Consider the following 103,337-nt stretch of genomic DNA (forward strand, 5'->3'; position numbering starts at 1 on the left):
TGCCCCGCGGGCGCTGGGCCCGATGCCGCCGTCCCGCTCCGCGTCGCCGACGCCGTGGTCGTCGTGTCGCCGCTGTGCGCCCCGGCGCTCCGCGACGCCGCCAAGACGGCCGCGATGGCGCGGGCGCTCGGTACTCCGGTCGTCGGATGTATCATCTCACGTTCACGAATGGCCCCCGAGGCGGTGTCCGACCTCGTGGGCGCGCCGGTGCTCGGGACCGTTCCGGAGGAGTCGTCGCCAGTCCTCACTCGTCCGACAGTTCGGGCCGCGTACCGTCGAATCGCCGACAAGATACCGGGGAAGAAGTAATATGAGCGACCCCCTAACACACGAGCATGTCTCGACTGGCGACGGGAATCGACGTGCTCGACCGCCAACTCGGCGGGGGCATTCCCGCGGGGAGCATCGTCCTCCTCGCCGCCGACCCGGCCAGCCAGTCGGAGCTGTTCTTACACGAGCTCACGACCACCCGAGGGACGCTGTGGCTGACGACGATTCGCTCGGAACAGGCCGTCACCGACGCGCTGGAACGGAATCCCGGCCCGACCGGGAGCCCCACCGTCCGCGACGTGGGCGGCGACGCGCCGCTCGACACGGCGAGCAGTCTGGTCCGCGACCTCCCAGAGGGCGCGAACCTCGTCATCGACGTGGTTGACGTACTCGAACGGAGCGAGGGCGCTCGCTATCGGAAGTTCCTCAACGACCTCCAGACGCACATGGTCAACACCCGCGGACTGACCGTGCTCCACGGGCTGAAAGGCGAGACCGTTCCGGACAACCGCGACCTGACCGAGCACATGGCCGACGTGGTGTTTGACCTCGACACGAAGATAGACGGCTCGGAAATCGTCAATCGGCTCGCGGTCCCCAAGTTCCGCGGCGGACGGGCGCTCGACGAGACCATCAAGCTCCGGCTCGCGGAGCGTGTCACCGTCGACACCAGCCGCGACATCGCCTGAGCGCGGCGGCGACGGGCGGGCGACGGGCGACGCTCAGAACGCGAAGAAGCCGAACGTGCCGAGCGTGACGGCCGCGATGAGCGCCATCCACGTCCGGGCGGACAGCGCCGCGCCGCGGGAAAAGACGTAGGCGAAGTACGGTGCGAGCGGGGAGAGTCGGTAGACGAACGGCACCTCGATACCGGCGCCGTACTTGAGCGAGAGCGTCAATGCGACGGTGCAGAGCCCGGCGACGAGCGCGACTTTCACGTCTGTGAGGTCGCGGAACTCGGCCGTCGCGGCGTCGTCTGACGAAGCCATAGCTACGAGGCGGTCGGAAGGCGAGTATCAAGAAGCCGCCGATTCGCCGGGACGGCGAGGGCGGCGGACTCGCTTACTCTTCGTCGGCGTCGAGTTCCGCGGCGAGTTCGTCGGCGTCGATGTCGACGTCCTCGATGGCCTCTTCGATGTCAGCGCCGCCCGCGCCGCCCATCATGCCGCCGAGGCCGCCCATGCCGCCCATGCCGCCCTCGATGGTCTCCTGCGCGATGACGCGGTCGATGTCCAGCCGCTGCATGATGTCCTGCGCAATCTGCTGCTTGGAGAACATCCACTGCTGGTTCATCGTCATCTGGGGCGTCGCCTCGATGTAGAGCGTGTCCTTCTCGACGGTGACGGTCTCCGTCTCGGGCTCGGCGTCTTCATCCTCGTCGTCGTCGGACTCGACGACCTGCTCCTCTTCGACCTCGTCCGTCTGAATCCAGACTTCGGGGGCCTGCTGGAGGTACATGCCGAGGAGGCCGGAGGCCTGCTCCTCGCGGTCGTCGACGAGTTCGAGCACTTCGTACTCGTATTCGAGGTCCTCGCCGGCGAGGGGGTGGTTGAAGTTGACGCGGGCGCGACCGCCGATGATGGTCTCCAGACGACCCTGGTCGCCGTCGATGGTGACCTGTGCGCCGGGGTAGCGGTCGTCCTCGTCGATCTTGTTGGCGCTGACCGTGCGCACCTCGTCCTCGTCGTACTCGCCGAAGGCGTCGACCGCCGGAATCTCGACGGTACCCTCGTCGCCAGCCTCGGCACCGATGAGGGCCTCGTCGACCTCGGGGAAGACGTGACCGGCACCGACGATGACGACGCGGGGCTCGAACTCGTAGCCCTCGACGTCGATCTCGGCCTCTTCGGCCACTTCTTTGTCCGTCGTGTCGACGACGTCGCCGTCCTCGATCGTTCGCACCGTGTACGCGAGGCGGACGAAGTCGCCGTCCTGAATACCGGACTCGACCTCTTCATCGACCTGCTCGGCCTCCGCCTGCTGTTCGTCGCTCATACACGCTACGTGACTCGTGCGACCCTTAAGAATCACGTTTCGCTGCCGCGACGTGTTCGAGGCGGCCGACACCCGGGAACTCGACCCCGAGGGCCGCTGTGGGGTCGAATCGCTTATATCATTGTCAATAGTTATAGAAAACGAGGCGTGTTCACATGGCACAGACTGGCTTGTTCCTCGGGTTCGTCCTCGGCGTCGTACTGCTGGCGCTCACCGTGTTTCTGACCGGTCGCGGCTGGCGACACTACACCGTCACGAGCGTTCCGACGCCGACCGGCGGCGGGTCGGCGGGCGGCGCGAGCGACAGCGCCGCCCGTCGGTGGGCCGACGACCCGACGGTCCTGTCGCTCGTGTTCCTGCTCGCGGCGCTCGGCTTCGGCGCGGTGGCGGTGCTGTTCGTCGGCGGCAGCACCATCCCCGAGGGCGTGACGAGCGCCGCGGGGCCGGTGCTCGTCGCCGGGACGCTCACCGTCGTCGTGGCGTACCTCTTCTACGGGACGTACCACGCCGCGCGGGGGCGCGGGCTGGAACGGTCGCAGGCGGCGCTCCTCGGGTCGTGGGTGCTCGGCCTGCTGTTCGTCGTCGGCGTCGCGCTCAGGTTGGTGGGCCTCCTCTGAGATGGCGACCTCGTACGCGGGGCGACTCGACCCCCGGCACGCGCCGCGACTGTGGTGGCTCGCGGCGCTCTGCTGGGTCGAGGCGCTCGCCGTCGGGGCGTACCTCTCCGCCGCGCCGGAGCGCGTCGAGAGCGTCCGGTACCTGTTCTACCCGTTCGTCTGGATAACCGTCGGCGCGGCGGCCGTCCTCTGGACCGACCCGCCGCAGGCGAGCGGTCGGGCGCGACTCGTCGCCGGCGCGGTCGCCGGCGCGTACTTCTTCGTCCTCGCGTCGCTGGCCGGATTGGTGGCCGTTGACCTCGCCGGGCTTCTCGGCGGGAGCAACGGGCACGCCGTCGCGTACCACTCGACCGGCTGGCAGTTCTCGCTCGCCGCGCCGGGGTGGGGGCCGCGGGTCGGCTACGCCGGCGAAGTCGTTTCGGCGACGTTCGTCCCGTACCGCGTCGCCGGCTACCTCGCGCTCGCGTACCTCGTCTACGCCGCCGTCCTCGACGCCGCGAAGCGCGCGCTCTCGGGGGCGCTCGGACTCGTCTCGTGCGTCGGCTGTACCTTCCCGCTCGTCGGCGGCCTCGCCGCGGGCGCGGCCGGCGGCACCGGCGTCGTGAGCGCGCTCCGGGCGCTCTCGGTCGATATCTCGACGCTCGTGTTCGTCGCCGCCGTGGCCCTGCTCGCGTTCGGACCGTCGCTGGCGGAGCGGGCGCGGCGATGAGCCGGCGCGCCGAGGGGAACGTTCGCGCCGCCGTTCGTCGCGGTGCAGTCCGGTTCGCCGCGTTCGCGGTCGCCTCGGTCGCTTTTTCCACTCCGGCGCTCGCGCACGCCGGCTCGCTGGCCGGGTCGCTCCGCTCGGTCCCGGCCCCGTTCTGGCTCGTCGTCGTCTCCGGCGGCGGCGTCGTCTGCGTCTCGTTCCTGCTGTCGGCGTTCGTCACGGACGACGAGACGCTCGACGCCTTCGGGCGCGCGGGCGTCCGAATCGGAGGACTCGCCGGGGGCGTCGCGACCGCCGAAGCCGCGCTCAAGCTACTCGGCGTCGCCGCGCTCGTCCTCGTCGTCGCCTTCGGGCTGTTCGGGCCGCCCGTCGGCATCGTCAACCTCGGCGTCCTGCTCGTCTGGGTCGGCTGGTGGGCCGGATTCACGATGGTCACCTACCTCGTCGGGAACGCGTGGCCGCTTGTGAACCCGTGGCGGACGCTCGGCGCGGCGCTTCGGGGGCGGTTCGCGGGGGCAGAGAGGCTGTCGCGGCCCTACCCCGACCGGCTCGGGTCGTGGCCGAGCGTCGCCGGTCTGCTCGGACTCGTCTGGCTGGAGGTCGTCAGCCCGCTCGCGGCGGACCCGCGGGCGCTCGCGGCCGTGGTCGTCGCGTACAGCCTCGCCACTGTCGGCGGCGCGGTCGTCTACGGTGACGCGTGGTTCCGCCGGGCCGACCCCGTCGCTCGGGTGTTCCGGCTGTACGGCCTCCTCGCCCCAGTCCAGCGGGGCGACGACGGCGGCCTCTCGATTTCGGTTCCCGGCGCGGGGCTGGCGCGTACCCGCGAACGACTGGGAGCCGACGACGTGGCGTTCGTCGTCGCGCTCCTCTGGGTGACGACGTTCGACGGCCTCGTGGTCACCGTCGCGTGGGGTCGCGTCCTCGACGCCGCGGGCCCGGCCCCCGCGTGGCTCGTGAACCTCGCCGGCATCGTCGCGGGCTTCCTCGTCTTCCTCGGTGGCTACCGGCTGGCGGCGCGAGTCGCCCGCCGAACCGCGGACACGTACGTGACCGTCGGCTTCGTCGCCGGCTGGTTCGCGCCCGCGTTGGTCCCCATCGCCGCCGGCTACCACCTCGCGCACTTCCTCGGCTACGTCGTCGGACTCGCGCCCGCGCTGGTCGCGGTCGCGGCCTCGCCGCTGTCGCCGCCCGCGAACCCCTCGGTGCTGGTCGTTCCGGCGTGGTTCGGCGGCCTCCAGTTGGCGTTCGTCGTCCTCGGCCACCTGCTTTCGGTGTGGGTGGCCCACGCCCGCGCGTTCGACCTCTTTCCGGGTCGCCTGCAACCGCTCCGGACCGAGTACCCCTTCGTCGCCGTCACGGTCTGCTACACGATGGCGAGCCTGTGGGTCGTCGCCCAACCGACGGTCGGAGGTGTCGCGGGGTGAGTCGCAAAGCGAGTCGCGGGGTGAGCCGGGAAGAATCGGTCGTCGTCCCCGAAACCGCCGTCCCCGACGGCGAGACCGCGGCGGCGACGTGTCCCTACTGCGGCCGCCCGTTCCGACGGGAACGACTCCGAGACCTCCACGTCGGCGACGCCCACGGGGGGTTGAGTGACGCCGAAATCGCGGCGTACGAGGCGGCGGTCGAGGCCGAGGCCGAAGACCTGTTCGTCTATCACCTGAAGGTCGCGGGCGCGCTCGGCGTGGTGTTCACGGCGCTGTTCCTGCTCGCGGTGGTCGGTTTCAGCCTGTGAGAGGAGCGCGGGCGGCGCGGTCAGGCGTGGTCGCCGCCGTGTTCGCCTTCGCCGGGGTCCGGCAGGCGCATCACGACGCCGGTGAGGACGCCGACGCCGGCCAGCGCGACGACGCCGCCCACCACGACGAACGATTCGCTCGCGCCGACGGCCTCCGAGGCGAGGAGGACCGCGAGACCGAGAACGACGGCCCCGAAGGCGGCCACGAGTGCGACAGTAGTCCGATTCATGTGTACCATTAACACACCGAAGTCAAAGAAGGTACGTGCAAGGCGGCGGAGGTAAAGAGACGCTGTTGGAGTCCTCAGTTACTGATAGTTTTCTGCGGCCGTGCTGAATACAGAGCGCGAGTCGGTCACAGCCAATTAGAGTTACGACGGCAATCGTCCATTGCTACGCTACCGCATCGGCATTCTCGTACAGGTCCCACAAGGCATCTGGTGTATCCTCGGGGAGTTCGACTGACCCCCATTCGAGATCGTAGAGTTCCGCTGGCACGTACTCGTTGTCGACGTGAACGTTCATCCCCCGATGGTGGGCGAGCACGAGATAGGAACACGTACGATGGTCGACAATATCTTTGAACCCATCTCCTGTGTGGTATCGCCGATGGTAAGCAGCCATCGAGTCCACGCCGTTTTGGACTAATTGTTTATCGTCATCGATGAGTCCGTTGAGTGCATCTGCGTACGCTTTTGCTAGTTCAGTCGCAAGATATTGGTCACTCCGATCAACAGCCTTTTCGAGATTGAATACTGCAGCCTCTGCCTGATTTTGGTTTCCCCGAAGGAGGTACGCGAGACCACTAACGTGATAGAACCGAGTCATTTCACCGTAATATCGAGTAACGTATGTCTCGTCGAGAGTGAGAATCTCGTCGGTTACTCTACCAACGACGCGCGGGTCTGCTGAAAGAAACGCGCTGCGAAGGGCACGCTCTGCGTAGATGGGTAGATCTAAATAAGCCCCTTTTCCGATCTCCTCGTGATGCTGTTGAATGAGTGAAAACGACATTACCATGGCGAGGGCACTCTCAGCGAACCATTTTCTAGCTACTAACACATTTCCGAGTAGCAACTCAACACTACCAACAGCTAAATCAGGATTGAAGAATCCGGCATAGACAGATGCCGGAACGCGACCTTCATCGGTCATTCGTTGAAGCACCCTGAATGCCGTCTTTCTGGATGGCGACATCCTGTCACGAATCTCGTGAAGTTCTTTCTCTGAGGGGACCATCGGTACGTACAGTACGGCAGTTAGACAGATATAGTAGCCTGTATTGTCGGCGGTTTAACTTGTCTCGTTCGCGGCCGCAATTCCCGGGGAATCTCCCGAAAATCGGAAGGGTACGGTTTCGAGACCACACCGAAATCGTATGCTGGCCACACCCGCTAATTTCAGCACGCACCGTCTGTCTGATTTGGATCGGGCACTCCGGGTGAGACATCCTTAGTATCCCGGTTCGATGCGGTCAACGAGTCCATCGAAATCCGTGTCGAAGCTCAACACGGCGTCGATACCACGTGACTCACACAGAGAGACTATCGTCGCATCAGTAAAGCTGAGTTCGTGGTCCTGGTATCGACGAAACGTCTCTAGCGACGCCCGAACATCGTCTGGTTCGACGTGAATCATCTCGAAAACTTGCGGAAACGGTTCTTCGCCAAGAATGCGACTGGCGACAGTATCTGCAGCCTCGAACGAACCTGTTCGAGCACGTGTGAGCGTTACAGTCTCGTCGAAAACGTAGTTATTCGTGTACGGTTGTCCGTACTCCCCATCGAACAGTTCGTCGAATGCACTGACAGCTTGGTCGTGCCGGTCAGCATCCGTATCGTGATGCGCAAAAAACACGCCAGTATCGACGAAGACACTCATCCGTACAGCACGTCGTCGATGTCTTCTTCGGTCGTCGTGGCTCCGGACGAAATCATCCCTTCGTGGAACTTCTCGCGCTCGGACTCTGCAAGAGGGACACGTTTCTCACGGAACGAGTCGATGAGATCTGCTTTGGACTCGATGGCATGCTCGACGAGCCGTGCCAAGATTTCCTGTTGCGTCACTCGCCTCCCCGTCTTGAGCCGAATCTCGGCCTGTAACCGTTCGAGACGGGATTTTGTGTCGTCGTCCATCTTTACCGACGTGGCCATGCTAGCTAGTAGAACATACTACTGGGTAAAGTTTGCTACCGCCCCTACTAGTGTAACGGGAGTTTGCTGAGCTCACCCTCTGTCTGTGTCACACGGTTTCTGTCAGTTTCTAAGAAGTTCGATAGAGCCACAAGAAGGGAAGCAACGTCCAGTTAGGCCGCGTTCTCGCCGGTCGTCGCAGCGGCGACGACGAGCGCGAAGACGGCCACCGCGAGGACGAGACCGGGGCCGACGACGAGCGGGTCGGTGAGCCTGCCGGGGGCGACGCGGGTCATCATGACAGTCACGCCGACGCCGACGGGGACCGAAAACAGGAGCGCGTAGCCGACCGCGACGAGGGTTTCGCGGGAGCGCCAGCGGGGATGAGAGTCGGCTCGCACGGTCAGAGGAGCGAGTACGACGCCGCGAGCGTGAGCGCCAGCGCGGCCACGAGGCCGATGCCGACCAGATACGTCAGCGACCGCGGCTCGAACCGGAGGTGCTGGAAGTACGCCGCGACCAGCACCGCCTTCGCGGCCGACAGGACCATGATGACGCCGAAGGCCAGCCAGTAACTCAGTCCGGCGAACTCGACCAGCACTTGGACGGTCGCCGAGACGAACAACACCACGTAAATCGCCGTATAGAGTTTCGTTGATACCATTTCTGTCACCTCACAGGATGTAGAACAGCGGGAACAGGAACAGCCAGACGATGTCGACGAAGTGCCAGTAGAGGCCGAAGTACTCCACCGAGCGGCTGTCTTCGAGATACGCGCCCCGCCAGGCGCGCGCGGTCAGGTACAGCGCGATGACGAGCCCCGCGATGACGTGGGCGGCGTGCAGGCCGGTCGTGAGGAAGAACGTCGAGGCGCGGACGTTCGTCGAGAGCCACAGCCCCTCGTGGAACAGGTGCTGCCACTCTAACCCCTTGTTGACGAGGAAGCCGATGCCGAGGACGAACGTCGCGCCGAGGCTCGTCACGAGGCCCCACTTGTGTTTCTTCTCGGCCGCGACGAGCGCGAGTACGACCGTGAAACTGCTCGTCAGCAGGATGTAGGTGTTCACGAGCCCCGGAATCGGGTCGGACGGAATCGGCTCCCAGCCGGTCCAACCGAAGGCGACCCGGGTGAACACGTAGGCCCCGAGGAAGCCGCCGAACAGCACCACGTCGGACGCGAGGAATATCCACATCCCGACCTTGCCGTTGTCGATGCCGGCGAAGGGCCACGCCTCGCCCTCCTCGAAGACCGGCCCGTGGAACGGTTCGAGCCCCATGGCGACGAGCGACCCGAGGGTGACGACGCCGCCCGCGACGGTCGTGGTCGCGTAGGCGGCCCCGACCATCCCCTCGGGGAACGCGGCGTCCTGAAGCGGCGAGAGGCCGAGGAGGACGAGGAACGCGCCAGCGGAGAGGACGAACGGCCAGATGCTCGCGTGGCTCGGCCCCTCGACTTCGGTCACTTCGGCGGTCGGCAGTTCCGCGTCCGCCGTGACCGCCGTCGTCGCCGATGCGGTGACGCCGCCGTCTGAGACTGCCGCGCCGGTCGGCCCGTCAGACCGGCCCTCGGTCGGCGCGACTTCGCCGGTATCGAGGAATTCGAGGTGTCCGTTTCGGTAGGTCGGCGTCCCGTCGAAGTTCTCCAGCGGCGGCGGCGACGAGACGGCCCACTCGGCCGTCGTCGCGTACTCCCACGGGTTGTCGGGCGCGGGGTCGCCGACGAAGGCGCTCTTGAACAGGTTGTAGAACATGATGAGGAACGACAGCCCGAGGACGAACCCGCCGACGGTGGCGAGTTGGTGCCACGGGGCGAGTTCGGGCGCGTAGTCGAACACGCGTCGGGGCGTCTCCCACGCGACGAAAAGCGGGAAGTACAGCAGGTTGAAGCCGACGAAGTAGACGGCGAAGTGGAGTTTGCCGAGGAACTCGTCGTACATCCGGCCGGTCATCTTCGGGAACCAGTAGTAGAGGCCGCCGACGAGCGCCGTCACCCCGCCGACCATCACGTAGTGGAAGTGGGCGACGACCCAGTAGGTGCCGCGGAACTCGTAGTCGAGGACGACCGCGCCGAGGAAGACGCCGGTGATGCCGCCGATGATGAACAACAGGAGCGCCCCGAAGACGAACAGGAAGGGCGTCGTGAAGCGTATCTTCCCCTTCAGCATCGTGTAGATGAGCGCGAACACCATCAGGTCGAACGGCAGCGAGATGCCGATAGTGGTAATCATAAACAGGGTCTTCACCTGCAGGTTGATGCTCGTCAGGAACATGTGGTGCATCCAGACGGCGAAGCTCTGGATGGCGACGAGCACCATCGCGAGAATGAACCACTTGCGGCCGACGATACGGCGGCCGGTGAACGTCTGGAACACCTCCGCCATGACGCCGAGCGCCGGGAAGAAGACGATGTACACCTCGGGATGGCCGAAGAACCAAAACAGGTGCGTCCACAGGAGCGCCCCCGCCGGCGACTCCATGGCGAAGTAGGTCGTCCCGAGCAGGCGGTCCGACGAGAGCACCAGAAGCGCCGCCAGAAGCGCCGCGAAGGCGAACAGCATCATCCACGCGGTCAGGAGAATCGTCCAACTGAACAGCGGGAGATTCCGGAGCGTCAGCCCCTCGGCGCGCATCCGATGCATCGTCGTCAGGAAGTTGACCGACGAGACGGTGACCGAGGCGACGAACAACACGAGCGCCAAGACGGCCGTCGACGCCCCCACGTCCGGCGTGAACGTCGGGACGTTCAGCGGGGCGTACATCGTCCACCCGCCGGAGAACGTCCCCCCTTGGAAGAACGAGACGCCGAACAGGATGCCGGAGAATAGATAGAGCCAGTACGACAGCGCGTTGAGCCGCGGGAACGCGAGGTCCTTCGCGCCGAGTTGGAGCGGGACGACGTAGTTGGCGAAGCCGAACGCGAACGGCGAGAGGAACCAAAACACCATCAACAGCCCGTGGGCCGAGACGGCCTGGTTGTACGCGACGGGCGCGAGAATCCCCTCGCCGAGGCCGCGCGGTGCGAACAGTTGGATGCGCATCAGCCACGCGAGGACGCCGCCGAGCACGAGGAAGAAAAGCGACGTGACGATGTAGAGGATGCCGACGTCCTTGTGGTTCGTCGTGACGAACCAGCGCTTGATGCTCCCCGTGCCGGGGAAGTCGTGGCCGTGGTCGTCGTGTGCGACCTCGTGGCCGCCGTCGGCCGCGGCGTCCCGCTCGGGAGACGCGTCGGTCATGGTACCACCGCCGGCCGGAGGCTCGACTCGTTCGCGGTCGCGCTGTCCGCGGTTTCGCTATCCGCGGTCGTGTTCGCGTACCACGCCTCGTACTCGTCGGGCGGCATCACGATGACCTCGGCGGACATGTAGGAGTGGCCCGCCCCGCAGAGTTCGTAACACTGCGCGGTGTACGTCCCCGGTTCGTCGGCGGTGAACCACGTCTCCGTCTCCTGGCCGGGGATGGCGTCGGACTTGACGCGTAACTCGGTGACCCCGAAGTTATGGAACACGTCCGCGGTGGTAATCGTCAGTTGGACGGGCCGGTCAGCGGGGACTCGAAGCACGCCGTCTGTGGTGTGGCCGTTCGGGTAGGTAAAGCGCCAGCCGAACTGGTAGCCTTCGACGTCCACGTCGAGCGACTCGTCGTCCGCGGGCCCCTCCTCGACGTACAGGAGCGTCAGATACGTCCACGAGACCAGCGAGACGACGATGACCATGCTCATGAAAAACGAGGTGAACAACTTCCGGCCCCCGCCGCTTCCCGACGGGAGTTCGCCGAGGACGAGGCGGTCCCCGTCGTCGATGTGACCGTTTCCGGAGCCGGAGCGATACTTGTACGCGTTGTAGAGCATGTACCCCACGACGACGACACCCACGAGCGTCCCCAAGAGCAGGAACACCTCGAAGATGCTTTCGAAGACGAACGCGCGCGTCCCTCGCGGGACCAACCCCGACTGGAGCGGGAACGCGGCCGTCAGTACGAGTTCCGTGACCATTGATAACACCACCCAAATAAGATAATTAACGTTCGTGATGATTATTGTTTCGGAGAAATCGAGGGCGGGCGGCGTCAGACGCGCGGTTTCGGTCGCTCACGGCGAACGTCGGGGAGAACGAAACGGGCGGCGGTCGGGGTCGCGGACGGCGACAGACGGCGGCGGTGGACGACGACAGACGGCGACCCGACCGGCGGCGACGCCCGGTCAGACCTCGTGTTGCGGGATGTCCGCGAACAGGTCGAGCAGGTAGCCGAGCGACAGGCCGTACACCCAGTGGGCCAGAAGCGAGAACACGAGGAACGAGAGGATGACGAACGCGTCGGCCTGCGGCCAAAACGCCGGGACGAACCCCACCCAGTAGAGCGTCGCGAACGACACGCCCCGGAGGTACTTCGGCGACTCCGGCGGGAGGAACGCCCCGACGACGACGAACGTCACCGGGAGGACGACGACCCCGCCGATACCGAAGAGGAACGCCCCGAGGGCGAGCGTCGGTTCGTAGCCGAAGAACGCCGCCATCCCGGCGAACCGGGTAATCGGCTCGGTCGTGAAGAGACCGAGGAGTTCGGGAATACCGACGAGAACGGGCAGCATCAACACCGTCCCGACGAACCCGCTCGCCATCGCGGTGAGGATGACGTTACCCGTGATTTCGTAGTCGGCGGCCTCGCCGACTTGCTGTTCTACCGCGGTGGCCGGGTTCGGCGTCTCTTGGCTCATACTCTCGTCGTACTACGCAGTCTTGCATGATAAAAGGTAACAAATACCCCGATACTGAGGGGTCGCCGGCGCGAGACACCGACGTTTTTGCCCTCCGAACGCGCCCGTCGAAGCATGTACGAAGTCGAGGTCAAGGTCCGCGCGGACCACGACGCGGTTCGCGAGCGACTCGACGCGGCCGAAGCCGAACAGGTCAACCGCGTCGCCCAGACGGACACCTACTACGACGCCCCGCACAGGGACTTCGCCGAGACCGACGAGGCGCTCAGACTCCGGCGCGAGTCGCGCTACGAGGGCGGCGAACTCGCCGACGAGGAGACCGTCGTCACCTACAAGGGACCGCTCGTGGACGAGTCGTCGAAGACCCGCCGGGAGTACGAGACGGGCGTCGAAGACGGCGAGACGATGGACGATATCTGCGAAGCGGTCGGGTTCGAACCCGCCGCGACCGTCGAGAAAGACCGCGAGCGGTTCGCCCTCGACGGCTACACCGTCTCGCTCGACTCGGTGTCGGGCCTCGGCGAGTTCGTGGAGGTCGAAGTCGAGGTCGAGTCCGGCGTCGACGACGCCCGCGAGGGGGCGTTCGCCGTCCTCCGGGACCTCGGTCTCGACCCCGACGACCAGATTCGGACCTCCTACCTCGGGATGCTCCTCGGGTCGCCCGAGGAATAGCCGGCCTATCGCCCCTCGCAGGCGTCCGTTCTCTCGGCAGATACTGCCCGAGCATACTCTCAGGTAATACGAGGGTGGCCAAAGGTTTCCGCAAGTTATAGAACCGCCCGCCGGGTACGTCCCGCCAATGAGCGACCGAAATATCCGCCTCGAATCCGCCGACAAGCGCGCGGTCGAGGACCAGGAGGTCGAAATCGTCGAGCGAAAGGGAATCGGTCACCCTGACTCCATCTCCGACGGCATCGCCGAGAGCGTCTCCCGCGCCCTCTCGAACCTCTATCTGGACCGCGTCGGCAAGGTGCTTCACTACAACACCGACGAGACGCAACTCGTCGCCGGTACGGCCGCGCCCGCCTTCGGCGGCGGCGAGGTCATCGAACCCATCTATCTCCTCATCGTCGGCCGCGCCACGAAGGAGTACGACGGCGAGAAGATTCCCGTCGATTCGACGGCGCTCCGGGCCGCCCGCGAGTACCTCAACGAGAACATCCCCGGACTCGACGTGGGAACGGACATCATCGTCGACGTGAAACTCGGCGAGGGCTCCGGCGACCTCCAAGACGTGTTCGGCGAGGAGACCCAGCAGGTCCCGATGGCCAACGACACGAGTTTCGGTGTCGGCCACGCCCCCCTGACCGAGACGGAGCGCATCGTCCTCGAAGCCGAGCGCGCCCTCAACGGCGCGGCCTACGGCGACGACCACCCCGAGCTCGGACAGGACATCAAGCTCATGGGCAAGCGCGAGGGCGACGTCATCGACGTGACCGTCGCCGCCGCGATGGTCGACCAGTACATCGAGGACATCGACGACTACGTCGCCGCCGTCGACGACGTCCGCGAGTTCGTCACCGACCTCGCCACCGACTACACCGACCGCGAGGTCAACGTCGAGGTCAACACCGCCGACGACTACGAGGAGGGCTCCATCTACCTCACGACGACCGGCACGTCCGCCGAGCAGGGCGACGACGGCTCCGTCGGCCGCGGTAACCGCGCCAACGGTCTCATCACGCCGAACCGCCCGATGAGCATGGAAGCGACCTCCGGCAAGAACCCCGTCAACCACATCGGGAAGATTTACAACCTGCTTTCGACCCACATCGCCGAGACAGTCGTCGCCGAGGTCGACGGCATCCGCGACCTGCAGGTCCGCCTGCTCTCGCAGATCGGTCGCCCCATCGACGAACCGCACGTCGCCGACGCGAAGGTCATCACGGACGAGGGCGTCACCGTCGCCGACATCGAAGACGAAGTCGTCGCCATCATCGACCGCGAACTCGCCAACGTGACCGACATCACCCGTCGGACCATCGAAGGCGAACTCAGCACGTTCTGAGGCGTCGCCTCGGAGCGTCTCGAAAACAGGACACCGAACGCCGCGTCGCCCGCGAGGGCGATTGCGATTACTCCGACTGCTCGACGTAGTACTTTTCGACCAGTCGCGCGGCCGCCTCGGCCGTCTTCCGGTAGTCGCGGTCGCCGTCCGGCGTCCGAACCGCGTACTCGTAGTGCCGACTGCTCGGCACGTACCACTTCTCGGGGAAGTCGTCGAGGACGTGCTGCGGGTCGCCGTTCTTCGGTGCGCCCGCGGCCGCATCGACGGTGGGTTCGGTGGCGGGGTCGGTGCCGTCCTCCTCCTCGGCTTCACCCGCATCTATAGCCCCGTCGTCCTCGACATCGTCCGCAGTCGCCGCGCCGTCTCGGGGAGCCATCACGGACGGGTGGGACTCCACGAGGAGCGTCTCGGGCACGTCGGGGTGGGACGCCGAGATGCCGCGGTGGACGCCGGGCGTGTTCGACGCCGCGAGCGTCTGCTCCATCAGAATCTTCTGCATGCTAATCTCGTGGCCGTCGCCCGGGTCGCGCTGGTCGTAGGTGCCGTCGGCGTGCATCTCCCACGCCTTCCGGTTGTCCGCGAAGCCGAGTTCGAGGATGAACCGCAACTGCTCGCGGATGTCGGGGTCCTCGACGGGCGCGATGGCCTCCACGCGCTTGTCGAGGTTGCGGGTCATCCAGTCGGCGGAGCCGATGTAGTAGTCCGGGTCGCCCGCGTTCTCGAAGTAGAAGATGCGGGAGTGTTCGAGGAAGCGGTCAACGACGCTCCGGACCGTGACGGTCTCCGAGATGCCCTCCAGTCCGGGGCGGAGCCGACAGATGTCGCGGACGAGCAGGTCGATGTCGACCCCGGCCATCGAGGCCTCGTACAGTTCCTCGACGATGCCCGGGTCTTCGAGGGCGTTCATCTTGGCGACGATGCGGGCGTCGCGGCCGGCGCGGGCGTGTTCGGCCTCCCGGCGGATGCACTTCGTGAACTCGTTTCGCATCGTCACGGGCGCGATGAGGAGCTTCCGGAACTCCTCGTCCAAGGAGGGGCCGGTGAAGAAGTTGAACACCTTCACGAGGTCCTGGCCGATGTCGCGATCGGCGGTGAGGACGCCGAGGTCGACGTAGCCCTTCGCTGTCCCGGAGTGGTAGTTCCCGGTGGCGACGTGGGAGTAGAGGCGGACGCCGTCTTCCTCCTCGCGGACGACGAGCGCGGTCTTCGTGTGCGTCTTGAGACCGATGGTGCCGTAGGCGACGTGGATGCCCTCTTCTTCGAGGCGACGGACCCATTCGAGGTTGTTCTGCTCGTCGAACCGCGCTTTGAGTTCGACCATCGCCGCGACCTGCTTGCCGTTGTCGGCGGCGTCGATGAGCGCCTCGATGATTTTCGAGTCCGAGGCCGTCCGGTAGATTGCGGCCTTGATGGCCAACACGTTGGGGTCGTTGGCGGCCTCGTCGAGGAACTCCTGGACGGTGTCGCCGAACGAGTGGTACGGGTGGTGCAACAGCACGTCCTTGCGGCGAATCTCGTCGAAGATGGTGTCGCCGTCTTCGGCGGCCGCCTCGCTGGCCGACGCGCCCGGACCGATTCCCGCGTCCGTCGCGTCGAGGTCCGAAAACCGCGGGTGCGGCTGGGGCGTCCACGACTCCAGCGAGAGGTCCGGGCGGTCGAGTTCCGTGAGGTCCATCAGTTCGCGGTAGTCGAGCGGCCCGCGGAGTTCGAACACCTCGCGGTCGTCGAGGTCCAACTGCTCGACGAGGAGGTCCCGCGCGGCCTCGGGCGCGTCGGCCTCGATTTCGAGGCGGACGACGGTGGCGAAGCGGCGCTGTTCGAGCACCTCCTCTATCATGTCGATGAGGTCCTCCGCGACCTCCTCGTTGCGGCGGACCTCGGCGTTCCGCGTCAGTTTGAACACCGCGGTGTCGACGACCTCGACGTTCGGGAACAGCAGGTCGAGGTTGGCGCGGATGACCTCCTCCAAGAGGACGTATCGGACCTCGTCGCCGTCGGTCTCGACCTCCACGAGTCGCGGGCGGTTCTGCGGAATCTTCACGCGGGTGAACGTCTGGTCGCCGTCGTCGTCGCGGGTGACGACCGCGAGCGACAGCGAGAGGTTCGAGATGAACGGGAACGGGTGCGCCGGGTCGAACGACAGGGGTGTGAGCGTCGGCAGCACCGAGAGTTCGAAGTAGTCGCGCATCTCCGCCCGCTGGTCGGGCGTCAGGTCGTCGTAGTCGCAGATGCGGATTCCCGCCTCGGCGAGCGCCGGGCGAATCTCCTCGCGGTAGCACGCGGCCTGTCGCTCGAACATGGGTCGGGCCTTGTCGATGGCCTCCTCCCACTGCTCGCGGGGCGTCCGGCCGTCGGTCGTCCGCTCCGTCACGCCGGCGTCTATCTGCTGTTTCAGCCCGCCGACGCGCTTCATGAAGAACTCGTCTAAGTTCTTCGTGAAGATGGAGAGAAAGCGGACCCGTTCGAGAAGCGGGTTCCGGTCGTCGAGGGCTTCGTTGAGCACGCGAGACTGGAACTCCAGTTCGCTCAGCTCGCGATTGAGATAGTACTGGGGGTCTGTGAGGTCGATGTCGGTTGGCAACTCGTCGGTCATTGGCATCGAGTGGGCGTCAGGTGGGCGTCAGGTGAGCGGCAAATGGTCGGGCGAACGTCGGGCGGGCGTCGAGCGCGACGGCGAATCGTTCGGTGGTTGTACGAATCAGAAACGGCGTGAAATCTATTAAGTGGTTTATATTGTTTCGCCGTCTGTCTACGGTTCAGTAAATTGTACTATTTACAGATATATAACACTAATAGTGAGAGAGAGAGCGGCGTGCCGAGCCGGATGCGAACGTCCCGCGAAACGAGACGCTGAAGGGTGCCGGCGGAGAACGTCGACCGTGAATCAGACGGCGCACGTCGTCCTCGTCGGCTACGGCGAGGTGGGCACGAAGAGTTCGAGCGTCCGGGCGAAGATGGAGGCCAGACTGCGGACGAACCTCCAGGCGGTTCTCGACGACCGCTCGCTCTCGGGCCGCGTCGAGCGGGAGTGGTCCCGCCTGCTCGTCCGCGACGTGGCCGACGCCGACGCCGTCGCGGCCGCCTACGCCGAGGTTCCGGGCGTCGTCTGGGCGCGCCCCTGCGTCACCTGCGACCCCGTCCTCGACGACATCGTCACGGTCTGTCGCGGCCTCGCGTCCGACCACTCCGATGGGGCGGCGTTCGCCATCGACGCCGACCGCATCGGCGACGCCGACCAACACGAGTTCACGAGTTCCGACCTCGAACGCGAGGCCGGGAGCGCCGTCGTCGAGGCGACCGGCGCGCCCGTGGACCTCGACGACCCCGACCGGACCTACCGAATCGAGTGCCGCGAGGAGACGGCGTATCTCTCCGTGCGGCGGTTCGACGGCCCTGGCGGCCTCCCGCTCGGAACGCAGGGACGGGCCGTCTCGCTCGTCTCCGGCGGCATCGACTCGCCGGTGGCGACGTGGGAGCTGATGCGCCGCGGCTGTGAAATCGTCCCCGTCTACGTCGACTTGGGCGACTACGGCGGCGCGGACCACCGCGCGCGGGCCATCGAGACGGTTCGGACCATCGCCCGCCGCGCCCCGAACGCGGACATGCGAGTACACGTCGTCCCGGCCGGTGACGTGGTCGAGCGACTGATGGAGTCCGTCGAGGACACCCGAATGCTCTCGCTTCGGCGCGCCATGCTCGCCATCGCCGCCGAGGTGGCCACCGACGAGCACGCCCACTCAATCGTGACCGGGGAGTCGCTCGGCCAGAAGTCGAGTCAGACCGGCGAGAACCTCGCCGTCACCGAGGCCGCGGTCGACTACCCCGTCCACCGCCCGCTTTTGACCCGCGACAAGACCGATATCGTCGCGGCCGCCCGCGACCTCGGCACCTACGACGACTCGACGCTCCCCGTCGGGTGCGAGCGCGTCGCGCCGAGTTTCCCCGAGACGAACGCCTCGCTGTCGGCCGTCGAGGCCGCGGAACCCGACGACCTGTTCGACCTCGCGGTTGAGGCCGCCCGCGAGCGGGTGGTCGTCTCGCCCGACGGCGAGTGAGTGAGTGAGTGAGTGAGTGAGTGAGTGAGTGAGCGCGGGAACGGGGGCACGAGACGACGGCCGACTGCGAGAAAGAACGCCGGAGCGACCCCTCCGAGGTGCGGTACCGACGCACACACGAACCGTGCAAACCACCACCATAGTCACGATTCTTCAAACGTTTAGATTCGTTTCGAATGAACAATTGCACAAAAATGGCTTTATTTACCGTGGGCGCTAGAGTTCTCCCATGTCGAAAACATCGCATCCCGGTCACGGACACCCCGGCCCCGAGTGGCGCGTCAGCCACCGGGCGTCGCGGACCGACTGGAGCGACACCGTCGAGCGGTGCGCGGCGTGCCGCGCCCGCGTCGACATGAGCGAAGCGCACTATCAGGTCCTCCTCGAGCGGGACATCGACAAGCCCGGTAAGATAACCCTCGAGCGCGAGCGCGTCGTCTTCTGCGACGAGTCCTGCGCCGCCGAGTGGGAATCGACCGCCTGAGTACCGGAACCGCTTTACCGAGTCCGGACCCTCCCTCTCGACGTGACGCAGGTCTGTATCGTCGGCGCGGAGGAGGTCCACCTCCAGTACGAACTGCTGTCGCGCGACACCGCGCGCGCGGCGCTTTCGACCTACGACATCTCGGAACCGTTCGACAACTCGCTTTCGGTCGACACGGTGAGTCTCGGCGCGGCCGTCTCGCTTCTCAACGACCTCAACTGGTATCTCGTCCGGTTCGCCGACTTCTCGTTGGTCCGCGAGCCCTCCGTCTCGACCGACGAGTGGCTCTCCCGCGACCTCGCCCGGCAGATTCGAGACGGGAAGGTCCAGCCCGAAGACACCGGCGACCACCTCGCAATCTACGGCGTCGAAGACGGCCGCCTCGTCGAGCCGATGTACGTGACGCGCGTCGACGGCTCGGTCCCCGACTACGACCTCAGAGACGTGGAGCGAACGCTCGTCGTCAGAGTCGCGGAAGACGAGTTCGGTCGGTGAAAACAGGGCGTCGAGCGACCGCTATTCGTCGGCGTCGAACATCCCGGTGGACATGTAGCGCTCGCCGGAGTCCCAGAAGACCGTCACCACGAGCGGCTGGTCTCCGTCGTCCGCGTCGGGGTCGGCGAGTCGCTCGGCGACGCGCTTGGCAGCGAGGAGCGACGCGCCGGACGACTGGCCGACGAGGATGCCCTCCTCGCGGGCGAGGCGGCGACACTCGGCCTCGGCGTCGGCGAGTTCGACGATTTCCACGTCGTCGATGAGGTCGGTGTCGAGGTTGGGGCTGACGAAGCCCGGCCCCATCCCCTGGAAGTCGTTGTTTCCGACCTCGTGGCCCGAGAGGACGGCGCTCTCGGCGGGTTCGACGCCGACGACGCGCATCGAGGGGAACTCCTCGACGAGGCGGCGGCCGTTGCCCGAAATCGTGCCGCCGGTACCGATGCCGGCGACGAAGGCGTCGATGCGGCGGTCGCCCACCTGTTCGAGAATCTCCTCGGCGGTCGTCCGGTAGTGCGCCTCCGGGTTCGCCGGGTTCTCGAACTGCCGGAGCTGGTACATGCCCTCGGCTTCGAGTTCGTCCGCGCGGTCTTTCGCGGCGGAGATATCGCCCTCGACGAGTTCGATGGTCGCCCCGTAGGCGCGCATGATTTCGCGGCGCTCGGGCGACATCGAGTCCGGCATGACGATAGTCAGGTCGTAGCCCTTCGCCGCCGCGACGACGGCGAGTCCGATACCGGTGTTCCCGGACGTGGGTTCGACGAGGTGGTCGCCCGGCGAGATGTCACCGGCCTCCTCGGCCGCCTCGACCATCGCCAACGCGGGGCGGTCCTTCGCCGACCCGCCCGGGTTCTTCGACTCTATCTTCGCCGCGACCGTCGACCCCTCGGGGGAGTCGGCGCGGACCAGCGGCGACCCGATAGCGTCGAGGATACTGTCGTCCATCGACCCTCCGTAGACGGCGCGACACTAAACGACTGGCGGAGGCGGACGATACGGCCACCGTCTCGGGGGCGAACGGCGACGAGCGCGGGCGGCGAGCCCCGCCGCGAGCGCACCCGTTAAATCCGCTCGGCCGGTACACCGGCGCATGGCCGAAGCCGAGACGCTCGAAACGATGCAACCGAACCCCGCGTGGGACGCGGCGTCCTACCCCGACGTGGTCGACACCCTCGCGGCCGCAGACTACACGTTCAAGGTCTGGGGCGGCGACTGGTGCGGCGACTGCCGCGGACAGCTCCCCGACTTCGCGGCGGCGCTCGACGCCGCCGGCGTCCCCGCCGAGCGAATCGACCACTACCCCGTCGAGAAGGCCGACGACGGCTCGAAGGTCGGCCCGCTCGTCGAGGAGTACGACATCGAACTCATCCCGACGGTCGTCGTCGAACTCGACGGCGAGGAGGTCGCTCGATTCGTGGAAGAAGAGGACGTTCCGATTGCGGTCTATCTCGCAGAGCGGCTCTCGAACTGAGCGCCGACGCCGCTTTTCTCGCAGTCGCTCCCGCCGTTACGCACCTTCGCCCGCCGTGAACCACGCCAGCGCCTCGTCGAGGTCGTGGGTCGGCGCGGAGCAGGTGAAGTTCTCGCAGGCGTAGACGGTCGGCTCCCCGTCGGCCGCCTCGCGGCCGGCCCAGATTGGCGGGGCCTCGTCGAGTCCGAGTTCGTCCAGCCACGCGTCGAGTTCCTCGTCGGTGCCGGGGCGACGGGAGACGACGAGACCGGGGAAGTACCGCGAGGCGAGCGTCGCGCGCCACTCGTCGGGAACCTCGTCGGCGGCGACGGTGAGTTCGGGGACGCCGCTGGCGGCCTTCTCGGCGGCGAGCGCGAGCGAGACGTGTTCGAGCGGACTGCCGCGGACGCGGTTGGCGAACGAGCCGAGGACCGCGTCCGCGACCTCGCCGAAGTCGGCGTTCGGCGCGAACTGTTCGAGGTCCAAGAACAGCGACGTGGCGACGCCGAGGCTCGACGGCGTGGACTGGTCGGTCGGCTCCTGCGGTCGGGTGACGAGCGACTCGCCGCTCTCGGGGGTGAAGTAGAGCGTGCCCGCGTCGGCGTCGTAGAACTCGCGGCGGGTCGCCCGCGCGAGGTCGAGCGCGAACGAGAGCGGCGCGAGGTCGCCGGTCGCCTGATAGAGGTCGAACGCGCCGCGCGCGAGGAAGGCGTAGTCTTCGAGGTAGCCGTCGCCTTTCACCTCGCCGTTCATCACGCGCCGCGAGAGCGTCTCGGTCTCGTCGTCCCAGAGGCGCTCGCGCACGAAGTCGAGGGCGCGACGGGCGTCGTCAGCGAGCGAGTCGTCTTCGAGGACGACCGACCCCTGCGCGAACCCCGAAATCATCAGGCCGTTCCAGCCGGCGAGCACCTTCTCGTCGCGGGCGGGCCGTTCGCGTCCCTCGCGGGCGGCGAACAGCGCTTTCCGGGCCTTTTCGAGTCGGTCTTCCACCTCGGACTCGTCGAGGTCGTACTCGTCGGCGAGTTCGGCGGTCGTCGCCGAGACGTTCAGGACGGTCGTCTTGCGCTCGAAGTTGCCGCCGGGCGTGACGCCGTAGCGGTCGCAAAAGAGGTCGGCGTCGAGTTCGGGGAGGAGGTCGCGCACGTCGTCGGGCGTCCAGACGTAGAAGGTGCCCTCCTCGCCGCCGGATTGGGCGTCGAGGGTGGCGAAGAAGCCGCCGTCGTCGTGGCTGAGTTCGCGGCGGACGAACTCGAACGTCTCGGCGGCGACGGTCGCGTAGGAGTCGTTGCCGGTGAGTCGGGCGGCGTCGAGATACCGCGAGGCGAGGCCGGCCTGGTCGTACAGCATCTTCTCGAAGTGCGGGACGGTCCACTCGCGGTCGACGCAGTAGCGGTGGAAGCCGCCGCCGAGGTGGTCGCGGAGGCCGCCGTTGGCCATCGCGTCGAGGCTCTGTCGCGCCACGTCGAGCGCCTCGCGGCGGCCGGAGACGGCGTAGCCGCGGAGCAGGGCGTCGATGCGGCCGGGTTGGGGGAATTTCGGCCCGTCGCCGCCGAAGCCGCCGTGGTCGCGGTCAGCCCCGCGGAGCGCGGCCTGCACGGTGGTGTCGAGGACCTCCGAACCGGGGGCTTCGCCGGGAACGTCGGGCGTTTCCTCCAGTCGGTCGGTGATGGCGCTCGTCCACTGCTCGGCGCGGTTTTCTATCTCCTCGCGGTCGGTCCGCCACGACTCGGCGAAGCTCTCGACGATGTCGCGGAAGCCGGGCGCGCCGCGGCGCGGTTCGGGTGGGAAGTACGTGCCGACGAAGAAGGGCTTGCCCTCGGGGGTGAGCCAGACCGAAAGCGGCCAGCCGCCGCCGCCGGTGACCTGCTGGCAGATGGTCTGGTAGATGCGGTCGAGGTCGGGACGCTCCTCGCGGTCGACCTTCACCGGGACGAAGTGCTCGTTGAGCACCTCGGCGATGTCGGGGTCCGAGAAGCTCTCGTCGGCCATGACGTGACACCAGTGGCACGCCGAGTAGCCGACCGAGAGGAAGATGGGCTTGTCCGCCTCGCGGGCGGCGTCGAGCGCCGTCTCGTCCCAGGGTTGCCAGTTGACCGGGTTGTCGGCGTGCTGGCGGAGGTACGGGCTCTGCTCGTCGTCGAGTCGGTTGCGTCCCACCGGGTCGGACATGCGTCGGAGTCGGCGCTCCGGGAACTAAAGCGGCGTGGAGACGGCCGTCGTGGCCGGCGCGGGGTGTGGGTCGGACAGCGGGTCCCCCTCGCTGGTGACCGAGAATAACCACAATCGTGCCTATTTCGTCGCCGATAAAGAGCAATCTTTACACTCCCGTGCGCAGGGTATGCGACCATGAGCGAGACCGTCCTTCTCGTCGGCGGCGGCGGCCGCGAGCACGCGATTGCCCGCGCGCTGGCCCCCGACTGCGACCTGTACGCCTGCGCCAGCAACCGAAACCCCGGCATCGCCGCCCTCGCCGAGGGCTTCGAGACGATTTCGGAGACCGCCGCCGAGGACATCGTCGCCTACGCCGAGTCAGTCGGCGCGACGCTCGCAATCGTCGGCCCGGAGTCCGGCCTCGCGGCCGGCGTCTCCGACGCCCTCGACGACGCCGGCGTCTACACGTTCGGCCCGCAGGCGGCCGAGGCGCGCATCGAGACGGACAAGGCGTTCCAGCGGCAGTTCATGCGCGACGAGGCGATTCCGGGCAACCCCGACTTCGCCACCTTCGACGACATGGAGGCCGCCTGCGACTACATCGACGACTACGACGGCGACCTCGCGGTCAAGCCCGCGGGCCTCACCGGCGGCAAGGGCGTGAAGGTCATCGGCGACCAGGTGACGCCCGAGGAGGCGAAGGCGTACCTCCGCGACTCGGACTACGAGCGCGTCGTCCTCGAAGAGCGCCTCATCGGCGAGGAGTTCACGATTCAGGCGTTCGTCGCCAACGGCGAGTTCCGCGTCAGCCCCGCCGTGCAGGACCACAAGCGCGCCTACGAGGGCGACGAGGGACCGAACACCGGCGGCATGGGGAGCTACACCGACGTGTCCCCCTCCCTGCCGTTCATGGCCGACGGCGACTACGAGGCCGCCGTCGAGGTCATCGAGGCCGTCGTCGAGGCGCTGCCGGACTACAAGGGCATCCTCTACGGCCAGTTCATGCTCACGACCGAGGGTCCGAAGGTTATCGAGTTCAACGCCCGCTTCGGCGACCCCGAGGCGATGAACACGCTTCCGGTCCTCGAAACGCCCTTCATCGACGTGCTCACGGCCGCCCGCGAGGGCGAGTCCCTGCCCGAACTCGACTTCGCCGAGGCCGCCACGGTCTGTAAGTACGCCGTCCCCGAGGGCTACCCGACGGACCCCGAGGCCGGCGCGGAAATCACGGTCGAAGTGGACGAGGACGCCGGCGCGCTGCTGTTCTACGCGAACGTCGACGACCGCGAGGACGGTCTGTACACGACGACCTCCCGGTCGTTCGCCGTGGTCGGCGTCGCCGACAGCATCGCCGAGGCGGAGGAACTCGCGGAGGACGCGCTCGCCGACGCCGGCGAGGGCTTCCACATCCGCCACGACATCGGCACGGCGGCGCTCGTCCAGCGCCGCATCGACCACATGGACGAACTCCGCGGCGAATAAGCAGTACCCGACCCCGCGGCCCCGCGTTTCTATTTCTCTCGTCGCCCCCGCGCCGAGGGCGCTTTTACCCCCGCGGCCCAATCGACGGACGTGACCGACGACGATGCCGCACCGGCGGACGGCGACGCCCGCCGACACGACCGAATCCAGCACCACCCGACGCCCGGCCCGCGGAACTCGCTGCAGTACTGGACCGACGCCAAGCCCGTCTGGCGCGTGATGCTCAACTACGTGTTCGTCCTCGTGGCGCGCATCGCGCCGTCGCTCAAACTTCGAAACTGGGCGCTCAGACGCATCGGCGTCACCGTCGGGGCGGGCGTCTCGTGGGGGCTCGAAGCGACGCCCGACGTGTTCTGGCCGGAACTCGTCACCATCGAGGACGACGCCATCATCGGCTACGACTCGGTCATTCTCTGTCACGAGTTCCTGCAAGACGAGTACCGGACCGGTGAGGTCGTCGTCGGCGAGCGCGCCATGATTGGCGCGAAGGCCACCATCCTCCCGGGCGTCCGCATCGGCGAGGGGGCGCAGGTCGCGGCGAACTCGCTCGTCACGCGCGACGTGCCCGCGGGAGAGACGGTGGCCGGCGTGCCCGCGAGACCCATGTCCGGCGACGAGACTGACGGAGCGTAATCGGTCGTCGTCGCGGGCCGCGGGCCGCGTCAGTCGTCAGTCGTCGACCGTGGACTGTTCCTGCAGGCGGACGCAGAAGACCGCGCCGTCGCCGTCCTCTCGGTCTTCGACCCAGATGGTGCCGTTGTACGACGAGACGACGTTGTCGGCGAAAAAGAGGCTGATACCCGTGCCGTGGTGCAGTTGGTCGTACTCCTCGCGGCCGAAGATGAGGTCGCGGTGCTCCTCGGGGACGCCCGGTCCGTTGTCGGCGACGCGGACGATGACGAAGCCGCCGTCGCGGTCGGCCGAGACCTCGACGCGCGGCGTCTCCTTGTCGTTGTGCATGACCGCGTTTTCGAGCAGACACTCGATGGCCTCGCCGAGGAGGTCGTCGCCGATGACCTCGACCTCGGGGAACGACCCGAACTGGAACTCGGCGTCCGGGAACTCAATCATGGCGTCGACGATTTTGTTGTTCAACACCACGTCGAGGCGGACCGGGTGGTTGGAGACGTCGTGGGAGCGTTCGAGGTGCTCGCGGAGGTCGCGGGCGCGCTCGGACTTGTGGACGATTTCGAGGACCTTCTCCTGGACGAGGTCGAGTTCCTCCAGCGCCTGCTCGTCGTCGATTCGGCTGGCGACCTGCTGGGTGTAGCCGTAGACGACGTTGAGCTCGTTCCGGAGGTCGTGGCGGAGGAGGCGGTTGAGCACCTCCGAGGCGTTCTCGTAGCGGCGCTGTTTGGTCGTGTCGACGAAGAAGGCGAGAAAGCCCTCCACGTCGCCGTCGACGACCATCGGGCTGGCGAACCCCTGTCCGTAGACGACCTGCTGGTCTTTCCGCCGCGCCATGAACTCCCCGGACCACGTCTCGCCGGCGATCATCTGCTCGACGATTTCGTAGTATATCTCCTCGTCGGCGGCGATGAGTCCGACCGACTCGCCGACGATGTCGTCGTAGTCGTAGCCGAGGAACTCCAACCCGGCGTCGTTAATGTCACGAAAAGCGAAATTCGTATCCGCAATCAACATGGGGATATCCGCACTTCGGAAAGCCTCACGATACAGTTCCGGGTCGGGATCCTCCATGTTCGCTCTGAAGATACAATTCTACCACCAATACTTATTTTCGGCGGTCGTTTACCCATCGAAAAAGCATCAGATGAATTTCATTAACGACCTTCATTTATGTCCGCTTTATGGCCCCTTTATTACTCGTCTCTGAGGTCGAACAGCCGCTGGTAATAGTGTGCGACAATATCGATGGCGGAAGAAACATCCCGTTCGGGGCTCTCTCGGACCCACTCGTCGTGGCGGGTTACGCCGACGACGAAATACTGCGCGAGGTTGTCGACGGTCTCGTCGTCGGCTGAGGGGGCCATCCGCGAGACTTTGATGCGGTGAGCGCGGCGGGCGACGGTTTCCCACCCGTCGACTTCCTGTCCGTGGAGTCGCCAAAACCGGGTGTGGAGCGTCGCGTACTCCGGGTTTATGTCGAGTTCGGCACAGACGGTACCGAGGAGTTCTCGGACGTCCTGCCACCGCGGGTCGTCGTTGACGCCGGCCGACTCGGAGCGGTCGGGGACAGCGGAGACGAACGCCTCGGGAGGCACGTCGTGTTCGAAACAGGCGTCGAAGGCGTCTCGGTTCTCGATTTCGTCTTGGAGGAACAGCGCGCGCATGAACAGTTCGCCGGCGCGTTCGGCGCACTCGTTCGGAACGTCGGGAAACTCGGCGACGAACGCCTCAGACATATGATGTTCTGCCCGCTCCGCGGCGGTCAACGCGGCGTCGAAATCGCAGTTGAGGAGGTACGTCTCCCGCATGTCCTGAAAGTAAAACCCCCGAAGCAGCGTCTCTGCAACCTCGAACGCTCGGGTGGTGGGGGCAGAAATATCGAGGGTGGGGAGGTTCTCCGTCATCGTCTTCAGGGCGAGTCGATATGAGACAATCTTCGGACCACTTCTAAACTGTTATGGTAACAGTATGACAAAATTTCCGTAAACACCAGTCACCGAGAGGGTTTACTTATCGGACGCGACCGACGCCCTTGTCGAGGACGCGCGCGTTCGGGATGACGAACTCCGTATCGTCGGCTTCGACGTGTGTGACGAACATGTCGAACTCCTGAACGACGCCGCGGACCTCGCCGACGACGATTTCGTCGCCGATGCTGTACGGCTGGGTGAAAAGGAGGTACGTCCCCGCCGCCCCCGAGCGAAGGAGGTCGCGGAACGCGACGACGCCGAACACGATGAGTCCCAGCAGGTACGACGCGAGGAGGACGATGAGCGCGAGCGTGGCGACGCGGACCTGCGAGAGCGCGACGAGCGCGGCGAGAAAGAAGACCGTGTACTTGGCGAGCGCCGGCAGGACGCTCACCTGCGGGAGTTTGACCGCGCGGAGTCGCTCGGCGACGAGGAGTTCGACCTTGTCGCCGACGACGACCCCGATGATGAGGACCAGAATGGCGATGAACAGTTGCGGCAGGATGGCGATGACGAGCCCCCAGAACCGGTCGGCGTAGTTGACGCCGGCGAACGAGAGGGTGGCGAAGATGCTGATGCCGAGGACGAAATACCGCGTCAACCACGACAGGATTTCGACCGTCGAAGTGTCGAAATCGCGGGCGGTCCGCTCGAACGCGGTCCCCTCGATTGCCTCCGGGACGCCGACGCTGACGAGGAGACGATGGACGAGCGTCCCCGCGACGTACGCGAGCACCAACCCGAGAAGGAGGATGGCGAGTACGCCGAGAAACCGGATGCCGGCGAATCGGACGATGTCGCCGACGACGCCGCCGACCGTCTGGAGCGGGGCGAGGGACGTGGACGTGAATACGGATGCAGACGTGGCTGTGGACGCTGACGCGGGACCGAGTGACGAGTGGATGAGGGACGCCGAAGCGAACCCCGGCATCTCAGTACGCCTCCGGGTCGATTTCGAGAATCATCTTGCCGCCTTTGAACGCCCGGACGAGGCCGTCGGACTCCGAGAGGACGATGGCCGTGGCGTTGGTGTCGCGGGTGATGGCTCCGCCGGCCATGTGGCGCGCCCCCAGCCCCTTCGGGATGTCGACGCCCTCCGCCGAGGGTTCGAGGTAGCGGTACGCCGAGACGATTTTCCCCGAGTCGGAGATGACGAACGCGCCGTCGAGCCGCGAGAACTCCTTGAGCATCACGTTGACGATGGGGTCGCCGACGTAGACGTGGGACTTCTCGAAGGGGTTGTACGAGAGCGGCCGCGACTTGTTCATCACCTTCCCCGCGTCGCCGACGATGAACAGCGCGCCGACGGGTTCGCCCTTCTGTCCTTTCTTGCCCAGTTCGATGGCCACCTCGAACACGTCGCGGATGACGCCGGGGTCCGCCCGGGAGTTCGCAAAGAGGTCGTAGATGCCCGAGCGCATGTTCTCCTCGACGCGGACGCGGACGAGCGAGTCGGGGTCGCCGCCGAAGATTCCGACGTTGCAGGCGATGGTATCGCCGGCTTCGACGATGCTCTGTTCCATCGCGCCCTCGACGCCGAAGCGGATGCGGTCCTTGACGTTCTGGAACTGCAGCGGCAGTTCCACGAACGTCTCGGCTTCGACCGTGTTCTCCGGCGCGATGACCACCGTCGGAACGTCCGTCTCGGCGAACTGCTCGTAGTGGGAGTGGCTCGGCGTGAACAGAAAGAGCCCATCGACGTCCGCCACGAGGTCGCCCAATAATTCGGATAACGCCGCCATTGGTGGAGAGAGACACCGGGTGAGAAAAAGGGTTGTGTCGCGTCTGACGCGTGGCGTACGCGATTCGGCCGGTCGGAACCGGCGGTCGAGCGGGCCGAAAGCGACCGAGAGGCCGTTACTCGCCCAGAATCGGCGCTCTGAGCGCGGCGACCTCGTCGAGCACCGCGTCGGCGTCCTCCGGGGCGACGCCGTTTTCGTCGAGCGCGGCCGCGAGGTGCTCAGCGATGGCGTCGAAGTCCTCGCCCGAGAGGTCGAGGTGCTCGTGCGCCTCCCGCATGTCGGCCCCGTCGTACTCGACGGGCCCGCCCGCGACGGCGCTGATGAACTTGACCTGATGAGCGCGCTGTTCGACCATGTCGACGTCGTCGAAGTAGTGCGCGACCGAGTCGTCGGCGAGGACGCGGTCGTAGAAGTCCGAGACGACTGCTTCGACGGCGTCGCGGCCGCCGAGGCGAGCGTAGAGTGACTGCGCAGGCATTCGTCGGGAAGTTGAACGGCGCGGGCGTAAGGTTTCCTCCGAACGTATTCGGGGTGTTTAAGCGTGGGTCGGGGTCGAGATGGGAGTCAGAGTTGAGGCTCTATTTTGACTCCGTGCGGTTCGGAACTACCTGTTCGGCCGCTTACTGACTCAGCGGCTTTCCGTCCGCAAACGCAGCGAGGCCGAATTTATCCATATCTCCCTCTTCCATCTCGACTTCGACCCCTGCACCACGGATTGTTGCATCTTCCTCGAACCGCACATATACCCCGTCATCAAGCACGTCCATGACTTTGACACGGGCCATCTGTTGCTCTTCGGTATCTATCGGAATGAGCCAGCTTTCTCCAGTCTCTGGAGCATCTTTGGCGTCGTCAGCACCGGGGATGAATGAGTCAACCATTATACAACTTTGTGAAGTAGCTGGTGAATGTTAGATATTAGGGTGAAAGTCAGCACTACGCAGTTAGCCGCTACAGGCAAACGCGAAACACGGGGACAGGGTTCGAACCGCGGTCGCAACGCTCCGCGTTGCTCCCTGATTCGAACCCGTTCTGCTTGCATACACGTCTCTCACGGTGTTCGAGACGGTATGCGCGGGACAGGGTTCGAACCGGGCCGAGACTCGCGGTGCTCGTCTCGTAGGGTTCGAACCTGTCTGCTCCCTCGCTCACTTCGTTCGCTTAGTGCGCGGGACAGGGTTCGAACCTGCGAAGGTCTACACCACAGCGTCCTAAGCGCTGCGCCTTTGGCCACTTGGCTACCCGCGCGCAATCGGGCGACACGCGCCCTTCGACCGCACATTTCCCGCAACGACATATAAACGTCACGAGGCCCCGCCGCGGGGATTATGCTCCCCCGGCCGTAACGACGACCATGTACAGCGCCCGAGACCAGCGAGACAATCAGGAGTGGCTGGCCCGCATCGACGCCGCCGCCGACGGCCTCGAACTCGGTAGCGAGGCCCGCTCGTACGCCTCGGACATGTTTCTCACGCAGTTGCCCGACGAGGAGCGTTCGAAGCGGGCCGTCGCCGCCGCCAGCCTCTACGCCGGCGCGCTCATCGCCGGCGAGGAACGCTCGCAGACCGCCGTCGCCGAGTCGATGGACGTGTCGCGGCTCAGCATCCAACAGCGCTGGAAGGACCTCCTCCGGGAGGCAGGCTTTCGACCCCCGAGTTGGTAGGCGCTCACTCCGAGGAGCGCGCGGGAGCCATCCGACGAGTCAGGACCGCGTAGGTCACCGCGATGGCGAGGATGCCGGCGACGATACCGGCCGGAATACCGACGAACAGCGAGAAGAAAACCCACCGAGCGGCCATCTCGGTGACGGCGATGCCGACGAGCACCGCGGCGACGACGCCGACGGCGAAACTGGCGAACAACGGGTGTCGCATGGGCGGCGATACGACCGTGACCGTGAAAACTATTCGTCGCTCGGGGGCGTCCGGCCGCGGCCCTCGCGGTCGGGCGTGAGGTTGCCGTGGCGGTCTATCTCCCCGGAGACGATGCGCGTCGAGGAGATGCGCTTGCCGTCCTCGGCGGGGACGTGCTCGACGACCTCGATACGGAGGGGCTTGAGGCCTTTCTCTTCGCGAATCTCGTTGACGCGCTCGCCGCCGCCCCGCGTCTCGGGCGAGACGATGAGCACGTCGAAGCCCTCCTCGGTCGCGATACCGGTCGGTTTGTCGAGTTCCCGGACCTCGAACTCGCGGCCGTACTCCTCGGCGAGCGGCCGGAGTTCGGCTTCGAGGTCGGCCTTGCGGTCGTCGAAGGGCCGGACGTAGCGGTCGACGTGTCGCGTCTTCGGCGCGAGTTCGTCACTCGTGAGTCCGACCGTGACATCACCCAACTCGAACGCCCGCTCGAACAGCGCGAGGTGTCCATCGTGGACAGGGTCGAACGTCCCGCCCAGCGCGACGTGCATACTCTCGCGGTGGGTGCGGCGCGACTTAAGCGGGTCGGGTTAGCCTAACGGACCACGGCCCGAGGTGAGCGAGGAGCTACGAAGTCGGGTGAATCGCCGCAGAAGCCGGCAGACCGCGGGCTACTCCTCGCGGACCGTAATCGTGACCGGTTCGGTCTCGTCGCTGCGGTCGGTGCCGAGGTGCCGGTCGAGGTTGAACACGGCGTTCAACTGCGCCTGCACCTGGCCGGAGACGCCCTTCACGAGGTCGCTCGGCGCGATGGCGACGTACTCGTAGGGGTTGTTGCCCGCCCCGGAACTCTTCCGCTTGCGACGCTCGACCGTCTCGTCGTCGGCGAGTTCGGCCAGCGCCTCCCGCACCGTGCTGGGGTAGAGGCCGGTCCCCTCGGCGACTTCCTCGCTCGTCGAGTGAGGGTGCTGTCGGAGGTGGACGTAGATTCGCGCGCGCGTCTCGGTGTCGAGAATCCACGCGAGCAGGTCAACCAACCCGTCGTCGAACTCGGAGACGGCGCAGTCGGCCGCGCCGCCCGAGTGGTCTTCGTCCGTCGACTCCGCGCTCCCCTCTGTGCTCTGGTCCGCAGACATTTGTGCTACGGCAAAGGTCAAAACTGGGGCGCTAAAAAATGTTTCCTGTCGGTCGTCGGCGTGCGACTCAGTCCAGCGTCAAGTGTTCGCACAGGGCGTCGAGCCCGGATTCCTCGTGAATCCGTCGCTGGATGACGGTGCCGGATTCGGCGTCGAAAAGCGACCGGAGGCCGTCGACGCCGAGGCGCTCGGACTCGCTTTCGACGAACGATTCGAGGGTCACGACGCCCTCTGAGTCTGGGGCGATGAAGTCCGTGTCTCGCCCGTAGCGGGTGGCGCGCCACTTGTTCTCGTCGAGGAGTTCCCGGCGGACCGGCGTTCCCGACTCGCCGGACTCGTAGCGGTCGGCGAGGTCCAACACGAGCGCGTGGACGTACTCGACGAAGTCGGCGACGCGTTCGGGGTCGGTCTGAGCGTCGGGGGTGCGGATTTCGACCGTCCCGTGGCCGGTGTGGGGCCGTACGTCGTACCAGAGTTCGCCCCGGTCGTCTATCGAGCCGTACTCGACCATCCGGCGCTCGAAGCGCTGGAAGTCCTCGAAGTCGTCGAAGGCGGTCGGCATGCCGGTGTTCGGGAGGTTCTCGAACACCTTGGCGCGGGCGGAGGCGAGACCGGTGTCGAAGCCGTTCCAGAAGGGAGAGTTCGCGGAGAGCGCGAGCAGGGGCGCGAGATACCAGCGGAGTTCGTTGGCGACCCAGACGGCCTTGTCCGCGTCGTCGACGCCGACGTGGACGTGGAGGCCGGCGGTCGTGTTCCGGTGTTGCGGGTACTGAATCCGGTCGAGCTGCGCCTGATACCGGGGTTTGGTCGCGTGGTCGAGTTCGCGCCACTTGGCGGCGGGGTGGAGCCCGGCCGCGGCGATGCGGTAGCCGTGGTCCGCGGCGTGGTCGACGAGCGCCTCGCGGACCGTCTCGACGGCCGCGCCGGCCTCGTCGGGGTCCTCGATGAGCGGCGTCTGCGTCTCGATAGTGAATTTGAACAGCTCGTGGTCGAGCCGTCCGGCGAGCGGTTCGGGAGGTTCCGGTCCGTAGACTAAGTCGTCGATACCCGAGGTGGGGCGGCCGTCGGCATCGACGATGTAGAATTCCTCTTCGACGCCGAGCGTCCCCATTCGGTCGAAGGCATCCGCCGACCCTAGTTCCATCGCAACGGCGTAAGTTGCGCCGAATTAAAAACACCGTGGGAGCCGGCGAACGCGTCGCACGACCGCGGGCAAGCGAATCGGGCGATAGTGACGACCGAAAATCAGGTCTGTCCGAACAGTCGTCGGACGGAGCGATGACGGAACCGCCGGCGGCGGCCTACTTCGGCCGGGCGACGATACCGAGGTGGTCCGCGTGGAAGCGGTCGAGACGGGCGGTTTCGAGGAGTTCGTAGGCCGAGTCGAGTTCGGCGAGCACGTCGTCGAACACGTCGTCGGGCTCTGCGGTCACGTCCTCGCTCCGCGCCTTGACCGCCATCAGGAGTCGGCCGTCGTCGGCGAGGAACTGTCGGTTGCGGACGGCGACGGTCGCCTGCCCGCGGGTCGCCACGTCCATGACGAGGCAATCGATGCCGGATTCGACCACGTGCGCGTAGGATTCGGGGTCGCGCGCGTCCTTCAGGAGCGGAAAGAGATTGTCGCGGTCCTCGGCGACGCCGAGGAGGTCACGGACGGGGCGCGGCGCGAACTCCACGGCGTAGGTCGGCCCGGCGAAGTCGGCGACGTGCGAGACGGTCGTCCCCGAGGCGGCCCCGAGGTAGAGGACCGACTCGCCGCCGACGAGGCCGGTGTCCATGCCGAGTTCGAGCATCGCGCCGAGCTTCGAGCGCCCGGCGTCCCACGCGCGCCAGCCGTCGGAATCGACGGGTTCGCCGTAGACCTGCGCGCCCCGCGTCGAGAGGCGCTCGCGGCCGCCGAACGGCCGGCGTTCGACGCCTTCGGGAAGGTCAGCATCGGCGTCGGCGGCTGAACTGTCGTCGCTCATTCGTCGGCCTCCTCGTCGGCGCGGGCGCGAATCGTCTCCATCCGGTCGGCGAGTTCGGCGTGCAGGTCCGGCCGGTAGTCCCCCGAGTAGTGGTCCACGCGAGCGGCGATAGAGAGCTTCCCGGCGAGCGCGCGGGCGGCTGACCCGCGGTCTCCCGGACGCGTTCCGCGGACGTACTCGTGGGTGAAGATGACGCCGTGTTTGGGCGACGTGGCGCGGCCCTTCAGGTGCGCGAACAGGGCGTCTTCCGCCCCGAGCACTTGGACCGTTCCGCTCGGCTTCTTGGCGAGGCTTTCGAGGCCACCGGCCAGCGCGATGAGTCGCGCCGCGAGGACGGGCCCGGCCATCTCGGCGAGGTTCGGCGCGGTCGTGGGCGCGCGCTCCTCGATGAACGCCCGGAGGTCGTCGCGCTCGTCGAGCAGGTCCACCGCGCGGGTGGCGTAGGAGACGACGCGTTCTTCGGCGGCGGTCTTTGGGTCTCGTTCGGCGATGTCGCGGACGCCGTCGAGGCCGCGCGGGACCTCCTCGTAGAGCGTGCCGGCCCACTCGACGACCCGCTCGGCGAGTTCGTTCGCGGTCCGTTCGGCGTCGTCCATCGCGCGCACGGCGTGGGCGAGTTGCACGTCGTCGGCGCGCTCGCGCTCCGCGACGGCCTCGCTGGCGGCGGCGAGCGTCGCCGAGCGGAGTTTGGCGTAGTAGTCGGTCTCGTCGGCGGCGAACCCGGCGTCGACGGCCTCGGCCGGCCAGTCGGCGGGGGCGGGGGCGCGGCCCGTTCGGACTCGCGTCGCCCCGGATTCGGGGTCGTCGGGGTCCGCGCCGGCGAACCATGCGTCTGTCATACTGGCGGATTGCGCCCCGTTCGGGTAAAAGGACACGGACCCGCGGGCGCGATTCCGCGTTCTGTGGTAAGTTTTAACACACCATGTCTCGTACGAATGTTCGATGGAACGCGCTTCGTACGTCTGTCGTGAGTGTCAAACGACCGTGAGCGCCGCATCGTACCGTTCGACCTGCCCCGAGTGCAGCGGCGAACTGCGGCCCACGTCGGTAACGAGTCGCCGACGCGCCGGAGATTGAACGACGCGCGCGGGTCGTCCGACCCGAGCGCCGTCCGCTCGCTCGCAGTCACGACCGACGACCTCGTGACCGCCCTCGAGGCGAACCGCCGGGGTGACGACCCCGTCGTCCTCCGCGTCACCCCGCCCTTCTACGGGCGGATGCGAGCGCGAATTCACCGCACCGGCGGCGAGGCCTCGGACTATGCCGACCCCGAGCCGATACACCTCGACCCGCGGGTTTTCGTCGCCGACGACGCCCCCGCGTACCCCGAACCCGACGAGACGCGGCCGGAGCCCTACGAGGTCGAAGCGCACCACGAGCGCCACACGAAGGCAGTTCGGGCATGGCGCTCGGCGGTCCGCGACCACCTCCGCGACGCGGTGGCGCTCCCGACGGACGACGGCCCGCACGAGGTCGAAGTCAAGTACCTCGGTTGAGCGAACCACTTTTTCCCCGCGGGGCACACCGTAGCGACATGAGCACCGACGAGTACCGCCGCGGGACGGCGGTCGAGCGCGAGCGGCAGCAGAAACAGCGCCCGGCGCGCGGCCGCTACCGCGGGGTACTACCGGTCATCTACGCCATCGGCTTCGTCATGTTCACCGCCGTCTCGCTGTACATCGGGCCGGAGCCGGCGTTCGCGGTCTACCTCGTCACGCACGTCTTCTACGCGGGACTGATTCGCGCCGACATCAAGTCGCTCCGCGGGCAGGGCATCGACTGGGGCGCGTCGCGGCACCTCTGGTTCGGCGCGGCGTTCACGCTCCCGTTCGTCGCACCCGCCTACTACCTCTACAGCGGCCGCGTGATTCGCCGCGAAAACGAGTCGCGGAACCTCGACGACTGAGGGTAAAACGGTGGACTCCTCCGCGGGGCCGCGCCGGCGACGCGGAGTCGCCCGGCCACCGAACTTATGCCCGGCGAGGGGAAATTGCGGGGCAATGACCACCAGACGCGTAGTCGCGGTGCTCGCGCTCGCCGCGCTCGTGCTCACGAGCGGCTGTATCGGCTTTCTGACGGGCGAGGAGACGCTGACGTTCGAATCGGAGCCGGCCACGACGGACGCGACCGTCGCCGAGAACGCCGGCTACGAGACGAACGGGACCGAGACGTTCGCGGTGAACCGCACGCTCTCGTTCGGCGGACAGGAGCGCCAAATCGCCGCCAGCAACCACATCACGACGTACGAGAAGTCGCTGGACCTCGGCTTCTTCGGCGAGGCCAAACTCGGCTCGTTCAGCGTCATCTCGACGCCCGCGGTCGAGGTCGCGGGCCAGCCGCGGAACCCCATCGGTGACTACTCGAACGACGACCTCATCCGCCTCGTCGACAACCAGTACCAAGGTCTCAGCGACGTCCAGCGGGTCAGTTCCCGCAACGTCCAGATGCTCGGCGAGACGACCAACGTCACGAAGTACAGCGCCACCGCGCGGTTCGGTGGGGACGAAATCGACGTGTACGTCCACGTGACGAAGGTCCAGCACAACGAGGACTTCGTCATCGCAATCGGGCTGTACCCCCAACAGCTCGACGGCGAGGAGGAGAACGTCCTCGAACTGATTCGGTCGGTCGAACATCCGTCTGAAGCGTAAGCCGCTTCGGGGGAGCCTTTTTCTCGTCGCCGCGGGTCGGTGATTCCATGACTCGCGTGCGGACCGCAGGTATCGCGGTGACGGCGCTCGGCGTCGTCGGCTACGGCGTCGGGGTGCTCGTCGCCTATCCGGGGCGGGCGTTCTCCGTGACGGCCGTCATGGTCGGCATCACGCTCTGGGCCATCGGGGGTGACGTGCGGTGATTTCGGCGCTCGTCTACGGCGACGACGGCGTGTCGGCCTACGAGGAGACCGCGCTGGACGCGGCGCGCGACGCCGACGGGACCACGTGGGTTCGCGCGACCGCCGCGGAGGAGTTCGACCGCGTCGCCGAGGCGTTCGGCATCCACTCGCTTTCGGTCGAGGACGTGCGGAACGACGCCCGCCCGAAAGCCGAGGAGTACGACGAGTACACGTTCGTCGTCGTCCGGGTGGCGACGCTCCGCGCCGGCGAACAGGTGTTCGAGGAGGAGGTCCAGACCAGACCCGTGGGGCTCTGCTTCGGCGACGACTGGCTCGTGACGCTGACGCGTCGGGAGTTAGAGCCGATAAACTACGTCTGGAACGCCATCGAGCGGGAGGAGCCCCGGATGCTCCGGTTCGGACCGGACTTCGTGGCCTACCGCGTCATCGACCGCATCGTCGACGAGTACTTCGGGCTGTTGGACGAGGTCGGCGAGGAGATAGAACTCATCGAGGACAGCATCTTCGAGGGCCCCGAACCCGAGGTGCTCGAAGGGCTGAACGCGGTCCGGCGCGACCTGCTGTCGTTCCGAAAGACCGTGTGGCCGACGCGGGAGGCCGTCGGCGTGCTCGCCCGCGGCGACCCCGACTACGTCCGCGAGGCGACGGAGAAGTACTACCGCGACGTGTACGACCACCTCGTCGAGTTAGTCGACCTGACCGAGACGTACCGCGACCTCGCGCGCGGCGCGCGGGACATCTACCTCAACACCCTCTCGCAGTCGACGAACGAGGTGATGAAGACGCTCACCGTCGTGGCGACCATCATCCTCCCGCTCACGCTCGTCGTCGGCATCTACGGCATGAACTTCGACCCCGGCGCGTCGGCGTTCAACATGCCCGAACTCGGGTGGGCCTACGGCTACCCGGCGACGATGCTCGGGATGGCGCTCGTCTCCGTGGTCCTCCTCGTCTACTTCCGCCGAGAGAGCTGGCTCTGAGCGACGAAAGAGATATACTCCCCGATTGTTCACGCCGAGCGCTCGGTTCTCGTCGGCTCGATGACGACAAAGCGGCCACATCATGCGATTGACCCGCACGACTTCGGCGAAACGTTTATATACTTTTCGGACTTACTGATGGTAAGGCCAGTCCAAGCCGGATTATTCTTTCGTCTTCTGTGGTCTTTCCCGGCCGAGACGTATCCGCGCCTTCCACCCCACCATGAGCGACACCACAACCACCCGAACCTACAGTACCGACGCAAAGGCCCGGGACGTACGTCCCCGCGAGTCGGAGCGAGACGAAAAACAGCAGGACGAAGCGCAGGTCTGCCCCGAGTGTAGCGGCCACCTCGTCACCGACGAGGAACACGGCGAGACGATTTGCGAGGAGTGCGGCCTCGTCGTCGAGGAAACCGTGGTCGACCGGGGCCCCGAATGGCGCGCGTTCGACTCCGCCGAGCGCGACAGCAAGTCCCGCGTCGGCGCGCCGACGACGAAGATGATGCACGACAAGGGGCTGTCGACCAACATCGGCTGGCAGAACAAGGACGCCTACGGCAAGTCCCTCTCGCCGCGTCAGCGCGAGCAGATGCAGCGCCTCCGCACGTGGAACGAGCGGTTCCGCACCCGTGACTCCAAAGAGCGCAACCTCAAGCAGGCGCTCGGCGAAATCGACCGCATGGCCTCGGCCCTCGGTCTCCCGGAGAACGTCCGCGAGACCGCCTCGGTCATCTACCGCCGCGCGCTCAACGACGACCTCCTCCCCGGCCGCTCCATCGAGGGCGTCGCCACCTCGGCGCTGTACGCGTCGGCTCGGATGGCGGGCACTCCCCGCTCGCTCGACGAACTGGAGAAGGTCTCCCGCGTCGATAAGATGGAGCTCACCCGGACGTACCGCTACATCGTCCGCGAACTGAAGCTCGAAATCAAGCCCGCCGACCCCGAGCAGTACGTCCCGCGGTTCGCCAGCGAACTCGGCCTCTCCGACGAGGCCGAGCGGCAGGCCCGCCAGCTCCTCCGCGACGCGAAGGAGACGGGCATCCACTCCGGCAAGTCGCCGGTCGGCCTCGCCGCCGCCGCCGTCTACGCCGCCGCCCTCCTCACCAACGAGAAGGTGACCCAAAGCGAGGTCTCGACGGTCGCGGACATCTCCGAGGTCACCATCCGCAACCGCTACAAGGAACTGCTCGAAGTCCAAGACGGCACGCTGTTCGCGTAAGCGCTCGGTGGGCGCGGTGCGCCCGGTGACCCGTACTTTTTCTCGTCCGTGCCAGACCGTAACAACATTTATCCGCATTCCCGGAGCATATACGGGGTATGGTTGAAGCGTTCGTCCGGCTCTTGTGCCCCGAATGTGGAAAGGACTGGGAGACGAATCCGACCGACCTCCCCGCTCACCGCGACAACTACTCGTGTCAGGGATGCGGTGCGACGAGGCGCACGGCCGAGTTCATGCGGACGGAGCGCGACCTCCAGACGCTCAAGCAGTTCGAATAGCGAGAAGAGAGGGGCCGCTTCCGGTACGGGGCCGCCTCGCAGGACGTTCGTTTTTTAGATGTCGGGAATCGCCGAGAGCGCGCCGCACGCGTCGCACTTCAGCACGTCGGCACCCTGTTGGGTGACGAACTTCGTGTCCGGCGACCCGCACTCGCTGCACAGCACGAACGACTCGACGTACTCGTCGAGCGCGTCGGCGATGCGGCGCTGGCGGAACTCGCCGGTGAAGCGCGCGCGACCCCTGTCGTCGATTTGGGCGCTCGTGCCCAGTTCCGTCTGGAAGAACTTCAGGACGTGCGTCGCCTCGCGCGCGAGCCGGTCGTGGGTCGCCGCGAAGTTCTCGTAGACCGTGACGTTCCCCTCCTGGCGGACCGTCGGCTCCGGGACGCTGAAGCGGTCGCCGCCTTCCGCGACGTCCGGCGACTCCGAGAGCGCGCGGTCCAGTTGGTCGTCGTAGTCCATGCGCGACAGTACGCGCACGCCGGGGTAAAATTCTCACGACCCCCGGCGCGCGCGACCGGCGTTCGGCGCGCGGGCTACATAGCTATATAAACTACTCGTGATATTCGGCCGGCGCTCGCTATCGTCGGGGCGAAACAACAAACGAATTGAAAACGGTCGAACACGAAATTTCCCCTGAGACCCCCATAATCGGCGGTTTAAGGGAGTCGGATGCTAACGTGACTCAAGATAATACTATATCCCTCCGGTCTCAAGCCGTGGTTGCTCATGAAGAAGCAGGAACTCATCCACCTGCACGGTCTGCTCGCAGAAGTCCACACCCAGATTGAGGCCTGGGAGGACGAGGAAATCAGTCTCGTCGAGTACAACGAACTCGGCGTACGACCGACATCCATCCACAAGTCCAAGACGGACCACAAAGCAGCCGTGTTTAAACTGGCGAAGGGTATCACCGGAGCGATGCACGAGGCCGAACCAGAGCCGCTTGCACCGCAAGCCGACTGAACCGAGAAAAGAAACGCGTTCTCCTCTACACGACCCTACACCCGAGAGCGACCGCGCCGTTCTCTCTCGCGTAACGACGCTTCCGAGCGACTGCCGTGCCGAGTGAGTGGATGAGTTCCGTACGGGAGCAACAACAGCAGTAGGCTGCCCAGAAGCGGTGGCGCGAGACCGACACGCGGCGACGGGGCGATGCGGCGACGACGGTCTCAGCGGTCGTCGACGAGGTCGTCGAAGTCGACGAGCGTTTCGTCGGGGTCCGACGCGCCGGTTTCGGTTCGGGTGTCTCCCTCGCCGTCCGTCTCGACCGAGTCGTCGTCGACCCGTTCGACCGACAGCACTTTCAGCGGGATGTTTTCGAGACGTTGGCCGATCTCCTTGCGGGCGATGCGCGAGGCGTGTTCTTCCTGTTCGACGTTGAAGACGGTCATCTCCAGTTCGAGGGCGACGAGCGCCTCGTCCGCGGCGATGAACGCGGGGGGGAGTTCCTCGCCCTCGGGCGAGGTTCGAGCGCCCATGCTAATCTCGACGTACTTCAGGTCGGGATTGAGCATCTCTCCGGTCTTCGAGATGGCGATGCGAATCGCCTCGTCTACGGTTTCCACGTCGTACACCGGGACCGCGGCCTCGACGACGACTCTGCAGTCCATGGTTACGATGAGGTTGTGTGCCGAAGGCTATCAACCTTCTTGCCACCGCGTCTCGTGGCGCTCACTCCCCGCCTGAGCGGAGGTAGTGAAACACGTACGTCTGGGTGTAGCCGGCGTAGCGACCGCCGAGGCGCTCGCGGATGGCCCGCGAGGTGTCGGCGTAGTTCCCCCGGTCGCAGTCGGGGTAGTGTTCCTCGATGGCTGACCGAATCCACGTATCGAGCGGGACGGCTTCGAGGTAGTCGAGCGAGAACAGGAGGACGCAGTCCGCGACCTTGTCGCCGACGCCGACGAACGTCGTCAGGAAGTCGCGGGCGTCCTCGTAGTCGCGGCCGCGGGCCTCGGCGGGCGTCGCCTCGCTCGTGGCGACCATCTCGGCCGTCCGCCGGACGTAGGGCGCGCGGTAGCCGAGGCTGAGGTCGCGCAGTTCGTCCTCCGTGGCCTCGGCCAGTCGCTCGGGCGTCGGATACGCGAAGTACGTCTCGCCGTCGAACTCGACGCGCTCGCCGTAGGTCTCTCTGAGCCGCGACTGCATCCCGAAGATACGGGAGACGCGCATCTGCGCCGAGCAGATAAACGAGACGAGACAGCCGAACGGCGGGTCGCGGACGAGTCGCATGCCCGGATACGCCTCGTAGGCCCGCCGGACCAGCGGTTCGTCGGGCATCTCCGAGACGATGGCATCGAGGTCGTCGTCGAGGCGGAGCAGGTGGGTGAGAAGCGGGACGGCGTCGAGGTTCGACTCCCACTCCAGCGCGCCGTCGGTCTGGCGGACCCTGACGACGGCGGACTCGTCGGAGACGCCGTCGAGCGGCGGGACGACCGTCTGGTACCACGCGTCGCCGCCGTGGGCCGCGTCGCGCTCGTACATCCGGCCGTCGGGGCGGTCCCAGAGGTACGACTGGCCGCTCTCCAGCGTCGATTGGAGGTCGAACGCTCCGTCGAGGCTCGCGAGGTCGATGACACCCGTCTCCATCGCTTCGACGTTGGGCGCGGGGGATTTGCGGGTTTCGATGCCGGCGGACGAGGCGGGGCGGCGACGAATCGGGGCGGCGACGAATCGGGGTGGCGACGAATCGGGGCGACGACGAGCGAGGCGCGCCGCGTCGGGCCGCGTCGGGTCGCGTCGCGCTCAGCGGTTGCGGCTAACCGGGAAGCTAACGCGGTCCGGGTGGTCGCCCAGTCGGTCGAGGATGCGCTCGTACAGCCGGTTTTTGACGCGCTGGGCGCGGGTCGGCGGGACGAGCACGCGGAGTCGGAAGACGACCCACGACTCCTCCTGTGCGACGTTGACGGTCGGGCCGTCGGCCACGTCGAGGTCCAGCGGCGACTCGCGGAGCCTGTCTCGGTAGCGCTTCATCGCGGCGTCCATATCGTCGCCGAGTTCCTCGTCGGCCACGTCCAAGAGGAGTTGGCGGACGAACGGGAGGTCCGTCTCGTAGGACACCTGCACCGGCACCTCGGTCCAGACGCGGTCGAACAGCGCGCCGTAGTTGACGACCTCGGAGGAGAGAACCAGCGAGTTCGGGACGGTGACGGTCCGGCCGGACGGCTGGTTCGACGCGAGGGTGCCGCCGGTCTCCCAGAGCGTCGTAACGAGGAAGTCGACCTCGGCCACGTCTCCCGAGACCGAGCCGATGTTGACGCGGTCGCCGACCGAGTACGGCCGCTTGACGAGGATGTAGAACCAGCCGATGAAGGAGAGAATCGGCTGTTGGAGCGCGAAGGTGACGGCGAAGCCGATGACGCCGAACGAGACCAACACGCCGAGCCACTGGTCCGTGAACGCCCCGAGGACGCCGACCAGCGCGACGCCGCCGAGGGTGAGTCGGAGGACGTTCCGAACGTCGTGGGCCCGGCGGCGGTCGGCGATGCGCCCGACGAAGAACGCGGCGAGAAACCGGTAGACGCCGTAGGCGACGAGCGCGACCGCGGCGGCCGACAGCCCCTTCGAGAGGAGCAGGTCGGCGTTGGGGACGGCGAGCTCCGAGAGTGGGGTCGTCGCGCGGACGAGCGCCGAGAGGACCGCGGCGAGAAGCCCGGCGGCGAACGCGCCGAGGCCGAGGCGGCGAGACATACCGTTGCCGTCGGGTGGGCGATTGAAAAAGGTGTAGTCGAACCGAGGCGAGGGTCGGCGGCGGCCTCAGTTGCGGATGTGGAGGTCCGTGAGGTTCGCGAGACGGTCGGCGACGCCGTCGTCGAGGCCCTCGCGGGTGACGCGCCACTCCCAGTTACCGGTCTGCGTGCCGGGGGTGTTGAAGCGGGCGTCGGAGCCGAGGCCGAGGAGGTCTTGGGTCGTCGTGAACGCGAGGACGGACGCGGAGTTCCAGACGGCGTCGACGATAGACCAGTGAATCTCCGAGCCGTCCGCGCCGATGTTGTAGTGGAGGCAGTCGCGGGTGCGGTCGTCGAGGTCGCGGTAGTAGCCGACGAACGTGTCGGTGTCGTGGGTCGAGGTGTAGGCGACGGAGTTCTCCGGGTAGTGCATCGGCTGGTACATGTCGCCCTCGCTGCACCAGTCGGCGTACTGCGGGACGCGCATGCCGGGGAAGGCGAACCGGTCGCGGAGGTCGACGAGCGAGGCGTCGAGGAAGCCGAGGTCCTCGACGATGAAGGGGAGGTCGCCCAGTTCGCGCTCGACCGTCTCGAAGAAGTCGTGGCCGGGCGCGTCGCGCCACTCGCCGTCGCCGGGGTCGTCGGAGTCGGCGTCGATGGCCCAGAACTCGTCGAAGCCTTTGAAGTGGTCGATGCGGGTCACGTCCACGAGGTCGAACAGGCGACGGAGGCGGTCGAGCCACCAGCCGTAGTCGTCCTCGCGGAGCGTCTCCCAGTCGTACAGCGGGTTGCCCCAGCGCTGGCCGGAGTCGTTCGGGTTCGGCGGGACGCCGGCGACGACGGCGGGTTCGTTCGACTCGGTGAGGTCGAACGCCTCGGGGGCGGCCCACACGTCGGCGCTGTCGAGCGCGACGTAGATGGGGAGGTCGCCGACGAGGGTGACACCCTTCTCGTCGGCGTAGTCGGCGAGGGCGCGCCACTGTTCGTCGAAGCAGAACTGGACGAACTCGCGGTAGCGAATCTCGTCGGCGCGCGCCTCGCGGGCGTCGGCGAGCGCGTCGGGGTCGCGGGTCTTCAACTCGGTCGGCCAGTCTATCCACGCCCGCTGGAACTCGTCTTTCAGGGCGGCGAACAGCGCGTAGTCCTCGAGCCACCCGGCCTCGCGCTCGCGGAAGGCGTCGAAGGCGGCGCGGTCGTCCTCGGTGGCCTCGGCCTCGAAGCGGTCGAAGGCGGTGCGAAGCCGCGAGCGCTTGTACTCGCCGACGCGCTCGTAGTCGACCGCGTGGGGGTCGAAGTCGGGGACGGGTTCGAGGTCGTCGTCGGTGAGCCACCCGCGCTGTACGAGGTCAGTAAGGTCGATGAGAAGCGGATTGCCGGCGAACGAGGAGGTCGATTGGTACGGCGAGTTCGCCATGGCCGGCTCGGTCGGTCCGAGGGGACAGAACTGCCACATCGACTGTTCGGCGTCGGCGAGGAAGTCCACGAAGGCGCGCGCGCCGTCGCCGAGGTCGCCGATGCCGTGTGGCCCCGGGACCGAGGTGACGTGCATGAACACCCCGCTCTGTCGAGAAAGTCGCATACTCACAGGGTCCGCGTGCGACCCAATTGGTACTTTGGGTCGAAACAGCGGGCCGACGAGGAGACCGCGAGCGTGGGCGCGAGGTTCGACTCACCCCGCCGACGCCGCCATAGTTATGCTAGCAAATAGCACGAAACCGGCCGCGAGCGGGCGTCGCTCGCGCTCGTCTCAACAACACTTATTCTCCCCCGTCCGTTCCGTGCGCGTATGAGTGATATCGCTGTCATCCTCCCCGACGGGACGGAACTCTCCGTCGAGGAGGGTGCGACGGTGCGAGACGCCGCGTTCGCAATCGGCCCCGGCCTCGGCAAGGACACCGTCGCCGGCGTCGTCGATGGCGAACTCGTGGACAAGGAGACGCCGCTCCACGACGGCGCGGACCTCGTCATCGTCACCGACCAGTCCGACGAGTATCTGGACGTGCTCCGCCACTCGGCGGCCCACGTCTTCGCGCAGGCCCTCCAGCGGCTCCACCCCGAGGCCAAGCTGACCATCGGCCCGTGGACGGACGACGGCTTCTACTACGACGTGACGAGCGTCGACCTCGAACAGGAGGACCTCGAAGCCATCGAAGACGAGATGCGCGACATCATCGAGGAGGACCTCGACATCGAGCGCGTCCTCGTCGACCGCGAGGAGGCCCTCGAAAAGTACGCCGACAACCCCTACAAGCGCGACATCCTCGAAGAGGAGGCCGCCGGCGACGACGAGCTTTCGTTCTACCAGCAGGGCGAGTTCGAGGACCTCTGTAAGGGGCCGCACGTCGAATCGACGGGCGAAATCGGCGCGGTCAAGCTCCTGAACATCTCCGCGGCCTACTGGCGCGGCGACGAGGAGAACGACACGCTGACGCGGGTGTACGGGACGGCGTTCGAGTCCGAGTCCGACCTCGAAGAGTTCCTCGACATGCGCGAGGAGGCCAAAGAGCGCGACCACCGGAAGCTCGGACAGGAGCTGAACCTGTTCGCCATCGACGAGACGACGGGACCGGGCCTGCCGCTGTACCAGCCCAACGGCAAGCGCATCCTCGACGAACTCGCGGACTACGCGAAACAGCTCAACCTCGACGCCGGCTACGACCCCGTCGAGACGCCCCACCTGTTCCGGACGGAGCTGTGGAAGAAGTCGGGCCACTACGAGAACTACGTCGACGACATGTTCCTCCTCGACGTGAACGACGAGGAGTACGGCCTGAAGCCGATGAACTGCCCCGGTCACGCGACCATCTTCGACCAGCAGTCGTGGTCGTACCGCGACCTGCCGGTGCGCTACTTCGAGGACGGGAAGGTCTACCGGAAGGAACAGCGCGGCGAGCTGTCGGGCCTCTCGCGCGTCTGGTCCTTTACCATCGACGACGGCCACCTGTTCGTCCGCCCCGACCAAATCGAAGACGAGATCAATCTCATCATCGACAACATCCTGACCGTGTTCGACACGTTCGGGCTTGACGCCGAAGTCGCGCTCGCCACGCGCCCCGAGAAGTCCGTCGGCAGCGACGAAATCTGGGAGCAGGCGGAGACGCAACTCCGCGCGGTCCTCGACGACAGCGGCATCGACTACGGCATCGAGGCCGGCGACGGCGCGTTCTACGGCCCGAAAATCGACTTCGCGTTCAAGGACGCCCTCGGTCGCAAGTGGGACGGCCCGACGGTCCAACTCGACTTCAACATGCCCGACCGCTTCGACCTCACCTACACGGGCGAGGACAACGAGGACCACCAGCCGGTGATGATTCACCGCGCGCTCTACGGCAGTTACGAGCGCTTCTTCATGGTCCTCATCGAGCACTTCAACGGCAAGTTCCCGTTCTGGCTCGCGCCCGAGCAGGTCCGCATCCTGCCCATCTCGGACGACCAGATGGGCTACGCGAAGAAGCTCCAGTACGAACTCGGCGACTTCCGCGTCGACATCGAGGACCGCTCGTGGACGCTCGGCCGGAAGATTCGCGAGGCCCAGACCGACCGCGTCCCGTACATGGTCATCGTCGGCGGCGACGAGGAGGAAGCCGGAACCATCTCCGTCCGCGACCGCAAGGAGCGGGAGGCCAAGGACGTGAGCGTCGAGGCGTTCCGCGACCACCTCCACAGCGAATACGACAAAAAGCGCCCGGAACCCGACTTCCTCGCCGACGAGGAGTGAAGAGCCCGGCAGTCAGGCGGTAACTGATTCTCTGTTTCGGCGGTTCCGCGCCGCCGCGTCCAACTCTCGCCGGACCGTCGTTCGGAACGATTCGTCCCTGATGAGGTGTGCGAGCACGCCGAAGTGTCCGCAGTCCCACTCGCGGCGGTTCGGCCGCGGAACGCCCCACTCGTCGAGGAGCGCGCGGGCCGTGGACGCGGGAGCCATCTCGTCGCGGGTCCCGACGAACGGGAAGACGCGTTCGGGCGCGAGACACGGGTCTTTCGGCGGGTTCAACAGCGGTGCGAACTCGTGGAGCGCCTCGCCGGTCCAGCCGGCCGCGTCGAGCGCGTCGTCGATGTCGAGCAGTCTCGTGAGTCCCCCCGAGAGGAGCGTCTGGTCGATTGCGCCGGGCATCCCCACGGGAAACAGCAGGTCGGGGCGCATGGACTCCGGCCAGTCGCCGCACCGACCGCCGACGTGGAGCGCGACGGTGCCGCCGAGGCTGACGCCGCCGACGCCGACGACCGGTGCGCCCTCGGTCCGCGCCCAGTCGATGAGGACGGCGGTCTCCAGCGCGGCCGCCGAGTAGAGCGTGAACAGGCCGACGGGCGCGCGGGCGATGTAGGGCTCGCCGCTGTATCGGCCGAGTAGCTCGCGGCGGCCGTGCCACGGCGCGTCGGGGAGGATGACCCGGTAGCCCTCGGGGGCGAGCGCGCGGGCGACGTACTCCTCTTCGGGCCAGTAGGTGAGTTGGTCGTCGAACATCCCCCACCCGGAGTGGAAGACGAGCGTCGGCAGGTCGTCGGCGGCGTCGACGGGTTCGTACACCCGCGCAGTCGCCCGGTCGCTGAGGTGCGGCGAGGGCGACCGGAAGCGGAGCAGGTACTCGACGGTTCCCGGCCCGCGGACGGTCGCCGAACGTTCGACGCGGGGGAACTCCTCGGCCGCGCTCGACTCGGCGAAGCCGTAGAGACGCTCCGGTTCGGCGAGTTCGTGGTGCCAGCGGGTCCGCGCGTCCTCGGGCGAGGGTATCTCGAACTTCACCGGCGGCACGAGGTGTTCCTTCGAGAGGAACCCGAAGATATCGGTCGGTTTAGCCCGCCGTTCCGACACTTCTCGGCGCTCGCGCTCGACGGCGACGCGCTCGTCGGGGGTGGACTCGTCGTCCCCCCAGAAGACGCTGTCCCAGCGCTCCATCGTCTCGTCGTACGCGCCGCGGAGGCGCGCGTACCGCGCGAGGGCGCGTTCGATTCGGTCGTGGAGGTGCGGCGCGGGCGGCGCACCGACCTCTCGGAGGTACGCTTCCGGGCCCTCCGAGAGCGCCACGTCGGCCGCGGCGCGAGCGCGAACGACGGCGAACTCGCGGGGGAGCGAGCGGGTCTTGAACGCCTCGAACGGGCGCGAGGTCACAAGTCGGCCGGCGGGCGAGGTGAGCAGCCGGTGTACCGCCGGGGTTTCGAGGTGGTCCATGCCGTGTGATACGAGTGACACGATAATGACCCTAGGCCCGCGTGTCGGAGCGTGAGAACGGTCGGGGTCGGCCGATGGACGAACCGTAACAGCCAAATTCTTTAGGCCAGCCTAAAACACATGGGCAGAGAAACCGAGCGAGAACGCGAGTGCGACGTGGCCGTCGTCGGCGGCGGCCCCGCGGGGTGTGCGGCCGCGCTCTGTACCGCCAGAGACGGCCTCGACACGGTCGTCTTCGACGGCGGCGACGCCTCGCTCGACCGCTGTGCGTTTCTGGAGAACTACCCCGGCTTCCCCGGCGGCATCGACGTGGCAACGTTCCGCGGACTGCTCCACGACCAGGTTCGGGAGGCGGGCGCGACGCTCGTCACCGAGACGGTCGAATCGGTCACAGAAGTGGCGGCGGAATCCGAGACCGAGACGAAGGACAGAACGGCGGGCGCGGGCGGGTTCCGCGTCGAGACGTCGGCGGGAACGACGGTCGTCGCGTCTCGGGTCGTCGCGGCCACGACGCTCGACGGGAACTACCTCCGACCGGTCGGCGACGAAGACGCGATGTTCGAGCGACACGTGCGGAAGAAGGGCACCCACGAGCGGTTCGACGGGTCGTACGCCGACGCGGACGGGCGGACGCCGGTCGAAGGCCTCTACGTCGCCGGCGGGCTCGCGGACCGGGGAGACCTCGTCCTCTTGGCCGCGGCCGACGGGATGCGCGTCGGTCGGCTCGTCGTCGACGACGCCCGCCGCGAGTTCGGCTACTGGGAGGAGGCGACACCGCACATGGACTGGCTCCGTCGGATTCCCGACGACTCCGACGACTGGGACGAAGAGCGCTCGTGGGACGAGTGGTTCGACTACCACCGCCTGCCCGACGACCGCGACCTCGACCCCGACCGCGTCGCTCGCGTGAAAGCGCGGGAACTCGCGTTCGTCGAGCGGAGTCGGCTCGAACGCGACGAAATCGACCGGCGGGCCGAGCGCGGTCACCGCCGCCTCGCCGACCACCTCGACGACGAGGTACTGCTCGACGCCGTGGACGACGAGCGGATTCGGTCGTACCTCAGCGACCGCGATTCGGAACCGTAGCCGAGGCTATCGTGGAAATCCCGGTGGCTAATTCGACAGCCATAGAAAAGTTTATCACTTTTAGGTTGGCCTAAAACTGTATGGCAAACACGGCCGACGAACACGAGAGTCCGACCAGACGAGACGCGATTAAGGGCGGCGGCGCGCTCATCGCCGGCGGGTTGCTGGCGGGCTGTGCGGGCGGTTCCGACGCGCCCACCGAGACCGCGACGGCGACCGAGACGACGGCGACCAGTTCCCCCACCGAGACGACCGAATCGATGGAGCCGTACACCGTCTCTATCGAACCGTCCGGGAGCGGGACGTTCGAGGAGGTGCCCGAGACCTACGCGACCATCCCCGGCGTCTGGATGGACATCGCGATGGCCCTCGGCATCCCGCCGAAGGCGGTGGCGTCGTTCAACCGCATCTCGCTGGACTACTACGACGCGCTCCCCGGCGTGGAGTTCGACGCCGACGACGTGCTGACGTTCGGTACCGACGGCGAGAGCGGGAACTACGACAAGGAGGTGCTCTACGAGGTGGACGCGGACGTACATCTCATGGACCCCCGCCTCCTGCTTCGGTACTCCGGGTGGAGCGACGCCGACCTCGAAGAGGTCGAATCGAACATCGCGCCGATTCTCGGCTCGTTCATTCGCTTCCCGTACGGCGGCGAGAACCCGTACTACACCCTCTACGAGGCGTTCGAGAAGGGCGCGGAGATATTCCAGCGCCGAGCGCAGTACGAGGCGTGGGTCGAGTTCAAAGACGAGGTGTACGCGGACATCCGGTCGCGCACGCCGGCCGAGTCGCCGACGGTCGCGGCGTTCAACTTCCGCTTTACGCCCGAGTCCGGCCAGTTCTACGGCGCGAACATCTACGCGCCGCGGAACGACACGCGGAGTTTCCAGTTACTGGGCGTCGAGGACGCATTCCCCGAGGGCGAGTACGTGCCGAACAACCCCATCGGCTACGAGGAGCTCCTGGAAGTCGACCCCGACTACATCGGGTGTATCGGCGACCTCTCGTATCTATCCCACGAGGAGTTCCAGGGCGTCATCGAAGCCGCGCAGAACCACGAGACGCTCGGGACGCTGACGGCGGTCCAAGAGGGGAACTTCGTGCGCACGGGCGGCAAGCGCATGGGCCCGATTATCGACCTCTTCTCGGCGGAGGCGACCGCGAAACAGCTCTACCCCGAGGAGTTCGGCGAGTGGCCGGGCCGGGTCGGCGACGTTCCCGAAGACGAGCGACTCTTCGACCGACAGCGGATGGCTGACATCGTCAACGGCGAGTTCTGATGGCGACCGACGACGCGGACCGGTTCGATGTGGACAGGTACGACGTAGTGGTGGTCGGCGGCGGGCCGGCGGGGGCGACCGCCGGCGTGTTCGCCGCGCGGTACGGCCTCGACACGGTCGTCTTCGACCGGGGGAACTCGTCGCTCCGGCGCTGCGCGTATTTGGAGAACTACCCCGGCTTCCCCGACGGCGTCGATATCGCGCGGTTCTACCGCCTGCTCCACGACCAACTCGGCGCGGCGGGGGCCGACGTCGTCGGCGATATGGTCGTCTCCGTGACGCAAAAGGGGGAACGAGACGGTGACGGCGATGGCGACGGTGATGGTGATGGATTTCGCGTCGAGACGCAGGACGGGCGAGCGCTGTCGGCGCGCCGGGTGGTGTGCGCGACGACCTACGACGGCGACTACCTCCGCCCCCTCGGCGACGACGCGATGTTCGCGACCCGCGAGCACCACGGCGAGACCGAGGAAGTCGTCGATTGGTCGTACGCCGACGCGGACGGGCGGACACCCGTCTCGGGACTCTACTTCGCGGGGGCGATGGCGGGCCGCGGCCAGCAGGCGGTTATCGCGGCGGGCCACGGGGCCGAGGTTGCGCGGACGCTCTTGGCCGACGTTCGCGAGGGGAACGGCTACTGGGAGGAGGCGAAGTCCCACTACGACTGGCTCCGAAAGCGGGAGGCGCTCGACCACGCGTGGGACGACGAGGCGACGTGGCGCGAGCGGTTCGACGACCACAACCGACCCGCCGGGGCCGACCTCGACCCCGAGCGCGTCGAGCGCGTCCGCGAGCGGGAACTCGCCGGCGTCAAGGAGAGTCACCTGACGCGGGCGGAGGCCGAACGGCGCGCCGAAGCGGGACAGCGGCGACTCCTGCAACACCTCGACACCGCGGTCGTCCTCGACGAACTCGACGACGACCTGCTCCGGGAGTACCTCCGCGAACGCGAGGAGTGAGGGAACGCGAGTCGCGCCGCAAGAGGAGCAGGACTTGAAGGAACCCGAGGCGATAGCGCTCAGTCCGAATCGAACCGCCACCGCGTCGCGTCGGCCGGAAAGCCGGACCACGCCAGCACGCGCTCGGGTCGAATCCGAAACACCGGCGTCCCGTGTCGAATCCCGTACTTCGCCTCGTAGGCGTCGTCGATGCGAGCGAGGGTGGCCTCGTCGGCGGTTCCCTCGTCCAGTCGCTCGGCGACGCCTTCGAGGATGACCACGTCGGTCCCGCTTTCGGTGTGGACCGCGAGGCGCGGGTCGCGCGCGAGATTTCTGACCCATCTGGTTCGCTCGCCGCCGCCGCAGTAGAACGCGCCGTCGACCCAGACGCCCCAGACCGGGCGGGCGTGCGGTCGGCCGTCGGGGTGAGTCGTCGTGACCCAGAACACCTCGTCGTCGGCGAACGCGGTTTCGACGACGCGCCACTCCAGAAGTCCGTCGTCCGACTCGGGGATGCCGTAGCTCGTTTCGGTCTCCGGTCGGTCGCGGGTCGTCGCGGGCGGCGCGTCGTCGGACATGAGAGAAAGAGGGGCCGCGAGAGATTAAGCGCGAAGTCCTACCACGTCGTGAGCGCGTCGGTCCCGTGGGACCACGTCAGGGCCGCGAGGAAGGCGAGGACGCCGGTGATGGCCGACGCGCCGCCGACGAAGAACACCCACTCCATGCCGACTTCGGCCATGAGGTAGCCGCCGAGGAGGGGCGCGACGACGCTGCCGGGCCGCCAGAGGAGTTCGCGGATGCCGAAGCTACTGGCGACGCCCGCGCCGCCGGAGCCCTCGTCGGCGAACAGGGCCATGCTGGCCGGTTCGCGGAGGCTGTCGGCGACGCCGAGCAGACCCGCGAGGCCGACGAGCGGGAGGAAGGCGGGCGAAAGCGGGCCGAGGAAGGGGAACACCGCGGGGAGCGCGAGCGCCTCGCCGACCGCGGGCGAGAAGGGGACGGCGAGCGCGATGAGGCCGTAGAGGCCGCCGCCGACGAAGACGAACCGCGCCCGGCCGTAGGAATCGGAGATACGCCCGGTGTAGGGCTGACAGAGCATGTTGGTGAACTTCTCGGCGACGACGGTCGCGGCGACGGCGATGCCGCCGTATTCGAGGCCACCGGAGGCCGCCGACACGCCGGCGTAGATGGGCACCCACGTCCGAACGAGGGTGACGGCGACGGCGTACTGGACGCGGAACGTCGCCATCGTCAGGATGCGCTCGTTGAGCGCGAGGTCCGTGAACGGAAAGCCGTGGACGCGGGTCTCGTCCGGCGGGAGGAACACCCAGATGGCGACGACGGCGATGGTGAGGAGAATCGTGATGACGATGAAGATGGGCGTGAAGCCGAACAGGTCGTAGAGGACGCCGGCGCTGATGCTCCCGAGGATTGAGGCCGCAAAGCGGGCGGCGTTCGCCTTCCCGATGTGGTTCGCGCGCGTCCCCTCGCGGGCGAGTTCGCCGACGAGCGCGAGCGACATCAGCCCCGCGCCGGTGACGGCGACGCCCTGCGCGGCCCGCACGAGGATAAACGAGAGACTGGAGTCGACGAGCGGGAACGCGGCGTAGACGACCGCACCGAGGCCGACCGTCCCCGCGAGTACGAGACGTTTGTCGTAGCGGTCGCCGGCCCACGACAGCGGCACGACGGCGACGGTCTGAGCGAGCGTGAAGCCGGTGGTGAACATCCCGATGACGAACCCGCGAGAGAGGGAGAAGCCACCGAGCGCGAGCCCGCCGAGCGCGAGTTCGGGGACGGCGACCGCACCCGGGTCGAGTTCGTTGATGTACTTCGGGAGGAGGGTGACGAGCGTGATGAAGCCGAAACCGCCGGCGAACCGAGTGAGATACAGCGTCCAGAATCTGAGACGGGTGCGGTCCATGGGCTGTGTGCGGCCAACCGGCGAAAAGAAGTTCCGGAACCGGCCGTCGCCGCGAGCGACCTAAAGCCCCGTCCGATAACGGCGGTGAGCTTTATCATTCACGCCCAGAGACATGTTAGCATGGAACTGGTGGGTGGAGAAGCGGCGGCGAGAGGTGCGGAGACGCGCCTCGTCAGAATCGAGCGGGAGATGAACGACCACGGGGCGATGACCGTCCGCGTGGTCGAGACCGGAGAGTTGCGCACCGTGGTGGCGTGTGCGACTTCGGACCTGCGGGGGCGACTCGCCTCGGCGACGGAAGGCGCGGAGTTCCCCCTTCGACTCGCGCCGTCGCCCGGCCGCGGGAACTCGTGGGTCGCGCTCGGTCGGTGAACTCAGGAGTCGAACAGGAGTTTCGCGCCGACCGCGAGGCCGCCGAAGAGCGCCACGAGCACCGCGCCCGCGACGACGTCGGCCCCGAACAGCACTCCGAAATCCGGGGTGAGCGCGGCGACGAACCGGTCGGGGGCGAAGTGCTCCCCGACGCCCATGGCCAGCCCGAAGACGACGGCGACGAGAAGCGTGATGAAGACGAGGACCAGTTCGGTCCTGTCGCTCTGGTTCATACTCGGTAGCGTTCGGAGCGGGGCATAAAACACCCGAAGGTGCGAGCGAGTCGACTATCCGACACGAACGGTCGAGACGGAGTTCCGACTACCGGAGTGAGTCTGAGATGAAGGAATGGGCCGGACGCGATTTGAACACGCGACCGTCTGATTAAGAGTCAGACGCTCTGCCTAACTGAGCTACCGGCCCTTGCAATCTCTCGTAACTGCCGGTAGGTAAAATGACTTTCCTTTCTGTACGACGACGGCAGGGACGCACACGCACGAAACAACGAACAAACGGTGGGTGTTAAGTGGCGGCCGACCGGAGTAGCGGGCAACGATGAGTGCAGGGGTCAGCATTTCCTCGATGTCTACGTACGCGATACTCGGTTGTGGGAGCGTCGGGCACGCTGTCGCCGAGGAACTGACAGACGAGGGAAAAGATGTCCTCATCCTCGACAAGGACGAAAGCCGCGTCGAAGCCCTGCGCGACCAGGATTTGAACGCGCAGACCACGGACATCGCCGACCCGGAACTCGCCGACGCCGTCACCGGCCGCGACGTGATTCTCATTCTCTCGTCGGACGTCGAAGCCAACAAGGCCGCCGTCTCGACCATCCGTGACCGCGGCGAGGACCAGTTCATCGTCGTCCGCGCCTCGGACCCCGTCTCCGAGGACGAACTGACGAAACTGGGAGCCGACGTGGTCATCAACCCCTCCGAGGTCATCGCCGACTCCGCGCTCCGAAGCGTCGAGTCCGGCGAACTCGAGTACAAGGCCCGCCAACTGGCCGACCTCCTGCGCGACACCGACCACGGGATGGCCATCCTCACCCACGACAACCCCGACCCCGACTCGCTCGCCTCGGCGGTCGCCCTCCAAGCCATCGCCCGCGAGTACGACGTCGAGGCCGACATCCTCTACTCGGGCGACATGGGCCACCAGGAGAACCGGGCGTTCGTGAACATCCTCGGCATCGAACTCACCCCGCGGAGCGACTCGAAACCGCTCGAAGAGTACGGCGCGGTCGCGCTCGTCGACCACATGAAGTCGGGGATGCCCGACCTCGGCGACGCCGACATCACGGTGTTCATCGACCACTTCGAACCCGACGACGGCGTCGATGCCCGCTTTACCGACGTGCGGCCGAACGTCTCTTCGACCTCGACGATTCTCACGAAGTACATTCAGGAGTTCGACCTCAGCCCATCGCAGGCGGTGGCAACGGCGCTTCTCTACGGCATCCGCGCCGAGACGCTCGACTTCAAGCGCGATACGACGCCCGCGGACCTGACCGCCGCGGCGTATCTCTACCCCTTCGCCGACCACGACACGCTCGAAAAGGTCGAGTCGCCGTCGATGTCGCCGGAGACGCTCGACGTGCTCGCCGAGGCCATCCAGAACCGCGACGTACAGGGGTCGCACCTCGTCTCGAACGCGGGGTTCATCCGCGACCGCGACGCGCTGACGCAGGCGGCCCAGCACCTCCTCAACCTGGAGGGAATCACCACGACGGCCGTCTTCGGCATCGCCGACGACACCATCTACCTCGCGGCGCGGTCGAAGGACATCCGCATGAACATCGGGAAGATTCTGAGCGACGCCTTCACCGGAATCGGTGAGGCCGGCGGCCACTCCACGCAGGGGTCCGTCGAGATTCCGCTCGGCATCTTCACGGGCATCGAGTCCAACGACGACAACCGCGACACGCTCCTCCAACTCACCGAAGAAGCGGTAAAGCGCAAGCTCTTCCGTGCGATGGGCGTGGAGGGCGGCGAGAGCGGAAACGGAAGCTAGAACGTCAGACGACGAGCGACTCTTCGTCTTCTTCGGGATTCTTCAGGCGCTCGATGACGTCGTTGATGAGGATGACGTCACCGACGGCGCGGACCCACCGATACGGGATGAGAACGCCCTTTCCGGGTTCGATTTGGTTGCGGAACAGTTCGTCGTTCAGCGCCGTCAACGCGAGGCCGGTGACCGTCTCGTGGTCCAGGTCGAGGCGGACGTCTTCGACCTCGCCGACGAACACACCGTTGTTCGAGTAGACCTCCCGGCCTACGAGCGTCGTAATCTCTTCGGGCGTCCCGTCCATATCCGCCAACATGGGATGCCGGGTCTTAATTGTTCGTAGCCCGCGAGTCGGGGCGCAGACACGCGGCAGACGGGCGTCCGACGCCGGGGAGAAATCACCGGACAAAGACGTGTCTCTCGGTTGAGAAGACGGTGTTGCTCGCGTCGCGGGCGACGGCCGAAGCGGGGACCGAGACGGGGGCGCGTTACCGTCGCGGCGCGACCAGTTGAATCGGGTGTTGCGTCGGTCGGCTGAGGAGCGAATCGAGCTGTTCGAGACAGGAGGTGCCGCTGGCGACGACGGTGCGGTCCCTGTTCTCGTCGGTCTGGAACTGCCCCTGTAGCTCGGAGCCGACGTCGACGCTGAGTTCGTAGTACTCGGACTTGTAGCCGAACGAACCGGCCATCCCGCAGCACTCCACGTCGGAGGTGGCGACGTCGTAGCCGAGGTCCGAGAGGACGGCCTCGGTGTGGCCTTCGAGGCCGAGGGTGCGCTGTTGACAGTGGCTGTGGTAGGCGATTTCCTCGCCCGCACCCGCCGAGAGCGCGCCGGCGTCCGCGCCGTGTTCGAGCAGGCCGAAGACGTACTCCATGACCTCGTAGCTGGCCTCGGAGATGCGCTCGAAGGACTTCTCGGGGAGGAACTTCTCGTACTCGCTTTGGAACATCGCGAGGTCCGAGGGCTCGATGACGACGATGTCGCGGCCGTCGTCGATGTGCTCCGCGAGGCCGGCGTACACGTCGTGAGCGTGGTCCTCCGCGGTCGCAATCATGCCCTGCGAGAGAGGGGCGCGGCCCGACGAGCGAACGTCGGGGACGATAACGTCGACGCCGAGGGCTTCGAGAGCGCGGACCGCCGCCTTCCCGCGTTCGACCTGCACGTGGTTCGTGTACACGTCGGGGTAGAGCACGGCGGTCCGGACCGGGTCGTCGACCCGCGAGGTGCGGCTCTCGAACCAGTCTTTCAGCGTCTCGCGCTGGAAGGCGGGGAGTTCGCGGCGGGCGTCGATACCGAGGAACCGCTCCATGATGTCGCGGGAGACGCCGAGGCCGGCGGCCCAGTTGGAGACGGGCGCGAAGAAGCTCCCGACCTTCGCGGCCGTCTCGAAGTTGCCGAAGAAGCGCTTCTGGAGGCTGACGCCGCCGGGTTCCTCGTCGGGGGTGAGTCCCTCGACGAGCCAGTCGAGTTCGGAGACTTCGCCGCGGTTGACCCGGTCGCGGACGACCGTGTTTATCCACGGGATGTCGATTTCGACCGGGCAGGCGGTGGTACACCGGCTACAGCCGGTACAGAGGTCGTTGAACTCCGCGGCGCTGTCGAGGCCCTCGACGCCGGCTTCCCAGCCGGTGCCGATGCCGCCGGAGTAGGTCTCGCCGCCGAAGGCGTGGCCGCCGACGTGCTGGAAGTTGGCGCAGACGTTGGAACACGCCGAACACCGGATGCAGTAGAGCGTCTCGCGCAGTTGGTCGTCCTCGCGCATGTCGAACCGCCCGTTGTCGATGAGCACGAGGTGGAAGTCGCGGTCCGTCTCGGTCGCCGAAAGCGGCGTGTCGGGGGCGTCGAAATCGACGGTCGGCGACTCGACCGGCGGGGTCAGAAGCGAGATGTAGGAGGTGATGTCCTGTCCCGTCCCCGACTTGCCGATGAGTTCGACGAAGGGCCGGAGGTCCTCGACGGTCGGAATGACCTTCTCGACGCCGGCGACCGCGACGTGCGTGTCGGGCACGACGGCCGTCTTCCGGGCGTTACCCTCGGAGGTGACGAGCGCCATCGTCCCGGTGTCGGCGGTGATGAAGTTCGCGCCGGTCATCCCCACGTCCGCGCCCTCGATGAGTTCGCCGAGCTGTTCGCGGGCGAACATGGTGAGTTCCTCCGCGGTTTCGAGGGGCTCGTCGGGTTCGAACGTCTCGTTGAACAGGTCGGCGATGGCCTCCCGCGACTTGTGGATGGCGGGCGCGACGATGTGCGACGGCGACTCGTCTGCGACCTGCAGGACCCACTCGCCGAGGTCGGTCTCGACCACGTCGATGTCGGCGGCTTCGAGGTCCTCGTTGACCTCTATCTCCTCGGAGGTCATCGACTTCGACTTGACGACGCGCTCTGCCTCCTTGTCCTCGCAGACCTCGCGGATGTACTGGTTCGCGTCGGCCGCATCGTCGGCGATGTAGAGCGTGCCGCCGTTGGATTCGACCGTCTCGCGCAGTTGGTCGATGAGTTCGGGGAGGCGCTCGATGGCGTCTTCCTTGATGGCTCGCGCCTCCGACTTCAGCCCCTCGTAGTCGTCGAGCGTCTGGACCGACTCGTAGCGACCCTCGTTGAACCCGCGGGTGCTCGTGCCGACGGCGTCGCCTTCGGTCTCCATCAACTGTCGAATCTTCGCCGCCTTGGCCTCGCGCGCCTTACTCATCGAGAATCACCACGTGGACTTCCTTCGGACCGTGTGCTCCTTTCACCAGCGCGCCCATGTCGGCGGTGGCGCTGGGACCGGTGGCGATGATGGCCGAGGAGTGTCCCGTGCGGAACTCCTCGCCCAGCCAGTCGAACGCCTCGGGCATGCCGGGGACGATGTCCGACTGCCGGAGGACGGCGACGTGGAGGTCGCCGAACAGACTCACCGGCTCGATGCCGTCAGGCGTGCCCTGCACGACGACGCTGCCGTAGTCAGCGATGCCGAGTCCAGCCGCCGTGACACCGGCGTTCGCCTCGCGGAGGTCCGCGGGGGTCGGGTCGGTGTTCACCCAGTCGGGGAGGTCGACGCCGTCGTACGGGAGGTCAACGCCGATAGTCGGGTCCGAACAGAGTCCTTCGAGCACGTCTGCCAACCCGTCGGAAGACGCGTGTGTCCAGCCTACTTCGAGTCGTTCGAGAGAGTCCTCGAACGTCGCAACCGTGCCGGTTGACATACGTTGAGCTAGCGCGTTCTACATAATCGTTCTTCGGGTTCAGACACCTCGCTGTCGGTTAATTATGAAGGATAGGAGTCAGGAGAACCGGCCGACCGCCTCGTCCGCGTCGGCGACCGTGCCGGCCGCGTCGCGCTTGCCAGCCGGGTTGGGCGTGTTCGGAGAGGCGAGTCGTGTTCATCACGAGGACGAGCGCGGGGAGGACCACAGCATCACGCCGGACATCACGGCCGCGGGACTCGTAGGGGGCGTCGGCACTCCCGACCCGGACCGACCCGACTCGGTTCGGGTCGCGAATCGACTCGGAAAACCAACCGCGCGCGACCCGGAATGACGCCCGTCACCGGGTGTCTTTATCCGTTCACGCAAACCGACATACGACAGAGCTAATCAATGGCATCCAACACGCACGAACCGGCCACCGACCCCGCGCTCGCTGGCGATTACGACTACGTCAGCGACGACGTCGAGCGGCCGGGGCTGGTCGAAGACCTCGAGTCCCTCGTCGAGGGCGACGTGCGATTCGACACCTACACGAGAACGCTGTACGCGACCGACGCGTCGGCGTACGAGCAAGTCCCCATCGGCGTCGTCATGCCGACTTCGACCGCCGACGTGGCGGCGGTGATGGAGTACTGCGCCGACCGCGAGATTCCCGTCCTCCCCCGCGGCGGCGGCACGAGCCTCGCCGGCCAGACCGTCAACGAGGCCGTCGTCCTCGACCTCGTCCGCCACATGGGCGGCGTCGAGGAAATCGACCCCGAGGCGCGGACGGCCACGGCCGAGGCGGGCGTCCGCCTCGGCGAACTCAACGAGGAACTCGCCCCCCACGGTCTGAAGTTCGCACCCGACCCGGCGTGGGGCGACCGCTCCGCGCTGGGCGGCGCAATCGGCAACAACTCCACGGGTTCGCACTCGCTGAAGTACGGCAAGACCGACTACTACATCGAGGAGTTGGAACTCGTCCTCGCGGACGGAACGGTGACGACGTTCGGCGAAGTGAGCGTCGACGAACTCCGCGAGTCCGGCGACCCCGACGGCGACCTCGAAGCCCGAATCTACGCGGAAGTCGCGCGGATACTCGACGAGGAGGCCGACGAGGTCTCCGAGCGCTTCCCCGACCTGAAGCGAAACGTCTCGGGCTACAACCTCGACATGCTCGTCGACGAGATGCGCGGCGAGCGCCGCACGCCGGACGATACCGGCATCGACGAGGACTGGGAGGCCGGCCGCGTCAACCTCGGTCGGCTCATCGCCGGGAGCGAGGGCACCCTCGGCATCGTGACGAAGGCGACCGTCTCGCTGGAGGAGATTCCGAACACCGCGTCGGTGGCGCTTCTCACCTACGACGACGTCATCGACGCGATGCACGACGTCGCGCCCATCCTCGAACACGAACCCGCGGCCGTCGAGGTCATGGACGACGTGCTGCTCGACCTCGCGCGCGACACCGCCGAGTTCGCCGACGTGGTCGGGATGCTCCCCGAAGGCACGGACTCGACGCTCCTCGTGGAGTTCTACGCCGACTCCGACGAGGACGGCAAACAGAAGGTGGCGAACCTCATCGAAGACCGCGTCATCGACCCCGACGGCACCGAGTTCGACCCCGACGAGGGCTCGGCCTCGGTGACCGGGAAGGAGCGCCGCGCGACCGACTTCATGGAGGCCCACGACGCCGACACCCGCGCGAAGTTCTGGAAGATGCGCAAGTCGGGACTCCCGATTCTCCTCGGTCGGACGACCGACGAGAAGCACATCGCGTACATCGAGGACACCGCCATCCCGGCGGAGAACCTCCCGGCGTACGTCTCGGACTTCCAGGACATCCTCGACGAACACGACACCTTCGCCTCGTACTACGCCCACGCGGGGCCGGGCGTCCTGCACATCCGTCCGCTGGTCAACACGAAGACGGCCGAGGGCGTCGAGACGTTCGAGGCCATCGCCGACGAGGTGACGGACCTTGTCGTCAAGTACGGCGGCTCCGTCTCGGGCGAACACGGCGACGGCCGCGCGCGGACCCAGTGGAACCGCAAACTGTACGGCGACCACCTCTGGAACGTCTTCCGCGACCTCAAGACCGCGTTCGACCCCGACTGGCTCCTGAATCCGGGGAACATCTGCGGCGACTACGATATGACCGAGCACCTCCGCTTTTCCCCCGACTACGAGTTCGACGCCGGCTTCGAACCGGCGCTGAACTGGGACAACGACAACGGGTTCGAGGGCATGGTCGAACTCTGCCACGGCTGTGCCGGCTGTCGCGGCCAGCAGTCCACGGTCGGCGGCGTCATGTGTCCGACGTTCCGCGCCGCCGAAGAGGAGATTCAGGCGACTCGCGGCCGCGCCAACATGCTCCGGCAGGCCATGAGCGGCGGGCTCCCGGAAGACGAGATGTTCACCGACGAGTTCGTCGACGAGGTGCTCGACCTCTGTGTCGGCTGTAAGGGCTGTTCGAAGGACTGCCCGAGCGAGGTCGACATGGCGAAGATGAAAGCCGAGGTCGTCCACGAGTACCACCAGCGCAACGGCTCCAGCCTCCGCGACAAGCTCTTTGCCAACATCGACTCGCTGTCCAAACTCGGCTCGGCGTTCGCCCCCCTCGCCAACGCGGCGACCAAGGTGCCGGGCGCGCGGACGGTCATGGAGAAGACCGTCGGCATCGCCAAGGAGCGCTCGCTCCCGAAATTCCACGCGACGAGTTTCGTGGAGTGGTTCGAAAGTCGAGGGTCGGCCGACATCCCCGAGGCGCAGGCCGACCGCAAGGTGCTGTTGTTCCCCGACACGTACACGAACTACAACCACCCCGAGGTCGGTAAGGCCGCCGTGAAGGCGCTGGAGGCCGCGAACGTCCACGTCCGGATTCCGGAGGGCGTCGCCGGCTCCGGCCGGCCGCCACACTCGAAGGGCTTCCTCGACAAGGCCCGCGCCGACGCCGAGCAGAACGTCGAGGTGCTCGCGCCCTACGTCGAGGAGGGCTGGGACATCGTCCTCTGTGAGCCCTCCGACGCGGTGATGTTCCAGTCGGACTACCTCGACCTGCTCTCCGGCGACGACGTGGAAACCGTCGCAGCCAACGCCTACGGCGTCATGGAGTACGTCGACGCGTTCCGGCTGGACGAGTCGCTGTCGTTCCTCCCGCAGGACGAGTCCCTGACGTACCACGGCCACTGCCACCAGAAGTCCACGAAGAAGGACCACCACGCGGTGGGCGTCCTCCGCCGCGCCGGCTTCGAGGTGGACCCGCTGGATTCGACGTGTTGCGGGATGTCCGGGTCGTTCGGCTACGAGGCCGAACACTACTCCATGTCGAAGGCAATCGGGAACATCCTCGAAGGCCAGGTGGCCGAGAGCCCCGGCGACGTGGTCGTCGCCCCCGGCGCGTCCTGCCGGACGCAACTCGAAGACATGGACGGCGCGACCGACGACCCGCCGCACCCGGTCGAGGTGCTCGCGCGCGCCATCGACGCGTAAGCGTCCGCGTCGGCGGAAGCCACAGATTCGGGCGCGCCGCCGGCCGCCGTCTCGCCTCGTTTTTCGTCGCAGATACGTTTAGGGCGCTCCGCGGCCAACCGCGGGACCACCGAGATGCGAGGGACCCAGCCATGACACCGATGGAACTCGATGACGTGCGCGTCGACGCGTACATGACGACCGGCGTGGAGACGGTCGGCCCCGACGCGTGGGTCACAGACGTGGTCGACCGGCTCAAGGCCGGCCCGCAGTACGGCGGCCTCCCGGTCGTCGACGACGAGGACCACCTCCTTGGGTTCGTCGGCGCGATAGACCTCTTGGAGGTCAACGGCGACGTGCGGGTCGAGGCGGTGATGAGCCGCGACCTCGTGGTCGTCCGCCCGGAGATGACGGTGAAGAACGCCGCGCGCGTCATCTTCCGCACCGGCCACCAGTTCCTCCCCGTCGTCGACGACGAACGAGTACTACTCGGCCTCTTTTCGAACGGCGACGCGGTGCGGAGCCAAATCGAGCGGACGACGCCCTCGAAGGTCCAGAGCACCCGCGAGATGCTCGAACGGACCCACGACGCGTCGATCAGCGTCACCGAGCGCGAGGTGACGGTCGACTCGCTGATTCCGACCCAGCGGGAGGTCTACGGCGACGAACTCGAAGGCCGCAAGTACGAACTCCAAAACGGGCTCGCGGAACCGCTCATCGTCGTCTCCCACGGTCCCGAGACGCTGCTCGTGGACGGCCACCACCGGGCGATGGCCGCGGAACAGCTCGACATCGACCGGATGCTCGCGCACGTCCTCACGGTCTCGCCGGAGGAGGTCGGCGAGTTGGGCCTGCGCAGGATGGCCCGCCTCGGCGGCCTCCAATCGCTCGCGGACGTGGAGGTCAACGACTACCTCCAGCACCCGCTCATCGAGAAGACCGAGCAGTAGGGCTGAAGCGACGCCGGAAGACGCGAGTCGGGGCGGTGAGCCGAGTTACCCGGCGAGGTCGTCGAGCGCGTCGCCGAACGCGGACAGCGCCTCGCTCATCGCCTCGGGGTCGCCGCCGAGGGAGATTCGGAACGACTCCGGCGCGTCGAAGAAGCGACCGGGGACGACGAGGACGCCGCGGTCCCACGCGGCGTCCGCGACCGCGTCGCCGTCGGCCGAGGCGTGGTCGAGGAAGGCGAACGTGCCGCCGGCGTGGATGCGACCGTCGAGTTCGTCGCGCTCGGCGACGAACGTCGCCAGCAGGTCGTGGTTCGCCGAGAGGTGTTCGCGGGCGGCGGCCTCTATCTCGTCGCCGTGGTGGAGCGCGCGCCGGGCGAGTTTGGTGCTCGGCTCGGCGACCGCGGGGAGGTACATCGACGCCGAGCGGGCGCGCTCGACGACCTCCTCGGGGCCGATAATCCAGCCGACGCGGAGCCCACCGAGCCCGTAGAACTTCGTCAGCGACCCGGTGACGACGGTGTTGTCGAGACCGGAGGCGGTGATACCGCCGAAGGGGCCGTCGGCCGCGGGGTCGACGAAGGGCGCGTACACCTCGTCGACGAGGAGGTAGCCGCCGGCGTCGTCCGCGGCCGACGCGACTTCGGCGAGTTCGGCGCGCGGCGTGAGTTTGCCCGACGGGTTGTGTCGATTGGTGACGATGGCGTAGGCGAACGCGTCGGTCGAGGCCCCGTCGAGGCGGTGCGGTTCGAGTTCGTAGTCGTACTCCGGCGGGCGGACGAAGCGGTCGACGCGCGCGCCGAGCGCCTCCGACGTGGCCACGAGCGGCTGGTAGCCGGGCTTTTCCACGAGCACCTGCGGGCACGGGTCGTCGGGGTCGTCGCCGTCTTCGTCGTCATCGGTCGCGAGGTCGAGAAGGGCGCAGGCGGCGAGGAAGTTCGCGTTCGTCGCGCCCGCGGTGACGAGGACCGACGACTCGGGGACGTCGTAGCGCGCCGCGAGTTGACCGGCGAGCGTCGCGTCTTCGGGGTCCGAGCGCCCCGCGAGAACCGGCGGGACGAGGTCGTCGCCGCGCCGGGACGAGCCGAGGTCGCTCGTCGCGAGGTCGTGGGTGGCCTCTGCCGCCCGGTCGACAATCCACTCCAGATAGGGGATTCCGGGAAACGTCGTCGTCATTGGGACACCTTCGCGGTCGCTCCCGTAAGTCGTTGGGGTCTCGGGGACATCGGCCGCGGGCGGCGGGGGAGTCAGCGTTCGTCGACCGGCGGCCGGGGGAGCGGCGAGGCGTCGGCCCGACAGTTTTCGATGCGCTGGCTGGCCCACGACACCGCCGACGGCGACTCGTTGTAGATGACGCCCGCGAGACCGCTCTCGGAGTACGCGACCAGGAAGGCGACGGGACCGTCAGGGAGGTCGGAGACGACGAGGCTGTACGGGAGCGACTCGACCGACCGGAGCGAAAAGGAGCTGACCGACCACGCCTCGGCGAGCTGTGGCCGGTACGCGGTGACGAGTCGCTGGACCACGTCGTCGGTGGCGACGAGGTCGACCGGGGTGCCGTCCTCGACGACGGCGCGGTAGTAGGCGTCGACCTGTGAGGGCAGGGCTCCGCGAACGCACCCGCGTATCGACGTCGAACCCTCGACGAAGGAGGTGAGCTTCGAGAGCGCGGGACCGGGGCCGCCGTCGTCGACGGCGACGACCTCACAGCCGTCGAGGAACACCGGCGCGAGCGGCGCGTTCGAGTCGAGCGAGTCGAGCACCGCGGCGGCGGCGTCGATGTCGTCCAAGCACTCGACGAACTGCGAGTAGGTGTCGAGCGCAATCCGCCCGGCGAGCGTCGGGTGGTGGACGCCGTCGGTCGTCTCGATGAAGCCGACGCGCTCTAACTCGCGGAGGCCGCGGTCGACGGTCGACCGTGACACGGGGAGCCCGCTCGTGAGTTCCGCGGTGGTCCGAGGGCGGCGAACGACGGCTTCGAGCACGTCGGCACGCGACGCGAGCACGTCGAACACCTCGTCAACCTCGGACCGAACCATGTCGAACTGCATGAACGTGTTACTACTTAAATAACAGGAGAACCGACAAATAGCATATAAACAAACGAGTCATTTATATACTACGAGTCACGCCGTGAGCGAGTGATGCGATGGGTGAAGTAAAGCGTATAGCAGGAGTACGAGGGTATGCCGGGGTGCCTCTGACAACCGGCTTATCGTCCGAACCGGGGTGCCCGGTCCGGTTCGGGCGTCAGAAGGGGAAGACATTCCCCTTCACATTTTGCTTCGAAACGCTTCTTCGACGAGCGGTGTCGCCGTCTCGACCGAGTCGCCGCGCGCGAGGTGCGCGTCGCACGAACAGTCCGAAGAGCCGAAGCCATCGACCGGGGTCGAACCGAGCGACGACGCGAGTTCGGTCGCGACCGCACACTCTACGTCACGGTCGGTGACGCAGACGACCCGCGCGAGGTCGACGTTCGGGTGGCCGCCGAGGTAGTCCACGTGCCAGTGGCGAGCGTCGTGGTCGCCGGCCGCGACGCGCCGATGGCGGAGGACGCGGCGTAAGCCGCCCGTTCCGAACGCGCTCCCGACGTAGACGTAGCCACCGTCCGAGAGGCGATGTTCGCCCAGCGCGCCGACCTCGAGAGTCGCCTCGGGCGCGTCGAAGACCAGCGCGTAGGTCCCGACGGGCGACCGGGAATCGAGAGCCAGCGGGTCGTCGTCGGTCCCGAGGACCGCGGGGTCGAGCGAGTGGACTGACGAGGCGTCGCCGGCCGGGTTCCTCGGGTCGCTCATCGAGTGACGAACGTCGCCCCGACTACGAAAGTTCGGCGGGTCGCGGTTCGGCGTTGTCGAGGAGGTCCGAAAACAGGCCGGCCGCGTCGGCGTCGAGGTCGTAGACGCTGTGGACGTCGTCGGGGTCGCGGCCGCGGCCGCTGGCGGCGCCGACGACCTTGGCGATTCTGTCGTAGTTGTCGCGGACGAGACTGCCGAGGAGTCCGGGCATTCCGGCTCGTTCGGTGAGTTCTTTGGCGGCGGCGCGGCCGGCGTACACGCGCCCCTCCCGGCGGTCGACGAAGACCATGGCGAACGGCACGTCGGCGAACTGGGCGTCGAGGAACGCCTGCGCGGCGTCGTCGTACCACGAAATCGCTTCCACGTCGTCGAGGCGCTTCAGCGCCGACGCGGCGACGGAGCAGTAGGCGCACTCGCCGTCGTAGATGAGCACGGCGGCCGCGGACTCGTTCATACGCTTCCGTCGGGACGCGGAGAACAAAAACAGCGCGGCGGTCGTGGCTCGTGTTACCACGTCGAGTCTGCGACAGCGTTAGGGCGACCACGTCCGCAGTAGGCGTGTGGACGACCTCATCGAGTGGCTTCGGACCAGACCGTACTACGAGGGGCAGATTCGGTCTCACCGCCGGTTCGAGGCTTGCGAGCCGGCGTTCGCCGACGTGGACCTCGAACCGCGATTGGCGTCGGCGCTCGAAGACCGCGGCATCGACCGACTCTACCGGCATCAGGCCGAGGCGGTCGAGGCGGTCCGCGACGGGGAGAACGTCGTGTTAGCGACGCGGACCGCGAGCGGCAAGAGCCTCGCGTACACCGTGCCGGCGTTCGAGCGGGCGATGGACCACGGCGGCCGGACGCTCTATCTCGGCCCGCAGAACGCGCTCGTCGCCGACCAACTCGACACGCTGTCGGACCTCGCGCGCGGCCTCGGCTTCGGCAGCCGCGTCTCGGTCGACCAGTACACCGGCCGGCTGTCGAAATCCGAGAAGCGAGAGGTGAGAAAGCGGATGCCGACGGTTTTGCTTTCGAACCCCGACATGGTTCACTACGCGCTGCTCCCGCACGCCCACCGGCTGTGGGAGTGGTTCTTCTCCTCGCTGGAGACGGTCGTCATCGACGAGGTCCACGGCTACCGCGGGGTGTTCGGGAGCCACGTCGCCCTGCTCATCCGCCGGCTCAAGCGCGTCTGCGAGCGGTTCGGGGCCGACCCGCAGTTCGTCTGCTGTTCGGCCACCATCGGCAACCCCGTCGAACACGCCGCGCGCATCACGGGCGAGCGGGAGGACTCCTTCGCCCTCGTGGACGAGGACACGAGCGGGACGGGAGAGACCAACTGGCTCCTCTGGAACCCGCCGGAGTACGAGAACCCCGACGCCGGCGGGTCGGGGCGGCGGCGCTCGGGCCACGTCGAGACCAAGAACCTCTTTGTCGACCTCGTCGCGCGCGGTCACCAAACGCTGGCGTTCACCCGGGCTCGACAGGCCGCCGAGCGGTACGCCTCCGAGAGCGCGAGCGACCTCCGGAGTCGCGGCGAGCACGGACTCGCCGGCGAGGTGGCGGCGTATCAGGCCTCGCTGACCCACGACCGACGGCGAGAGATAGAGGCCGGCCTCCACGACGGCGACATCGCGGGCGTCTGGAGCACCAACGCGCTCGAACTCGGCGTCGACGTGGGCGGCCTCGACGTGGTGCTCATCGACGGCTACCCCGGCACGCGGATGTCCGCGTGGCAACAGGCCGGGCGGGCGGGTCGCGGCGACAGACCCGCGCTCGTCGTCCTCGTCGGCGGCGAGGACCAACTCGACCAGTACCTGATGAACCACCCCACCGAGTTCTTCGACGGTGACCCCGAACGCGCCGTCTCCGACCCGGAAAACGACCACTTGCTCCCCTCGCACGTCGCCTGCGCGGCCGCGGAAAACTGGCTCTCGACCGGAGACGAGTCGTACTTCGGTGGGTCGTTCCCCGGTGTCGTCTCCAACCTCGAAGCCGACGGGACGCTGGCGCGCCGGGAGACGGACGACGGCCTCCGGTGGACCCACGACGGGGGCGAGAGCCCGCAGCACGCGATGAGCCTCCGGACCATCACCGACCGCGAGGTGCAACTGATGGACACGCGGAACGACGAGACCATCGCCACGCTGGCGTTCGACGACGCGCTTCGGGACGCCCACCCCGGCGCGGTCTACCACCACCAAGGCCAGACGTACGAGGTCGCCGAGTTGGATTTAGACCGCGACGTGGCCCGACTCCAGCCGACGTGGGCGGACTACTACACGCGGGTCCTCCACGACAAGCACATCACGGTCGAGCGGGACATCCTGTCGAAACCGCTGTCGGCGCGGTCCGACGTGGAGGTCCGGTTCGCCGAGGTGACGATGCGCAAGCAGATAACGGGCTTCGAGCGCCGCGACCCGAAGCGCGGGACGACCATCGGCCAGCAACTGCTCGACCTCCCGGAGACGAGTCTGCGGACGAAGGCGCTGTACTTCACCGTGCCCGGCGACGTGGAATCGGAGATGCGCGAGCTATCGAGCGACCGCCCGGAGGGCCGCGACTACGGCTTCAACGGCGGCATCCACGCCGCGGAACACGGGATGATTTCGCTGTTTCCGCTCCGACTGCTCTGTGACCGCGGCGACATCGGCGGGCTCTCGACGCCGTACCACGCCCACACCGACCAATCGACCATCTTCATCTACGACGGCCACCCCGGCGGAGTCGGCATCACGCGCGCCGGCTACGACATCGTGGAGGGGCTGATGCGACAGACCGCCGACCTGATTTCGGACTGCGACTGCGAGGACGGCTGTCCCTCATGCGTGCAGTCGCCGCAGTGTGGCAACGCGAACGACCCGCTGGCGAAGGACACGGCGGTCCTGCTGTTGGAGTCGCTGACGGGGACGCGGGCCTGAAGCGGGCGGTCGGGCGTGAATCGCCCGCCCTCGCCGACTCGCCGAATTAATTATCACTAAATCACCATTTCAGGGCCGCTATTCCGAACCAATAGCTATTTTTGGGAGGCCTAAATTTATGGAGGCAATGAACGCGGACATCTGCGTGGTCGTCCCGACTATTCGGGAGTACGAGTGCATGCGGTCGTACTTCGACAACGCGCGCGAACACGATTTCGACCTCGACCGGCTCTTCGTCCTCCTCGTCACGGAGGACTTCTGCGACACCGAGGGGATGGAGTCGATGCTGGACGACGAGGGCGTCGCGGGCGCGGTCTTCGACGAGGCCGCCCGCGAGGAGTGGTACGACGAACACGACGTCTCGGAGTACTCGCACCTCGTCCCGGCGGCGAGTCACGCCCAGACGAGTTTCGGCCTACTGTACATGTGGGCGCATCCCGAGTTCGACTACGGCGTCTTCATCGACGACGACACGCTCCCGCACGACGAGTGGGACTTCTTCGGCCGCCACATGGCGAACCTCGACCGCACCGACGAGGTGGAGTCGGTGTCGAGCGACGAGCGCTGGGTGAACGTCCTCTACCAGAACGCCGACGAGCACGGGCTGTACCCCCGCGGATACCCCTACTCGGCGATGGACGAGACGGTCGAAACCGGGACGCGGGAACTCCGCGACGTGGTCGCCTCGCAGGGGCTGTGGACGAACGTCCCCGACCTCGACGCGGTCCGCATCCTGATGGACGGCGACCTCGAAGGGCAGGCGCAGACCCGGACCGACTTCGACGACTTCGACGGCGACTTCGTCGCCGAACCGGGCCAGTACCTCACCGTCTGCTCGATGAACCTCGCGTTCGAGCGCGAGGTCATCCCGGCGTTCTACCAGCTACCGATGGACGACAACGAGTGGGAGGTCGGCCGCTTCGACGACATCTGGTCGGGCGTGTTCCTCAAGCGCGCCGCCGACGTGCTCGACAAGGACGTGCTCACCGGCTACCCGCTCTGCGAGCACAACAAGGCCGCCCGCCCGACGTTCGACGACCTCAACAACGAGGTCCCGGGGCTCGAGCTCAACGAGCACCTCTGGGAGGTCGTGGACGCGGTCGGCGACGACGCCGACAGCTACGCCGGCGTCTTCGAGGCGATGGCCGACGCCCTCGCCGACGGCGACTGGTCTGACTACCGCAACGGCGACTTCTTCAACTACGTCGGCGAGCACATGCGCGACTGGCTGGACTGCCTCGACGCCCTCGCAGCGCCGCGGGCCGCCGCGCCCGCCGACGACTGATTGGCCGACAGCTGACCACCCAAACGACTGCTGACCAACCGGTCGACTGCTGACCGGCCGACGCGCGCCGTCGGACCGGCAGTCGTCTCTTTGTCCCGCGATTCGGGCGCTTCGCCCGACGAATCGGTAGGTATAAATGATTTAGGGAGACCTAAATCCATGTATGCAAGAACGCGACCGAGAGCTTCGCGGCCACAGTCGTCGCCGGTTCATCGCGACGACGGCGGCCCTCGGGGTCGGCGCGCTCGCCGGCTGTACCGGCGGCGACGAGGAGACGGAAACGACGACTGAGTCCGAGAGCGGCGAGGGGGTCGGACAGATCGGTTCCGGTCGCTCGCCGTTCGGCGACCGCGAGATAACCGGCGGCGTGTCCGTCTCGGAGATGCCCGACCTCTCGGGCGAACTCACGCTCTACTCGGGCCGCGGCAAGGCGCTCGTCGGCGAGCTCATCTCCTTTTTCGAGGAGTACTACGACGACTTCACCATCCGCCCGCGGTACAACTCGGCGACCGAACTGGTCAACCAGATTCAGACCGAGGGGCAGAACAGTCCCGCGGACGTGTTCTTCTCGGTCAACGCCGGGTCGCTCGGCGCGTTGAAGGACGCGGGTCGCGCGCAGGAACTCCCGAGCGAGGTGCTCGACCTCGTCCGCGACGAGTTCCACGACCCCGACGGACAGTGGACCGGAACCTCGGGTCGCGCCCGGACCGTCCCGTTCAACACGGACCAGTTCGACGAGTCGGAGATTCCCGACGACATCATGGCCTTCCCCGACACGGAGGCGTTCCGCGACAACATCGGCTGGGCCCCGACGTACTCCTCGTTCCAGGCGTTCATCACGGCGATGCGCGTCCTCGAGGGCGAAGACGCCACGAGAGAGTGGCTGCAGGGGATGCAGGACCTCGGCGTCACGGAGTACAACGACGAGTTCCTCGTCTCGCAGGCCGTCGCCGACGGCGAAATCGGCGCGGGCTTCGCCAACCACTACTACATCCAGCGCATCCTCGCCGGGCGGTCGAACGCGCCGCTTTCGACCGCGTTCACCGCGGGCGACGCCGGCTCGATTTTCAACGTCGCGGGCGCGCTCGTCCTCGACACCGCCGAGGACTCCGAACTGGCGAGCAACTTCGTTCGCCACCTGCTGTCGGCCGAAGCGCAGGACTACTTCGCGCGGACGACCTTCGAGTACCCGCTCGTCTCGGGCGTCGACCCCATCGGCGAGCTTCCGGGCATCGACGAACTCAGCCCGCCGGAGGGCCTCGACCTGACGCAACTCTCGGACCTCGAAGGAACCGTGGAACTCTTGCGTGAGGTGGGCGTTCTCTGAGGTAGCTCACTCATGGCGACCGAACAGCAGACGGGGACCGGTGGGGGGGACGACGAGCAACCGCTCGGCCTGACCGTCGCCAGCGGGGCCGTCGCCGCCGCCGTCGTCGTCCCGCTGTTGTGGCTCGTCAAGACCGCGCTCGAAGTCGGGTTCGCCGAGGCGCTGTCGCTCGTCACCCGACCGACGACCGTCGAAGTGTTTCTGAACAGCGCCGTCCTCGTCACGCTCGTCACCGCCGCGTGCATCGGGCTCGGCGTCCCGCTGGCGTATCTGACCGTCCGGACCGACCTGCCGTTCAGACGCTTTTGGACCGTCGTCGTCTCGCTGCCGCTCGTTATTCCGAGCTACATCGGCGCGTTCGCGTTCGTCTCGGCGTTCGGCCCGCGCGGCGCGTTCCAGCGGCTGTTGGCCCCGCTCGGGGTCGAGTCGCTCCCGGAAATTTACGGGTTACCCGGTGCCGTTTTGGTGCTGACGCTCTACACGTATCCGTACGTGTTCATCACCACCCGGGCCGCGCTGAAGTCGATGGACACCACGCTCATCGACGCCGCGCGGACCCTGAACCACACCCGCTGGGAGTCGTTCAAGCGGGTAACGGTCCCGCAGATACGCCCCGCGGTCGCCGCCGGGTCGCTCCTGACGGCGCTGTACGTCCTCTCGGACTTCGGCACGCCGGCCATCATGAAGTTCGACGCGTTCACGCGCGTCATCTACGTGGAGTTCGGGACGTTCGGCCGCGACACCGCGACGCTCCTGTCGCTCCAACTCATCGCCGTGACGCTCCTCATCTTGACCCTCGAATCGAAGATTCGGGGCGACGAGCGCACGACGACCGGCGGGCGCTCGGGGAGTCCGATGCCGCTCGGTCGGTGGAAGTACCCGGCGCTCGGCTTCGCGGCGCTCGTCGCCACCGTCGCCCTTCTCGTCCCGCTCGGCATCCTCTTTACGTGGCTCGCGCAGGGCGTCGCCGCGACGAGTCAGTCGCTCGCGTTCCAGCCCGAGTACGCGTTCAACTCGGTCCTCGTCGCGGCCGCGACGGCGGGCGCGGCGACGCTCGCCGGCCTGCCCGTCGCCTACCTCGCCGCACGGCACCCCTCGCGGCTGAGTTCCGTCTTCGAGCGCGCGACCTACGTCGGCTACGCGGTGCCGGGCGTCGTCCTCGGACTGGCGCTCGTCTACTTCGGAAGCTCCTACGCGACGCCCATCTACCAGACGCTCTACCTCCTCGTGTTCGCCTACATCATCCGTTTTCTCCCGCAGGCAATCGGGTCGCTCCGGGCGTCGTTCCTCCGGGTCGACCCCGCGCTCCCGGAGGCGGCGCGGACGCTCGGTGAAACCCCGTCGGGGGCGTTCCGTCACGTGACGCTCCCGCTCGTCGCGCCCGGCCTGTTCGGCGGCGCGGCGCTCGTCTTCCTGACGACGATGAAGGAACTGCCCGCGACGCTCCTGCTGCGCCCCTCGGGGTTCAGCACGCTCGTGACGCACATCTGGACGGCCTACGAGCAGGGCTACTTCGGCCAGGCCGTCGTGCCCGCGTTCATCCTACTTTTCGTCTCCGGGCTCTCGATGCTCGTCATCATCACCCAAGAGGGATACGATGTCAAATAGCACACTCTCGACCACCGACCGCTCGAACCGCACGGAATCCACCGGCTCCGACGCCGACGACGAGGACGCCGGCGGCGTCCTCGAACTCGACGGCGTCTCGAAGTCCTACGGCACCGAGTCGGTCATCGCCGACCTCTCGCTCAGCGTCGAGGAAGGCGAAATCCTCACGCTCCTCGGCCCCTCGGGCTGTGGGAAGACGACGACGCTCCGGCTCATCGCCGGACTCGACCGCCCCGACGGCGGCGAGGTCCGACTGAACGGGAACGTCGTCTCCGGCGGGGACACCTTCCGCGCGCCCGAAGAGCGCGGCGTCGGCGTCGTCTTCCAGGAGTTCGCGCTGTTCCCGCACCTCACCGCGGCCGAGAACATCGCCTTCGGCCTGAAAGACCTCGACGAGGCCGAGCGCGACGAGCGCGTTCGCGACCTCCTCGACCTCGTCGGACTGGAGACCCAAGGCGAGAGCTACCCCGACGAACTCTCCGGCGGCCAGCAACAGCGGGTCGCCCTCGCCCGGTCGCTCGCGCCCGAACCGGCCATCCTGCTCCTCGACGAGCCCTTCTCGAACCTCGACGTGGACCTCCGCGTCCAGATGCGCGAAGAGGTCCGCCGCATCCTCAAAGAGGCCGGCGTGACGGCCGTCTCCGTCACCCACGACCAGGAGGAGGCGATGTCCATCTCCGACCGCGTGGCCGTGATGAACGACGGCGACCTCGAACAAATTGGCGAGCCCGAACAGGTGTTCCAGCACCCCGAGTCCCGCTTCGTCGCCGGCTTCCTCGGCTACGCCGGGTTCCTGCCGGGACGCATCGCGGGCGAGGTGGTCGAGACCGAACTCGGGACGGTCGGCCGCGACCAGATTCACGGCCTCGCGCCCGAGTACGACGACACGGACATCGACATCCTCGTCCGCCCCGACGACGTGTCGGCGCACCCCTGCGGCGACGGCGGCGAGGGTCACGGCAAAGTCGTCGGGAAGCGCTATCTCGGTCCGACCATCCTCTACGAGGTCGAACTCCACGGCGGCGACAGTCTGCTGTGTATGCACAACCACGACGAGACCGTCCCGACCGACGGCTGCGTCGAGGTGACGCTCGACGCCGGCCACGAACTCGCGTGGTTCCCGCGCGAACAGCGCCCCGAGACCGGCCCCTACTCGGACTGAGGATGGGTCGGCGAGACTCGAAGACGGACGGCTCTCTCCCGCTCGGCGGCCGCGTGCGAGCCGCAGTCCGCGGGCTCACGTTCGATTTTGACGTTACCATCGACATCGACCGGACCCGGACGCGAAGACGACTCGCCGCGCTCGGTGTCTCGCTTCTCGTCGGACTCGTCGTGACGTGGCTCGCGGTCGATCTCTTTCCGTACCACACCGTCAACGACGACGAGGGCGTCTACCTCACGCAGGCCGCGATGCTCCTCGAAGGCAAACTGTTCCTCTATCCCGGCCAACTGACGGAGGCCGTCAGGCCGTGGTTTTTCGTGGTACAAGAGACGCCGAGCGCCCCCGGCGGCGTCCAACTCTACTCGAAGTACTCGCCGGCCGTGCCGGCGCTGTTCGCGGTCGGCCTCGCCGTCGGGCTTCCGAACCTCGTGTTGGGAGCCGTCGCCGCGGTGTCCGCCGCGCTGGTCTACACGCTCGCGGCCGACGCGTTCGACCGGACGACCGGCGTCGTCGCGGCGGGCCTGCTCGGCCTCTCGCCGTTGTTTCTCCTCACGTCGGCGACGTTCCTCGCGTACGCGCCGACGACGATGCTCAACCTCGGCTTCGCCGTCTGTTACGTCCGGGCGGCGCGCCGCGACTCCTCGGGCTACGCCGTCGTCGCCGGCGCGCTCGTCGGCGCGGCGTTCTTCGCCCGCCCCTACACCGCCGTGCTGTTCGCCCTGCCCTTCATCGCCCACTCGCTGTGGGCGCTCGCGACCGCCCACCGCGAGGGAACCGGCTGGGTCGTCTTCCGACGGTACGTCGCCATCGCGCTCCCCGGCCTCGCGTTCGTCGGCCTGACGCTCGCCTACAACGCCGTCGTGACGGGTGACCCGCTCACGTTCCCCTACATCGCCTTCGCCCCGCGGGACGGCATCGGCTTCGGCGAGCGGGCCATCCTCGGCTACGAAATCGTCTACACGCCCGCGGTAGGCGTCAAGACCGCCGTCGAAGCGCTCGACCTGCTCGCGACGCGCTGGGGGCCGATGGGCTGGCTCGGCACCGTCGCCGCGGTGTTCGGCCTCGGCGTCACCGCCCGCCGCTGGTGGGGTCACAAGACCGGTCGGAACCTCCGCGGGAGCGCGAGACGCCGCCACCACGGACTCGGCGGCCGCGACCGCGCCTTCGCCGAACTCTCCGACGACGCCCTCGCCTGCGTCGTCGCGGGCGTGTTCGCCTCGGTGTTCGTCGGCAACGCCGCCTTCTGGGGGACGCACAACGGCCTCCGAAACGGCCTCATCGACCTCCTCGGACCCTTCTACCACTTCGACGCGCTCGTCCCGCTCGCGGTGTTCGGCGCGGCCGGGGTCGTCGCCGGCGCTCGCCTCATCCGACGGCTGGCCCACCGCCGCTTTTCGGCCTCGGAGGCCCGCGGCGTCGTCTTCTCGGTGCTCCTCGTCTCGGCGCTTATCGCCGGCGGCGTGACGGTCGAGGCCGTCGAGGAACCCTACGACGAGAACCGACTCCGAAGCGAGAACCTCGCGGCGACCTACGAACCGCTCCTCGACGCCGGCTTCGAACAGCCGCCGCTGACTCCGTCGGTTCCGGGCGTCGATGCCGGCGGTCTCGGGAGCGGTGACGGCGGCATCGGCCTCGGCGGCGACTCGGCCGCGACGGGCAACGAGACGAGGGCGCTCGTCTTCCACCCCGACCCCTACGGCGACTGGTCGGCCCATCCCTTCCAAGCGCTCCGCAACGACCCCGGCTTCGACGGCCCGGTGGTGTACGCCATCGACGACGGGGCCGAACAGGACTTCGCGGTCCTCGACGCGACGAATCGGACCCCGTACCGGTTCACCTATCGGGGGACGTGGACCGGAGCGGTGGACGCCGTCGAACCAGAACTGACCCGACTCGACGTGCTCGCTGGCGAGCGGGTCGAGGCGACGACGACGCTCGGCGCGCCCGAGGGGACGAACACGGTGTCGGTCCGCATCGAGACCGACGACGGCTACGCCCGCTACGACGCGGCGATGGCCGAGAACCTGACCGTCGAGTTGTCGTTCTCGCCCGACGGCGTGGCCGTGACGAACCGCCCGTTGGCCGCCGGTCCGGAACGGCTGTCGATTCCGCCGGGCGCGAGCGAGGTCGACCTCGCGGTGACCTACGTCGGCGACTTCGGCGAGACGGTCACCTATCGGCAGACCGTGACGGTCGAGCGCTCGGGCGGCGAGGTGCGCGTCGTCTGGCCGCCGGAGACCCGCGTCTGTCGGCTGACCACCGACTGCGGGACCGAAGGCGCATGGGTCGGTCCCGACGGTGACTACCTCGACGGCGTCTCGGTCGAGACCGACGCGCGCGTCGCCTGAGCGAGAGCCTGCGGCTCTCGGGCGAGTAGTCGGGCGAAAAATGAAACGTCGTGGTCGGCAGTTCAGTCGTCGGCCGGGGCGCTCGTGCCCGACGAACCGAGGAAGCCGTCGACGGTCGCGCGCTTCGCGATGTGCGGGCGGTAGACCCACGCGTTCAGCAGGAGGATGGGAACCATCGTCGCTGCGACGAGCGCGTAGCCGACGTGCAGGTTCGGCAGGAGCACCGACGAGTAGACGAGCGGGTAGGCGATGCCGCCGATGGTACCGACGCCGCCGACGACGCCCGCGACGGCCCCGGAGCTGTTGGGGAACATCGCCGGAACCTGCGCGAAGATAGCGCCTTCCGCGAACGCGCAGGCCATGCCGACCATGAAGCCGGCGGCCACCGCGATGAGGACGGCCCCGGAGAGACCGGCGAGCGTCATGGCGAGCATGGCGACGACGATGAACGAGAGCGACACGAACGTCCACTGCTCGCGGTACCGGCCCTCGAACATGGGCAGGATGTCCATCTCCTTGCGCGCCAGCACGTCGCTGACGTAGCCGCCGATGGGCCGGAGCAGACCGGCCGCGATGGAGAACGTGGCCGCGAACGTGCTCGCGAGCACGAGGTTGTTCGTGTTGAACGCCTCGCGGTAGTAGGTGGCGAGCCAGCCGTTCATCGAGAGTTCGAGACCGAAGCTCATGACGTAGGCGAGTGCGAGCGCGACGGTCCCGTACCGGGTTGCGGTGTGGACCCACTGCTTGAGCGTCGCGTTGTCGGCGGTCGCCTGCCGACGCTCGTCGGTCGCCGCGGCCTCGCCGAGGAAGTAGTAGGCGAACGCGAGCAGAATCGAGACGATACCGGTGTAGAAGAACGCCGCGCGCCAGTTGCTCTGGAAGAGAGGTCCGCTCCAGTCAGCCCCGAACACGCGGGGCAGGATGAGCGCGCCGCCGGCCGCCCCGGCGTTCCCGACGCCGGCGTAGATTCCCTCGGCCATCCCGAGGTTCTCCTCTTCGAACCACTCCGAGACGTGCTGGATGCCGATGACGAACGTGATGCCCGCCGTGGCGACGATGAGGCGCTCGATGAAGAACACGGTGTAGCTCTCGGCGAAGGCGCTCGCCATCGAGAACACCCCGACGTAGCCGAGGACGATGGCGAACACCACCGGCGCACCGAACTTGTCCGAGAGCCAGCCGGTGAGGATGCGGCCGAACGGCGCGAGCCAGATTGCCGCGCTCGCCAGGATACCGATTTCGGCGAGCGAGAGGCCGAACTCTTCGGCCATCGGCCCCGTGAAGGGCGCGAACGAGAACCAGATGAGGAACGAGAAGTTGAACCCGATAGTGGCGAGAAGCAGCGTCCGCCACTTGGTCATCTTTATGAGACCCATACAGCCACCTCCGCCAGAGTAGCACAATCGTGTACAATTTTACCGTTCTGCTGTATTGGTTTGGACATCATGTAGCGGATAGCACAGAGACATCATAGAAAAGTGCTGTCCACAATGCTCCATAAACACTTACCGAATGTTTAGAGAATTGAACCAAATAAGGAGTATATTACCGATATTATCGGATAATATACCGAGTTGTGCTGTGAACATATGTCCAAAAACGCCCTGAGAATATGAATCTGGTGGTGAGTTCTTCACCGTCTGCTACGGGTCGCGTCGCCAGACGACCGCCGCCCCGTTGGCGAGTACGACCGCGAGCGGGTCGGAAGAAGCGGTCGGACCGTCGGGTTCCTCGACGCCGGGCGCGACGAGTGCCGGTTCCCAGCCGTCGGTTGGGATGGTCGGCGCGTTCGCGTCCTCGGCCGCGTCTTCGGCGAGGGTCGCGGGCGACACTTCGACGGGGACGCCCTCCATGTTGGCAGCGAAGAGCAGTTGCTCGCCGCCCGCCGAACCGGGCGCGTCGGTCGCGCCAGCCTCGTCCGGCGCGGTTCGGAAGCCGTAGTAGAGGACCGACCCGTCGGTCGGGTGGCGGTAGGTGAAGTAGTCGTCGTCGGCGTCGAGGTCGGCGATGAGCCACGGGCGGTCGTGGCGGAACTCGCGGGTTTCGAGGCGGAACGCGGTCCGCTCGTCGTCCTGTTCGTCGCGCCAGTGACCGAGGTTCGCGAAGTCGTGCACGTCGCGCATCCACGCGTAGCCGTAGGCTTCGAGGTCTGCGGCCGAGAGGTCGTCGCCGAGCGGTTGGTCCATCGCCGAGAGCATGGCCGCCATCACGTCGAGGTCGTAGTCGGTCGCGCCGACCGCCGACGAGAGGGCGTTCATGAAGGTCAACAGTTCCTCCCGGGAGTCGAAGCCGAGGTCCTTCACGCGCCGGAAGAAGCGGTCGTCCGCGAAGTCCTCGTCGCGCACCTGCCAGTAGCAGAACTTCGACTCGTCGGAGACGACCTTGACGTTCCACGTCGGGTCGGTGTCGCGGACGAACCCCCACGGCGCGCGCATGTTGGCGTGGACGAAGTCCATCGGGACGCCCGGCAGGAAACAGTGAAACAGCATCGACGACGCGGCGTTGTCGTACGCCTCGTTCAGCGTCTCGGGGTAGTCGTCGCCGAGGTAGGGGTTGACCGGCGACTGGTTGAACTCGACCGTCGGGTCGATTTGCGTCCCGCGGCGGACGGTGTCGTGGTTGGCGACGCCCGTCAGCCAGTTGCCGCCGAACTCGCCGACTTCGCGGACGCGCCACCACTTCGTCGCCCAGAAGGTGAGGAGCGCGGGGGTGTTGTGGGCGAAGGTGATGGGCGACCACTGGAACGAGTGGGGGTGTTGCTCGATGAGCGCGCGGTACGACGAGGCGAGTTCCCAGTCCTCGCGCGGCCACGGCCGGCCGTCCTCGTAAATCATCCACGGCCGGTACTCCGTGCCGGCGACCTCCTGCGTCACGCGGTCCATCTCCGCGAGGAAGTCGTCGTCGTGGTACATCTCGCCCGTCTCGGGGTCGTAGGAGGTGAAGTCCTGCGCGCCGTCGACGCGGATGCCGTCGGCACCGAAGTCCATCTTGCGCCGCTGCATCTCCAAGAAGACGGCGCGCGCGGTCGGCTCCGTGTAGTCGAGGTGCTTGCCGTACATCCCCGGGCCGAGGACGTACCGGTCCGAGAGGAGTTCCGCGCCGCGGTTGTCGGCGTGGCCGAGGGCGATGTCGAAGACGACCTTTATCGGTCGCGGGAGGTCGTGGCAGGCGGCGATGAAGTCCACGAGTTCGTCCGGGCGGCCGGTTTCGAGGACCGCCGGATTCGGCGCGGAGAAGGCGCTGACGACGAGGTCGTAGCCCCAGTTAATCAGTTCGGGGCGGGCGACCTCGACCGTCACCTCGGCGGCCGAGTCGTCGGCGACGGTCCAGAAGTCGTGTTCCGCCTCGTTCTCGGTCAGCGGCTCGACGGGCATCAGCTGAATCCCGTCGTAGCCGGCGAAAGCGCGCTCCCACGGGGCGAGGTCGTCGCCGGCGCGCTGTTTCGCGGCGATTCCCTCGTACACCTCGGCGAGTCCGGCGAGCGACCCGCGCTCCGTGGCGGTTCCGGGGTGGATTTCGAGCATGCTCGTCGCGGGGTCGATGCGCGGGAGGCCGCCGTCGTCGGTGGTTGCGACCCGCTCGTCGTCGGTGCCGAGCGCCTCGAAGTAGTCGCGGTCGGTCCGGGTCTCGTCCAACCGATTGAGGTCGTACACCTCGGCGGGCGCGAACGCCCCGAACGGGACCGAGTACGCCACGGGGTCCTGAACGGTTCGCTCCTCGCCGTCGTCGCCCTCGTAGACGAGTCGGTAGAGCGCGCCGAGAGTGTCGCGCGTGCCGGCGCGGACGCCCTCGACGGCCGCCCAGTGGTACTCGCCGACCCGACGCATCGGGACGCGGTGGCGGTCGAACGTCACGCGCCGATGGTCCGTCTCGCCGGGGTCGAGGTCGGCCGGCGGCGTCAGCAGTTCCAGTTCGACGGCGGCCTCGGACACGCCGGCCTCGACGAGGTCCGGCGTCCAGAAGCCGAACTCGACGACCCCGTCGCGGCGGTGCGCGCCGAGTTTCGTCGTCAGCGACTTGGCGGCCGAGAAGTCGTCGTCGTTGCTCTCGACGACCGACTCGTGCCACGAGGCCAGGTCGTCGGTACGGTCGGCGTGCAGGGTCGGGGTGGGGGAGTTCGTGCTCATGGTGTATCGGGCTGGTCGGGTCGAACGGCGGCGAAATCGGAGGTGGAGGTGAAATCGAAGGTGGAAGCGAAATCGGAGACCGCGCGAACGTGGAAACGGGACGCGCGGGGCGTTACGCGAGCGGGCAGACGACCACGTCGTCGACGCGGATGCCGCCCTCGGCGGCGACGGAGTCACCGGAGACGACGTCGGTCGCGTCGACCGCGAGGTCGCCGACGTCGATTGTGGTCGCGCCGGGCGCGAAGTTGAGCGCGCAGAGGTACGAGCCGTCGTCGTGGTCGCGGACGAACGCGACCGCGCGGTCGGAGTCGGCCTCGTAGTCGATGCGGCGGAACGTTCCGTCGTAGCGGAGCGCGGGCGTCTCGTCGCGGACCTCGATGAGGCGCTCGTAGTGGTCGCGGATGTCGTCGCGGGCGTGGTCCCACGCGAGGGCGTCGCGCCGGCCGCGCTGGCCGATTTCCTGCCCGCCGTAGACCATCGGCACGCCGGGGAGCGTGAACAGCGCGCCCGCGGCGGCCAGCGCCTCGTCCTCGCCGCACTCGACGATGTAGCGCGTCTCGTCGTGGTTTTCGAGGTAGAGCATGAACGCCGCGTGGTCGGGGAAGCCGACCTGCGTGCGCTGTTCGATGGCGTCGAGGATTCGTTCGGCGGGCTCGTCGCCGCGGCCGACCTGCCGGAGCGTGAAGTACAGCGTCGTGTCGAAGTGCATGTCGAACATGCCCTCGTGGAAGTCGGCGATGTACGGGATGGTCTCGTCCAGAAGCAGGAACTCGGGGTCTTTCGCCTTCACGCGGTCGCGAATTTCCTGCCAGAACGTGTCGGGGACGGCCCACGCCATGTCGCAGCGAAAGCCGTCGACCACCTCGGCCCACATGTCAACCGCGTCGAGCAGGTAGCGGCGGACTTCGAGGTTCCGGTGGTCGAAGTTGGCGATGTACTCCCAGTCGAAGTAGGTGCCCGGCTCGCCGTTTTCCTGCCACTCGTACCAGTCGTAGTACTCGGAGTCGGGGTTCTTGTAGGCGTCCTCGAAGAACGGGTGGGCGCGGGCCGAGTGGTTGAGCACGAGGTCGAAAAGCACCTTCATGCCGCGGTCGTGAGCGGCCTCGACGAACTGCTCGTAGTCCTCGCGGGTGCCGAGGTCCTCCGCGATGTCGTAGAAGTCCACGATGTTGTAGCCGTGAGGCGCGTGGTCGTTCTGGAGGACGGGCGTGAGCCACAGGCAGTCGACGCCGAGCGATTCGAGGTAGTCGAGTCGGGTTTCGAGCGCCTCGAAGGTGTTGTCGGCGTCCTCGATGTCCGAGGCGTAGCCGCGGACGTAAATCTCGTACAGCGTCACCTCCTGTGCCCACTTCGGCGGGTCGTTTGGCCGGGAGACGGACGCGCTCCCCGCGCCGGAGCCGTCTGCGTGACCAACCACGTCGGTCTGGACCGATTCCGTCTCGGCCTCGGTGAAGCCGCCGTCGGCGACGGCCTCGCGCTCGACGGTCACGGCGTCGGGCACGCTGTACGTCTCGTCGAGGGCGACCGCGTGGACGCGGAGCCTGTCGCCGACCGCCGAAAGCGGGACGCGGAGCTCCCAGCCGTCGGTCTCGACGGCCGCGTCGTCGACCTCGTCGCGGTCGTCGACGACGAACTCGACCACGAGGTCGTCGCGGACGGTGTCGCTGTCGGGGTTCGGTTGCGGGTCGGCGCGGACGACGACCACGCCGTCTTCGACGGTCGCGTCGAGCCTGATGCGCGGACGGCCTCCCTGTCCCCGCTGGGCGTCGCCGGCACCGCTTCCGGAGCCGGACGCGCCGCCGCTGAAGCCCGTCGGGCGCGCGGAGCCGCTCTGTCCGCTCTGTCCGCTCATCCCGCTCATCCCGCTCGCGCCGCTCCTGACGGAGCCGGCGGGCAGGTAGGAACCGGGGAAGACGCGCACGGTGAGCGTGTGCGTCGCGTCGGGCGCGTCGAGTTCGACGACGTACTGGCCGGCCGCGTCGGGCGTGAACTGCACGACTGCGGTGTCGGCGTCGAGTTCGAGACTGCTGGCGACCGGCGCGCTCCGAACCCGCCACGCGTAGTCTGCGTCGGGGTCTGGGTCGCGAGGTGCGAGTTGTACTGACTCGCCGACAGCCATGAACTGCGGCGGTCCTGGGTGTTGCATACTCACAATCAACGTGCCGGGTGACTTTGAGTTTACCCCTGGAGAGACTGGCGTTCCGGTGAGAGACGGGTTCTACCGAGTCCCCTTGGCGTCTCCCGAATTCGTCGGTTTGCAGGGATAAATGATGGTAAACGGGCGGCCAATACTTATGGTTCGGGACCCTCGTCTACCTCTATGCGACTTCGGACCGCGTTAAACGAATACAAACGCGACCGGGGCGGACGCTTCCCAGAGGAGTGTCAGACCTCGGATGGCGCGTTTTCGGGTCACGGGGACCGACTCGTCTACGTCGGCCTCGACGGCTCCCTCCGAGACTACTCCGCTTCTCTTTCGGGCCTCTACGGCATCGACCGCTCTCGGTTCGGCATCGAGACGGACGGTGAGACGCACTGGTTCGACGAGCTCGAATCCGTGCGACAGCACTACTACCGGGAGACGAGCCTCGTCGAGACCGAGTACGACGCCGGTGAGTACACCGTCCACCAGTACGACCTGACGCTCGGTCGCGCCCACGTGACGCACGTCGAGCTTCGCGGTGCGATTCCCACCGACGCCCACCTGACCGCGTTTCTCACCTTCGCCCCCGAGGGCCGTGAGACGCGGGTCGGTCGGCTCATCCACGAGGCCGGCGGCCCCAACGACACCCAAGCGGTCGAGGTGTTCCACCGAAACGAACACGACTACGTCACCGCGTCGACCGGCCTCACCGACGTTCGCGGCCAGATTCCGGAGCGGTTCGACGAGATTCTCTCCGACGACAGTTTCGACTTCCCGCGGGAGGCCGTCCTCGACCGCTACGAGGACACCCACCTCTCGGGCGACGTGGTCGTCAGCGCCCCGCTCGAACAGGAGGGCCGCGCCGCGCGGACCACCCTCGTCACCCAACTTTCGGACCACAACGAGATGGCGCGGACCGACGCCCTCGCCGACCTCCGCCACTGTTCGGTCCAACACGCGACCGCCGACGCGCTCCGGGAGGCCGCCCGCGAGCAGGCAGAGGTGTTCGTCCCCGACGGGACGCCCCGCGAGCGAATCGTCCGCGCCGACCTCCGGGCGCTGTCGCTTCTGACCGCGCCAAGCGGCGCGCGCATCGCCGGCCCCGAGTTCGACCCCTTCTACGCCCACTCCGGCGGCTACGGCTACACGTGGTTCCGCGACGACGCCGAGGTCACGCAGGCGCTCGCGCACGCCGACGACGCCTTCAGCCTCGACCTCGGCGACCGCCTCGCCACGAGCGCCGAGTTCTACTGCAAAACCCAACTCGAAGACGGCACTTGGCCCCACCGGGTCTGGGCCGTCGACGGGACCGTCGCCCCCGGGTGGGCCCACGGGCGCGTCGAGGGCACGGGCGACGGAGAGTATCAGGCCGACCAGACCGCGAGTGTCGTCGCCGCGCTCGCGTCGCTCCTCGCCGAACGCCGCGACGACCTCGACGACGAACTCGTCGGACGCATCCGCTCGACCATCGCGGCGGGCGTCTCCGGACTCGACAGCAGTCTCGAACCCGACGGGCTTCCGAAACCGTGTCAGAACGCGTGGGAGAACATGAGCGGCCGGTTCACGCACACGACCGCGACGTTCCTCCAAGCGTACGCCACGGTCGCCACCGCGCCCGTGAACGACGACCTCCGGGACCACGCCGCCGAGCAGGCGACCGCGGTGTACGAGGGACTCGACGAACTCTGGTCCGAAGAACGCGAAGTCTACGCCCTCCGAATCGACGGAAGCGGCGACCTCGACGACCGCCTCGACTCGGCCACGTTCGCTCTCGTCGACGCAATCGACGCCTACGCCGACATCGAGGAGGTCGATTCGAAGACCGGCAATCGGCTCGTCAAGCACATGGCCGCGACGCTGAAGGGGCTCTACCGGAACCCCCGCGGCGACGTGGCCGGGTTGGTCCGGTTCGAGGACGACTACTGGCGCGCCGACGGGCAGGACGGCGAGAAAGTCTGGTCCGTCTCGACCGCGTGGGGCGCGAACGCCGCCGCGAAGTTTGGCGTCCTCTGTGACCGAATCGGCAAGGACGGCCGCCGCTTCGTCGAGCGCGCGACGAACCTCTACGAACTGCTCCAGCCGGACGGTCCCTTCACGACCGACGCGGGCTACCTCGCGGAGCAAGTGTTCGACGACGGGCGCTTCGACAGCGCGACGCCGCTCGGCTGGCCCCACGCAATCCGCATGGAGACGACGGCCATCCTCGCCGACATCGACGCGCTCCCCGCGCCGAAGCCCGCACCGACCGGGCCGGAGAACCGGCCGCGGTGGACGACCGGCGAGAAGTACGGCATCGGCACCGTCGCCGACCACTACGCCGAGGACCCCTCGCGCGTCTGGTTCACCCTGACGGAGGGCGCGCTGACCGAGGTCCGCTTCCCGCGGGTCGACCTGATGAACCTCCGGACGCTCGACTTCCTCGTCGTCGACGCCGACCCGGACGACGAGTACACGGCGCGCACTCACAACGAGACCCGGCGGGACGACCACGCCGACACGGTCGAACGCCGGGCCGAAATCGTCGACGACGACGCGCTCGTCTTCCGTCACGTCGTCACCGAGACGGGCGACGGCCGCGGCCACGAGTGGGAACTCACCGTCGAGTACATCATCGACCCCGAACACGACGCGATGCTCGCGGACGTGCAGTTCGAGTCCATCGACGGCGACGAGTACGAACTGTACACCATCGCCGACACGGCGCTGGCGAACACCGGGACGAAAGACCGGGGTATCCGACTCGGCCAACTCGGGAGCTACCACCTCGTCGCCCGCGACGCGGGCGCGTTCGACGCCGGCGACGGCCACGAACCGCTCCTCATCGACCAGGACGGCAGGGAGTACAGCGTCGCCATCGCGCTCACCGCCGCCGGCCGCTTCGAGTGGGCCACCGTCGGCGTCGCCGGCTCGCGGTACCTCGCGGACTTCTTCTCGAAGGGCGAACTCCCGAGCGCCCAAGAGCGCATCGACGACGAGAACGTCGTCCTCGTCGGACGCATCGGCACGGGCGACGAACTCGCCGAGACGCTGGCGCTCGGCTTCGCCGAACACGCCGACACCGCCGCCGCGCTGGGTGAGGCGGCCGGCGCGCTCACCCGCGGCTACGAGACGGCGCGGGCGGCCTACACCGACTCGTGGGCGGACTTCCTCGCCGACAAGGAACTCCCCGGCTCGGTCGCCGACGACGACGAACTCGCCGCGCAGTACAAGACCGCGCTCATGAGTCTCCGAGCGGTCGAGGACAAGACCTACCTCGGCGCGGGGCTCGCCTCGCCGTCGGTGCCGTGGGGCGAGGCCGTCCCCGCCGAGGAGGCGAAGGGCTACGGCTACAACTTCGTCTGGTCGCGCGACCTCTATCAGGTCTTCACCGTCTTCGAGGCCGTCGGCGACGTCGAAACGGCCATCGACGCGCTGGAGTACATCTACACCTACCAGCAGGACGACCGCGGCTTCATCCCGCAGAACACCTACCTCAACGGGCGGACCCGCTGGGGCGGCGAGCAGATGGACAACATCTCGTTCCCGCAGGTGATGGCGTACATGCTCTACGAGCGCGGCGTCACCTTCGACGACGTGGCCTACGACTACGAGAACGTCAAGTACTCCGCGGACTACGTCGCCCGGAACGGGCCGCCGACCGCACAGGAGCGCTGGGAGGAGGAAGCCGGCTACTCGCCGTCGTCCATCGCGGCCGAAATCGCCGGCCTCGGCTGTGCGGCGTCCATCGCGCTCGACGAGGGCCACACCGAGGACGCGCTCGTCTGGCTGGCGCTGGCCGACGACTGGACCGAGCGCGTCGACGACTGGACCGCGACCCGGACCGGCACCGACCGCAACACGCACACGCCGTACTACGTCCGTATCACCCGCGACGGCGAACCCGACGCCGGACACCTGCGGACGCTGGCGAACAACGGGCCGACGCTCGACGAGCGCGAAATCATCGACGCCGGTTTCCTCGAACTCACCCGCCTCGGCATCAAGCCCGCCGACGACGAGATTATCCGGAACTCCGTGAAGGAAGTCGACGAGACCATCCGCGTCGACACGCCCCACGGACCGGCGTTCTACCGGTACAACGGCGACGGCTACGGCGAGCGCGAGCGCGACGAAGAGGGCGCGCCGTGGTCCATCGACGCCAAGGGGAAGGGCCGACTCTGGCCCATCTTCACCGGCGAGCGCGGCGAGTACGAACTGCTCGCGGGAACCGAGGAAGGCGACCTCGCGCCGGACAACCTACTGCGGACGATGGCCGCCTTCGCCAACTCCGGCCGGATGCTCGCAGAGCAGGTCTGGGACCGCGAACACGCGACCGACTACAACTGGGAGTTCGGCGAGGGCACCGGCAGCGCGACCCCGCTCGCGTGGTCGATGGCCCAGTACGTCCGCCTCGCCCACGGCGTCGACGCCGGCGAACCCGTCGAGACGCCCGCGTTCCTCCGCGAGCGGTACGTCGAGTCCGACCGCCCGAACGGGCCGTCGCTCCGCGTGAGCACGCGGTTCAAGGGCGACAAACTCATCGTCTCGGGGCAGACCGACGCCGCCGTCGTCGCCGTCAAGACGCCCGGCGAGACCCGACTCGTCGAACCCGACGACGAGGCGTTCGAGGTCGAAGTCGCCATCGAGTACGGCGAGAACCAGGTGACCGTCGCCGCGGCGACCCACGAGGACCTGACGAAAGCCGGCACGACCGTCTCGCGCTTCACGCTCTGAGGCGGCGCGACCGACCGGCCGCCGACCCCGGCCTCGCGGTCGGCGACTGACTTTTTCGTTTCTTCATTCGACCCATTCCGCCGGCACCGCTTTTCCGTCTCCGGCCTAACGGTCGGGTATGCCGGTCTACCAGCGTCGAACCCGCGTCGCCGCCCCGCTCGAACGCGTCTGGGAGTTCCACTCCGACGTGTCCGGACTGGAGGCGCTCACTCCGGCGTGGATGCACCTCGAAATCGAGTCGGTCCGCGGCCCCGACGGCGAAGAAACGCCCGACGAACTCGTCGCCGGGACGGAAATCGAGATGTCGATGCGACCGTTCGGCGTCGGCCCGCGCCAGCGGTGGACCTCGCGCATCCTCGACCGCGAGGCGGGCGAGACGACGGCGTGGTTCCGCGACGACATGGTCGGCGGCCCCTTCTCGCGGTGGGTCCACACCCACCGCTTCGTCGCCGACGGCGACGAGACGATACTCGAAGACCGCGTGGAGTACGAACTCCCGTTCGGCCCGCTCGGCGACCTCGCGGGCGTCTTCGGCGGCGTCGGTTTCGAGGGGATGTTCCGCGGGCGCCACGCCGAGACGAAGCGGCTGTTGGAAGAACAGTAAACGGTAGGAACAGCAGTCGAGTCAACGCGCCGACGGCTCAGTCGTCGCTGAGCGAGAACCGCGGTTCGACCTCGGAGCGGACGCCGCCGATGTCGAACTCGAAGCGCGCGCCGCCGAGGTCCGATTCGGGCGCGGTCGCCTCGATGTCCCAGCCGTGGGCCTCCACGATGCTCTCGACGATAGAGAGTCCGAAGCCCGTGCCGGACGCGGAGGTGGTGTGACCGTGTTCGAAGACGGTGTCGCGCTCGTCGGCCGGGATGCCGGGACCGTCGTCGGCGACGTAGAAGCCGGTCTCGGTGGGGCCGACGCGGACGGTCAGTTCGTCGGCCGCGCTCGTCGTCGACGACCCGGACGACGCGGTGTCGGTGGACGCCTCGTCGATGGGCGCGGATGGTGTATCGTCGGAAGCGGCGTCACTACCGCAGTCGGTGCAGGACGTGCCGTGCTCGACGGCGTTCCGAAACAGGTTCTCGAACGCCTGCTGGAGCCGGCCTTGGTCGGCCTGCGTGGACCCGAGGCCGTCCTCGACGACGAGCACCGCGTCGTCGCCGGTGTCGACCGCCTTCCACGCCCGCTCGGCGACGTTCTCGATGGCGACCGAGTGGGTCTCGCCGACTTTGCGGCCCTGTCTGGCCAGTTTGAGCACGTCGTTGAGGAGCGTGTCCATCCGAGTGACGCCGTCGAGTGCGCGGTCGAGGTAGGTCACGTCCTCTTCCTCGCGGGCGAGTTCGACGAACCCCTTGGCGACGTTGAGGGGGTTCCGCAGGTCGTGGGAGACGACCGACGCGAACTCCTCGAGGCGGTCGTTCTGGCGCTGGAGTTCGCGCTCGCGTCGCTGGCGCGCCAACGTGTGGGTGACGTTGTTGGCGACCGAACGGAGGAGGTCGACCTCGGTGTCGGTCCACGACCGGCTCGTCTCGACCACGTCGAAGACGACGAAGCCGACGAGCGCCCACTTCGACACCATCGGCACGGCGACGAAGCCGCCGGTCTTGGCGTCGGTGAGCACGCGCTTCGTGTCGGACGCCTCCGGCGGGAGGTCAGAGACGCGGTGGAGGCGGACGTTCTCGAAGCGGTGGAGTCGTTCGACCAGCCAGCGGGCGTCTTCGAGGGCGACGCGTTCGGGGTGTTCGCGCGGGTCGCCGCCGCGCCAGTCGTGCATCCGGGCGGCGACGTTCGTCTCGTCGTCGTAGAGGTAGACCGAACAGCGGTCGAGGTCGGCCACCTCGCCGACGGACTGGAGCGTCCACTCGATTTTCGTGCCGATTTCGTCGGTCTCGGCGCTCATCAGCGAGGTGGACGTGTCCAAGACGGCGTCTTTCAGGCGCGTCTCGTAGCGGAGTCGGTTCCGGCGGCGGCGGCGCTCCGTCACGTCCTGCAACGTCCCGATGACGGCCGGTTCGTCGTCTTCGGTTGGGCGGAGCGCGAGGTGGCCCTCGCACAGGAGGTCGTCGTCGTGCGGGTACGCCGGACCGGGCGAAAGGACCGTCTCGAAGCGCTCCGTGTCGGGGGCGTCAGGGGCGACGACCCGCTCGAAGGCGGCGCGAATCTCGTCGTTGGCCTCCGCGGCGAGGTCGGCGAACTCCCGGCCGATGATGGCCTCGCGGTCGTAGCCGGTGAGTTCGCAGAAGACGCCGTCGGCGGAGGTGAAGCACCCCGAGGAGTCGAGCGAGTAGACCCCGCTGTCGAGCACCTCGATGGCGGTTCCGTAGCGCTCGGAGGCCGCCTTCGCGCGGTACTGCGAGACGGCGTTGACGACGCGGTTGGCGAGGACCGTGTACTGGTCCGTGCCGGTGTCTTTCTGCATGTAGTCGGTCGCGCCGACGCGGAAGGCGTCGCGGGCGACCTCCTCGGAGCCTTTGCCGGTGAAGAGGATGAAAGGGAGGTCGGGGTGTTCGGAACGGACCGCGCGGAGGAACTCCAGCCCGTCGATGTCGGGCATGTCGTAGTCCGACACGACGCAGTCGAGCTGTTCCTGTCGGAGTCGTTCGAGGGCGTCGGCCCCCGAGTTCGACGTCGATACCGAGAGGTCGACGTCGCCGGCCTCGCGTTCGAGGTAAATCGATACGAGGTCCGTCAGACTGGGTTCGTCATCGACGTGGAGGACACGTACGTCTGCCCCCGACCCGTCGTCCATACGATGTAGCGACCGCTCACCGTAATGAGCGTTGTGACGCGGTTATCAGCGCCGATAACGAACTCGGCGTCTGGGCCCGAGCCCGCGACTCGGAAGCGACTCGGAAGACGAGGTTCGGAGTCGGAGCCGTCCGTCCCGAGCGTAGTGGGTCAGGACGCGCTGACGTAGATACCGCCGAGGACGACGGCCCCGCCGAGGACCGTCGGGAGCGTGGGAATCTCACCGAGGAGAAAGAGGGCGAGAATCGTGCTGCCGACGGGTTCGCCGAGGAGGGAGACGGAGACGACGCTCGATTCGAGGTGGGCGAGCGCCCAGTTGATGACGGTGTGACCGAAGACGCCCGGGCCGACCGCCATCCCGAGAAACAGGAGCCACTCACGGGGCGGATAGCCCGTGAGTGGGTCGCCGCGACCGACCGCGACGACGAGGAGCGCGGCGGCGCAGACCGAGTAGACGACGACCACGTAGGGGACGAGCGAGACCCGGCTACGGACGCTCCGGCCCGTGAGGACGTAGGCGGCCGCCGTCACGGCTCCGACGACCGCCAGCCCGTTTCCGAGAAGCGGCCGCGGCGCGCCGCTGGCGGTGAGGAAGTCGGAGACGGACATGAGCACCATGCCCGCGAGCGCGACGCCGATGCCGATGGCGGTGCGGCGACTCACGCGCTCGTCGAGGACGGCCCACGCGCCGACGGCGACGAACAGCGGTTGGGACTGTACGAGCGTGACACTCGCGGCGACCGTCGTGTGGTTGAGGCTCTCGAACCACGACGCGAAGTGGGCCGCGAGCGCGACGCCCGCCCCACCGGCCGCGAGGAGGTCCCGCCCCGAGATGGTCGCCAGCGCGTCGCGGTGGCGGACGAGCGCGACCGGCGCGAGGAGAGCCACGGTGAACAGGACTCGGTAAAAGGCCTTCACGAGGCTCGGTGCGGCGCTCCAGCGGACGAGGATGGCGCTCGTGCTAACCGCGAGGACGGCGATACCGAGCCCCGCGAGCGGCGAGATGGGGGCGTCGGAGTCGGGCGTTGACACACCCCCACGTCGCGGGGGGTCCGCTTACCGTTTGTGGGTCTCGGCGGGACCCGAGGACCGAAGCGACGAGCCTGCTCACCTACTCCTTCCGCGCTCGAATCAGCGCCTTCGGGTTGGCGAACGAGACGACGGAGTCGCCGTCGAACACCACGTCGAACAGGGATTTCGCCTCCTCCGGCGCCTCTCGGAAACGACGTTCGAGTTCAGTTCGGTCCTCGGGCGAGACGCTCGTCCGCTCGGTCCACGGGTCGAATTCGAGGCGTATCGCGGCGGTCTCGACCGTCTCGACCGACAGGCCCGCGGCCTCGAACCACTCGCGCCACCGCGAAACCGGGTGGAGTTCGACGTGGGTCGGGTCGCGGAGGACCTCGACGCCGTTGAGGAACTCGGCGAGGGAAGCGTCCTCGGGCGCGACGTTGTCCTCGAAGGCGAAGACGCCGCCGGGTTCGAGAACGCGCGCGACCTCGGCGACGAACGCCTCGGGGTCGGGGAAGTGGTGCGCGGCGATGCGGCAGGCGGCCGCGTCGAAGGAGTCGTCCGCGAACGGGAGACGCTCCGCGTCGGCGACGACGCCCGCGACGGGGTACTCGCGGACCGCGGTGGCGACCATCTCCGGGGCGGCGTCGGCCGCGACGACCGAGGAGACGCCGACATCGGCTATCGCGCCCGCGGTGTGGCCGGCACCGGTCGCCACGTCGAGCGCGCGGGTCGCGCCGCGACACCACGACGCGAGCGTCTCGCGGTCTTCGCCGAGGCGGTGGACCTCGCTGTCGAAGTACGACTCGGCGGCGCTCCCGAACTGGGCGGCGGTTCGGCGTTTCTCGTCGCTCATGACGCGGGATTCGCGCAGGGCGGTGAAAAAGGGGCGCGAGGAGACAGATCGGGACCGGGGGAGATACTGTCCGCGTCGGCGGCGAGCAGCGGGACGCTACGCCGCGTCAGCGTCCACGTAGTCGGGGCGCTCGGCGTACGGAATCGGGTCGCGCTCGCCGAGGTTCTGGAACGCCTGCAGGCGGAACGCACAGGAGTCGCAGGTGCCGCAGGCCGGTTCCTCGGCGCGGTAGCAGGACCACGTGTGTTCGAAGGGGACGCCGAGTTCGAGGCCGCGGCGGGCGATATCGGTCTTCGAGTCGTGGACGAACGGCACTTCCAGCGAGATGGTCGTGTCGGGTTTCGTGCCGACGTCGACCATGGCCTCGAAGGCGTCGAAGAACTCGGGTCGGCAGTCGGGGTAGCCCGAGTAGTCCTCGGAGTGCGCGCCGACGAAGACGGCGTCGCAGTCGTTCGCCTCGGCGTACGAGACGGCCATCGACAGGAGGTTGGCGTTGCGGAAGGGGACGTACGAGGTCGGAATCTCGTCGGCGTCCATGTCGGCGTCGGCGACGGCCATCGAGTCGTCGGTGAGCGACGACGCGCCGATCTGCTTCAGGTGGCTCGTCTCGATGTGAAGGAAGTCGCGAGCGTCGAGTTCGTCGGCGAGCGCGCGGGCGCAGTCGTACTCCTTCGACTCCGTCTTCTGGCCGTAAGAAGTGTGGAGCGCGTAGAGTTCGTAGCCGCGTTGCTTTGCCTCGTAGGCGGTCGTCGCGCTGTCCATGCCGCCGGAGAGGAGGACGACGGCGCGCTTCTCGTCGGAAGTGGTGTCGGAAGTCATCGTTGTCGTGGAATAGTTCGGGCTTCGTTCGGGGTGTGTACGGGATTCGTTCGGGTGCGTACGGGATTCGTTCGAAGTGTGTTCGTGGTACGTTCGGAGTACGTTCGGCGGTCGCTCAGGTCTCGGGCGCGTCGTTCCAGAGGTCGACGTGGAGTCGCGGCGTGTAGCGGTAGCCGAACGCCGCGGCGAGGTCGGCGACCTCGGTCCGGGTCCGAGCGAGTTGCTCGCGGGTCTGTCCCTCTGGCATGAGCAACACGTCGCTGTCGCTGATTTCGCGGTCTGTGACGCCGCGCACGTCGGCGACGAGCGACTCGATTTCGTCGAGGTCGTCGCGGCCGGTGACGACGAACTTCAGTTGGAAGTCCGCGGCGTGTTCGACCAACGAGGCGAGCGCGTCGAGGTCGACGCGGGCGGTCTCGTGTCGCTCGGTCCAGACGCCGGGGTCAACATCGGCCGGGGCGTTGTCGGGCGTCGGCGTCGACGACGCGAGTTTCGGGCTGATGCTCGCGAGGTCGACCGGCGCGTCGGTTTCGAGCGTCCCGTTCGTCTCGACGGTCAGGTGGTAGTCGTCGGCGAGCGCCGACAGGAGCGCGTCGGTCTCGTCGTGGACGAGGGGTTCGCCGCCGGTGACGACCACGTGCTCGGGAGACCGCGACTCGACCTCGGCGACGATTTCGTCGAGGCTCATCCACGCGTGAGTCGGCTCCCACGAGGTGTGAAAGGAGTCGCAGAACCAACAGCGGAGGTTACAGCCGCTGGTGCGGACGAACGTGCTCGGGACGCCGGCGAGCTTGCCCTCGCCCTGTAGCGACGCGAACAGCTCGTTTATCGGGAGGCGCTCGCCCTCGGCGTCGGTGTCGTCGCGGGCGACGGTGTCGGAGACGGGCATCAGAATCCGGCGCAGAGTTCCGACGTTTCGCTGACCGAGACCGAGACCTCGGAGACGGTGTCGGGGAGCGCCGCGAGCAGTTTCTCCTCGAGCACGACGGCCATCACCTCGGCCGTCGGCGGCGCGTCGAGGACGACCGTTCCGTCGGCGTCGCCGGAGCGCTCGAACGCCTCGACCAGCGGGTCGCCCGACTCGACGAGGAAGCGGTGGTCCCACTCGTCGATGACGTCGGTGACGACGCCCTTGTCGACGACCCAGCCCTCGTCGGTCAGGTCGCCGACGACGCGGACCGAAATCTCGTAGTTGTGCCCGTGCGGGCGGCTACACTTGCCGTCGTGGTGGAGGAGGCGGTGACCGGCGCTGATGCGAATCGGTCGGTCGCGACCGATGTGGAGGACGCGCTCGCCTGCTCGGGACAGCGGGGTCTCGTCGTCGGCTTCCGCCGACCGTGCGTGTTCTAGTGTTCCCCGAGGCATATTCGGAGATTATCACGAGAGTATATAATTCTCCTGTCTCGGCCCTGTCGGTCGAATAGAGGGACCTGTCGGTCACAGTCGAGTCGGAGACAGAACGCGGACAGACGCCGGCGAACGCGGACAGACGCAAGCGGACGTGGCTGGGCGCGGCCGGGTCTACGGCTGGTCGGCGATTGCCTCGCGCCACTGGTCGGGGACGCGGGTCGGGCGGCCCTCGTCGTCCATGGCGACTTGGACCGTCTCGCCGGTGGCGACGACCTCGCCCTCGTAGGAGAGCGTGTAGTAGATGGGGAAGCTCTTTCCGCCGGGCTCGCCGGCCTCGACTTCCACCTCGACGGTGCCGACGCCCTCGATGGGCGCGCGGTAGTCGAGTTCGAGGTGCGCGACGACGATGTGTGGGTCGGAAAGCGGGGTGTCCATCACCTCCTCGAAGAAGCGGACGCGGGCCTGCTCGCAGTAGGTCGCGTAGACCGCGTTGTTCACGTGTCCGAACGAGTCGTGGTCGCGGAACCGGACTTCCACCTCGGCGACGAAGCTCATTGCGGTGCGCGACACGGGCGAGGAGTATAGCACCGACGGTTTGTCTCCGGCGGGACCGGTGAACGAACCGACAGCAGGGACCGAACAGACGCGGGGAACGAACGAGTAGACGGCGGTGAAGCGGGCGAGCAGACGGCGGAGAGACGAGCGAGAAAAATGGGGGAGAGACGAGTGAAAGGAAAACGGAAACGGGACGGCTCAGTTCGCCGTCCGGGCGGACTGGTCCGTGACAGTAGACTGCCGGCCGTGGAGCGCGACGGCCTTCCAGACGTTCGAGCGCGAGCCGGCGCGGACCATCTCGACGGGGACGCGAGCGCCCTCGGGGAGGGACGCGAGCGTGTCGCGGATGCGCTCTGACTCGTAGGCCACGAGGTGGCGCGTTTCGTTCGTCTCGTGCAGTTCGACCGTCATCGTTTCGTGGTCGTTCATCTCGACGCGGACGTTCACCAACACCGGCGCGGACGCGAGGGTCACCATCACGCTCACCTACGAATCCGCCCGTCATAAGCCGTTATAATACTGATATCTTCGGGTATGGACTCTACATAGACGAGAGAGCCACGACCGAGAGGGTGGCAGGGGTACACCCATGTCGGGGCGGGCCTAACGACCGACGAATGACCGACCGCGACTCTCGACCCGAGAGTGACCCGACCGACTCGACCGTCACGGTCCGCGTCCGCGACACCGACGGTGACCGCGTCACCGACCTCAGCGTCGAACGCGGGACCGTGCTCCGCGACGCGTTACTCGACGCGGGTATTTCGCCGTACGCGCGGCTCACGAAGCGAGTGAACTGCGGCGGGCGCGGCCTCTGTGCGACGTGCGGCGTCCGGGTTCGGTCGGGAGAGCCGACGGCCGACCACTGGCACGACGACCTCGCGGCGCGGTTCGGCTACCCACGGCTCTCGTGTCAGATTCACGTCGACGAGTCGATGACGGTCGAACTGGTCGAGAAGGAAGTGTGGGGCGGGCGGGAGTAGAGGGTGTTGTGGGGCGAGACTAAGGAGTGAACTGACCAGTACGAGAGAAGACAGTCCGCTCTCCCCGATTTGAACTCACTCGCAACGCTTCGCGTTGCTCGCTGCTCAAATCGGGTCGAGAAATCCTTCACATTCAACACCGCTCGCTGCGCTCGCGGGTGTTGAAGTTCAGTCCGCTCTCCCCGATTTGAACGGGGGACAAGCCGATCTACAGTCGGCTGCTCTGCCAGGCTGAGCTAAGAGCGGTCAAGAGAATCTCAATCTACGGGTAGACTTAAGAATTCTCATTCCGGGCGGCGAAGCGCCAGACGACGGGGCGATTACTCGTCGGTCGTCGCCGACTCGGAACCGTCCGCAGACGCCGGCTCGGTGCCGTCCGACTCGTCGCCCTCACCGTCGGTGTCGCTATCGTTCGACTCGGCGTCGAGGTCGTCGGCGCTCGTCTCGCGGACGCGGATTCCCTTCCCGGCGAGATGTTGCATCTGGCGCTGGGCGAAGTCCTCCTCGCTGGTGCCACGAGTGGCGAGCACGTAGACGAGCGCGCTCCCCGTCGGGCGCATGGTTCGGCCGGCGCGTTGAGAGCCCTGCCGACGAGAGCCGCCGAGGCCGGAGGCGACGATTGCGAGGCCGGCGTTCGGGAGGTCGATACCCTCGTCGCCGATGCGGGAGATGACGAGCGTGTCGAGGTCGCCGTCGCGGAACGCCTCGAAATACGCCTCGCGGCGGTGGTGCCGGGTCTCGCCGCTGACGAACGGCACGTCGAGCGCCTCGGCAATCGCCTCGCCCTGGTCGAGGTAATCGACGAAGACGAGCGCCTTCGAGTCGGCGTGTCGGGCGCGGAGCCGACGAATCTCGAATATCTTCCCGGGGTTCATCGCGGCGAGCATGTGCCGCTCGCGGCCGTCGCTGGAGGCCCACTCGTTTCTGGCCATGTCGTCGCCCCAACCCACGTAACGAATCTCGACTTCGGGTTCCTGGACGTAGCCGGCGTCGAAGAGCTTCCCCCAGTCGGTGCCGATGGGCGGGCCGATGAGCGTGAAAATCTCGGCTTCCTTGTCGTCCTCGCGGATGGGCGTCGCCGACAGGCCGAGGCGGTGTTTGGACTGGAGGTCGGCGCTCCGCTGGAAGACGCGACTCGGGATGTGGTGGGCCTCGTCGTAGATGATGAGCCCCCAGCGACGCGAGTCGAAAAGCGACCGGTGGCGGTCCATCCCGGCGGTCTGGTAAGTGGCGATGGTGACGGGACGAATCTCCTTCGCACCGCCGTGGTACTCGCCGATTTGGTCGGCGTCGAGGTCGGTCGTCGAGAGCAGTTCCTCGCGCCACTGGCGGGCGAGTTCGCGACTCGGGACGAGAACGAGCGTCTCGCCGCCGACCGCGGCGAGCGCGCCGATACCGGCGATGGTCTTCCCCGCGCCGGGCGGCCCGACGAGGACGCCGGCGCGCTGGTCGACGAACCGGTCGACCCAGTCTCGCTGGTAGTCGCGGAGGTCGACGCCGAGCGTGACGTCGAGTTCCTCGCCCTCTTCGAGGTCGCGGTCGTCCTCGACGGGGTAGCCCGCGTCGTAGAGGATGCGCTTTATCGCCGCGATTTCCTCGTCTCTGACCCACGCCTCGGTGTCCGAGATGGGGGCGTAGACGTGGTCGTCGTCGAGTTTCTGGAGCGCGACGTTGCCCATGAGGCTCTCCGTCGCGGCTTCGAGGACGGTGTATCCCTCCTCGTGAGAGTAGAGACGGAACTGGTGGGCGCGCTTCCATTGGTCTTCGACCCACGTTTCGAGGTGCGGCGACCGCTCGGGGAGGACCGACCGAAGCATCGAGAGGAGCGATTCGACCTCGTCGAAGGGGGCCTGCCACACGTCTTCCTGCCGGATTCGGTAGAGGTAGCCGCGGCCTCGGCCCTCGCGGTCGCCGGTGGTGTCGGCGAGGTGGGCGAACTGCGAGAGCCTCGCCCGCGTGTACTGAGTCGGGTTGTCGACGACTATCTCGCGGCGTTTCGGAAAGAGAACGACCCGCTCGCGCGAGGCGAGTTCGCCCCACTCCGTCGGGTACCAGACGGTCGGGTCGGTCTCGACGTTCACCCGCTGGACTCGCCCGGCGTCGGCGAGGGCGTCGAGACCGTCCATCGCGTCCGCCTGCGAGACGCCGAGGCGACGAGCGACCTGCTGGGCGGTCACGACGGGGCGACCCTCGGATTCGAGCGCGTCGTAGAACGACGCGAGCGAGACGTCATCGTCGTCGTCCGCGCCGCCCGGGCGGTCTGCATCGTCCGGTGACGCGTCGGTCGCGTCGGCCAGTCGGTCGAGCACGTCTCGGGACGCATCGGTCTCGTCGGCGTCGCCGCCCCCGTCGGGAGGACTTCGGTCCTCGTCCTCGGCAGTCATCGAAGGCGGGTACGGTCGCGACGGGGAAACGGCTTGCGACACCGGGAGTTCGTGATGGGAAACGACGGTGGAAAAGCGAGGTTACTGGGACGTACCGAGGTTACTGAGACGTGCTCGACCGCGCCGGAACCATCCGGTCGAACACGGCCCGAAAGTCGTCGTCGACGGTGAGGAACTCGGGGAACTCCTCGAGGGTCCGGACGCCGTCGAGGTAGACGTACTCGACCGGTTCGGGAGGTATCTCCTCGAAGACCTGAACCGGACCCCGTTCGGACAGGCCGACGAACGGCCGCCCCTCCGGGTCGGTCTGCGGTGTCAGTTCGTGTTCGAGGTAGAGTTTCGCCATCGCGAGCGCGCTCGCGAGCGGGACCTGTCCGGGCGTCAACTGCCAGGTGACCTCGCGGTCTTCGTAGTGGACGGTGGTCACGTAGCCGTCGTCGAACCGGAAGCACTCGACTCGCTCGTCCGAGCGCGACCACCGCGTCTCCGTCGAGCGGGAGCGTTCGAGGGACCACTCCCCGTTGCCTCCGCGGCCCGACACGACCTCGTTGAGGCGCACCCACACGCGACTGAGCGCACGCATACGTTACCGATTCGTTCCCCGGGGTAATTGCATTGACGCCACGAGAACAGCACAGTCCGTCAGCAGAGAACATTTCGAGACGCGTCGTATCTTGACGTGCTCGGAACGTGGTTGCACAGGGTGCACGTGAGTCGCATGCACACCACGTTTCCGGTGAACGAGAAGGGTCGAGGCTCGGTTCGGGACCCGCGTGGAAGTCGGTGTCGGCGGTCGGTCGCCGGCGAAGTCTCACCGAACTGTTGCCCCCGAGTCTCCCACACCTCGCTTCCGGTGAATCCCGAGTCCGCGTGAGACGGTCAGAGACACCACGTTTCCGGTGAATTGGTGCGAAGTTCGCGACTCGGAAATCAGGTTCCAGTAGCGGGGCACCGCGGGTCGTGAGTGCGGAACACGACAGTCAGTCAGCCCAGCCAGTCGCGACGTAGGTGCGAAACACGACGGTCTGGACTGTTCCGCGGTCAACTCTCTACCGTTAGCCTCGCCCGTTCGACCACAACCGTTCGAACGGGTGGGAAACACCGACTCTCCACCAGCTGCGACGAGTCGAGTCGGCGGAGAACGTAGCAACGCTGACAGACACCACGTTTCCGGTGAAACCGGCGTGAGGGGACACGGCTGTAACACCGGCCGGTGGTGACGCCGGGAGGTCGGCCAACGGTGAGGTCGAAGTCAGGCGCACACCACGTTTCCGATGAACTGAGCTGAGCGTCTGTCGGCGGTAGACGCGGCGACGAGGGAGTGTAGCCACTCGTAGACCATCCGCAGTTCTCGGTTCCGGTCGAATCGGTCCACTTATTACGAACACACCGGGTTTCCGGTGAAATAGGAGGTATTAGAGTGTTTGACGGCGTGATTCGTCCGAGGTGCTGTCTCGGTGTGAGACACCGAATTTCCGGTGAGAGTGTCGTCCGGATTGAGTAGCAGGGGTCGAATAGTGACGCGGGGCTGGTCGATAGATGTGGACAGCACGTATAACAACAATTAAATAGTTTATTTGTGTTACCGACCATTGATACACTCGCGAAAAAGAGAATGTACTCGAAACTCGAGTACTGTTCGACCTGAATACACCGTCTCTGACGTGTGTATTCGAGGATTCGAGAAGTCTCGTGGGATGTCGCTCTCGTTGGCTCTTGGAGATTCTCGCGGTTTTTCACACGTTCTTCCGAGTCCGCGTAGACCGCGGTGAGGTCGACCCTCGTAACCAACGCTCGCGGTGAATTATCACGGCGGCAGCGGGTCTACTCGGTCTACCCGCAGCGTGACTCGTTAGTTTCGCGCGTTCTCTCTCCGCTTTCGAGTGGGTCGCGGGCCGTGTGCAGTCGGTCTCGTGGGGTCAGGTAGACTCCCCCACACCGTGTTTCCGGTGAATCGATACCTACGTTTCGTGTGGACGGGAAACCGGGGTTCGTGGCCGTTCACCGGAAACGTGGTGTGTGTGTGCTGAGTCGAATGGTAAGTCCTTTCACCGGAAACGTGGTGTGTTGCGAACATGCCTAACGCCAGCGACGACCTCTTCACCCGGGAGGACCCCATCTTCGCCAACAAGGAGTTGTTGGAGATAAACCACCTCCCGGGGGAGGGTCGCATCGTCGGTCGCGACGACGAGATCTCGGATCTCGCGACCGCGGTGAACCCCGCCATCTTCGGACAGAGCCCGAGCAACGTCCTCATCTACGGGAAGACGGGGACGGGGAAGTCGCTCTGTGCGAAGTACGTCTCCCAGCGCCTCGTCGACACGGCCGAAGAAGAGGGAGTGAAAGCGACGTTCGCCTACGTGGACTGCGCGCAGGACACGACCGAGACGCAGGCCGTCCAGACTATCGCCGACAGCGTCAACGACACCGCGGTCACCGGCATCAAAGTCCCCGACAAGGGACTCTCGACGTCGACGTACTACAAGCGCCTGTGGCGCATCCTCGACTCGCTGTACGACGTCGTGCTCATCATCCTCGACGAGATCGACAAACTGAGCGACGACGACATCCTCATGCAACTCTCGCGGGCCGGTGAGGCAGGGAAAATCGCCGGCTGTAAGCTCGGAGTCATCGGTATCAGCAACAAGATTCAGTACAAAGACCGGATGGACGAGCGGGTGAAATCCAGCCTCTGCGAGCGCGAGTTCGTCTTCCCGCCGTACGACGCGAACCAGCTCCGCGACATCATGGACGCCCGGAGCGACGCGTTCCGCGACGGCGTGTTGGACCCCTCGACGATTCCGCGGGCCGCGGCGCTCGCCGCCCGCGAACACGGGGACGCCCGGAAGGCAATCGACATCTTGCGGTACGCGGGAGAAATCGCACAGTCAATGGGTGCGAGTACCGTCAAGGAGAACTTCGTCACGCAGGCGCGCCAGCGCGCGGAGACCGACCGATTCCGCGAACTGATTCGCGGGTCGACGCCGCACTCCCGCTACGTGTTGCAGGCCCTCGCGATTCTCTCGCTTTCGAACCAGCAGCAGGACGGCTTCCGAACGAGCCGCGTCTACGAGGTCTACGAGAACATCTGTCGACAACAGGGCTCGGACAGCCTGTCACTCCGACGGGTTCGAGACTTACTGAAAGAACACGCCTTTCTGGACATCATCGAACAGTCGAAACACAGCGGCGGGAGCGCGGAAGGAAGCTACACTAAGCACCAACTGCTCGAAGATCCGGACGTAGTGAGAGACGTCCTCATCGAAAACACGGACGCCTGACGGCCTGATGGAGGAATCAGGCGACCGGACACGCTGAGGGCCGAACCGAGTAGCGGGGATGGCTGCACCGCTGCGGATACACCTCTGTAGAGCGACCTCTTATATTTTATTGCGGGGGTTTGTGACTGGAATAATCACGCGTGACTGGGTCGGTCACGCTCGGGTGCCGGCGCGTGTTCACGATTCGAGTCGGTCGAGCGGGACCGAGGTCGAGCGGACGGACTCGTAGAGGTCTTCGACCCACGAGACGACCTCCGGCGCGTCGCCGTCGATGAGCGCCGTCAGGTTGTTGTGGTCGTCGTAGGCGGAGACGACGCCGTGGCCATCGACCAGTAAGAGGCCGAAACCCAGCGTCTCGTCGGTGATTCGCAGTTCGAACTGCTCGAGGTCCTGAGCGCGCTCGAACGACTCCGAATAGGCGTCTATCGACCGTTCGAGGACCTCGCGGTCGACGACGAGTTCCATCCGCGTGTCCGGTCCGATTACGCTCGCGGCCGATTCGTTGAAGACGCGACTCACGATGGGCGTGACCCCGCGGAAGCGGTCGACTGGCTCGCTCCCGACTATTGTTAGATACCTGTTGAGCGGCGCGTGCGGGTCGTTGTCCGCGGCGGTCGTGATGTTCATCTGGCTGAGGACACCGGGCGGTACGCCCTCGCAGACCTCGGTAGCGTTCGCCAAGAACTCGCTCATCCGGTCGGCGCATTCGACCGTCCCGACGAACTCCTCGTACTGGTCGTGAACCATCGTTCCGCCCGCGGTGAGACGGTATTTCCCGTCGGCCTTCTTGACCCACCCGCGGTCGCAGAATCCCGCAAGCGTCCGTTGTGCCGTCTCTCGAGCACAGTCACAGAGGTCTGCGAGTTCAGTCGGTCGGCGCGGCTCGACCGCCAACGCCCGAAGTATAGCCTCCCTACTTTTCGATCCGACGAGGAACGCCACGTCCTCCCGCGCACTCATGTCTCTCCGTTGTACTGTTCTGCATTTCACACTTATGGGTGTTCAGGTCTATGACGCGGCGAAAAATCGGGGGTTCGAACGCGCTTATCCGAGGAGTCCGAGGGCGTCGATGCGCTCGACGATTTCCTCGACTGCGGTTTCCGCGTCGTCGGTCCGCTTCCCGCCGGTGATGACGATTTTCCCGGAGCCGAAAAGCAGGATGACGACTTTCGGCTCGTCCATGCGGTAGACGAGTCCGGGGAACTGCTCGGGCTCGTACTCGACGTCTTCGAGGCCGAGACCGATAGCCAGCGCGTTCAGGTTCAGGTTGTGTCCGAGGTCCGCGCTGGAGACGATGTTCTGGACAGTTATCTCTGGCTCGTCGTCGACGGGTATCTTCAGCTCGCGGAGCTTGTCGAAGATGATACCGAGTGCGTCGTGCACGTCGTCGATACTCTTTGCGCCCGTGCACACGATCTTCCCCGAGCGGAAGATGAGCGCAGCGGCTTTCGGGTCCTGGGTGCGATAGACGAGGCCCGGGAAGTTGTCCGGGTTGAAATCTGCACCGGGGAGGTCGTCGGCGAGGGCTTCGAGGTCGAGCTCCTGACCGATCCCGGTCGATGCGACTACGTTCTGAATCTCGATGGAGTCTGCCGGCCCACTCATTGCTCGCACGTGAATCGTACCTCCGGCCTTATAAAGCGACCCGTTATAAACCGACTTCAACGGGTCGATTCTGTTGGCCCTTCGCACGCACGCGAAACTAATACATTGATTTCTCGCTCGACCGAATTGATGTCACAACTGACCGCGCGTGAAGTTATGGCACGCCTCATGTCTATTTTTCTCACAGAGCCACTAAATCAACGGGGTTAAATGTATCCCCGGCATTCGGATTAATGCGAAGAAGCGCACGGGGGCACTCCCCCGAAGGCTTCCACCGAACGCCCCGACCCCAAGGTCGTCTGGCGCTCACCGGGATGACACACCTTCCCGGGGGTCGCCACGATACGACGGCCTTAAGTGGTCCAAGGCATTTCGGATG

Annotated in this window: 98 protein-coding genes, 3 tRNA genes and 1 pseudogene; 42 read left to right on the plus strand and 60 right to left on the minus strand. The window is 67.0% G+C overall.

Annotated features, from left to right (window positions below; all coding sequences use genetic code 11):
- Positions 1-309 (plus strand): annotated as a pseudogene (locus tag AUR65_RS01625) (CDP-4-keto-6-deoxy-D-glucose-3-dehydrase); the annotation flags it as partial.
- Positions 310-335: 26 nt separating this feature from the next.
- A complete protein-coding gene (locus AUR65_RS01630) occupies positions 336-959 on the plus strand; it encodes an RAD55 family ATPase (RefSeq protein WP_058567935.1) in 624 nt (207 codons plus the stop codon).
- A gap of 33 nt (positions 960-992) precedes the next feature.
- On the opposite strand, the gene AUR65_RS01635 is transcribed toward AUR65_RS01630, so the two are convergent.
- Positions 993-1,259, minus strand: a complete 267-nt coding sequence (locus AUR65_RS01635) for a hypothetical protein (RefSeq protein WP_058567936.1) — start codon at positions 1,257-1,259, stop codon at positions 993-995.
- Positions 1,260-1,332: 73 nt separating this feature from the next.
- A complete protein-coding gene (locus AUR65_RS01640) occupies positions 1,333-2,265 on the minus strand; it encodes an FKBP-type peptidyl-prolyl cis-trans isomerase (RefSeq protein WP_058567937.1) in 933 nt (310 codons plus the stop codon).
- A 155-nt stretch (positions 2,266-2,420) separates the two neighbouring features.
- Here AUR65_RS01640 and AUR65_RS01645 point away from each other — a divergent pair, with 155 nt between their 5' ends.
- Genes AUR65_RS01645 through AUR65_RS01660 form a run of 4 tightly spaced genes read left to right on the plus strand, consistent with a single transcriptional unit; the run spans position 2,421 to position 5,320 of the window.
- On the plus strand, positions 2,421-2,882 hold the full coding sequence (locus tag AUR65_RS01645) for a hypothetical protein (RefSeq protein WP_058567938.1): 462 nt from the start codon (positions 2,421-2,423) through the stop codon (positions 2,880-2,882).
- Between the two features lies 1 nt (position 2,883).
- On the plus strand, positions 2,884-3,591 hold the full coding sequence (locus AUR65_RS01650) for a DUF7546 family protein (protein ID WP_058567939.1): 708 nt from the start codon (positions 2,884-2,886) through the stop codon (positions 3,589-3,591).
- On the plus strand, positions 3,588-5,012 hold the full coding sequence (locus AUR65_RS01655) for a hypothetical protein (RefSeq protein ID WP_058567940.1): 1,425 nt from the start codon (positions 3,588-3,590) through the stop codon (positions 5,010-5,012). Before AUR65_RS01650 ends, AUR65_RS01655 begins: the two co-directional genes overlap by 4 nt.
- Positions 5,013-5,032: 20 nt before the next feature.
- Positions 5,033-5,320 carry a DUF7410 domain-containing protein gene (locus AUR65_RS01660; protein ID WP_058568023.1) on the plus strand — a complete coding sequence of 96 codons (288 nt, stop codon included), beginning with the start codon at positions 5,033-5,035 and terminating at the stop codon, positions 5,318-5,320.
- A 20-nt stretch (positions 5,321-5,340) separates the two neighbouring features.
- Here the strand turns inward: AUR65_RS01660 and AUR65_RS01665 are convergent, their stop codons facing one another.
- The 9 genes from AUR65_RS01665 to AUR65_RS01705 form a co-directional block, all read right to left on the minus strand.
- On the minus strand, positions 5,341-5,550 hold the full coding sequence (locus AUR65_RS01665; RefSeq protein ID WP_058567941.1) for a hypothetical protein: 210 nt from the start codon (positions 5,548-5,550) through the stop codon (positions 5,341-5,343).
- A gap of 163 nt (positions 5,551-5,713) precedes the next feature.
- Positions 5,714-6,559: an Imm49 family immunity protein gene (locus AUR65_RS01670; protein ID WP_146047380.1), complete on the minus strand. Its 846-nt coding sequence runs from the start codon at positions 6,557-6,559 to the stop codon at positions 5,714-5,716.
- A gap of 213 nt (positions 6,560-6,772) precedes the next feature.
- On the minus strand, positions 6,773-7,201 hold the full coding sequence (locus tag AUR65_RS01675; protein WP_058567943.1) for a type II toxin-antitoxin system VapC family toxin: 429 nt from the start codon (positions 7,199-7,201) through the stop codon (positions 6,773-6,775).
- Entirely contained in the window at positions 7,198-7,473 is a 276-nt protein-coding gene (locus AUR65_RS01680) for a hypothetical protein (RefSeq protein ID WP_058567944.1), read from the minus strand. The genes AUR65_RS01675 and AUR65_RS01680 overlap by 4 nt, the downstream gene beginning before the upstream one ends.
- A gap of 152 nt (positions 7,474-7,625) precedes the next feature.
- Positions 7,626-7,859 (minus strand): hypothetical protein, encoded by a 234-nt coding sequence (locus AUR65_RS01685; protein ID WP_049896063.1) that lies wholly within the window; start codon positions 7,857-7,859, stop codon positions 7,626-7,628.
- On the minus strand, positions 7,856-8,116 hold the full coding sequence (locus AUR65_RS01690; protein ID WP_058567945.1) for a cytochrome C oxidase subunit IV family protein: 261 nt from the start codon (positions 8,114-8,116) through the stop codon (positions 7,856-7,858). The genes AUR65_RS01685 and AUR65_RS01690 overlap by 4 nt, the downstream gene beginning before the upstream one ends.
- Before the next feature lie 10 nt (positions 8,117-8,126).
- Entirely contained in the window at positions 8,127-10,688 is a 2,562-nt protein-coding gene (locus AUR65_RS01695) for a cbb3-type cytochrome c oxidase subunit I (protein ID WP_058567946.1), read from the minus strand.
- Complete coding sequence (gene coxB, locus AUR65_RS01700; RefSeq protein WP_058567947.1) at positions 10,685-11,446, minus strand: cytochrome c oxidase subunit II; 762 nt, start codon at positions 11,444-11,446, stop codon at positions 10,685-10,687. Before coxB ends, AUR65_RS01695 begins: the two co-directional genes overlap by 4 nt.
- A gap of 207 nt (positions 11,447-11,653) precedes the next feature.
- The gene (locus AUR65_RS01705) at positions 11,654-12,169 is read right to left on the minus strand and encodes a DUF6789 family protein (protein WP_058567948.1); all 516 of its coding nucleotides are present in this window, start codon (positions 12,167-12,169) and stop codon (positions 11,654-11,656) included.
- A 114-nt stretch (positions 12,170-12,283) separates the two neighbouring features.
- Here AUR65_RS01705 and cyaB point away from each other — a divergent pair, with 114 nt between their 5' ends.
- Together cyaB and AUR65_RS01715 are read left to right on the plus strand one after the other, a co-directional pair.
- Positions 12,284-12,841, plus strand: a complete 558-nt coding sequence (cyaB, locus tag AUR65_RS01710; RefSeq protein WP_058567949.1) for a class IV adenylate cyclase — start codon at positions 12,284-12,286, stop codon at positions 12,839-12,841.
- A 127-nt stretch (positions 12,842-12,968) separates the two neighbouring features.
- The gene (locus AUR65_RS01715; RefSeq protein ID WP_058567950.1) at positions 12,969-14,177 is read left to right on the plus strand and encodes a methionine adenosyltransferase; all 1,209 of its coding nucleotides are present in this window, start codon (positions 12,969-12,971) and stop codon (positions 14,175-14,177) included.
- A 67-nt stretch (positions 14,178-14,244) separates the two neighbouring features.
- Here AUR65_RS01715 and ppk1 read toward each other — a convergent pair whose 3' ends face one another.
- Complete coding sequence (ppk1, locus tag AUR65_RS01720) at positions 14,245-16,770, minus strand: polyphosphate kinase 1 (protein WP_058568024.1); 2,526 nt, start codon at positions 16,768-16,770, stop codon at positions 14,245-14,247.
- Positions 16,771-17,056: 286 nt separating this feature from the next.
- On the opposite strand from ppk1, the gene thiI reads away from it, so the two are divergent.
- The 3 genes from thiI (at position 17,057) to AUR65_RS01735 (ending at position 19,211) form a co-directional block, all read left to right on the plus strand.
- Complete coding sequence (gene thiI / locus AUR65_RS01725) at positions 17,057-18,232, plus strand: tRNA uracil 4-sulfurtransferase ThiI (RefSeq protein ID WP_058567951.1); 1,176 nt, start codon at positions 17,057-17,059, stop codon at positions 18,230-18,232.
- Positions 18,233-18,461: 229 nt separating this feature from the next.
- Entirely contained in the window at positions 18,462-18,716 is a 255-nt protein-coding gene (locus AUR65_RS01730; protein ID WP_058567952.1) for a hypothetical protein, read from the plus strand.
- A gap of 42 nt (positions 18,717-18,758) precedes the next feature.
- Entirely contained in the window at positions 18,759-19,211 is a 453-nt protein-coding gene (locus AUR65_RS01735) for a DUF5804 family protein (RefSeq protein ID WP_058567953.1), read from the plus strand.
- A 21-nt stretch (positions 19,212-19,232) separates the two neighbouring features.
- Here AUR65_RS01735 and AUR65_RS01740 read toward each other — a convergent pair whose 3' ends face one another.
- Positions 19,233-20,153 (minus strand): PLP-dependent cysteine synthase family protein, encoded by a 921-nt coding sequence (locus AUR65_RS01740; protein WP_058567954.1) that lies wholly within the window; start codon positions 20,151-20,153, stop codon positions 19,233-19,235.
- A 145-nt stretch (positions 20,154-20,298) separates the two neighbouring features.
- On the opposite strand from AUR65_RS01740, the gene AUR65_RS01745 reads away from it, so the two are divergent.
- Positions 20,299-20,679, plus strand: a complete 381-nt coding sequence (locus AUR65_RS01745; protein WP_058567955.1) for a thioredoxin family protein — start codon at positions 20,299-20,301, stop codon at positions 20,677-20,679.
- Between the two features lie 36 nt (positions 20,680-20,715).
- On the opposite strand, the gene AUR65_RS01750 is transcribed toward AUR65_RS01745, so the two are convergent.
- Positions 20,716-22,827: a thioredoxin domain-containing protein gene (locus tag AUR65_RS01750; protein WP_058567956.1), complete on the minus strand. Its 2,112-nt coding sequence runs from the start codon at positions 22,825-22,827 to the stop codon at positions 20,716-20,718.
- Between the two features lie 177 nt (positions 22,828-23,004).
- On the opposite strand from AUR65_RS01750, the gene purD reads away from it, so the two are divergent.
- Positions 23,005-24,291: a phosphoribosylamine--glycine ligase gene (gene purD / locus AUR65_RS01755; protein ID WP_058567957.1), complete on the plus strand. Its 1,287-nt coding sequence runs from the start codon at positions 23,005-23,007 to the stop codon at positions 24,289-24,291.
- Between the two features lie 90 nt (positions 24,292-24,381).
- On the plus strand, positions 24,382-24,924 hold the full coding sequence (locus AUR65_RS01760; RefSeq protein ID WP_058567958.1) for an acyltransferase: 543 nt from the start codon (positions 24,382-24,384) through the stop codon (positions 24,922-24,924).
- A 36-nt stretch (positions 24,925-24,960) separates the two neighbouring features.
- Here the strand turns inward: AUR65_RS01760 and AUR65_RS01765 are convergent, their stop codons facing one another.
- The 7 genes from AUR65_RS01765 to AUR65_RS01795 form a co-directional block, all read right to left on the minus strand.
- Positions 24,961-25,992, minus strand: a complete 1,032-nt coding sequence (locus AUR65_RS01765; RefSeq protein ID WP_058567959.1) for a sensor histidine kinase — start codon at positions 25,990-25,992, stop codon at positions 24,961-24,963.
- A gap of 122 nt (positions 25,993-26,114) precedes the next feature.
- Entirely contained in the window at positions 26,115-26,825 is a 711-nt protein-coding gene (locus tag AUR65_RS01770) for a hypothetical protein (RefSeq protein ID WP_233194307.1), read from the minus strand.
- Positions 26,826-26,931: 106 nt separating this feature from the next.
- Positions 26,932-27,822 (minus strand): mechanosensitive ion channel domain-containing protein, encoded by an 891-nt coding sequence (locus AUR65_RS01775; protein ID WP_058567960.1) that lies wholly within the window; start codon positions 27,820-27,822, stop codon positions 26,932-26,934.
- Between the two features lies 1 nt (position 27,823).
- Positions 27,824-28,633 (minus strand): diadenylate cyclase, encoded by an 810-nt coding sequence (gene dacZ / locus AUR65_RS01780; RefSeq protein ID WP_058567961.1) that lies wholly within the window; start codon positions 28,631-28,633, stop codon positions 27,824-27,826.
- 115 nt (positions 28,634-28,748) lie between these two features.
- Positions 28,749-29,111, minus strand: coding sequence for a group I truncated hemoglobin (locus AUR65_RS01785; RefSeq protein ID WP_058567962.1), 363 nt, complete (start codon positions 29,109-29,111; stop codon positions 28,749-28,751).
- Positions 29,112-29,253: 142 nt separating this feature from the next.
- On the minus strand, positions 29,254-29,514 hold the full coding sequence (locus AUR65_RS01790; protein WP_058567963.1) for a hypothetical protein: 261 nt from the start codon (positions 29,512-29,514) through the stop codon (positions 29,254-29,256).
- A gap of 284 nt (positions 29,515-29,798) precedes the next feature.
- Positions 29,799-29,881 (minus strand) — tRNA-Leu (locus AUR65_RS01795).
- A 106-nt stretch (positions 29,882-29,987) separates the two neighbouring features.
- On the opposite strand from AUR65_RS01795, the gene AUR65_RS01800 reads away from it, so the two are divergent.
- Positions 29,988-30,296 carry a cyclin family protein gene (locus tag AUR65_RS01800; protein WP_058567964.1) on the plus strand — a complete coding sequence of 103 codons (309 nt, stop codon included), beginning with the start codon at positions 29,988-29,990 and terminating at the stop codon, positions 30,294-30,296.
- A 4-nt stretch (positions 30,297-30,300) separates the two neighbouring features.
- Here AUR65_RS01800 and AUR65_RS01805 read toward each other — a convergent pair whose 3' ends face one another.
- The 6 genes from AUR65_RS01805 to AUR65_RS01830 all read right to left on the minus strand — a co-directional run bounded on the left by AUR65_RS01805 (position 30,301) and on the right by AUR65_RS01830 (position 34,428).
- Complete coding sequence (locus tag AUR65_RS01805) at positions 30,301-30,507, minus strand: hypothetical protein (RefSeq protein WP_058567965.1); 207 nt, start codon at positions 30,505-30,507, stop codon at positions 30,301-30,303.
- A gap of 29 nt (positions 30,508-30,536) precedes the next feature.
- Positions 30,537-31,037, minus strand: a complete 501-nt coding sequence (locus tag AUR65_RS01810) for a phosphopantetheine adenylyltransferase (protein ID WP_058567966.1) — start codon at positions 31,035-31,037, stop codon at positions 30,537-30,539.
- A gap of 120 nt (positions 31,038-31,157) precedes the next feature.
- Complete coding sequence (locus AUR65_RS01815) at positions 31,158-31,622, minus strand: winged helix-turn-helix domain-containing protein (protein WP_058567967.1); 465 nt, start codon at positions 31,620-31,622, stop codon at positions 31,158-31,160.
- 67 nt (positions 31,623-31,689) lie between these two features.
- Positions 31,690-32,766 carry a glutamate--cysteine ligase gene (locus tag AUR65_RS01820; protein ID WP_058567968.1) on the minus strand — a complete coding sequence of 359 codons (1,077 nt, stop codon included), beginning with the start codon at positions 32,764-32,766 and terminating at the stop codon, positions 31,690-31,692.
- A 157-nt stretch (positions 32,767-32,923) separates the two neighbouring features.
- Positions 32,924-33,589 carry a fibrillarin-like rRNA/tRNA 2'-O-methyltransferase gene (locus tag AUR65_RS01825; protein ID WP_058567969.1) on the minus strand — a complete coding sequence of 222 codons (666 nt, stop codon included), beginning with the start codon at positions 33,587-33,589 and terminating at the stop codon, positions 32,924-32,926.
- Positions 33,586-34,428 carry an NOP5/NOP56 family protein gene (locus AUR65_RS01830; RefSeq protein ID WP_058567970.1) on the minus strand — a complete coding sequence of 281 codons (843 nt, stop codon included), beginning with the start codon at positions 34,426-34,428 and terminating at the stop codon, positions 33,586-33,588. The genes AUR65_RS01825 and AUR65_RS01830 overlap by 4 nt, the downstream gene beginning before the upstream one ends.
- Before the next feature lie 103 nt (positions 34,429-34,531).
- On the opposite strand from AUR65_RS01830, the gene AUR65_RS20535 reads away from it, so the two are divergent.
- The 8 genes from AUR65_RS20535 to AUR65_RS01860 all read left to right on the plus strand — a co-directional run bounded on the left by AUR65_RS20535 (position 34,532) and on the right by AUR65_RS01860 (position 38,923).
- Positions 34,532-34,666, plus strand: a complete 135-nt coding sequence (locus AUR65_RS20535; protein ID WP_115804898.1) for a rubrerythrin-like domain-containing protein — start codon at positions 34,532-34,534, stop codon at positions 34,664-34,666.
- Positions 34,663-35,085, plus strand: coding sequence for a hypothetical protein (locus AUR65_RS01835; RefSeq protein WP_058567971.1), 423 nt, complete (start codon positions 34,663-34,665; stop codon positions 35,083-35,085). Before AUR65_RS20535 ends, AUR65_RS01835 begins: the two co-directional genes overlap by 4 nt.
- A 38-nt stretch (positions 35,086-35,123) precedes the next feature.
- Positions 35,124-35,495 carry a hypothetical protein gene (locus AUR65_RS01840; RefSeq protein ID WP_058567972.1) on the plus strand — a complete coding sequence of 124 codons (372 nt, stop codon included), beginning with the start codon at positions 35,124-35,126 and terminating at the stop codon, positions 35,493-35,495.
- A gap of 118 nt (positions 35,496-35,613) precedes the next feature.
- The gene (locus tag AUR65_RS01845) at positions 35,614-36,240 is read left to right on the plus strand and encodes a DUF6517 family protein (protein WP_199180550.1); all 627 of its coding nucleotides are present in this window, start codon (positions 35,614-35,616) and stop codon (positions 36,238-36,240) included.
- A gap of 47 nt (positions 36,241-36,287) precedes the next feature.
- On the plus strand, positions 36,288-36,443 hold the full coding sequence (locus AUR65_RS19825; protein WP_199180549.1) for a hypothetical protein: 156 nt from the start codon (positions 36,288-36,290) through the stop codon (positions 36,441-36,443).
- Positions 36,440-37,423 carry a magnesium/cobalt transporter CorA gene (gene corA / locus AUR65_RS01850; protein WP_058567974.1) on the plus strand — a complete coding sequence of 328 codons (984 nt, stop codon included), beginning with the start codon at positions 36,440-36,442 and terminating at the stop codon, positions 37,421-37,423. Before AUR65_RS19825 ends, corA begins: the two co-directional genes overlap by 4 nt.
- 223 nt (positions 37,424-37,646) lie before the next feature.
- Positions 37,647-38,645: a transcription initiation factor IIB gene (locus AUR65_RS01855; protein ID WP_058567975.1), complete on the plus strand. Its 999-nt coding sequence runs from the start codon at positions 37,647-37,649 to the stop codon at positions 38,643-38,645.
- Positions 38,646-38,743: 98 nt separating this feature from the next.
- Positions 38,744-38,923 carry a DUF7836 family putative zinc-binding protein gene (locus tag AUR65_RS01860; RefSeq protein ID WP_004976607.1) on the plus strand — a complete coding sequence of 60 codons (180 nt, stop codon included), beginning with the start codon at positions 38,744-38,746 and terminating at the stop codon, positions 38,921-38,923.
- Positions 38,924-38,977: 54 nt separating this feature from the next.
- On the opposite strand, the gene AUR65_RS01865 is transcribed toward AUR65_RS01860, so the two are convergent.
- Positions 38,978-39,385 (minus strand): translation initiation factor IF-2 subunit beta, encoded by a 408-nt coding sequence (locus tag AUR65_RS01865; protein ID WP_058567976.1) that lies wholly within the window; start codon positions 39,383-39,385, stop codon positions 38,978-38,980.
- Between the two features lie 267 nt (positions 39,386-39,652).
- On the opposite strand from AUR65_RS01865, the gene AUR65_RS01870 reads away from it, so the two are divergent.
- Positions 39,653-39,889, plus strand: a complete 237-nt coding sequence (locus tag AUR65_RS01870; protein WP_008093660.1) for a UPF0058 family protein — start codon at positions 39,653-39,655, stop codon at positions 39,887-39,889.
- A gap of 206 nt (positions 39,890-40,095) precedes the next feature.
- On the opposite strand, the gene AUR65_RS01875 is transcribed toward AUR65_RS01870, so the two are convergent.
- From AUR65_RS01875 to malQ, 4 genes are all read right to left on the minus strand, one after another.
- Positions 40,096-40,536, minus strand: coding sequence for a DUF555 domain-containing protein (locus AUR65_RS01875; protein WP_042664803.1), 441 nt, complete (start codon positions 40,534-40,536; stop codon positions 40,096-40,098).
- Positions 40,537-40,597: 61 nt separating this feature from the next.
- A complete protein-coding gene (locus AUR65_RS01880) occupies positions 40,598-41,512 on the minus strand; it encodes a DNA-3-methyladenine glycosylase family protein (RefSeq protein WP_058567977.1) in 915 nt (304 codons plus the stop codon).
- Between the two features lie 156 nt (positions 41,513-41,668).
- A complete protein-coding gene (locus AUR65_RS01885; RefSeq protein WP_058567978.1) occupies positions 41,669-42,613 on the minus strand; it encodes a mechanosensitive ion channel family protein in 945 nt (314 codons plus the stop codon).
- Positions 42,614-42,679: 66 nt separating this feature from the next.
- On the minus strand, positions 42,680-44,176 hold the full coding sequence (malQ, locus tag AUR65_RS01890) for a 4-alpha-glucanotransferase (RefSeq protein WP_269844086.1): 1,497 nt from the start codon (positions 44,174-44,176) through the stop codon (positions 42,680-42,682).
- A 201-nt stretch (positions 44,177-44,377) separates the two neighbouring features.
- Between malQ and thrS the strand changes: the two genes are divergently transcribed.
- Positions 44,378-46,309, plus strand: coding sequence for a threonine--tRNA ligase (gene thrS / locus AUR65_RS01895; RefSeq protein ID WP_058567980.1), 1,932 nt, complete (start codon positions 44,378-44,380; stop codon positions 46,307-46,309).
- 12 nt (positions 46,310-46,321) lie between these two features.
- On the opposite strand, the gene AUR65_RS01900 is transcribed toward thrS, so the two are convergent.
- Positions 46,322-47,761, minus strand: coding sequence for an alpha/beta hydrolase family protein (locus tag AUR65_RS01900; RefSeq protein ID WP_058567981.1), 1,440 nt, complete (start codon positions 47,759-47,761; stop codon positions 46,322-46,324).
- A 120-nt stretch (positions 47,762-47,881) separates the two neighbouring features.
- Between AUR65_RS01900 and AUR65_RS01905 the strand changes: the two genes are divergently transcribed.
- From AUR65_RS01905 to AUR65_RS01915, 3 genes are all read left to right on the plus strand, one after another.
- Complete coding sequence (locus AUR65_RS01905) at positions 47,882-48,847, plus strand: FAD-dependent oxidoreductase (RefSeq protein WP_058567982.1); 966 nt, start codon at positions 47,882-47,884, stop codon at positions 48,845-48,847.
- A gap of 80 nt (positions 48,848-48,927) precedes the next feature.
- Positions 48,928-50,130, plus strand: a complete 1,203-nt coding sequence (locus AUR65_RS01910; protein WP_058567983.1) for an ABC transporter substrate-binding protein — start codon at positions 48,928-48,930, stop codon at positions 50,128-50,130.
- Positions 50,130-51,089 carry an FAD-dependent oxidoreductase gene (locus AUR65_RS01915; RefSeq protein WP_058567984.1) on the plus strand — a complete coding sequence of 320 codons (960 nt, stop codon included), beginning with the start codon at positions 50,130-50,132 and terminating at the stop codon, positions 51,087-51,089. The genes AUR65_RS01910 and AUR65_RS01915 overlap by 1 nt, the downstream gene beginning before the upstream one ends.
- Before the next feature lie 59 nt (positions 51,090-51,148).
- On the opposite strand, the gene AUR65_RS01920 is transcribed toward AUR65_RS01915, so the two are convergent.
- Complete coding sequence (locus AUR65_RS01920; protein ID WP_058567985.1) at positions 51,149-51,646, minus strand: pyridoxamine 5'-phosphate oxidase family protein; 498 nt, start codon at positions 51,644-51,646, stop codon at positions 51,149-51,151.
- Positions 51,647-51,684: 38 nt separating this feature from the next.
- The gene (locus AUR65_RS01925) at positions 51,685-52,992 is read right to left on the minus strand and encodes an MFS transporter (RefSeq protein WP_058567986.1); all 1,308 of its coding nucleotides are present in this window, start codon (positions 52,990-52,992) and stop codon (positions 51,685-51,687) included.
- A gap of 120 nt (positions 52,993-53,112) precedes the next feature.
- Between AUR65_RS01925 and AUR65_RS01930 the strand changes: the two genes are divergently transcribed.
- Complete coding sequence (locus tag AUR65_RS01930) at positions 53,113-53,364, plus strand: hypothetical protein (protein WP_058567987.1); 252 nt, start codon at positions 53,113-53,115, stop codon at positions 53,362-53,364.
- A 2-nt stretch (positions 53,365-53,366) separates the two neighbouring features.
- Here AUR65_RS01930 and AUR65_RS01935 read toward each other — a convergent pair whose 3' ends face one another.
- Complete coding sequence (locus AUR65_RS01935; protein WP_058567988.1) at positions 53,367-53,597, minus strand: hypothetical protein; 231 nt, start codon at positions 53,595-53,597, stop codon at positions 53,367-53,369.
- Positions 53,598-53,713: 116 nt separating this feature from the next.
- A tRNA-Lys gene (locus AUR65_RS01940) sits at positions 53,714-53,787 on the minus strand.
- A gap of 132 nt (positions 53,788-53,919) precedes the next feature.
- Between AUR65_RS01940 and AUR65_RS01945 the strand changes: the two genes are divergently transcribed.
- Complete coding sequence (locus AUR65_RS01945; protein ID WP_058567989.1) at positions 53,920-55,377, plus strand: DHH family phosphoesterase; 1,458 nt, start codon at positions 53,920-53,922, stop codon at positions 55,375-55,377.
- 4 nt (positions 55,378-55,381) lie between these two features.
- Here AUR65_RS01945 and AUR65_RS01950 read toward each other — a convergent pair whose 3' ends face one another.
- The 3 genes from AUR65_RS01950 to AUR65_RS01960 all read right to left on the minus strand — a co-directional run bounded on the left by AUR65_RS01950 (position 55,382) and on the right by AUR65_RS01960 (position 58,557).
- Complete coding sequence (locus tag AUR65_RS01950; RefSeq protein WP_007274456.1) at positions 55,382-55,675, minus strand: PRC-barrel domain-containing protein; 294 nt, start codon at positions 55,673-55,675, stop codon at positions 55,382-55,384.
- A gap of 184 nt (positions 55,676-55,859) precedes the next feature.
- Entirely contained in the window at positions 55,860-58,061 is a 2,202-nt protein-coding gene (locus tag AUR65_RS01955) for an LUD domain-containing protein (RefSeq protein WP_058567990.1), read from the minus strand.
- Positions 58,054-58,557: a LutC/YkgG family protein gene (locus AUR65_RS01960; RefSeq protein WP_058567991.1), complete on the minus strand. Its 504-nt coding sequence runs from the start codon at positions 58,555-58,557 to the stop codon at positions 58,054-58,056. The genes AUR65_RS01955 and AUR65_RS01960 overlap by 8 nt, the downstream gene beginning before the upstream one ends.
- A gap of 393 nt (positions 58,558-58,950) precedes the next feature.
- On the opposite strand from AUR65_RS01960, the gene AUR65_RS01970 reads away from it, so the two are divergent.
- Together AUR65_RS01970 and AUR65_RS01975 are read left to right on the plus strand one after the other, a co-directional pair.
- Positions 58,951-62,031 (plus strand): FAD-binding and (Fe-S)-binding domain-containing protein, encoded by a 3,081-nt coding sequence (locus AUR65_RS01970; RefSeq protein ID WP_058567993.1) that lies wholly within the window; start codon positions 58,951-58,953, stop codon positions 62,029-62,031.
- 140 nt (positions 62,032-62,171) lie between these two features.
- Positions 62,172-62,960 (plus strand): CBS domain-containing protein, encoded by a 789-nt coding sequence (locus AUR65_RS01975; RefSeq protein ID WP_084816503.1) that lies wholly within the window; start codon positions 62,172-62,174, stop codon positions 62,958-62,960.
- Positions 62,961-63,005: 45 nt separating this feature from the next.
- On the opposite strand, the gene AUR65_RS01980 is transcribed toward AUR65_RS01975, so the two are convergent.
- From AUR65_RS01980 to AUR65_RS01995, 4 genes are all read right to left on the minus strand, one after another.
- Positions 63,006-64,133, minus strand: a complete 1,128-nt coding sequence (locus tag AUR65_RS01980) for a pyridoxal phosphate-dependent aminotransferase (protein WP_058567995.1) — start codon at positions 64,131-64,133, stop codon at positions 63,006-63,008.
- 71 nt (positions 64,134-64,204) lie between these two features.
- The gene (locus tag AUR65_RS01985; RefSeq protein WP_058567996.1) at positions 64,205-65,008 is read right to left on the minus strand and encodes a helix-turn-helix transcriptional regulator; all 804 of its coding nucleotides are present in this window, start codon (positions 65,006-65,008) and stop codon (positions 64,205-64,207) included.
- 222 nt (positions 65,009-65,230) lie between these two features.
- Positions 65,231-65,752 carry a GIY-YIG nuclease family protein gene (locus tag AUR65_RS01990; RefSeq protein WP_058567997.1) on the minus strand — a complete coding sequence of 174 codons (522 nt, stop codon included), beginning with the start codon at positions 65,750-65,752 and terminating at the stop codon, positions 65,231-65,233.
- 22 nt (positions 65,753-65,774) lie between these two features.
- Complete coding sequence (locus AUR65_RS01995; RefSeq protein ID WP_058567998.1) at positions 65,775-66,206, minus strand: DCC1-like thiol-disulfide oxidoreductase family protein; 432 nt, start codon at positions 66,204-66,206, stop codon at positions 65,775-65,777.
- A 106-nt stretch (positions 66,207-66,312) separates the two neighbouring features.
- Between AUR65_RS01995 and AUR65_RS02000 the strand changes: the two genes are divergently transcribed.
- The 6 genes from AUR65_RS02000 to AUR65_RS02025 all read left to right on the plus strand — a co-directional run bounded on the left by AUR65_RS02000 (position 66,313) and on the right by AUR65_RS02025 (position 76,394).
- The gene (locus AUR65_RS02000; protein ID WP_058567999.1) at positions 66,313-68,664 is read left to right on the plus strand and encodes a DEAD/DEAH box helicase; all 2,352 of its coding nucleotides are present in this window, start codon (positions 66,313-66,315) and stop codon (positions 68,662-68,664) included.
- Positions 68,665-68,791: 127 nt separating this feature from the next.
- Complete coding sequence (locus AUR65_RS02005) at positions 68,792-69,949, plus strand: alpha-1 4-glucan-protein synthase (RefSeq protein ID WP_058568000.1); 1,158 nt, start codon at positions 68,792-68,794, stop codon at positions 69,947-69,949.
- 163 nt (positions 69,950-70,112) lie between these two features.
- Positions 70,113-71,276 carry an iron ABC transporter substrate-binding protein gene (locus tag AUR65_RS02010; protein WP_058568001.1) on the plus strand — a complete coding sequence of 388 codons (1,164 nt, stop codon included), beginning with the start codon at positions 70,113-70,115 and terminating at the stop codon, positions 71,274-71,276.
- A gap of 12 nt (positions 71,277-71,288) precedes the next feature.
- Positions 71,289-72,884, plus strand: coding sequence for an ABC transporter permease (locus AUR65_RS02015; RefSeq protein ID WP_058568002.1), 1,596 nt, complete (start codon positions 71,289-71,291; stop codon positions 72,882-72,884).
- Positions 72,874-74,046: an ABC transporter ATP-binding protein gene (locus AUR65_RS02020; protein ID WP_058568003.1), complete on the plus strand. Its 1,173-nt coding sequence runs from the start codon at positions 72,874-72,876 to the stop codon at positions 74,044-74,046. Before AUR65_RS02015 ends, AUR65_RS02020 begins: the two co-directional genes overlap by 11 nt.
- Before the next feature lie 2 nt (positions 74,047-74,048).
- The gene (locus tag AUR65_RS02025) at positions 74,049-76,394 is read left to right on the plus strand and encodes a DUF7846 domain-containing protein (protein WP_058568004.1); all 2,346 of its coding nucleotides are present in this window, start codon (positions 74,049-74,051) and stop codon (positions 76,392-76,394) included.
- A gap of 62 nt (positions 76,395-76,456) precedes the next feature.
- Here AUR65_RS02025 and AUR65_RS02030 read toward each other — a convergent pair whose 3' ends face one another.
- The 3 genes from AUR65_RS02030 to malA all read right to left on the minus strand — a co-directional run bounded on the left by AUR65_RS02030 (position 76,457) and on the right by malA (position 82,640).
- Positions 76,457-77,755 (minus strand): MFS transporter, encoded by a 1,299-nt coding sequence (locus AUR65_RS02030; protein WP_199180551.1) that lies wholly within the window; start codon positions 77,753-77,755, stop codon positions 76,457-76,459.
- Between the two features lie 282 nt (positions 77,756-78,037).
- Positions 78,038-80,521, minus strand: coding sequence for a glucosylglycerol hydrolase (gene gghA, locus AUR65_RS02035; RefSeq protein WP_058568006.1), 2,484 nt, complete (start codon positions 80,519-80,521; stop codon positions 78,038-78,040).
- Positions 80,522-80,633: 112 nt separating this feature from the next.
- Complete coding sequence (malA, locus tag AUR65_RS02040) at positions 80,634-82,640, minus strand: alpha-amylase MalA (protein ID WP_058568007.1); 2,007 nt, start codon at positions 82,638-82,640, stop codon at positions 80,634-80,636.
- A 201-nt stretch (positions 82,641-82,841) separates the two neighbouring features.
- Here malA and AUR65_RS02045 point away from each other — a divergent pair, with 201 nt between their 5' ends.
- Positions 82,842-87,377 (plus strand): glycoside hydrolase family 15 protein, encoded by a 4,536-nt coding sequence (locus AUR65_RS02045; RefSeq protein WP_058568008.1) that lies wholly within the window; start codon positions 82,842-82,844, stop codon positions 87,375-87,377.
- Positions 87,378-87,495: 118 nt separating this feature from the next.
- A complete protein-coding gene (locus AUR65_RS02050) occupies positions 87,496-87,981 on the plus strand; it encodes an SRPBCC family protein (protein ID WP_058568009.1) in 486 nt (161 codons plus the stop codon).
- 37 nt (positions 87,982-88,018) lie between these two features.
- Here AUR65_RS02050 and AUR65_RS02055 read toward each other — a convergent pair whose 3' ends face one another.
- From AUR65_RS02055 to AUR65_RS02090, 8 genes are all read right to left on the minus strand, one after another.
- On the minus strand, positions 88,019-90,118 hold the full coding sequence (locus AUR65_RS02055) for a hybrid sensor histidine kinase/response regulator (RefSeq protein WP_058568010.1): 2,100 nt from the start codon (positions 90,116-90,118) through the stop codon (positions 88,019-88,021).
- Between the two features lie 149 nt (positions 90,119-90,267).
- Positions 90,268-91,149 carry a DMT family transporter gene (locus AUR65_RS02060; protein ID WP_058568011.1) on the minus strand — a complete coding sequence of 294 codons (882 nt, stop codon included), beginning with the start codon at positions 91,147-91,149 and terminating at the stop codon, positions 90,268-90,270.
- A gap of 79 nt (positions 91,150-91,228) precedes the next feature.
- Positions 91,229-91,981, minus strand: coding sequence for a class I SAM-dependent methyltransferase (locus AUR65_RS02065; RefSeq protein ID WP_058568012.1), 753 nt, complete (start codon positions 91,979-91,981; stop codon positions 91,229-91,231).
- A 96-nt stretch (positions 91,982-92,077) separates the two neighbouring features.
- A complete protein-coding gene (queC, locus tag AUR65_RS02070) occupies positions 92,078-92,800 on the minus strand; it encodes a 7-cyano-7-deazaguanine synthase QueC (RefSeq protein WP_058568013.1) in 723 nt (240 codons plus the stop codon).
- Between the two features lie 115 nt (positions 92,801-92,915).
- Positions 92,916-93,689, minus strand: coding sequence for a 7-carboxy-7-deazaguanine synthase QueE (locus AUR65_RS02075; protein ID WP_058568014.1), 774 nt, complete (start codon positions 93,687-93,689; stop codon positions 92,916-92,918).
- On the minus strand, positions 93,689-94,165 hold the full coding sequence (locus tag AUR65_RS02080; RefSeq protein WP_058568015.1) for a 6-pyruvoyl trahydropterin synthase family protein: 477 nt from the start codon (positions 94,163-94,165) through the stop codon (positions 93,689-93,691). The genes AUR65_RS02075 and AUR65_RS02080 overlap by 1 nt, the downstream gene beginning before the upstream one ends.
- Before the next feature lie 156 nt (positions 94,166-94,321).
- Complete coding sequence (locus AUR65_RS02085) at positions 94,322-94,705, minus strand: acyl-CoA thioesterase (protein WP_058568016.1); 384 nt, start codon at positions 94,703-94,705, stop codon at positions 94,322-94,324.
- Between the two features lie 198 nt (positions 94,706-94,903).
- Complete coding sequence (locus tag AUR65_RS02090) at positions 94,904-95,182, minus strand: hypothetical protein (protein ID WP_058568017.1); 279 nt, start codon at positions 95,180-95,182, stop codon at positions 94,904-94,906.
- Positions 95,183-95,322: 140 nt separating this feature from the next.
- Between AUR65_RS02090 and AUR65_RS02095 the strand changes: the two genes are divergently transcribed.
- Positions 95,323-95,688 carry a 2Fe-2S iron-sulfur cluster-binding protein gene (locus tag AUR65_RS02095; RefSeq protein WP_058568018.1) on the plus strand — a complete coding sequence of 122 codons (366 nt, stop codon included), beginning with the start codon at positions 95,323-95,325 and terminating at the stop codon, positions 95,686-95,688.
- Positions 95,689-95,860: 172 nt separating this feature from the next.
- On the opposite strand, the gene AUR65_RS02100 is transcribed toward AUR65_RS02095, so the two are convergent.
- The 3 genes from AUR65_RS02100 to AUR65_RS02110 form a co-directional block, all read right to left on the minus strand.
- A tRNA-Tyr gene (locus tag AUR65_RS02100) sits at positions 95,861-95,934 on the minus strand.
- A 74-nt stretch (positions 95,935-96,008) separates the two neighbouring features.
- Positions 96,009-98,072, minus strand: coding sequence for a DEAD/DEAH box helicase (locus AUR65_RS02105; RefSeq protein WP_058568019.1), 2,064 nt, complete (start codon positions 98,070-98,072; stop codon positions 96,009-96,011).
- Positions 98,073-98,172: 100 nt separating this feature from the next.
- Positions 98,173-98,655: a hypothetical protein gene (locus AUR65_RS02110; RefSeq protein ID WP_058568020.1), complete on the minus strand. Its 483-nt coding sequence runs from the start codon at positions 98,653-98,655 to the stop codon at positions 98,173-98,175.
- A gap of 1,492 nt (positions 98,656-100,147) precedes the next feature.
- Between AUR65_RS02110 and AUR65_RS02115 the strand changes: the two genes are divergently transcribed.
- Complete coding sequence (locus AUR65_RS02115) at positions 100,148-101,353, plus strand: Cdc6/Cdc18 family protein (RefSeq protein ID WP_058568021.1); 1,206 nt, start codon at positions 100,148-100,150, stop codon at positions 101,351-101,353.
- A 177-nt stretch (positions 101,354-101,530) separates the two neighbouring features.
- Here AUR65_RS02115 and AUR65_RS02120 read toward each other — a convergent pair whose 3' ends face one another.
- Positions 101,531-102,313 carry a transcriptional regulator FilR1 domain-containing protein gene (locus AUR65_RS02120; RefSeq protein WP_233194308.1) on the minus strand — a complete coding sequence of 261 codons (783 nt, stop codon included), beginning with the start codon at positions 102,311-102,313 and terminating at the stop codon, positions 101,531-101,533.
- A gap of 84 nt (positions 102,314-102,397) precedes the next feature.
- Positions 102,398-102,958 (minus strand): TATA-box-binding protein, encoded by a 561-nt coding sequence (locus AUR65_RS02125; protein ID WP_004041616.1) that lies wholly within the window; start codon positions 102,956-102,958, stop codon positions 102,398-102,400.
- Positions 102,959-103,337 lie beyond the last annotated feature (379 nt).

It is taken from the genome of Haloferax marisrubri, from assembly GCF_001469875.2.
In the GTDB taxonomy this organism is placed as follows: Archaea; Halobacteriota; Halobacteria; order Halobacteriales; family Haloferacaceae; genus Haloferax; species Haloferax marisrubri.

Coding starts and splice junctions, on each gene's coding strand:
- AUR65_RS01915 (WP_058567984.1), top strand. CDS start 50,130: ATGGCGACCGACGACGCGGACCGGTTCGATGTGGACAGGTACGACGTA.
- AUR65_RS01645 (WP_058567938.1), top strand. CDS start 2,421: ATGGCACAGACTGGCTTGTTCCTCGGGTTCGTCCTCGGCGTCGTACTG.
- AUR65_RS01870 (WP_008093660.1), top strand. CDS start 39,653: ATGAAGAAGCAGGAACTCATCCACCTGCACGGTCTGCTCGCAGAAGTC.
- AUR65_RS01875 (WP_042664803.1), bottom strand. CDS start 40,536: ATGGACTGCAGAGTCGTCGTCGAGGCCGCGGTCCCGGTGTACGACGTG.
- AUR65_RS02110 (WP_058568020.1), bottom strand. CDS start 98,655: ATGCGTGCGCTCAGTCGCGTGTGGGTGCGCCTCAACGAGGTCGTGTCG.
- AUR65_RS01830 (WP_058567970.1), bottom strand. CDS start 34,428: ATGACAGACGCATGGTTCGCCGGCGCGGACCCCGACGACCCCGAATCC.
- malA (WP_058568007.1), bottom strand. CDS start 82,640: ATGGCTGTCGGCGAGTCAGTACAACTCGCACCTCGCGACCCAGACCCC.
- AUR65_RS01990 (WP_058567997.1), bottom strand. CDS start 65,752: ATGAGCGACCCGAGGAACCCGGCCGGCGACGCCTCGTCAGTCCACTCG.
- AUR65_RS02055 (WP_058568010.1), bottom strand. CDS start 90,118: ATGGACGACGGGTCGGGGGCAGACGTACGTGTCCTCCACGTCGATGAC.
- AUR65_RS01770 (WP_233194307.1), bottom strand. CDS start 26,825: ATGACGGAGAACCTCCCCACCCTCGATATTTCTGCCCCCACCACCCGA.
- AUR65_RS02015 (WP_058568002.1), top strand. CDS start 71,289: ATGGCGACCGAACAGCAGACGGGGACCGGTGGGGGGGACGACGAGCAA.
- purD (WP_058567957.1), top strand. CDS start 23,005: ATGAGCGAGACCGTCCTTCTCGTCGGCGGCGGCGGCCGCGAGCACGCG.
- gghA (WP_058568006.1), bottom strand. CDS start 80,521: ATGAGCACGAACTCCCCCACCCCGACCCTGCACGCCGACCGTACCGAC.
- AUR65_RS01880 (WP_058567977.1), bottom strand. CDS start 41,512: ATGGAGACGGGTGTCATCGACCTCGCGAGCCTCGACGGAGCGTTCGAC.
- AUR65_RS01825 (WP_058567969.1), bottom strand. CDS start 33,589: ATGAGCGACGACAGTTCAGCCGCCGACGCCGATGCTGACCTTCCCGAA.
- AUR65_RS01855 (WP_058567975.1), top strand. CDS start 37,647: ATGAGCGACACCACAACCACCCGAACCTACAGTACCGACGCAAAGGCC.
- AUR65_RS01960 (WP_058567991.1), bottom strand. CDS start 58,557: ATGTCAACCGGCACGGTTGCGACGTTCGAGGACTCTCTCGAACGACTC.
- AUR65_RS02050 (WP_058568009.1), top strand. CDS start 87,496: ATGCCGGTCTACCAGCGTCGAACCCGCGTCGCCGCCCCGCTCGAACGC.
- AUR65_RS02095 (WP_058568018.1), top strand. CDS start 95,323: ATGACCGACCGCGACTCTCGACCCGAGAGTGACCCGACCGACTCGACC.
- AUR65_RS01820 (WP_058567968.1), bottom strand. CDS start 32,766: ATGGAACTAGGGTCGGCGGATGCCTTCGACCGAATGGGGACGCTCGGC.
- AUR65_RS02005 (WP_058568000.1), top strand. CDS start 68,792: ATGAACGCGGACATCTGCGTGGTCGTCCCGACTATTCGGGAGTACGAG.
- AUR65_RS01670 (WP_146047380.1), bottom strand. CDS start 6,559: ATGGTCCCCTCAGAGAAAGAACTTCACGAGATTCGTGACAGGATGTCG.
- AUR65_RS01655 (WP_058567940.1), top strand. CDS start 3,588: ATGAGCCGGCGCGCCGAGGGGAACGTTCGCGCCGCCGTTCGTCGCGGT.
- AUR65_RS01785 (WP_058567962.1), bottom strand. CDS start 29,111: ATGCCTGCGCAGTCACTCTACGCTCGCCTCGGCGGCCGCGACGCCGTC.
- ppk1 (WP_058568024.1), bottom strand. CDS start 16,770: ATGACCGACGAGTTGCCAACCGACATCGACCTCACAGACCCCCAGTAC.
- AUR65_RS01840 (WP_058567972.1), top strand. CDS start 35,124: ATGAGCACCGACGAGTACCGCCGCGGGACGGCGGTCGAGCGCGAGCGG.
- AUR65_RS01995 (WP_058567998.1), bottom strand. CDS start 66,206: ATGAACGAGTCCGCGGCCGCCGTGCTCATCTACGACGGCGAGTGCGCC.
- AUR65_RS01815 (WP_058567967.1), bottom strand. CDS start 31,622: ATGTCTGCGGACCAGAGCACAGAGGGGAGCGCGGAGTCGACGGACGAA.
- AUR65_RS01665 (WP_058567941.1), bottom strand. CDS start 5,550: ATGAATCGGACTACTGTCGCACTCGTGGCCGCCTTCGGGGCCGTCGTT.
- AUR65_RS01955 (WP_058567990.1), bottom strand. CDS start 58,061: ATGAGTAAGGCGCGCGAGGCCAAGGCGGCGAAGATTCGACAGTTGATG.
- AUR65_RS02120 (WP_233194308.1), bottom strand. CDS start 102,313: ATGAGTGCGCGGGAGGACGTGGCGTTCCTCGTCGGATCGAAAAGTAGG.
- AUR65_RS01910 (WP_058567983.1), top strand. CDS start 48,928: ATGGCAAACACGGCCGACGAACACGAGAGTCCGACCAGACGAGACGCG.
- AUR65_RS01980 (WP_058567995.1), bottom strand. CDS start 64,133: ATGACGACGACGTTTCCCGGAATCCCCTATCTGGAGTGGATTGTCGAC.
- AUR65_RS01975 (WP_084816503.1), top strand. CDS start 62,172: ATGGAACTCGATGACGTGCGCGTCGACGCGTACATGACGACCGGCGTG.
- AUR65_RS01705 (WP_058567948.1), bottom strand. CDS start 12,169: ATGAGCCAAGAGACGCCGAACCCGGCCACCGCGGTAGAACAGCAAGTC.
- AUR65_RS01925 (WP_058567986.1), bottom strand. CDS start 52,992: ATGGACCGCACCCGTCTCAGATTCTGGACGCTGTATCTCACTCGGTTC.
- AUR65_RS01970 (WP_058567993.1), top strand. CDS start 58,951: ATGGCATCCAACACGCACGAACCGGCCACCGACCCCGCGCTCGCTGGC.
- dacZ (WP_058567961.1), bottom strand. CDS start 28,633: ATGGCGGCGTTATCCGAATTATTGGGCGACCTCGTGGCGGACGTCGAT.
- AUR65_RS01680 (WP_058567944.1), bottom strand. CDS start 7,473: ATGGCCACGTCGGTAAAGATGGACGACGACACAAAATCCCGTCTCGAA.
- AUR65_RS02030 (WP_199180551.1), bottom strand. CDS start 77,755: ATGACCAAGTGGCGGACGCTGCTTCTCGCCACTATCGGGTTCAACTTC.
- AUR65_RS02105 (WP_058568019.1), bottom strand. CDS start 98,072: ATGACTGCCGAGGACGAGGACCGAAGTCCTCCCGACGGGGGCGGCGAC.
- AUR65_RS01775 (WP_058567960.1), bottom strand. CDS start 27,822: ATGCCGGGGTTCGCTTCGGCGTCCCTCATCCACTCGTCACTCGGTCCC.
- AUR65_RS01985 (WP_058567996.1), bottom strand. CDS start 65,008: ATGCAGTTCGACATGGTTCGGTCCGAGGTTGACGAGGTGTTCGACGTG.
- AUR65_RS01905 (WP_058567982.1), top strand. CDS start 47,882: ATGGGCAGAGAAACCGAGCGAGAACGCGAGTGCGACGTGGCCGTCGTC.
- AUR65_RS01695 (WP_058567946.1), bottom strand. CDS start 10,688: ATGACCGACGCGTCTCCCGAGCGGGACGCCGCGGCCGACGGCGGCCAC.
- queC (WP_058568013.1), bottom strand. CDS start 92,800: ATGACTTCCGACACCACTTCCGACGAGAAGCGCGCCGTCGTCCTCCTC.
- AUR65_RS01935 (WP_058567988.1), bottom strand. CDS start 53,597: ATGAACCAGAGCGACAGGACCGAACTGGTCCTCGTCTTCATCACGCTT.
- AUR65_RS02025 (WP_058568004.1), top strand. CDS start 74,049: ATGGGTCGGCGAGACTCGAAGACGGACGGCTCTCTCCCGCTCGGCGGC.
- AUR65_RS01630 (WP_058567935.1), top strand. CDS start 336: ATGTCTCGACTGGCGACGGGAATCGACGTGCTCGACCGCCAACTCGGC.
- AUR65_RS20535 (WP_115804898.1), top strand. CDS start 34,532: ATGGAACGCGCTTCGTACGTCTGTCGTGAGTGTCAAACGACCGTGAGC.
- AUR65_RS01675 (WP_058567943.1), bottom strand. CDS start 7,201: ATGAGTGTCTTCGTCGATACTGGCGTGTTTTTTGCGCATCACGATACG.
- AUR65_RS02020 (WP_058568003.1), top strand. CDS start 72,874: ATGTCAAATAGCACACTCTCGACCACCGACCGCTCGAACCGCACGGAA.
- AUR65_RS01865 (WP_058567976.1), bottom strand. CDS start 39,385: ATGGACTACGACGACCAACTGGACCGCGCGCTCTCGGAGTCGCCGGAC.
- AUR65_RS01790 (WP_058567963.1), bottom strand. CDS start 29,514: ATGGTTGACTCATTCATCCCCGGTGCTGACGACGCCAAAGATGCTCCA.
- AUR65_RS02090 (WP_058568017.1), bottom strand. CDS start 95,182: ATGGTGACCCTCGCGTCCGCGCCGGTGTTGGTGAACGTCCGCGTCGAG.
- AUR65_RS01930 (WP_058567987.1), top strand. CDS start 53,113: ATGGAACTGGTGGGTGGAGAAGCGGCGGCGAGAGGTGCGGAGACGCGC.
- AUR65_RS01900 (WP_058567981.1), bottom strand. CDS start 47,761: ATGGACCACCTCGAAACCCCGGCGGTACACCGGCTGCTCACCTCGCCC.
- AUR65_RS01750 (WP_058567956.1), bottom strand. CDS start 22,827: ATGTCCGACCCGGTGGGACGCAACCGACTCGACGACGAGCAGAGCCCG.
- AUR65_RS01805 (WP_058567965.1), bottom strand. CDS start 30,507: ATGCGACACCCGTTGTTCGCCAGTTTCGCCGTCGGCGTCGTCGCCGCG.
- thrS (WP_058567980.1), top strand. CDS start 44,378: ATGAGTGATATCGCTGTCATCCTCCCCGACGGGACGGAACTCTCCGTC.
- AUR65_RS01635 (WP_058567936.1), bottom strand. CDS start 1,259: ATGGCTTCGTCAGACGACGCCGCGACGGCCGAGTTCCGCGACCTCACA.
- AUR65_RS02010 (WP_058568001.1), top strand. CDS start 70,113: ATGCAAGAACGCGACCGAGAGCTTCGCGGCCACAGTCGTCGCCGGTTC.
- AUR65_RS01745 (WP_058567955.1), top strand. CDS start 20,299: ATGGCCGAAGCCGAGACGCTCGAAACGATGCAACCGAACCCCGCGTGG.
- AUR65_RS01810 (WP_058567966.1), bottom strand. CDS start 31,037: ATGCACGTCGCGCTGGGCGGGACGTTCGACCCTGTCCACGATGGACAC.
- AUR65_RS01715 (WP_058567950.1), top strand. CDS start 12,969: ATGAGCGACCGAAATATCCGCCTCGAATCCGCCGACAAGCGCGCGGTC.
- AUR65_RS01800 (WP_058567964.1), top strand. CDS start 29,988: ATGTACAGCGCCCGAGACCAGCGAGACAATCAGGAGTGGCTGGCCCGC.
- AUR65_RS02045 (WP_058568008.1), top strand. CDS start 82,842: ATGCGACTTCGGACCGCGTTAAACGAATACAAACGCGACCGGGGCGGA.
- AUR65_RS01690 (WP_058567945.1), bottom strand. CDS start 8,116: ATGGTATCAACGAAACTCTATACGGCGATTTACGTGGTGTTGTTCGTC.
- AUR65_RS19825 (WP_199180549.1), top strand. CDS start 36,288: ATGACTCGCGTGCGGACCGCAGGTATCGCGGTGACGGCGCTCGGCGTC.
- AUR65_RS01640 (WP_058567937.1), bottom strand. CDS start 2,265: ATGAGCGACGAACAGCAGGCGGAGGCCGAGCAGGTCGATGAAGAGGTC.
- AUR65_RS01730 (WP_058567952.1), top strand. CDS start 18,462: ATGTCGAAAACATCGCATCCCGGTCACGGACACCCCGGCCCCGAGTGG.
- cyaB (WP_058567949.1), top strand. CDS start 12,284: ATGTACGAAGTCGAGGTCAAGGTCCGCGCGGACCACGACGCGGTTCGC.
- coxB (WP_058567947.1), bottom strand. CDS start 11,446: ATGGTCACGGAACTCGTACTGACGGCCGCGTTCCCGCTCCAGTCGGGG.
- AUR65_RS01860 (WP_004976607.1), top strand. CDS start 38,744: ATGGTTGAAGCGTTCGTCCGGCTCTTGTGCCCCGAATGTGGAAAGGAC.
- AUR65_RS02125 (WP_004041616.1), bottom strand. CDS start 102,958: ATGAGTGGGCCGGCAGACTCCATCGAGATTCAGAACGTAGTCGCATCG.
- AUR65_RS01920 (WP_058567985.1), bottom strand. CDS start 51,646: ATGTCCGACGACGCGCCGCCCGCGACGACCCGCGACCGACCGGAGACC.
- AUR65_RS01945 (WP_058567989.1), top strand. CDS start 53,920: ATGAGTGCAGGGGTCAGCATTTCCTCGATGTCTACGTACGCGATACTC.
- AUR65_RS01765 (WP_058567959.1), bottom strand. CDS start 25,992: ATGGAGGATCCCGACCCGGAACTGTATCGTGAGGCTTTCCGAAGTGCG.
- AUR65_RS01950 (WP_007274456.1), bottom strand. CDS start 55,675: ATGGACGGGACGCCCGAAGAGATTACGACGCTCGTAGGCCGGGAGGTC.
- AUR65_RS01885 (WP_058567978.1), bottom strand. CDS start 42,613: ATGTCTCGCCGCCTCGGCCTCGGCGCGTTCGCCGCCGGGCTTCTCGCC.
- AUR65_RS01650 (WP_058567939.1), top strand. CDS start 2,884: ATGGCGACCTCGTACGCGGGGCGACTCGACCCCCGGCACGCGCCGCGA.
- AUR65_RS02080 (WP_058568015.1), bottom strand. CDS start 94,165: ATGCCTCGGGGAACACTAGAACACGCACGGTCGGCGGAAGCCGACGAC.
- AUR65_RS02075 (WP_058568014.1), bottom strand. CDS start 93,689: ATGCCCGTCTCCGACACCGTCGCCCGCGACGACACCGACGCCGAGGGC.
- AUR65_RS01740 (WP_058567954.1), bottom strand. CDS start 20,153: ATGGACGACAGTATCCTCGACGCTATCGGGTCGCCGCTGGTCCGCGCC.
- AUR65_RS02115 (WP_058568021.1), top strand. CDS start 100,148: ATGCCTAACGCCAGCGACGACCTCTTCACCCGGGAGGACCCCATCTTC.
- AUR65_RS02065 (WP_058568012.1), bottom strand. CDS start 91,981: ATGAGCGACGAGAAACGCCGAACCGCCGCCCAGTTCGGGAGCGCCGCC.
- AUR65_RS02085 (WP_058568016.1), bottom strand. CDS start 94,705: ATGAGCTTCGTCGCCGAGGTGGAAGTCCGGTTCCGCGACCACGACTCG.